109 protein-coding genes, 1 tRNA gene and 3 pseudogenes (2 of these 113 running past the window's edge) are annotated in these 113,886 nt (G+C 60.4%); 66 read left to right on the forward strand and 47 right to left on the reverse strand.

The genetic code is table 11. The features are described 5' to 3' along the window. The 3 genes from GIV26_RS02645 to GIV26_RS02655 all read right to left on the reverse strand — a co-directional run. Positions 1–437, reverse strand: partial view of an ester cyclase gene (locus tag GIV26_RS02645; RefSeq protein WP_236279450.1) — the 5' portion only. Its footprint begins 85 nt before the window's first position; 437 of the gene's 522 nt are visible here — the first part of the coding sequence; the start codon lies at positions 435–437; its stop codon lies off the left edge, out of view. Between the two features lie 121 nt (positions 438–558). Further along, positions 559–1,251, reverse strand: a complete 693-nt coding sequence (locus tag GIV26_RS02650; protein WP_236279451.1) for a cytochrome P460 family protein — start codon at positions 1,249–1,251, stop codon at positions 559–561. A 175-nt stretch (positions 1,252–1,426) separates the two neighbouring features. Continuing rightward, positions 1,427–1,903, reverse strand: a complete 477-nt coding sequence (locus GIV26_RS02655; RefSeq protein ID WP_236279452.1) for a YkgB family protein — start codon at positions 1,901–1,903, stop codon at positions 1,427–1,429. 379 nt (positions 1,904–2,282) lie between these two features. Here GIV26_RS02655 and GIV26_RS02660 point away from each other — a divergent pair, with 379 nt between their 5' ends. Next, a complete protein-coding gene (locus GIV26_RS02660) occupies positions 2,283–2,903 on the forward strand; it encodes a TetR/AcrR family transcriptional regulator (protein WP_236279453.1) in 621 nt (206 codons plus the stop codon). 146 nt (positions 2,904–3,049) lie between these two features. Here the strand turns inward: GIV26_RS02660 and GIV26_RS02665 are convergent. The 3 genes and pseudogenes from GIV26_RS02665 to GIV26_RS02675 all read right to left on the reverse strand — a co-directional run. Next, positions 3,050–3,221: pseudogene (locus GIV26_RS02665) on the reverse strand (peptidase S24); the annotation flags it as partial. A gap of 914 nt (positions 3,222–4,135) precedes the next feature. Then, a pseudogene (locus GIV26_RS02670) lies at positions 4,136–4,671 on the reverse strand (DNA adenine methylase); the annotation flags it as partial. Positions 4,672–5,008: 337 nt separating this feature from the next. Continuing rightward, positions 5,009–5,099, reverse strand: a tRNA-Ser gene (locus tag GIV26_RS02675). Positions 5,100–5,251: 152 nt separating this feature from the next. Between GIV26_RS02675 and GIV26_RS02680 the strand changes: the two genes are divergently transcribed. Then, positions 5,252–5,923 (forward strand): Bax inhibitor-1/YccA family protein, encoded by a 672-nt coding sequence (locus tag GIV26_RS02680; RefSeq protein ID WP_236279454.1) that lies wholly within the window; start codon positions 5,252–5,254, stop codon positions 5,921–5,923. 71 nt (positions 5,924–5,994) lie between these two features. On the opposite strand, the gene murB is transcribed toward GIV26_RS02680, so the two are convergent. From murB to GIV26_RS02720, 8 genes are all read right to left on the reverse strand, one after another. Next, positions 5,995–7,014, reverse strand: coding sequence for a UDP-N-acetylmuramate dehydrogenase (gene murB / locus GIV26_RS02685; protein ID WP_236279455.1), 1,020 nt, complete (start codon positions 7,012–7,014; stop codon positions 5,995–5,997). Next, positions 7,011–7,475: a low molecular weight protein-tyrosine-phosphatase gene (locus GIV26_RS02690; protein WP_236279456.1), complete on the reverse strand. Its 465-nt coding sequence runs from the start codon at positions 7,473–7,475 to the stop codon at positions 7,011–7,013. Before GIV26_RS02690 ends, murB begins: the two co-directional genes overlap by 4 nt. Further along, the gene (gene kdsB, locus GIV26_RS02695) at positions 7,475–8,239 is read right to left on the reverse strand and encodes a 3-deoxy-manno-octulosonate cytidylyltransferase (protein WP_056783729.1); all 765 of its coding nucleotides are present in this window, start codon (positions 8,237–8,239) and stop codon (positions 7,475–7,477) included. The genes GIV26_RS02690 and kdsB overlap by 1 nt, the downstream gene beginning before the upstream one ends. After that, positions 8,236–8,421, reverse strand: a complete 186-nt coding sequence (locus tag GIV26_RS02700) for a Trm112 family protein (protein WP_003174668.1) — start codon at positions 8,419–8,421, stop codon at positions 8,236–8,238. The genes kdsB and GIV26_RS02700 overlap by 4 nt, the downstream gene beginning before the upstream one ends. A gap of 24 nt (positions 8,422–8,445) precedes the next feature. Then, entirely contained in the window at positions 8,446–9,456 is a 1,011-nt protein-coding gene (lpxK, locus tag GIV26_RS02705) for a tetraacyldisaccharide 4'-kinase (protein ID WP_236279457.1), read from the reverse strand. Next, entirely contained in the window at positions 9,456–9,884 is a 429-nt protein-coding gene (locus GIV26_RS02710; RefSeq protein WP_014718877.1) for an ExbD/TolR family protein, read from the reverse strand. Before GIV26_RS02710 ends, lpxK begins: the two co-directional genes overlap by 1 nt. Continuing rightward, a complete protein-coding gene (locus GIV26_RS02715) occupies positions 9,881–10,516 on the reverse strand; it encodes a MotA/TolQ/ExbB proton channel family protein (RefSeq protein WP_003192043.1) in 636 nt (211 codons plus the stop codon). The genes GIV26_RS02710 and GIV26_RS02715 overlap by 4 nt, the downstream gene beginning before the upstream one ends. 108 nt (positions 10,517–10,624) lie before the next feature. Next, positions 10,625–12,844 carry a DNA internalization-related competence protein ComEC/Rec2 gene (locus GIV26_RS02720; protein WP_236279458.1) on the reverse strand — a complete coding sequence of 740 codons (2,220 nt, stop codon included), beginning with the start codon at positions 12,842–12,844 and terminating at the stop codon, positions 10,625–10,627. Between the two features lie 135 nt (positions 12,845–12,979). On the opposite strand from GIV26_RS02720, the gene GIV26_RS02725 reads away from it, so the two are divergent. Next, a complete protein-coding gene (locus tag GIV26_RS02725; RefSeq protein ID WP_003192045.1) occupies positions 12,980–13,495 on the forward strand; it encodes a DUF2062 domain-containing protein in 516 nt (171 codons plus the stop codon). Between the two features lie 3 nt (positions 13,496–13,498). Here GIV26_RS02725 and GIV26_RS02730 read toward each other — a convergent pair whose 3' ends face one another. Together GIV26_RS02730 and GIV26_RS02735 are read right to left on the reverse strand one after the other, a co-directional pair. Next, the gene (locus GIV26_RS02730) at positions 13,499–14,857 is read right to left on the reverse strand and encodes a sensor histidine kinase (protein WP_236279459.1); all 1,359 of its coding nucleotides are present in this window, start codon (positions 14,855–14,857) and stop codon (positions 13,499–13,501) included. Next, complete coding sequence (locus GIV26_RS02735; RefSeq protein WP_236279460.1) at positions 14,844–15,572, reverse strand: response regulator transcription factor; 729 nt, start codon at positions 15,570–15,572, stop codon at positions 14,844–14,846. Before GIV26_RS02735 ends, GIV26_RS02730 begins: the two co-directional genes overlap by 14 nt. A gap of 205 nt (positions 15,573–15,777) precedes the next feature. Here GIV26_RS02735 and GIV26_RS02740 point away from each other — a divergent pair, with 205 nt between their 5' ends. From GIV26_RS02740 to GIV26_RS02755, 4 genes are all read left to right on the forward strand, one after another. Continuing rightward, the gene (locus GIV26_RS02740) at positions 15,778–18,531 is read left to right on the forward strand and encodes a response regulator (protein ID WP_236279461.1); all 2,754 of its coding nucleotides are present in this window, start codon (positions 15,778–15,780) and stop codon (positions 18,529–18,531) included. 55 nt (positions 18,532–18,586) lie between these two features. Then, positions 18,587–19,576 (forward strand): 2-hydroxyacid dehydrogenase, encoded by a 990-nt coding sequence (locus GIV26_RS02745; protein WP_236279462.1) that lies wholly within the window; start codon positions 18,587–18,589, stop codon positions 19,574–19,576. A 71-nt stretch (positions 19,577–19,647) separates the two neighbouring features. After that, complete coding sequence (locus GIV26_RS02750) at positions 19,648–20,088, forward strand: hypothetical protein (protein WP_003192054.1); 441 nt, start codon at positions 19,648–19,650, stop codon at positions 20,086–20,088. Beyond that, entirely contained in the window at positions 20,085–20,489 is a 405-nt protein-coding gene (locus GIV26_RS02755) for an META domain-containing protein (protein WP_072446026.1), read from the forward strand. Before GIV26_RS02750 ends, GIV26_RS02755 begins: the two co-directional genes overlap by 4 nt. Before the next feature lie 692 nt (positions 20,490–21,181). Here the strand turns inward: GIV26_RS02755 and GIV26_RS02760 are convergent. Further along, positions 21,182–21,643, reverse strand: coding sequence for a TlpA disulfide reductase family protein (locus GIV26_RS02760; protein WP_003192057.1), 462 nt, complete (start codon positions 21,641–21,643; stop codon positions 21,182–21,184). Positions 21,644–21,758: 115 nt separating this feature from the next. On the opposite strand from GIV26_RS02760, the gene arsC reads away from it, so the two are divergent. From arsC to GIV26_RS02775, 3 genes are read left to right on the forward strand one after another with little or no spacing between them, the layout of a single operon-like run. Further along, the gene (gene arsC, locus GIV26_RS02765) at positions 21,759–22,112 is read left to right on the forward strand and encodes an arsenate reductase (glutaredoxin) (protein WP_034127864.1); all 354 of its coding nucleotides are present in this window, start codon (positions 21,759–21,761) and stop codon (positions 22,110–22,112) included. Further along, positions 22,109–22,723 (forward strand): NAD(P)H:quinone oxidoreductase, encoded by a 615-nt coding sequence (wrbA, locus tag GIV26_RS02770; RefSeq protein ID WP_236279463.1) that lies wholly within the window; start codon positions 22,109–22,111, stop codon positions 22,721–22,723. Before arsC ends, wrbA begins: the two co-directional genes overlap by 4 nt. Next, complete coding sequence (locus GIV26_RS02775; RefSeq protein ID WP_236279464.1) at positions 22,707–23,126, forward strand: DUF2069 domain-containing protein; 420 nt, start codon at positions 22,707–22,709, stop codon at positions 23,124–23,126. Before wrbA ends, GIV26_RS02775 begins: the two co-directional genes overlap by 17 nt. Before the next feature lie 126 nt (positions 23,127–23,252). Here GIV26_RS02775 and GIV26_RS02780 read toward each other — a convergent pair whose 3' ends face one another. Both GIV26_RS02780 and ttcA read right to left on the reverse strand, forming a co-directional pair. Next, positions 23,253–23,924 (reverse strand): DNA-3-methyladenine glycosylase I, encoded by a 672-nt coding sequence (locus tag GIV26_RS02780; protein ID WP_054898289.1) that lies wholly within the window; start codon positions 23,922–23,924, stop codon positions 23,253–23,255. A gap of 67 nt (positions 23,925–23,991) precedes the next feature. Continuing rightward, positions 23,992–24,816, reverse strand: a complete 825-nt coding sequence (gene ttcA, locus GIV26_RS02785) for a tRNA 2-thiocytidine(32) synthetase TtcA (RefSeq protein ID WP_054917314.1) — start codon at positions 24,814–24,816, stop codon at positions 23,992–23,994. Between the two features lie 362 nt (positions 24,817–25,178). On the opposite strand from ttcA, the gene GIV26_RS02790 reads away from it, so the two are divergent. Further along, entirely contained in the window at positions 25,179–25,781 is a 603-nt protein-coding gene (locus GIV26_RS02790; RefSeq protein ID WP_014718889.1) for a Yip1 family protein, read from the forward strand. A 128-nt stretch (positions 25,782–25,909) separates the two neighbouring features. Then, the gene (locus tag GIV26_RS02795) at positions 25,910–26,404 is read left to right on the forward strand and encodes a SprT family zinc-dependent metalloprotease (RefSeq protein ID WP_003192067.1); all 495 of its coding nucleotides are present in this window, start codon (positions 25,910–25,912) and stop codon (positions 26,402–26,404) included. Positions 26,405–26,498: 94 nt separating this feature from the next. Here the strand turns inward: GIV26_RS02795 and GIV26_RS02800 are convergent, their stop codons facing one another. After that, a complete protein-coding gene (locus GIV26_RS02800) occupies positions 26,499–27,674 on the reverse strand; it encodes a CaiB/BaiF CoA transferase family protein (protein WP_236279465.1) in 1,176 nt (391 codons plus the stop codon). Between the two features lie 157 nt (positions 27,675–27,831). On the opposite strand from GIV26_RS02800, the gene tusD reads away from it, so the two are divergent. The 6 genes from tusD (at position 27,832) to GIV26_RS02830 (ending at position 31,269) form a co-directional block, all read left to right on the forward strand. After that, a complete protein-coding gene (gene tusD, locus GIV26_RS02805; RefSeq protein WP_186527164.1) occupies positions 27,832–28,224 on the forward strand; it encodes a sulfurtransferase complex subunit TusD in 393 nt (130 codons plus the stop codon). Position 28,225: 1 nt separating this feature from the next. Continuing rightward, entirely contained in the window at positions 28,226–28,576 is a 351-nt protein-coding gene (gene tusC / locus GIV26_RS02810) for a sulfurtransferase complex subunit TusC (RefSeq protein WP_034127870.1), read from the forward strand. Next, the gene (tusB, locus tag GIV26_RS02815; RefSeq protein WP_054898293.1) at positions 28,576–28,854 is read left to right on the forward strand and encodes a sulfurtransferase complex subunit TusB; all 279 of its coding nucleotides are present in this window, start codon (positions 28,576–28,578) and stop codon (positions 28,852–28,854) included. The genes tusC and tusB overlap by 1 nt, the downstream gene beginning before the upstream one ends. After that, the gene (locus GIV26_RS02820; protein ID WP_034127872.1) at positions 28,851–29,186 is read left to right on the forward strand and encodes a TusE/DsrC/DsvC family sulfur relay protein; all 336 of its coding nucleotides are present in this window, start codon (positions 28,851–28,853) and stop codon (positions 29,184–29,186) included. The genes tusB and GIV26_RS02820 overlap by 4 nt, the downstream gene beginning before the upstream one ends. Next, the gene (locus GIV26_RS02825) at positions 29,183–30,184 is read left to right on the forward strand and encodes a glycosyl transferase family protein (protein ID WP_236279466.1); all 1,002 of its coding nucleotides are present in this window, start codon (positions 29,183–29,185) and stop codon (positions 30,182–30,184) included. Before GIV26_RS02820 ends, GIV26_RS02825 begins: the two co-directional genes overlap by 4 nt. A gap of 89 nt (positions 30,185–30,273) precedes the next feature. Beyond that, positions 30,274–31,269, forward strand: a complete 996-nt coding sequence (locus GIV26_RS02830; RefSeq protein ID WP_236279467.1) for a glutathione S-transferase family protein — start codon at positions 30,274–30,276, stop codon at positions 31,267–31,269. A gap of 109 nt (positions 31,270–31,378) precedes the next feature. On the opposite strand, the gene cysG is transcribed toward GIV26_RS02830, so the two are convergent. The 6 genes from cysG to ftsK are packed head-to-tail and all read right to left on the reverse strand — an operon-like array spanning position 31,379 to position 38,880. Then, positions 31,379–32,773: a siroheme synthase CysG gene (gene cysG, locus GIV26_RS02835; RefSeq protein ID WP_034127875.1), complete on the reverse strand. Its 1,395-nt coding sequence runs from the start codon at positions 32,771–32,773 to the stop codon at positions 31,379–31,381. Next, on the reverse strand, positions 32,774–34,054 hold the full coding sequence (gene serS / locus GIV26_RS02840; protein ID WP_032896683.1) for a serine--tRNA ligase: 1,281 nt from the start codon (positions 34,052–34,054) through the stop codon (positions 32,774–32,776). Between the two features lie 15 nt (positions 34,055–34,069). Then, on the reverse strand, positions 34,070–34,444 hold the full coding sequence (crcB, locus tag GIV26_RS02845) for a fluoride efflux transporter CrcB (protein ID WP_054898297.1): 375 nt from the start codon (positions 34,442–34,444) through the stop codon (positions 34,070–34,072). Continuing rightward, positions 34,441–35,766, reverse strand: a complete 1,326-nt coding sequence (locus GIV26_RS02850; protein ID WP_034127878.1) for a replication-associated recombination protein A — start codon at positions 35,764–35,766, stop codon at positions 34,441–34,443. The genes crcB and GIV26_RS02850 overlap by 4 nt, the downstream gene beginning before the upstream one ends. 27 nt (positions 35,767–35,793) lie before the next feature. After that, positions 35,794–36,417, reverse strand: coding sequence for an outer membrane lipoprotein chaperone LolA (gene lolA / locus GIV26_RS02855; protein WP_003174700.1), 624 nt, complete (start codon positions 36,415–36,417; stop codon positions 35,794–35,796). A gap of 54 nt (positions 36,418–36,471) precedes the next feature. Further along, a complete protein-coding gene (ftsK, locus tag GIV26_RS02860; RefSeq protein ID WP_032896677.1) occupies positions 36,472–38,880 on the reverse strand; it encodes a DNA translocase FtsK in 2,409 nt (802 codons plus the stop codon). 476 nt (positions 38,881–39,356) lie between these two features. On the opposite strand from ftsK, the gene aat reads away from it, so the two are divergent. The 3 genes from aat to infA all read left to right on the forward strand — a co-directional run bounded on the left by aat (position 39,357) and on the right by infA (position 41,120). Next, entirely contained in the window at positions 39,357–40,037 is a 681-nt protein-coding gene (gene aat / locus GIV26_RS02865; protein WP_236279468.1) for a leucyl/phenylalanyl-tRNA--protein transferase, read from the forward strand. Between the two features lie 56 nt (positions 40,038–40,093). Beyond that, positions 40,094–40,801 carry an arginyltransferase gene (locus GIV26_RS02870; protein WP_003192088.1) on the forward strand — a complete coding sequence of 236 codons (708 nt, stop codon included), beginning with the start codon at positions 40,094–40,096 and terminating at the stop codon, positions 40,799–40,801. 100 nt (positions 40,802–40,901) lie between these two features. Continuing rightward, the gene (gene infA, locus GIV26_RS02875; protein WP_002553999.1) at positions 40,902–41,120 is read left to right on the forward strand and encodes a translation initiation factor IF-1; all 219 of its coding nucleotides are present in this window, start codon (positions 40,902–40,904) and stop codon (positions 41,118–41,120) included. 244 nt (positions 41,121–41,364) lie between these two features. On the opposite strand, the gene clpA is transcribed toward infA, so the two are convergent. Further along, positions 41,365–43,635, reverse strand: a complete 2,271-nt coding sequence (gene clpA / locus GIV26_RS02880) for an ATP-dependent Clp protease ATP-binding subunit ClpA (RefSeq protein ID WP_236279469.1) — start codon at positions 43,633–43,635, stop codon at positions 41,365–41,367. A gap of 29 nt (positions 43,636–43,664) precedes the next feature. After that, positions 43,665–44,033: an ATP-dependent Clp protease adapter ClpS gene (gene clpS / locus GIV26_RS02885; RefSeq protein WP_005789091.1), complete on the reverse strand. Its 369-nt coding sequence runs from the start codon at positions 44,031–44,033 to the stop codon at positions 43,665–43,667. A gap of 225 nt (positions 44,034–44,258) precedes the next feature. Between clpS and cspD the strand changes: the two genes are divergently transcribed. Further along, entirely contained in the window at positions 44,259–44,543 is a 285-nt protein-coding gene (gene cspD / locus GIV26_RS02890) for a cold shock domain-containing protein CspD (protein WP_054899045.1), read from the forward strand. A 63-nt stretch (positions 44,544–44,606) separates the two neighbouring features. On the opposite strand, the gene icd is transcribed toward cspD, so the two are convergent. Next, positions 44,607–45,863 carry an NADP-dependent isocitrate dehydrogenase gene (gene icd / locus GIV26_RS02895; protein ID WP_034128148.1) on the reverse strand — a complete coding sequence of 419 codons (1,257 nt, stop codon included), beginning with the start codon at positions 45,861–45,863 and terminating at the stop codon, positions 44,607–44,609. 483 nt (positions 45,864–46,346) lie between these two features. On the opposite strand from icd, the gene GIV26_RS02900 reads away from it, so the two are divergent. The 24 genes from GIV26_RS02900 (at position 46,347) to GIV26_RS03015 (ending at position 73,468) form a co-directional block, all read left to right on the forward strand. Further along, entirely contained in the window at positions 46,347–48,572 is a 2,226-nt protein-coding gene (locus GIV26_RS02900) for an NADP-dependent isocitrate dehydrogenase (RefSeq protein ID WP_236279470.1), read from the forward strand. A gap of 204 nt (positions 48,573–48,776) precedes the next feature. Next, positions 48,777–49,223, forward strand: a complete 447-nt coding sequence (locus GIV26_RS02905) for an NUDIX hydrolase (RefSeq protein ID WP_236279471.1) — start codon at positions 48,777–48,779, stop codon at positions 49,221–49,223. Between the two features lie 59 nt (positions 49,224–49,282). Then, positions 49,283–50,407 carry a tRNA 2-thiouridine(34) synthase MnmA gene (gene mnmA / locus GIV26_RS02910; protein WP_034127883.1) on the forward strand — a complete coding sequence of 375 codons (1,125 nt, stop codon included), beginning with the start codon at positions 49,283–49,285 and terminating at the stop codon, positions 50,405–50,407. Then, the gene (gene hflD / locus GIV26_RS02915; protein ID WP_003192101.1) at positions 50,404–51,027 is read left to right on the forward strand and encodes a high frequency lysogenization protein HflD; all 624 of its coding nucleotides are present in this window, start codon (positions 50,404–50,406) and stop codon (positions 51,025–51,027) included. Before mnmA ends, hflD begins: the two co-directional genes overlap by 4 nt. 125 nt (positions 51,028–51,152) lie before the next feature. Beyond that, entirely contained in the window at positions 51,153–52,523 is a 1,371-nt protein-coding gene (purB, locus tag GIV26_RS02920; RefSeq protein ID WP_014718906.1) for an adenylosuccinate lyase, read from the forward strand. 84 nt (positions 52,524–52,607) lie between these two features. Then, complete coding sequence (locus GIV26_RS02925; protein WP_014718907.1) at positions 52,608–53,774, forward strand: ribosomal protein uL16 3-hydroxylase; 1,167 nt, start codon at positions 52,608–52,610, stop codon at positions 53,772–53,774. Continuing rightward, positions 53,767–54,189 carry a GNAT family N-acetyltransferase gene (locus tag GIV26_RS02930; protein WP_003192105.1) on the forward strand — a complete coding sequence of 141 codons (423 nt, stop codon included), beginning with the start codon at positions 53,767–53,769 and terminating at the stop codon, positions 54,187–54,189. Before GIV26_RS02925 ends, GIV26_RS02930 begins: the two co-directional genes overlap by 8 nt. Before the next feature lie 227 nt (positions 54,190–54,416). Beyond that, positions 54,417–55,154 carry a secretin N-terminal domain-containing protein gene (locus GIV26_RS02935; protein WP_236279472.1) on the forward strand — a complete coding sequence of 246 codons (738 nt, stop codon included), beginning with the start codon at positions 54,417–54,419 and terminating at the stop codon, positions 55,152–55,154. Positions 55,155–55,647: 493 nt separating this feature from the next. Further along, a complete protein-coding gene (gene aceA, locus GIV26_RS02940; protein WP_003174717.1) occupies positions 55,648–56,973 on the forward strand; it encodes an isocitrate lyase in 1,326 nt (441 codons plus the stop codon). 643 nt (positions 56,974–57,616) lie between these two features. Beyond that, complete coding sequence (locus GIV26_RS02945) at positions 57,617–58,030, forward strand: NADH-quinone oxidoreductase subunit A (protein WP_003192109.1); 414 nt, start codon at positions 57,617–57,619, stop codon at positions 58,028–58,030. A 10-nt stretch (positions 58,031–58,040) separates the two neighbouring features. After that, positions 58,041–58,715: a NuoB/complex I 20 kDa subunit family protein gene (locus GIV26_RS02950; protein WP_003174719.1), complete on the forward strand. Its 675-nt coding sequence runs from the start codon at positions 58,041–58,043 to the stop codon at positions 58,713–58,715. Positions 58,716–58,787: 72 nt separating this feature from the next. Continuing rightward, complete coding sequence (gene nuoC / locus GIV26_RS02955) at positions 58,788–60,572, forward strand: NADH-quinone oxidoreductase subunit C/D (protein WP_003192111.1); 1,785 nt, start codon at positions 58,788–58,790, stop codon at positions 60,570–60,572. A gap of 2 nt (positions 60,573–60,574) precedes the next feature. Further along, positions 60,575–61,072, forward strand: coding sequence for an NADH-quinone oxidoreductase subunit NuoE (nuoE, locus tag GIV26_RS02960; protein ID WP_003174721.1), 498 nt, complete (start codon positions 60,575–60,577; stop codon positions 61,070–61,072). Further along, positions 61,069–62,427, forward strand: a complete 1,359-nt coding sequence (gene nuoF / locus GIV26_RS02965) for an NADH-quinone oxidoreductase subunit NuoF (RefSeq protein ID WP_057974910.1) — start codon at positions 61,069–61,071, stop codon at positions 62,425–62,427. The genes nuoE and nuoF overlap by 4 nt, the downstream gene beginning before the upstream one ends. A gap of 137 nt (positions 62,428–62,564) precedes the next feature. Next, entirely contained in the window at positions 62,565–65,279 is a 2,715-nt protein-coding gene (gene nuoG, locus GIV26_RS02970; RefSeq protein WP_034127886.1) for an NADH-quinone oxidoreductase subunit NuoG, read from the forward strand. Continuing rightward, entirely contained in the window at positions 65,276–66,283 is a 1,008-nt protein-coding gene (nuoH, locus tag GIV26_RS02975; RefSeq protein ID WP_003174724.1) for an NADH-quinone oxidoreductase subunit NuoH, read from the forward strand. Before nuoG ends, nuoH begins: the two co-directional genes overlap by 4 nt. An 11-nt stretch (positions 66,284–66,294) precedes the next feature. After that, a complete protein-coding gene (nuoI, locus tag GIV26_RS02980) occupies positions 66,295–66,843 on the forward strand; it encodes an NADH-quinone oxidoreductase subunit NuoI (RefSeq protein WP_003174725.1) in 549 nt (182 codons plus the stop codon). Positions 66,844–66,852: 9 nt separating this feature from the next. Beyond that, on the forward strand, positions 66,853–67,356 hold the full coding sequence (gene nuoJ, locus GIV26_RS02985; protein ID WP_003174726.1) for an NADH-quinone oxidoreductase subunit J: 504 nt from the start codon (positions 66,853–66,855) through the stop codon (positions 67,354–67,356). Between the two features lie 2 nt (positions 67,357–67,358). Beyond that, entirely contained in the window at positions 67,359–67,667 is a 309-nt protein-coding gene (nuoK, locus tag GIV26_RS02990) for an NADH-quinone oxidoreductase subunit NuoK (RefSeq protein ID WP_003174727.1), read from the forward strand. After that, a complete protein-coding gene (gene nuoL, locus GIV26_RS02995; protein WP_014718912.1) occupies positions 67,664–69,517 on the forward strand; it encodes an NADH-quinone oxidoreductase subunit L in 1,854 nt (617 codons plus the stop codon). Before nuoK ends, nuoL begins: the two co-directional genes overlap by 4 nt. Positions 69,518–69,572: 55 nt before the next feature. Then, on the forward strand, positions 69,573–71,105 hold the full coding sequence (nuoM, locus tag GIV26_RS03000; RefSeq protein WP_014718913.1) for an NADH-quinone oxidoreductase subunit M: 1,533 nt from the start codon (positions 69,573–69,575) through the stop codon (positions 71,103–71,105). A gap of 7 nt (positions 71,106–71,112) precedes the next feature. Further along, positions 71,113–72,576 (forward strand): NADH-quinone oxidoreductase subunit NuoN, encoded by a 1,464-nt coding sequence (gene nuoN, locus GIV26_RS03005; RefSeq protein WP_003174731.1) that lies wholly within the window; start codon positions 71,113–71,115, stop codon positions 72,574–72,576. A gap of 237 nt (positions 72,577–72,813) precedes the next feature. Further along, complete coding sequence (locus tag GIV26_RS03010; protein ID WP_072433924.1) at positions 72,814–73,164, forward strand: toxin; 351 nt, start codon at positions 72,814–72,816, stop codon at positions 73,162–73,164. Next, complete coding sequence (locus GIV26_RS03015) at positions 73,154–73,468, forward strand: helix-turn-helix domain-containing protein (RefSeq protein WP_014718915.1); 315 nt, start codon at positions 73,154–73,156, stop codon at positions 73,466–73,468. Before GIV26_RS03010 ends, GIV26_RS03015 begins: the two co-directional genes overlap by 11 nt. A gap of 58 nt (positions 73,469–73,526) precedes the next feature. Here GIV26_RS03015 and GIV26_RS03020 read toward each other — a convergent pair whose 3' ends face one another. Together GIV26_RS03020 and GIV26_RS03025 are read right to left on the reverse strand one after the other, a co-directional pair. Then, complete coding sequence (locus tag GIV26_RS03020; protein WP_236279473.1) at positions 73,527–74,279, reverse strand: outer membrane beta-barrel protein; 753 nt, start codon at positions 74,277–74,279, stop codon at positions 73,527–73,529. 125 nt (positions 74,280–74,404) lie between these two features. Further along, on the reverse strand, positions 74,405–75,238 hold the full coding sequence (locus tag GIV26_RS03025) for an arylamine N-acetyltransferase family protein (RefSeq protein WP_072446046.1): 834 nt from the start codon (positions 75,236–75,238) through the stop codon (positions 74,405–74,407). A 120-nt stretch (positions 75,239–75,358) separates the two neighbouring features. Between GIV26_RS03025 and GIV26_RS03030 the strand changes: the two genes are divergently transcribed. After that, positions 75,359–75,595, forward strand: coding sequence for a DUF6555 family protein (locus GIV26_RS03030; protein ID WP_003192128.1), 237 nt, complete (start codon positions 75,359–75,361; stop codon positions 75,593–75,595). Positions 75,596–75,625: 30 nt separating this feature from the next. On the opposite strand, the gene GIV26_RS03035 is transcribed toward GIV26_RS03030, so the two are convergent. Next, complete coding sequence (locus GIV26_RS03035; protein ID WP_032902837.1) at positions 75,626–75,826, reverse strand: DUF6021 family protein; 201 nt, start codon at positions 75,824–75,826, stop codon at positions 75,626–75,628. A gap of 12 nt (positions 75,827–75,838) precedes the next feature. Continuing rightward, positions 75,839–76,018, reverse strand: a complete 180-nt coding sequence (locus GIV26_RS03040; protein ID WP_096143821.1) for a hypothetical protein — start codon at positions 76,016–76,018, stop codon at positions 75,839–75,841. Between the two features lie 113 nt (positions 76,019–76,131). Here GIV26_RS03040 and GIV26_RS03045 point away from each other — a divergent pair, with 113 nt between their 5' ends. Continuing rightward, the gene (locus GIV26_RS03045; RefSeq protein WP_236279474.1) at positions 76,132–76,653 is read left to right on the forward strand and encodes a DUF3087 family protein; all 522 of its coding nucleotides are present in this window, start codon (positions 76,132–76,134) and stop codon (positions 76,651–76,653) included. A 20-nt stretch (positions 76,654–76,673) separates the two neighbouring features. On the opposite strand, the gene GIV26_RS03050 is transcribed toward GIV26_RS03045, so the two are convergent. Next, positions 76,674–77,534: a Dyp-type peroxidase gene (locus GIV26_RS03050; RefSeq protein ID WP_236279475.1), complete on the reverse strand. Its 861-nt coding sequence runs from the start codon at positions 77,532–77,534 to the stop codon at positions 76,674–76,676. Positions 77,535–77,671: 137 nt separating this feature from the next. Here GIV26_RS03050 and GIV26_RS03055 point away from each other — a divergent pair, with 137 nt between their 5' ends. Beyond that, on the forward strand, positions 77,672–79,288 hold the full coding sequence (locus tag GIV26_RS03055) for an NADP-dependent glyceraldehyde-3-phosphate dehydrogenase (protein WP_089042242.1): 1,617 nt from the start codon (positions 77,672–77,674) through the stop codon (positions 79,286–79,288). A gap of 163 nt (positions 79,289–79,451) precedes the next feature. Continuing rightward, complete coding sequence (locus GIV26_RS03060; RefSeq protein WP_034127894.1) at positions 79,452–80,513, forward strand: FUSC family protein; 1,062 nt, start codon at positions 79,452–79,454, stop codon at positions 80,511–80,513. A gap of 121 nt (positions 80,514–80,634) precedes the next feature. On the opposite strand, the gene GIV26_RS03065 is transcribed toward GIV26_RS03060, so the two are convergent. After that, complete coding sequence (locus tag GIV26_RS03065; RefSeq protein ID WP_236279507.1) at positions 80,635–80,787, reverse strand: hypothetical protein; 153 nt, start codon at positions 80,785–80,787, stop codon at positions 80,635–80,637. Positions 80,788–80,795: 8 nt separating this feature from the next. Next, positions 80,796–81,527 (reverse strand): TetR/AcrR family transcriptional regulator, encoded by a 732-nt coding sequence (locus GIV26_RS03070; RefSeq protein ID WP_034127895.1) that lies wholly within the window; start codon positions 81,525–81,527, stop codon positions 80,796–80,798. A 355-nt stretch (positions 81,528–81,882) separates the two neighbouring features. Here GIV26_RS03070 and GIV26_RS03075 point away from each other — a divergent pair, with 355 nt between their 5' ends. From GIV26_RS03075 to GIV26_RS03090, 4 genes are read left to right on the forward strand one after another with little or no spacing between them, the layout of a single operon-like run. Beyond that, on the forward strand, positions 81,883–82,590 hold the full coding sequence (locus tag GIV26_RS03075; protein ID WP_236279476.1) for an ABC transporter ATP-binding protein: 708 nt from the start codon (positions 81,883–81,885) through the stop codon (positions 82,588–82,590). Next, a complete protein-coding gene (locus GIV26_RS03080) occupies positions 82,587–83,786 on the forward strand; it encodes an ABC transporter permease (RefSeq protein ID WP_236279477.1) in 1,200 nt (399 codons plus the stop codon). The genes GIV26_RS03075 and GIV26_RS03080 overlap by 4 nt, the downstream gene beginning before the upstream one ends. Beyond that, complete coding sequence (locus tag GIV26_RS03085; protein WP_236279478.1) at positions 83,779–85,257, forward strand: TolC family protein; 1,479 nt, start codon at positions 83,779–83,781, stop codon at positions 85,255–85,257. Before GIV26_RS03080 ends, GIV26_RS03085 begins: the two co-directional genes overlap by 8 nt. After that, positions 85,247–86,509: an efflux RND transporter periplasmic adaptor subunit gene (locus tag GIV26_RS03090; RefSeq protein WP_236279479.1), complete on the forward strand. Its 1,263-nt coding sequence runs from the start codon at positions 85,247–85,249 to the stop codon at positions 86,507–86,509. The genes GIV26_RS03085 and GIV26_RS03090 overlap by 11 nt, the downstream gene beginning before the upstream one ends. Positions 86,510–86,679: 170 nt before the next feature. Here GIV26_RS03090 and GIV26_RS03095 read toward each other — a convergent pair. Both GIV26_RS03095 and GIV26_RS03100 read right to left on the reverse strand, forming a co-directional pair. Then, positions 86,680–88,070, reverse strand: a pseudogene (locus GIV26_RS03095) (FAD/NAD(P)-binding protein). Between the two features lie 22 nt (positions 88,071–88,092). After that, a complete protein-coding gene (locus GIV26_RS03100; protein ID WP_236279480.1) occupies positions 88,093–88,656 on the reverse strand; it encodes a helix-turn-helix domain-containing protein in 564 nt (187 codons plus the stop codon). Between the two features lie 92 nt (positions 88,657–88,748). Between GIV26_RS03100 and GIV26_RS03105 the strand changes: the two genes are divergently transcribed. From GIV26_RS03105 to GIV26_RS03150, 10 genes are all read left to right on the forward strand, one after another. Next, on the forward strand, positions 88,749–89,678 hold the full coding sequence (locus tag GIV26_RS03105) for a DMT family transporter (RefSeq protein WP_236279481.1): 930 nt from the start codon (positions 88,749–88,751) through the stop codon (positions 89,676–89,678). Between the two features lie 735 nt (positions 89,679–90,413). Further along, positions 90,414–93,335, forward strand: a complete 2,922-nt coding sequence (locus tag GIV26_RS03110; RefSeq protein WP_014718932.1) for a monovalent cation/H+ antiporter subunit A — start codon at positions 90,414–90,416, stop codon at positions 93,333–93,335. Beyond that, positions 93,335–93,679, forward strand: a complete 345-nt coding sequence (locus GIV26_RS03115) for a Na+/H+ antiporter subunit C (protein WP_003192163.1) — start codon at positions 93,335–93,337, stop codon at positions 93,677–93,679. Before GIV26_RS03110 ends, GIV26_RS03115 begins: the two co-directional genes overlap by 1 nt. After that, the gene (locus GIV26_RS03120; protein ID WP_003192165.1) at positions 93,676–95,358 is read left to right on the forward strand and encodes a monovalent cation/H+ antiporter subunit D; all 1,683 of its coding nucleotides are present in this window, start codon (positions 93,676–93,678) and stop codon (positions 95,356–95,358) included. Before GIV26_RS03115 ends, GIV26_RS03120 begins: the two co-directional genes overlap by 4 nt. Beyond that, positions 95,355–95,843 (forward strand): Na+/H+ antiporter subunit E, encoded by a 489-nt coding sequence (locus GIV26_RS03125; RefSeq protein ID WP_014718934.1) that lies wholly within the window; start codon positions 95,355–95,357, stop codon positions 95,841–95,843. Before GIV26_RS03120 ends, GIV26_RS03125 begins: the two co-directional genes overlap by 4 nt. Then, positions 95,840–96,118: a K+/H+ antiporter subunit F gene (locus tag GIV26_RS03130; protein WP_003192168.1), complete on the forward strand. Its 279-nt coding sequence runs from the start codon at positions 95,840–95,842 to the stop codon at positions 96,116–96,118. Before GIV26_RS03125 ends, GIV26_RS03130 begins: the two co-directional genes overlap by 4 nt. Continuing rightward, positions 96,115–96,453, forward strand: a complete 339-nt coding sequence (locus GIV26_RS03135; protein WP_034127905.1) for a Na+/H+ antiporter subunit G — start codon at positions 96,115–96,117, stop codon at positions 96,451–96,453. The genes GIV26_RS03130 and GIV26_RS03135 overlap by 4 nt, the downstream gene beginning before the upstream one ends. Before the next feature lie 316 nt (positions 96,454–96,769). Continuing rightward, positions 96,770–97,255 (forward strand): Hcp family type VI secretion system effector, encoded by a 486-nt coding sequence (locus tag GIV26_RS03140; protein ID WP_124412574.1) that lies wholly within the window; start codon positions 96,770–96,772, stop codon positions 97,253–97,255. Beyond that, entirely contained in the window at positions 97,252–97,965 is a 714-nt protein-coding gene (locus GIV26_RS03145) for a DUF4225 domain-containing protein (protein WP_236279482.1), read from the forward strand. Before GIV26_RS03140 ends, GIV26_RS03145 begins: the two co-directional genes overlap by 4 nt. Positions 97,966–97,970: 5 nt before the next feature. After that, entirely contained in the window at positions 97,971–98,264 is a 294-nt protein-coding gene (locus GIV26_RS03150) for a hypothetical protein (protein ID WP_232914648.1), read from the forward strand. Positions 98,265–98,341: 77 nt separating this feature from the next. Here the strand turns inward: GIV26_RS03150 and cysS are convergent, their stop codons facing one another. Next, positions 98,342–99,724, reverse strand: a complete 1,383-nt coding sequence (gene cysS, locus GIV26_RS03155) for a cysteine--tRNA ligase (RefSeq protein WP_034127906.1) — start codon at positions 99,722–99,724, stop codon at positions 98,342–98,344. 15 nt (positions 99,725–99,739) lie between these two features. Next, positions 99,740–101,440, reverse strand: coding sequence for a glutamine--tRNA ligase/YqeY domain fusion protein (locus tag GIV26_RS03160; protein ID WP_003192174.1), 1,701 nt, complete (start codon positions 101,438–101,440; stop codon positions 99,740–99,742). Positions 101,441–101,677: 237 nt separating this feature from the next. Between GIV26_RS03160 and GIV26_RS03165 the strand changes: the two genes are divergently transcribed. Next, entirely contained in the window at positions 101,678–102,181 is a 504-nt protein-coding gene (locus tag GIV26_RS03165) for a peptidylprolyl isomerase (RefSeq protein ID WP_003174772.1), read from the forward strand. After that, positions 102,178–102,927, forward strand: a complete 750-nt coding sequence (gene lpxH, locus GIV26_RS03170) for a UDP-2,3-diacylglucosamine diphosphatase (RefSeq protein WP_236279483.1) — start codon at positions 102,178–102,180, stop codon at positions 102,925–102,927. The genes GIV26_RS03165 and lpxH overlap by 4 nt, the downstream gene beginning before the upstream one ends. Positions 102,928–103,076: 149 nt before the next feature. Here lpxH and GIV26_RS03175 read toward each other — a convergent pair whose 3' ends face one another. The 7 genes from GIV26_RS03175 to GIV26_RS03205 form a co-directional block, all read right to left on the reverse strand. Continuing rightward, positions 103,077–104,606, reverse strand: coding sequence for a DHA2 family efflux MFS transporter permease subunit (locus GIV26_RS03175; RefSeq protein ID WP_020302329.1), 1,530 nt, complete (start codon positions 104,604–104,606; stop codon positions 103,077–103,079). Next, positions 104,606–105,805: an HlyD family secretion protein gene (locus GIV26_RS03180; protein WP_034127907.1), complete on the reverse strand. Its 1,200-nt coding sequence runs from the start codon at positions 105,803–105,805 to the stop codon at positions 104,606–104,608. The genes GIV26_RS03175 and GIV26_RS03180 overlap by 1 nt, the downstream gene beginning before the upstream one ends. 15 nt (positions 105,806–105,820) lie before the next feature. Beyond that, positions 105,821–107,272 (reverse strand): efflux transporter outer membrane subunit, encoded by a 1,452-nt coding sequence (locus tag GIV26_RS03185; RefSeq protein WP_236279484.1) that lies wholly within the window; start codon positions 107,270–107,272, stop codon positions 105,821–105,823. After that, positions 107,269–107,742, reverse strand: a complete 474-nt coding sequence (locus GIV26_RS03190; protein WP_014718945.1) for a MarR family winged helix-turn-helix transcriptional regulator — start codon at positions 107,740–107,742, stop codon at positions 107,269–107,271. The genes GIV26_RS03185 and GIV26_RS03190 overlap by 4 nt, the downstream gene beginning before the upstream one ends. Before the next feature lie 276 nt (positions 107,743–108,018). Further along, positions 108,019–111,705, reverse strand: a complete 3,687-nt coding sequence (locus GIV26_RS03195) for a translocation/assembly module TamB domain-containing protein (RefSeq protein WP_236279485.1) — start codon at positions 111,703–111,705, stop codon at positions 108,019–108,021. Further along, positions 111,705–113,432 (reverse strand): autotransporter assembly complex protein TamA, encoded by a 1,728-nt coding sequence (locus GIV26_RS03200; RefSeq protein WP_186527180.1) that lies wholly within the window; start codon positions 113,430–113,432, stop codon positions 111,705–111,707. The genes GIV26_RS03195 and GIV26_RS03200 overlap by 1 nt, the downstream gene beginning before the upstream one ends. Before the next feature lie 64 nt (positions 113,433–113,496). Next, positions 113,497–113,886, reverse strand: the 3' portion of a protein-coding gene (locus tag GIV26_RS03205; protein WP_034127911.1) for a GNAT family N-acetyltransferase. The gene runs 261 nt beyond the window's last position; only the last 390 of its 651 coding nucleotides appear in the window; its start codon lies off the right edge, out of view; the stop codon is at positions 113,497–113,499.

Here is a 113,886-nt window from a genome sequence, read left to right on the forward strand (position 1 = left end):
AAAAATTCGGTGGCTTGGATAACCACTTTGCGCCCGGTAGCAGGCAAGTCACCATCTGCAGTAGGCAGCGGGCCAAGATGCGTGCCCTTTTGGGTAAAACGTATCGCAGCTTTATTACCCGATACGATTACCTCATGATCGGTGATCACACTATCGGGGAAGATTACTTTGTCCTGCTTAAGCCAGTTAACAAACTCTTTGCGCCCCTTAAAAGTCGCACCGTTAGGCCCACTGGAGGCGCCACCATTGAGTTCAACAACGATGTCGTCCGCGACTAAAGCACCGTTTTTTTCGACTTGGTTATTTGAATAGTTAATATGAAACTGGCGCACGATGCTATCTATATCAGGCCCGGAACCCGCTAATGCGGTACCAGCCGATGAGATGAGAAGGCCAGCAAAAACACTAATAATCATCGAGCGGTTAAGCTTGTTCATAACGAACTCCTAAGTTACAGGGCACTGAATGTTCCCTGGTCAAATTTTGCGCAGACTTAGCTCCAGATTCATTTGCATTGCAAAAGTTGCTAATTTGTTGGACAACCAATATTCACAGTTACTATTCGGCGAAAGCAGCTTCTAGATTAAGTTTTGCGGCGCCGCCGTCCCTCTGAAAACCAGGCTGGTTCAGCTTTGCGGACCATACATAGTCGTACTTGGGCCCTACATGATCGATGTGGCATTGGGCGCACTGAGCTCGCGCTCGCGCTGGGGAGAACTGTTCATAGGGCGGTGCCTGATGTCCAAAACTAAAGTACGACCAACCACCCGGCTCATTGGGATAGCGCTTGGTGTCCTTGAGCATTAGGCTAAGGCCTGTTTGTCCGTGAGAAAAAATAACCTTGCTACCACCCAAATTGCAAACATACGCTGGCGGTCCATCACAGTTCTTCGAATCAATACTAGTAATACTGAACTCTTTGACCATCAGAGAGCCTTCCGGCCATCTCCCTGTCTTCATGAAGGTCCGATAAGTGTTTGGCTCAACATAGACGCTATGGAATTCGGGCGTCTTCGTTACGGTGCTGTCTAGGGGGGTTACAGTGATGGATTCCCACGCCGCATAGGCATGTACCCACGAGCGGTAGCCTTTAGGAAGGGCTGCCTCACCGTTTTCGTTGAAAACGAGCTTCACTGCCGGGAGAGGCGGCTCGACATCATCGGTTGGCTTCTCAATGGCCCAAGCAAGGGCACAGGTGCCAGCCAAAACCACGGCTGCCATCATCCGCCCATAGGGCATTACTCTAGCCATTCATCCTCCTAGGAACTTTGCTGGTGAGAAGATTCTCACTGCATTGCTCGTTTTCGTTCAAGGTAGAAAAAATCGAAGTGCTTGATCGTGCGCTTCGCTCCTATCATCGGTCTACTTGCTGTTGTAGTGGACTACCAACCGGTTCAGGCTGGACCGCTACACGCCCCGCATCACACTAACTAGAGTGGATCGTCAGTTGCTGCGCCGCGTTCTTGAACAACACCAACGAACCAGCCATCAACACCAGATCCTTAATCAAGAAAGAGGTGGCGCCGCCCATGGCCGGAAAACCACCTGCCGAGGCCTCCCAGCCACCGGGAGTGGTGAGAAGCAGGCTGGCGGTTGTCAGGTAGGTCAGAAAGGAGCCTGCGGCGGCAATCAGTCCAATCCTCGGCGACCATGCACCGATGGCCAGACCCAGACCGATAGCCCATTCAGCTGCTCCCAGAGCATAACTTGCGCCCTGAGTACCAAACACACCGTACATCCACGAAAGAAGAGGACTATTACTAATCAGCGGGATCAATGCTTGGGCTTCGTAGTCGAACCATTTAGTGTAGCCAAACATAAGGAATATAAAAACTAGAGCCCAGCGCATGAACTCGACTTCAAACGGCTGGCGAAGAAAACGAGAACTTAAAGATGAAGGCATAAGGTTTCCTTAAAAACAAAGAGAGTTACAGGCTTAGAGTTCGCTCAAAGCGATGCGTTACATTTCATTTATGCTTTCCACCTATGCGGTTTTCTCGATAAAGCGCTCGACAAAACAACCGATATCTAGCAAGCAGGTCTTACCCTACAGTTTCCCCGCTCCAAACCAAGGCAATCGGCTGAAACCAAGGCTCAACCCGTCGCATACGGTGCCGGCTTAGCTTGAGCGCACACCTTGACCACCTGCGTCCTCCCGCACAAAACCAGCTAGATTCACGGTATAGTCTAAGGAGTAATTTCACCCTTTCGAGCAATGTTACTTACCGGTAAGTAACACGTCAAGCGCAAAGGGAGTCAATATCAAAAAAAGGCGTTATGTGATGGCTAAAACTTCAACGGACCAGGTATCGCCAGCAGAAAAATTGGCGAGGTCAATTCCGCCACGAGAGAGAATTTTGCGTGCAGCAGGAGAGATGTTTCACAAATACGGAGTCCACGCTGTCGGCGTTGATGCGATTGCAGCAGCAGCGCATAGCAACAAAATGACCTTGTATCGACACTTTTCCTCTAAGGAGATGTTGATCGCAGCCACCATTCGAGAGCAACACAAAGCAAGTGAGGCTGCATGGCTAACATTACAGAAAGCGCATCCGAATGATCCGCGGGCGGAACTCAACGGCTGGGTGGAAATGATGTATTCCTATGTGCAGTCGCCAGGAGATCTGAGCTGCAAATTTATAGACAGGGCAATAGATGCAAGGGATGCCCAACACCCCGCAAGGCTAGCGATTGAGGAAGTCAATCAGGCGCACGTTAATCATCTGATCGAAATGTGCCGTGCCGCAGGGTTCAAGAACTATGAGACGCTGGCTATCCAATTGTTCATTGTATTCAAGGGTGCAGACGAAAGCCGCCATATTGGTGCTCATCACCTGGCAACATCGCTTCCTCAAATGGTACAAACACTGATCGCCTCCCACGAGTCGTCTTCAGGACTTTAGTGGACTGCCCTCGGGACTGTAGACATCTCCATCGTACGCGTTGTACCAGCCAAACCTTGCGCGACAAAGGCGCGATCTGTGCTGATATCTGGAGCAGCATTCGCCAGGCGCTTGCCAGTCTTTCGGTGCGCTGGTGTGAAAACCCTGACTGCCACCAGGTACACGTGGGACGCTAGGATATTTAGGACCTTATCCAATGATGATGTGCTGCTCAATATGATCCGCTGCCGGCGAAGGAGAGCCGGCCGGAACCTGGAACGAATACATAGGCAGCTTAGCGCCTGCCTCTGCGATAGGGCCTAAAATGGTGAAGCTCATGATGCGGCCTTTTACATATACTGTACGAATGCACAGTTAACTTTGTAGGGCGCTTGCGGTCAATTTCTGTAGGGGATTTCGATAGGCGGAGAGGTTCGTATGTGCGGACGATTCGTTCAGCACGGAAGGATGGCTAACGATTTTGAGTGATACACCGTGGACAAAGCAATCGGTAGCGTTCGGAACCATGGGAACCTTTTTGATTCTACAGCCAGATGAAAAATAGGTTGTCTCAACGGCAGCATTAGTCGAGGAAAATTTTAGCCGCTAAAATCAGTTGGCTCTTACTCAAAAATGAGCAAACACCAAGATCCCCTTATTTAACTTTCCGAAGGCTATTTCGTTATTTCGTTAATTCTTCACTCTGTACCTCTGCACATCTGTTCCTTTCTACCTTCTGCCTTAGCTACGCAGTTACGTCTTTACGTGTTTGCATTGCTGCGGTCTTGCGTTATTGTGCGAATACGGATGAAACTCGAGCGAGCCGTCCTCAAAGCAGCAACTAACCGACCCAACCGCTACAACCCAAAGAAACCTGCCCCCCTACGCAGCCCTAAGCTTAAGCATGTTACGTAAGCCGCATAACTTACGCAACTTGCTAACACAAAAAAACCCACCCTTCGGTATAGACTCAAAAGCCATCCGCACAATAGCTTAAAAGAACTTAACAATACCCAACAATCTTTCGCCACACCAACCCCATTGCATAGCTCGCAAGTAGTCTCATTGAGTTTCGCAAACGACATATCGGACCCAGAAGGGTCCATTTTCATAACAGGGACAACATCATGAACTGGATCGCTTTAATAATTGCGCTTACCAACGCTCTTGAAGCTCTACGCAAGGTCTGGGAGTTTTTTAAGTTCTAGAATTTGAGATTGCTTGAGGTTATGGATGCCCCTGCGGCGCAAAACTCAAAACAGTGATCCCAAAGGGTCAGGTTGCCAATTCATGATGATTAACTCTCCGCTAACACTCGACATGCCCTGCCGCTGGTTGGCCGCACTGTACCGAATGTCCACGGTCTCAAAATGAAAGCCCTCAAACACGCGACGAATATCCGGATGATCGTTGAGGCTAACCATGACCTTCCCTTTGCAACGCCGCATAAAATCAGCCATGCGCTCGTAATTTTCAAAGGAAAATCCACGCCATAGCCGGCCGTCTGCCAGTAAGGCGGGTCCATGTAGTGGAAGGTATGGGCACGGTCGTAGCGTTCGGCACACTCAAGCCAGCCCAGGTTCTCCACATAGGTGCCTGACAGACGCTGCCACGCTGCAGATAGGTTTTCCTCAATCCGCAGCAGGTTAATCGCAGGGCCAGTTGTCGCAGTGCCAAACGTCGGCCCCGTCACCTTGCCAGCAAAGGCATGGTGCTGCAGGTAGAAGAACCGAGCGGCGCGCTGGATGTCGGTGAGGGTTTCAGGGCGGGTCATCGTTGCCCAGCTCCAGTGTTACCAGTTCGCCGTCGATGGGACAAGGCAAGGAAACAGGCACAGCAGAACGCACTGCCTCAGGGGGACTCAATGCGCGCAACAAAAATAGGAGGGTTTCAGTTTCGTGGCATTCGGCCCAAGGCCGCATCGAAAATCGTCGATATCGGCGACGCAAGTCTACTGTTGGGCCGTAGTAAACAGGAGATCACCAAGCGGGTTTACAGGCGGATTGGCGCCACCGCTAAACCCTTCAAATAGGCAAAGTTTCGGACACCCTCTCAGAAGCCGCCTCTGCCTATCCAAACCCCAGAAACGCAAAAGCCCCGCTTTCGCGAGGCTTTCGTGTAAATCTTGGCGGGAAACCAGGGATTCGAACCCTGGAGACGCTATTAACGTCCGCCGGTTTTCAAGACCGGTGCATTCAACCACTCTGCCAATTTCCCTTGTGCATCACGGGATTATAGTAGCCCATCCCGTGTCAGCGGGCGCCATAATACCCGAATGAAACACACTGTCAAACTCTCTGCATCGCTTGTTACAAGGCGTCTGTTATGATCTTTGCGACTGAACGTTTCAAAACTGAAGGAGTGTCGCCATGCGCGAACAGAATTACGCAGTGAATGGCAACGCGCAGGCTGAGCAGCTTGAAGTCAGCCGCGTGTTGCGCAACACCTACGGCTTGCTCGCCCTTACCCTCGCATTCAGCGGCGTGATGGCTTACGTGGCCCAACAGATGCGCGTCGGTTACCCGAATATCTTTGTCGTGTTGATCGGCTTCTATGGTCTGTTCTTCCTGACCAACAAGCTGCGTGACTCGGCCTGGGGCCTGGTGTCAGCGTTTGCCTTGACCGGTTTCATGGGCTTTATCCTCGGCCCAATCCTCAACCGCTACCTGGGCATGGCCGGCGGTGCGGAAGTGGTCAGTTCGGCATTTGCCATGACGGCCCTGGTGTTTGGTGGTCTGTCGGCCTACGTGCTGATCAGCCGTAAAGACATGAGCTTCCTGGGTGGCTTCATCACCACAGGTTTCTTCGTGCTGCTGGCGGCCGTGGTGGCCAGCATGTTCTTCCAGATCAGCGGCCTGCAACTGGCGATCAGCGCGGGTTTTGTGCTGTTTTCCTCGGTGTGCATCCTGTTCCAGACCAGCGCCATCATCCACGGCGGTGAGCGTAACTACATCATGGCGACCATTAGCCTGTATGTGTCGATCTACAACCTGTTCATCAGCCTGTTGCAGATCTTCGGCATCATGAGCCGCGATGACTGATCAGCCAGCGCAATAAAAAATGCCCCGTATCGCGAGATACGGGGCATTTTCATTTTCAGGCCCGATAAAACTCAGTACTGATTGGGTTCCATCTCCAGCTCGACCTTGAAGCGCTTGAAGATATCTTGCTGGATGCGTAGCGCCAGCTGGGCAATCTCCTGCCCGGTGGCAGTGCCGTAATTGACCAGCACCAGCGCTTGCAGCTTGTGCACGCCCGCATCGCCCTCCCGGAAGCCCTTCCAACCGGCCTTGTCGATCAGCCAGCCGGCGGCGAGTTTCATTTGGCCGTCGGCCTGAGGGTAGGCCACCAGGTCCGGATACTGGCTTTGCAGCTCCACAGCCAGGGCTTGGGGTACCAGCGGATTCTTGAAGAAGCTGCCCGCATTGCCCAGCTCCGCCGGGTCTGGCAGTTTCTCGCGGCGAATGCTGCAGATCGCGCGGCTCACATCGCTTGGCGTGGCGTGGGTGATGCCCTGCGCGGTCAGGCGCTGTTGCACCGGGCCGTAGTCGAGTTTCAGGTGAGTGGCGCGGCTGAGGGCAAAGCGTACCCGCAAGATCAGCCAACGCCCGACTTCGTGCTTGAACAGGCTGTCACGGTAGGCAAAGTTGCATTCGTCGAGGCTGAAGTCCCGCAGTTCGCCCGTCTGGCGGTCCAACGCGGTGAGGCCGGCGAAGACATCCTTGATCTCTACGCCATAGGCACCGATGTTCTGCATCGGCGCGGCACCGACAGTGCCTGGGATCAAACTGAGGTTTTCCAGGCCGCAGAAGCCGTGTTCGAGGGTCCACAGCACAAACGGATGCCAGGCTTCGCCCGCTTCGGCTTCGACCACCACGTGCGTGCCATCGTCGCTCACCACGCGAATGCCTTGGGTCGCCATGCGCAACACCAGCGCCGGAATATCCTGGGTCAACAGTAAATTGCTGCCGCCACCGATCACCAGCAACGGCACCGCGTGCGCGGCGGCATAGGCGATGGCCTCGCGCACGTCAGCATCACTGTGGGCCTCGGCGAACAATTGCGCGTTCACATCGATGCCAAAGCTGTTGAATGGCTTGAGCGATACCTGCGCAAGCACTTGCAAGGTCATAGCCGCCCCTTCAATTCGATCACCAATAAATCACAGGCGCGTTCAATCAGGTCCAGGACCCGTTCGAAACCTTGCTCACCTTCATAGTAAGGGTCTGGCACTTCGTCCACTTCGCCAGCAAAGCGACGCAGGAACAAATCCAGCTCTGCCTTGCCCTGCCCCGGCTGCATGGCCTTGAGATTGCGCAGGTTGCTGTTGTCCATGGCCAGGATCAGGTCATAGCGGGCAAAGTCCGCGCGGGAAACCTGCTGGGCACGCTGGCCCGACAAGTCATAGCCGCACGCCAGCGCCGCACGCTGGCTGCGCTGGTCCGGTGGGTTGCCGACATGCCATTCGCCGGTACCAGCAGACGCCACCTCAACCCGGCCCGCCAAGCCGGCTTCGCGCAATTTATGGCGCAAGATGCCTTCAGCGGTTGGCGAGCGGCAGATATTGCCCAGGCATACAAACAGAACTTCCATCAGGCGCCCAGCAGGCGACGGACGCGTTCGAGGTCTTCCTGGGTGTCGACACCGGCTGGCGGTGCTTCCAACGCATCGCCCACGTGGATACGCACGCCGTGCCAGAGCGCACGCAGTTGCTCCAGGGACTCGGTGTTCTCCAGCCAGCACGGGCCCCAGCTGACGAAGTCGTGCAGGAAACCGGCGCGGTAAGCGTAAATGCCGATGTGGCGGCGATACGGCACACCTTCCGGCAACACGTCAGGGTGCTTGGCGAAGGCATCCCGTGCCCAAGGCAGCACTGAGCGACTGAACGTCAAGGCCAGGCCGTTGATATCGCTGACCACCTTCACCACGCTCGGGTTGAACAGCGTCTCAAGGTCTTCGATCGGCTCGGCCAGGGTCGCCATGCGCGCTTCGGCGTCGGCAGCCAGGTTGGCCGCGACCTGGTCAATGATGCTCGGCGGGATCAACGGCTCGTCACCCTGCACGTTCACCACAATGGCGTCGGGCGCCAGGCCAAGCTTGGTCGCCACTTCGGCCAAGCGGTCAGTGCCGGAATTATGGTCTTCGCGGGTCAGTACCGCTTCGGCGCCAAAACCTTTGCACGCCTCGATAATACGCGGGTCATCGGTGGCTACCACCACGCGCTCGGCGCTGCTTTTGCACGCCTGCTCCCACACCAGCTGGACCATCGGCTTATCGCCGATCATTTGCAACGGCTTGCCCGGCAGGCGCGTCGAGGCATAGCGCGAGGGAATGACAACGGTAAAGGCGGTGGTCATTTATCCAGGCGCTCATCGGTGGTCAGGGTACGGGCTTCGCTTTCGAGCATGACCGGGATGCCATCACGGATGGGGTAAGCCAGGCCGGCACCTTTGCTGATCAGCTCGGTTTTGTCGGCGCTGAGCTTGAGCGGGCCTTTACAGATCGGGCAAGCGAGGATATCGAGCAGTTTGGTGTCCATGAATGTTTCCTGGAAAGAAGCGTTTTAAGGCAAGAGACGGTTGGGCAGCAGACGCATCAGCTGCGTGTCGAACCAGGCGACGAACGCCGGCGACGGTACCGCATCCACCGCAAGGTACCACCAGTCGGGCTGGGCAAAGGCGCGGCACTTCACCGCGTCCTTTTCGGTCATGACCAGCGGCAATGGCGGGGTAAAACTCAAGACCTCGGCGCTGTAGGGCGCGTGGTCGGCAAAAGCATGGGGTAGCGGTTGCCAGTGTAGCGTTTCAAGGGTATTGAAGAAACGTTGCGGGTTACCGATACCAGCCACCGCATGCACCTGCTGGCCCTGCGGAAAATAGGTGACCGGCTGGCGCTCGCCGCTGTGCAGGTTGACCAGCGCTGTGGGCTGCAGGCGGAAGGCAAAACCCTCTTCACGGTCCGAAACGGCACCGTTATAGAGCACCGCATCCACACTGTGCAGGCGCTCCACCGGTTCGCGCAACGGCCCGGCAGGCAGACAGCGGCGGTTGCCGAGGCCGCGGGCGGCATCGATCAGCACCAGTTCAAGATCGCGGGCCAGGCGGTAATGCTGCAGGCCGTCATCGGAGAGGATCAGGTCCAGGGGCTCACTGGCCAGCAGGGCCTTTACCGCGCGACTGCGATCGGGGTCGATCATCAAAGGGACGCCACTGCGCTGCACGATCAGCAAGGGTTCATCACCGGTCACCTCGGCACTGTGGCCGGCCTCCACACGCCACGGCAGCTGCGGCGGCTTGGCACCGTAGCCCCGACTGACCACGCCCACGCGCAAACCGCTGCGACGGCAGTGCTCGATCAACCACAGGATCAACGGCGTCTTGCCGGTGCCTCCTACCGTGATATTGCCCACCACGACCACCGGCACCGGCGCTTGATAAATCTCGCCCTCGCCCGCCACGAAGCGCGCACGTTTGCGTTGCACCACGCGGCGATACAGCGATTCCAGCGGCCGCAACAATGCCAGTGCCGGGTGGCCCTCGTACCAGGCCTTGAGTAAACGATCGGACATGGCCATCAGGGCGGGCTCGCCGCCTCGACGGTGGTCATGCGCAAATGGCTGAAACCGAGCTTGCCGGCAGCGTCCATGGCGGTGATCACGGCTTGATGCGGGGTCTTGCCGTCGGCGCTGATGGATAGCGGCAACTGGGTGTCGCCACCAGACTCCTTCTGCAAGGCCTCCATCAGGCTGGCAAGGTCGTTTTTCTCCAGCAACTGGTTATTCACCGAAAACACCCCTTCGGCGCTGATGGCGATGTCCAGTTGCTTGACCTGCTGGTCTTCGGCAGGCGAACCGCTTACCGCTTCTGGCAGGTCGACACGCAGCTGGGTTTCGCGGGTGAAGGTGGTGGTCACGACAAAGAACAGCAGCAGGATAAACACCACGTCGATCAACGACGCGAGATTGATATCGACATTTTCCCGTTGCTTGCGGCGAAATTTCACGCTTTGCCCTCGACCAGGTCTACATCACGGTCGCCCTGCACCACTTCTACCAGCTTGATGGCTTCCTGTTCCATACCGACCACCAGCTCATCAATGCGCCGCTGCAGGAAACGGTGGAAAAACACCGAAGGGATACCCACCATCAAGCCTGCTGCGGTGGTGATCAGGGCCTTGGAAATGCCCCCGGCCAATACCGACGCGTTGGTGGTCATGCCCGAGCCGGTGAACGCACTGAAGATATCGATCATGCCCAATACCGTGCCGAGCAAACCCAGCAACGGCGCCATGGCGGCGATAGTGCCGAGGGCGTTGATGTAGCGCTCCAGTTCATGAATAACCCGGGCGGCCGCCTCTTCGATGCACTCCTTCATGATCTCGCGACCATGCTTGGAATTGGCCAGGCCGGCGGCGAGGATTTCACCCAGTGGCGAATTGGCACGCAGCTCCTTGAGCTTCTGCTTGTCGAGCTGCTTGTTCTTGATCCAGCCCCAGACCTGCCCCAGCAAGTGCTCGGGGGTGACGCGACTGGCGCGCAGGGTCCACAGGCGTTCGGCGACGATGCCGAGTGCGACGATGGAGCTCAGAATGATCGGCAACATCATCCAGCCGCCGGATTTGACCAATTCCCACACAGTGAATGCCCCCTCGAAAAAGTGCGCCACTTTATCATATAGGTGCGACAGCGGGGTTCGTCGGCTACACACCCGCCTGTTGCGGCTCGGGTCTTTGGTAACACGCGATTACGGTAACGGTTCGCGCCAGAAACGGCGTTGACTGCGCGCAACCATCGGTGGCAGAAACGCCCCCAGGCGCAGGCGTACGGCACCCTGCTCGGCACTGTCGTACACCCGGCTGCCCAGCACGTGGTAGCGTTCCAGAACCTGCGGATGAGGATGACCGAACGTATTGCTGCGCCCGCGGGAAATCAATACCGATGTGGGCGCCAGCCGCTGCAGGAACGGCCAGGATGACGAACTGCGGCTGCCATGGTGCGGGGCTTGCAGCCAGTCGGTCTGGACCGCCAGCGAAGAGGCCAGAAAAGCCTGTTCGGCGGCGCGATCAATGTCACCGGTGAGCAGCAGGCGTTCTCCATTGGCCTCAACCTGCAACACACAAGACCTCGGATTGCCATCAAGCCCATCAGCCCACTGCCACAATTGAAATGACACACCCTCCCATTCCCATCGTTCGCCGCTGGTACAGGGTTGGGTGGCAAGAAAGTCTGGCAAACCTTCAGTTTCACCGCCTACTACACGCTTGACGGGCAACCCCCGAGCAACCGCCGCCGCCCCCCCCGCGTGATCGGCATCGGCATGGCTGAGCAGCATCATGTCCAACTGGCCTATCCCGAGCTTTTTCAACGACGGCAACACGACGCGTGCGCCCAGGTCGACAGGCCCCGAGCGCGGCCCGGCATCGTAGAGCAACGTATGATGACGGGTGCGCAGGATCAGTGCCTGCCCCTGGCCGACGTCCAGTTGCACCACATCTACCTGCCCGTGGGGCACCCACTCCCTGGGCGCAAATACAGCCATCAACAGCATGGGCCAGCCCAGCACCCGGAACGGCAACCCCTTGGGCAGCAACAAAATCACCGCGCCAGCCAGGCTAACCAACCAATACCCCAAAGGTACCTCGGCGGGTACCCAGGCCGGCAATTGCGCGGCCAGCAACCCCAGGCCTTTAAACAATCCGTCCAGCGCACCGCCGGCCAGCCACAGCAACCCCTCCCCAGCCAGCGGCACCCACAGCAACGCCGTGCCCAGCAGCGCCAAAGGCAGCACTACCAGGCTGATCCAAGGCACGGCAAGGAGATTGGCCACAGGTGCGCTGAGGCTGATGGGCAAACCCAGCACCAACAACACTGGAAACAAACCAATGGCAATCAGCCACTGGGGTCGGGTCCACACCTGCCAGGCGCTCCAGGGCCCCAGGCGCCCGCCGAACGCCAACAGCAACACCGCGACCGCCGCAAACGACAACCAGAACCCTACCTGCAGGCTGGCCAAGGGCTCCAGTACCAGCACGCCGTTCAGTGCCAGCAGCAACGGCCACCACACGCCCAAATGGCGGAAACGCAGACGCCACAGCAGCACCAGGCCAACCATCATGCAGGCCCGTTGCACCGGCACGCCGAACCCGGCCAGCAGCCCATAACCCAACGCCGCGCCAAATGCCAGACCGCACGCCCACGGCAGCCACGGCCAGGTTCGGGGCCAGCAACCATAACGCGCCAGCATCGCGACCAAGCCGTAGATCAACCCCGCCAGCAAGCCGATGTGCTGCCCGGAAATCACCAGCAGATGCACCGTGCCCGTGTCCTGCAACACCTGCCAATCCTCAGGCGCCAGGCCGGAACCGTCGCCCAATACCAGCGCCGCCAAGCCCGCCTCGCGGCCTTGGGCATCCACCGCCATCAGGCGCTGGCGCACAGCATCGCGCCAGGCATTGCGGGCCGGTGCGAGACGCTCACCGTCTTTTACCGTTGCAGTAGCACCGATACGCTGGGCCAGCAGCCAGGCTTCATGGTCGACCCCATGGAAATTGAGCAGGCCCGCAGGCCGCTTGAGTGTCAACGCCAGACGCCAGCGTTCACCACTGTTCACCACTGGCCCGCCGTGCCAGGACACGCGGATACGTTTGGGCAGCCGAACCTTGCGCGACCGGCCGTCGGCCAGTTCAAAGCGCACGCCCGTACCCGTCTGCTGAGGCAAGCCCACCACACGCCCCTCCACCCAGCGAGTCTGCCCGTCCAGGGCCGGCTGCAGCCGATCATCCAGCGCCCGCTGCGCGCTGAGACAGGCCCAACTCAAGCCCACCAGAAAGAACGCCACGGGATAGGACCGAAAAGGCAACAGCATCAAGGCCAGCACCAGCATTGCCAACAACCCGGCGCCAGGCGGCAACACCGGTAACCACCGCAACGCCAGCAACCCCAGCGCCAACATCCCTGTCTTCATGGATCATCCTTTTCCAGTGATCCACTCAGTCTTAGCCGGCTGAACGACAGCGCCTATGATGTTTTGTCACAAAGTCTGAATTTTCTGTTTATAGAATCCGGGCATACTTGCCCCTCGAATTGACCTGGACCCCTTATGCCCCGGCGCTTATTCAAACGGTACATGCCCGATCCCAGCAGTATCAGGGAACACAAGTCATTACAGTTTCTTGGCACGCTGCTGCATGACCCCAACCTCTGGCACCTGAACCGGCACTCCGTGGCGCGCGCCATGGCGGTGGGTTTATTTGCGGCGTTTATCCCGATTCCGTTGCAGATGTTGCTCGCCGCAGTGCTCGCGATATCGGTGCGCGGCAATATGCCTATCGCCATCAGCCTGGTGTGGTTGACCAACCCCATCACCATGCCGGTGGTGTTCATCTGTACCTATATGACCGGCGCCTGGCTGATGAATGTGCCGCCACGCAGCTTGCCCGATAACCTTACGTGGGAATGGATCAGCGGCCAGTTGAGCACTCTTTGGCAGCCATTCCTGCTGGGTTCGGTGGTATTGGGGGTGGTATTGGGCGCCTTGGCTTATTGCCTGACCATGGCGTACTGGCGCTGGTGGGTGGCGCACCAGTGGAAAAAACGCAAACTGCGCCGGCGCTGAGCGCTAACGGGCCAGCAAACGCAAATGCACCCGCAGACCCCGCCCGGTATTTTCCGCCCATAAGCGGCCGCCCTGGCGCTGCACGGCGTTGCGGGCAATGCTCAGGCCCAAGCCGAAACCGCCATCGCCGGGCCGCGAGCCGTCCAGGCGGGTAAAGGGCGCGAAGATGCGCTCCAGATCATCCTCAGCAATCCCGGCCCCCTGATCCTGCAGCCAGATATGCCAATAGCCCCCCTCCCGACATCCGTCGAGTTGCACGCAGCCGTCGTGGGGCGAGTGGCGTATGGCGTTGCGCAGGATATTTTCCAAGGCCTGGGCCAGTGCATTGAGGTTGCCACGCACCCAACTGTCCGCGGGTAACAGGCACGGCAAGCGCGATGCGGACCAACCGCTTTCAAAACAAGCATTCTCGCGCAATATGTCCCACAAGGCCTGGAGCTGAATATCTTCCTGGGGCAACGGTGTAGTTTCGCTGTCGAGCCAGGCCAGTTGCAGGCTGTCTTCCACCAGGCGCTGCATGGCGTCGATTTCCCGACCCAGGCGCTTGCGCAGCTTGGCCAGGTCTTGCTCGCTGTCGCAGGCTACCCGCAGGCGGCTCAAGGGTGTGCGCAGTTCATGGGACATATCGCGCAGCAGCTGCTGCTGCAAACGCACCGTGCCCTGCAAGCGTTCGGACATATGGTCAAAGGCGCGGCCCAGCTCGCCCAGTTCATCCTGGCGGCTGGTTGCATCAAGGGACATCCGCGTATTGAGTTGGTCCGCACGCCAGGCATTGGCCTGCTCGCGCAATTGATTGAGGGGCATGATCAACAGCCGATAAAGGCCGATGCATAGCAAGAGGGTAAACAGACCTGGAATTACACCATTGGTGACCACCCGCCAGAACAGTTGATAGCGCCCAGGCATAAAGCGCTGCGGCAGCTCGATCACCAGCGACCCCGCGCCAGGATCGACCGGAAACGGTACTTTCATCCAGGGCAAACCAATGACATGCCGGCTGACCGGCCAATCCAATCCACGCAAAAACGTCAGGCGCTGGCTTTCCTTGTCACTCAAGGGCGTGCTGCCCAGGGACTGCAGGTCGTTACCGATCACCCCTACCCAAGTGCTTTCGCGCTCGGCCATCCGCTGCAGCCAGGCATCTACGCCCGCGCTGCCTTGCGTGCTCCACGCCAGTTCGGCACCCGCGGCATAGCCATCGAGAATCTCCCGCGACTTGTCGGACAGGTAAGCGCTCTGCTGTTCCATGTAACGGCCCCACGACCAACTGAGCCAAATCATCAGCAAACAGAAGGCGATCAACAGGCAGGCCAGCTTCCAGAACAACGAGTGCTTGCCGGGCAGTCGCTCAAAGCCCTTCATCGTGACCGCTCAGCACGTAGCCCTTGCCCCATACGGTGCGTACTTCACGCTCGATGTAACCGATGGCCTTGAGCTTGCGGCGGATCTGGCTGACATGCATGTCGAGGCTGCGGTCATGGGGCGCATAACCGCGCTGCAACACCTGTTGATACAGGAAGGCTTTGCTGAGGACTTCTTCGGCGTTGCGGTGCAGGGTTTCCAGCAGGCGGTATTCGCTGCGCGTGAGCGCGGCCCACTGATCCTGGCAGGACACATCGCAGCGTTCATCATCAAAGTGCAGCACCCGGGCATCTTCAAGTGCCGGGGCGCGCGTCGGCTCGGGCCGGCGATCCAGGGCAACGCGGCGCAGGATCGCTTCAATTCGCACGCACAGTTCAACCATGCTGAACGGCTTGGGCAAATAGTCGTCCGCGCCCAGGCGAAAACCGCTGATACGGTCGGCTTCAGCGCCCAGGGCCGACATCAGGATCACAGGCATGGCGTGGCTCTGGCGCAAATGAGTGAGGATCGACAAACCGTCCAGCCCCGGCAGCAGAATATCCATCAGCACCAGGTCGAAGGCCTGGGCGCGGGCCAGTTGCAGGCCCTGCTGGCCGTTCTGGCACCACGTCACATGGAAACCACTGCGGCCCAGTTGCTCGTGCACGTAGGCGCCCAACACAGGGTCATCTTCGATGGTCAGGATACTGGGTAGGCCAACTGCTGCGGGAGTCATTAGCGTCTGCAAGTCATTCTCAATCACTGATTATTCAAGATTAAACGTTCACAGGCAATCGCCACCCGGCGCCGAATGGCCCGAAGATTGCCGCATGTCATTAATTTGCAAGATTCCAGGCCGCGCAAATGGCTACACTGCGCAGGTGGCGCTGGCCGGATGCCGGCGTGGATGATTGATAACAACGTGGTAGCAGGAGAGTGGCGTGCTTAGAAGAATGGGGATAAAAGGCCGCGTACTGTTGCTGACCTTATTACCGACCAGCCTGATGGCGCTGTTGTTGGGCGGCTATTTCACCTGGATGCAGCTGTCGGAGTTGCAGACCCAGCTACTGCAAGGCGGCGAAATGATCGCCGAGCAATTGGCACCGCTGGTGGCCCCAGCCATGGGCCACAAGGACACCGACCTGCTGGAGCGTATCGCCACCCAGTCCCTGGAACAGCCGGATGTGCGCGCCGTGTCGTTCCTGGCGCCAGACCGCTCGTCCCTGGCCCACGCCGGCCCGACCATGCTCAACCAGCCACCCACCGGCAACAGCTCGCAACTGTTACAGCGTTCCGGCAACGACGCCACCCGCTATCTACTGCCGGTGTTTGGCCGCCATCGCAACCTGGCGGGCGAGTTGATTCCCGATGAGGCCGACCGCTTGCTGGGTTGGGTGGAAGTCGAGCTGTCCCACAATGGCATGCTGTTGCGCGGCTATCGTAGCCTGTTCGCCAGCCTGCTGCTGATCGCCATCGGCCTGATGTGCACCGCCGCCCTCGCCCTGCGTATCAGCCGCACCATCAATTCGCCGATTGGCCAGATCAAGCAAGCCGTGGCCCAGCTCAAGGACGGCAACCTGGAGACACGCCTGCCACCCTTGGGCAGCCAGGAATTGGACCAACTCGCGTCTGGCATCAACCGCATGGCCGAAACCCTGCAAAATGCCCAGGAAGAGCTGCAACACAGCATCGACCAGGCCACCGAAGACGTGCGCCAGAACCTGGAAACCATTGAGATCCAGAACATCGAGCTGGACCTGGCACGCAAGGAAGCCCTGGAAGCCAGCCGTATCAAGTCAGAGTTCCTGGCCAACATGAGCCATGAGATCCGCACACCGCTCAACGGCATCCTCGGTTTTACTCACTTGCTGCAAAAAAGCGAATTGTCGCCGCGCCAGCTGGATTACCTGGGCACTATCGAAAAATCTGCGGATAACCTGCTGGGCATCATCAACGAAATCCTCGATTTCTCGAAGATTGAAGCCGGCAAACTGGTGCTCGACAGCGTGCCTTTCAACCTGCGCGACTTGCTGCAAGACACCTTGACCATCCTCGCCCCCGCCGCGCATGCCAAGCAGCTCGAACTGGTAAGCCTGGTGTACCGCGACACGCCCCTGGCGTTGGTGGGCGACCCGCTGCGGCTCAAGCAGATCCTGACCAACCTGATCAGCAATGCGATCAAGTTCACCCGCGAAGGCACCATTGTGGCCCGGGCAATGATCGAGGACGAGCAGGAAGACAGCGTGCAATTGCGCATCAGCGTGCAAGACACCGGCATTGGCCTGTCCAACCAGGATGTGCGCGCCCTGTTCCAGGCATTCAGCCAGGCCGACAACTCGCTGTCGCGCCAGCCCGGCGGTACCGGTTTGGGCCTGGTGATTTCCAAGCGGTTGATCGAGCAGATGGGCGGCGAAATCGGCGTCGACAGCACGCCGGGTGAAGGTTCGGAATTCTGGATCAGCCTGAACCTGCCCAAAACCCGTGACGACGTCGAAGACCTGCCCGCCGCGCCGCTATTGGGGCGTCGTGTGGCCGTGCTGGAAAACCACGAACTGGCGCGCCAGGCCCTGCAACATCAATTGGAAGACTGCGGCCTGGAAGTCACGCCGTTCAACACCCTGGAAAGCCTGACCAACGGCATCACCAGTGCCCACCAGACCGAACAGGCCATCAGCCTGGCGGTGCTCGGCGTCACCGCCAACGACATTCCGCCCGAACGCCTCAATCAACACCTGTGGGACCTGGAACACCTGGGCTGCAAAGTGCTGGTGCTGTGCCCGACCACCGAACAGATGCTGTTCAACCAATCGGTGCCCAACCCCAACAGCCAATTGCAGGCCAAGCCTGCCTGTACCCGCAAGCTGCGCCGCTCCCTGGCCGACCTGATCAGCCCGCGCCCTTCACGCAGCGAACCCGGTGAGCCGTTGTCCAGCCGTGCGCCTCGAGTACTGTGCGTTGACGACAACCCGGCCAACCTGTTGCTGGTGCAAACCCTGTTGGAAGACATGGGCGCCAAGGTGCAGGCGGTGGAGAGCGGTTACGCGGCCGTCGACGCCGTGAAGCAGGAAACTTTCGATTTGGTGTTGATGGACGTGCAAATGCCCGGCATGGATGGCCGCCAGAGCACCGAGGCGATCCGCCAGTGGGAAAGCGAGCGCCACGGCACGCCGCTGCCGGTGGTGGCCCTCACGGCCCACGCCATGGCCAACGAAAAACGCGCTCTGCTGCAAAGCGGCATGGACGACTACTTGACCAAACCCATCAGCGAACGGCAGTTGGCCCAGGTGGTATTGAAATGGACCGGCCTGGCGCTGCGTAACCAAGGCCCGGAGCGTACCCACGAAGGCGCGGCCCAGGGCGTGCAACTCTTGGTACTCGATCACGAAGAAGGCCTGCGCCTGGCCGCCAACAAGGCCGACCTGGCCGCTGATATGCTCGCCATGCTACTGGCCTCCCTGGAGGCTGATCGCCTGGCAATTACCCACGCCCGCGAAGCCAATGACAACCACGCCTTGATCGAGCGCGTGCACCGTTTGCACGGCGCCACCCGCTACTGTGGTGTTCCGCAATTACGAGCAGCCTGCCAACGCGCCGAAACCCTGCTCAAGCAGGATGACGCCAAGGCCACGGCCGCGCTGGACGAACTGGACATGGCGATTGCACGGCTGGCCAGTGAAGCCAGAGTGAGTGCCTGACCCTGTTTTCATGGGCAACGAATCAACAATGTGTAAATTGCAGGGAGCCCTCTCAATGCGCGTCATTCTCTTCAGCAGCCAAACCTACGACCGCGAGAGTTTCCTCGGCGAACCGCTGCCGGCTGGCCTGGAATTGCAATTCCAACCCGCCCGCCTCAACCTCGAGACCGTGGCCCTGGCCGAACACCACGAGGTGGTCTGCGCCTTTATCAACGACGACCTCAGCGCCCCCGTGCTGGAGCAACTGGCCAAGGGCGGCACACGCCTGATTGCCCTGCGCTCGGCGGGCTACAACCATGTCGACTTACCCGCCGCCCAGCGCCTGGGCCTGACCATCGTGCGCGTACCCGCCTATTCGCCCCACGCGGTGGCCGAGCACGCCGTCGCCCTGATCCTGGCCCTCAACCGTCGCCTGCACCGGGCCTACAATCGTACCCGCGACGGTGATTTCAGCCTGCACGGGCTGACCGGTTTTGATCTGGTCGGCAAAACGGTCGGCGTGGTCGGCACCGGTCAGATCGGCGCGACCTTCGCCAAGATCATGGCCGGCTTCGGCTGCCAGTTGCTGGCCTACGATCCCTTCCCCAACCCACAGGTGCAGGACCTCGGGGCCCGCTACGTGAGCCTGCCTGAACTGTTGGCCGAGGCGCAAATCATCAGCCTGCACTGCCCGCTGACCGCCGACAGCAAACACCTGATCAATGCCCGCTCGCTCGCGCAGATGCAAACCGGTGCGATGCTGATCAACACCGGGCGTGGTGGCCTGGTCGATACGCCGGCACTGATCGAAGCGCTCAAGCTGGGCCAGTTGGGCTATCTGGGGTTGGACGTCTACGAAGAAGAAGCCCAATTGTTTTTCGAGGACCGCTCGGACCTGCCCCTGCAGGATGACGTGCTCGCCCGCCTGCTGACCTTCCCCAACGTGATCATCACCGCGCACCAGGCCTTCCTCACCCGTGAGGCCCTGGCGGCGATTGCCGGCACCACGCTGGCCAACATTGCCGCGTGGGCCGATGGCCGCGCCCAGAACCTGGTCGAGGGATGATCAGCGGTCACATACCAGGCTCATGATAGGCCGGCACCCGTGATAGGATGCCGCGCCTATTTGGAGGATCCATGGCCGAACACGATTTCCGCTTCAGCTTGCTGAGCCCGCAACACACCCTGATCGAATGCCGTGCCCTGGTGCCGGGCCGTTACCAGGTCACCGGCAACGGTGGTTCGATCAAACATGGCGACGTCCTGATCGTCAGCCTGCGCGGCAGTAAAACCCTGTCGATGCGACTCACCGTCGAAGGTGACGCACGCTACTCCATCCGCCCGGCGGGCCAGTGGGTCGCCATGGCCCAAGGGCCGAAGTTCGGCGAACTCGAGATCCACACCTGGAAGGTCAATTGCGACAGCTGCGACGCCGTGCTGGAGTTTGAATTCGCGGTAGAAACCAAGCTGACCAAAGCGCCGCTGCAACCGGCCGCCAACGCGCGTATCAAAGAACTGGGCTGGGCCAGCGAAGGCGATAAGCACCGTTGCCCGAAATGCCAGCAGGCCGCGCAATGAAAGGCCGGCTGCTGCTCGCCGCAATCGGCCTGGGCCTGGCAGGCTGCGCCGCCGATGGCGCCAAGCTGGAGCGCGACCACAGCTACGTCGTGGAATGGATCGGTGAGCGGCCGTTGATGGACTACGCGCACCTTACCGTCACCCTGGGCGCCGATGGTCGCGCCTATGGCAATGGCGGCTGTAACCACTGGTTTGCGCCGTACACGGTCGAAGGCGACAAGCTCAGCTTCGGCCCGGTCGGCAGCACCCGGAAAATGTGCGCCGAGGCCCTGATGGAGCAAGAGCATCGCTTCTTCCAGGCCCTGCAAGGCGTGCAGCGCTGGGACATCTCGCCGATCGAACAGACGCGGTTCTGGCCGGCCGAAGGCAAGCCGATCCGCCTGTGGCTCGAAGAAGGCTGACCTAGGCGCACTCTCCTGTATTAACGCGGTGTCCTCTGGTTCTGTGGGAGCTGGCTTGCCTGCGATGCGGACGACGCGGCGTATCAGGTACACCGCAGCGATGCCATCGCAGCATAGGTATCTACACAACTTTGTGGGTTGTAACAGCAGACGGTAACCACGATGCGAAGCGAGTCGCTCTTGATCTTGATCTGCTTTTGATCTTGATCTCAGGCGCCCCGTCAAACCACGCTGGCCGGAATTCGACAGGGATTTGGGGGGTAAACCGGCAGGGATGCCGGTTTAGCCGCCCCGCGCCATGGGTGGCGCGTGGCGGCGGCCCCCCAAATCACTGGCGGATTACGGGCACACCGAGCCTAAGCGAGGTGCCGAGTGGTGGGGCAAGAGCGTTTTGCTTACTTTTGTCTGGGCCGGCATTCCGGCTTTTCAAAAGTGAGCCGCTGTCAGAGCGGAACCATCGGTGGCCGTTACCTAAATAATGGATATGTACTCGGTCAAATCCAATATCCCGGTCGGCTGGCAGGCCGCCTTCGCAGGCAAGCCAGCTCCCATATTTGGATCACCGTGCCTCAGTTAGATCAGCGTCGGCTGTCAAGCCGTCACGGGAGCAAGCTCCCTCGCCACAGGTCCAGCGTCACTCCAAAATTGTGTAGATACCCATGGCCATCGCAGACAAGCCAGCTCCCATAGTTCTAGCCTTTCAGGGCCTTGAGCTTGGCCAACACCCCTTCCGCTGTCTGCTCACCCATCAACTGCTCACGCACCTTGCCCTTGTCGTCGATGATGTAGGTCACCGGCAAGGCCTCGCTGCGCGGAATCTCGAAGATCCCGTCCGGGTTCTGGGCCAGTACCGTGAACTTGATCCCCAGCTTGTCGCTGGCGGCCTTCAGTTCCTCACCCTGCACATTGTCGAAGTTGACGCCGAACACCCCGACATTCTGGCCTTTCAACTGTTCTGCCAGGGCATTGAGCTCGGGGATTTCCGTGCGGCACGGGCCACACCATTCGGCCCAGTAGTTGACCACCAGCCACTGTTTGTCCAGGCGTTCGGCCGCCACTTTCTGGCCGTATTGGTCAACGCCGTAATCGTTACCGCAGCCGCTGAGCAGCAGGGTTGTGATGATCGCCAATGCACCGATCAGTCGCCTTGTCATGGGGTATTCCTTCGCAAAAATGAACGTTGGCTGCGGCCTATCGCCTCTTACGGTTTAAGGACAGGCGCCAGCGCAGGTAGAATACCCGCCACCTTACGCAAGATGCGACCCGCACATGACCGATCTGACGCTTTATCACAACCCGCGCTGCTCGAAATCCCGCGGTGCGCTGGAACTGCTGGAAGCCCGCGGCCTCACCCCGACCGTCGTGCGCTACCTGGAAACCCCGCTGGATGCCGCGCAAATCGAGGCCCTGCTGAAAAAACTGGGGATCAGCGCACGCCAACTGCTGCGCACCGGCGAAGACGAATACAAAACCCTGAACCTGGCCGACGCCAGCCTCAGCGACACCCAACTGATCGCCGCCATCGCAGCCCATCCCAAGCTGATGGAACGCCCGATCCTGGAAACCGCCGACAAAGCCATCATTGGCCGCCCGCCCGAGAACGTGCTGGAGATCCTGCCGTGACTACGCCCTATGTGCTGGTGTTGTATTACAGCCGCAACGGCTCGGTGAGCGAGATGGCCCGACAGATTGCCCGCGGTATCGAGCAAGGCGGCATGGAAGCGCGGTTGCGCACCGTGCCAGCGATTTCCACCGAGTGCGAAGCGGTGGCGCCGAGCATTCCCGACGAAGGCGCGCTGTATGCCAGCCTGGACGACCTGAAGCACTGCTCGGGCCTGGCCCTGGGCAGCCCGACCCGGTTCGGCAACATGGCCGCGCCGCTCAAGTACTTCCTCGATGGCACCAGCAACCTGTGGCTCACCGGCGCTCTGGTCGGCAAGCCGGCCGGCGTGTTCACCTCCACCGCCAGCCTGCATGGCGGCCAGGAAACCACGCTGATGTCGATGCTGCTGCCGCTGCTGCACCACGGCATGCTGATCACCGGCCTGCCCTACAGCGAGCAGGCACTGCTCGACACCCAGGGCGGCGGCACGCCGTATGGCGCCAGCCACCATTCCGGGCCAGACGGCAAGCGTATGCTCGATCAACATGAAATCTCCCTGTGCCGGGCCTTGGGCCTGCGCCTGGCCAAGACCGCCACGCTGTTGGAGAACGGCCGTGGCCAGGAAGCCTAAAGTCCTGCCGCCACGGGAGTGGCTGGAGCCACGGGTCAAGGTGGCACGCGCGCTGAGCCTGCTGGCGTTTTTGGGCCTGGTGGGCTTGTTGTGCGTGTACTACCTGTTTGTCGCCGACCTGCATGGGGCGCGCCCGTGGGTCATCCTGCTGATCGAGCTGGTGCCGCTGCTGATACTTGCGCCAGGCATGCTGATGGGCAGCGCACGCGGGCATTCGTGGATGTGCTTTGTGGTGAACCTGTATTTCATCAAGGGCGCGCTGGCGGCGTATGACCCGAACCGCCAGTGGTTTGGTGTGCTGGAGATGCTGACGAGCCTGGCGGTGTTTTGCACGGCGTTGCTGTACGTGCGTTGGCGGCATCAATTTAACCGGCGCCTGGCTGCTGATTTAAACCAGACCTGAAGACTGATCGTTCCCACGCTCCGCGTGGGAATGCATCCTGTGACGCTCCGCGTCACCCTTGCACTAGGCCCGGGACGCAGAGCGTCCTGGGCAGCATTCCCACGCGGAGCGTGGGAACGATCAGTATCAATGGTTGACGGTATAGGCCAACATCATCGACAGCTGACACATCGGCCGCCCACTCTCGGCATGCCACTGGTTGAAGGCACCCTGTACTGTCGCCAAATCGCGCAGGCTGGTCGGCGCCTTGTCGACGATCTTCTGCGCATTCAACGCTGCCACCACGTCATCGCTCGGTACAAAGGTGTCCTTGCCGACCATGCGCAGGAAGCGAGGCGCCGAGAGGCCGCCCAACTGGTGGCCGTGCTTGCTCAGGTACTTCCAGAGCCCGACGATATCGGTCACCGGCCAATCAGCGATAAACGCGCCGAAGCTGCCTTTCTCCTGCTCGATATCCAGGATCATCTGCGCGTTGCGCGGCACACTCTTGAGCTTGCCCAGGTGGCGGATGATGCGGGTGTCCTGCATCAGCCGTTCCAGGTGTTCGGCACCCATCAGCACGACTTTTTCCGGGTCGAAGCCAAAGAACACCTGCTCGAACGCCGGCCATTTGGCATCGACCACGCTGTGCTTCAAACCGGCGCGGAACACTCGCAGCGCCAAGGTCGACAGGTAACGGTCATCCGCTATCTTGCGCAATTGCGCCGGGGTCTTGGGCACCGGCAGATGGGCTTCCAGCTTGGCCGCCGAACCGAAGCGGTTCAGACAATATTCGTGCAGCCACTTGTAATCGCGCATGCCCTCTCCTGTCAGTCGAATTGAAAACGGCGCCCGCAAGCGCCGTGTACTAGAGCCTCGGGAAGACTCAGAGGTTCACTACATTGACGAAACGCGATGCGGCGGTCTCATCGATTTTCAAGCTGGTGAAGTCGAACAGGTTGCGGTCGGCCAATTGCGACGGGATCACGTTTTGCAGGCTGCGGAAGATACTTTCGGTACGCCCAGGGGTCTTGCGCTCCCAGTCCACCAGCATCTCCTTGACCACCTGGCGCTGCAGGTTTTCCTGGGAGCCGCACAGGTTGCACGGGATGATCGGGAATTGCTTGAAATCGGAGTAAGCCTGGATGTCCTTCTCGTTGCAATACGCCAGCGGGCGGATCACTACGTTGCGCCCATCATCGGCGCGCAGCTTGGGCGGCATGGCCTTGAGCGAGCCGTTGAAGAACATATTGAGGAAGAAGGTTTCGACAATGTCATCGCGGTGATGACCCAGGGCCATCTTGGTCGCGCCGATCTCATCGGCAAAGGTATAGAGCGTGCCACGGCGCAGGCGCGAGCACAGCGAGCAGGTGGTCTTGCCTTCCGGGATCAATTCCTTGACCACCGAGTAGGTGTCTTTCTCGACGATGTGATACTCGACGCCCAGTTCTTTCAGATAGGCCGGCAGCACATGCTCAGGGAAACCGGGTTGCTTCTGGTCCATGTTGACCGCCACGATCTCGAACTTGATTGGCGCGACCTTCTGCAGGTGCAGCAACACGTCGAGCATGGTGTAGCTGTCTTTGCCGCCGGAGAGGCAGACCATGACCTTGTCGCCTTCCTCGATCATGTTGAAATCGGCGACCGCTTCACCGGCCAGGCGACGCAGGCGTTTTTGCAGTTTGTTCTGGTTGACTGTAAGAGTGCCCATGGCGCTTGGATCCGCAAAGGTGTGTGACGAAAAGCGCAGCATTTTACCGGTAAGACTGGCGCAGATCCAATGTGGAAGCTGGCTTGCCTGCGATAGCGGTGTGCCAGTCAACATCTCTGTTCCTGACAGGCCGCCATCGCAGGCAAGCCAGCTCCCACACTGGATCCCATGACCTCAGACAGACCACACCGCGATTAGCCCCCCTGTTTACAGCGCAATTTGCTCTAAAGGCCCTACGGTTATTCCGGTCATCCCTTTCTATACTGCGACTTGAGGTCGCACATCTATCCAGACCTTTCAGGCCATATGGCCCGTGGGCGCTCCGATGGGGGGCGATGGTAATAACGACAGGAGTGACTGGCATGATCCATCACGTCGTGGGGCTGTTTACCCATCCCGACCAGGAATGGCGGGAAATCCGTGGCGATAAAGAAGAAAGCATCAGCCACATGTACCTCACTCATACCCTGATTCTCGCGGCGATCCCCGCCATTTCCGCCTTTATTGGCACCACTCAAGTCGGCTGGGTCATCGGCAACCGTGCCCCGGTGATGCTGACCCAGGAAAGCGCGCTGTGGATGACTCTCATGTCCTACGCGGCCATGCTGTGCGGCGTGGCGGTGATGGGCGCGTTCATTCACTGGATGGCCCGCACCTACGACGCCAGCCCAAGCATGGCCCGCTGCGTGGCATTTGCCACTTACACCGCCACACCCTTGTTTATCGGCGGGCTGGCGGCGCTCTACCCGCATATGTGGTTGGGCATGGTCGTGGGCACGGCGGCGATCTGCTACACGGTGTACCTGCTGTATGTGGGGCTGCCAACCTTCATGAGTATCGACCCGGATGAAGGCTTCCTGTTTTCCAGCTCGGTATTGGCTGTCGGCCTGGTGGTGCTGGTAGCGATCATGGCCTTTACCGTGATCGTCTGGGGCCTGGGCGTCGGGCCGATCTACACCAGTTGAACGAAAAACCCCGCAGGCAAGGCCACCGCAAGGTGGCTTTGTGCGTTATGCATGACCATTCGGCGCCTGACAGATTCGGAAACACCCAGCTTTGCGGCATACTGGGCGTCTCTGGAGATATGTACAGCATGCCCGAGCAACTCAATACCCGCGTCGAAGATTGTTTCCTGCAAGCCGAATCCTTTTTCAAACGAAGCTTCAAACGCCCCCAGGTCAGCCTCAAGCTGCGGGGCCAGAAAGCCGGTGTCGCGCATTTGCACGAGAACCTGCTGCGCTTCAACCCTCAGTTGTACCGTGAAAACAGCCAACACTTTCTCAAGCAAACCGTGGCCCACGAAGTGGCGCACCTGATTGCCCACCAATTGTTTGGCGAGCGTATCCAGCCCCATGGCGAGGAATGGCAGTTGATCATGCGCGGGGTTTACGAGCTGCCGCCCGACCGTTGCCATACCTACGAGGTCAAGCGCCGGCAAGTGACTCGCTATATTTACCGCTGCCCGTGTGCGGACAGTGATTTTCCGTTTTCACCGCAGCGCCATGGGCTGGTGAACCAGGGGCGGCGGTATTTGTGTCGGCGGTGTCGGCAGACGCTGGTGTTCACCGGGGAAACTCGGGTGGAATGAGGGCCTCTTCGCAGGCAAGCCAGCTCCCACATTTGGATCTGTGAACACAATCCCAAATGTGGGAGCTGGCTTGCCTGCGAAAGCGTCGGCTCAGTCAACCTACAACCTTGGCCTGCCGCAATTGCTCTATCCGCTCAATACCGAACCCCAACTCCGCCAGCACCTCATCACTGTGCGCCCCCACCGCCACTCCAATATGCCTGGGCGCCGGCAACCCCCCGGAGAATTTCAGCGGGCAGGCCAATTGCGCTTGTGTCGAGCCATCACCCCGGGGCACCTGGCTGACCAGCTCCCGCGCCTTCAACTGGGGATGCTCCACCGCTTCGCTCAAACTCAACACCGGCTCAACACAGGCATCCACTCCGGCAAACAACTCACACAACTGGTCAAAACTGCGCTTCTCGAACTCCACCTGCAACGCCTGCTTGAGCACGCCCTGCCGTTCGGGCGTCACACTGTATGCCGCCAGCTCCGGGCGTCCCAAGGCCGCGCACAGCTGCTGCATAAACCCCGGTTCCAAACTGCCCACCGACATCCAGCGCCCATCGCGCGTGCGGTAATAGTCATAGAAACTCCCGCCATTGAGCACATGGTTCTCCCACCCAGGCTCGACCCCACAAGCCAGGTAACCGGCCCCAGCCATGGCGTTCAGGCTGAACGAGCAATCGGTCATGCTCACATCCAGGTATTGCCCCACCCCGCTTTGCTGCCTGGCAATTACCGCCGCCAGCAAGCCCACCACGGCATGCAGCGAACCGCCTGCCACATCAGCCAGTTGTACGCCCAGGGGCAACGGGCCGGTGTCCTGGCGCCCGGTATGGCTGGCGACGCCGGCCAGCGCCAGGTAGTTGATATCGTGCCCGGCGCGGTCCTTATAGGGGCCGGTCTGGCCGTAGCCGGTGATCGACACATAGATCAGCCGCGGGTTGATCGCCTTCAGCGCCTCATAGCCCAGGCCCAGGCGCGCCATGACACCGGGGCGGAACTGCTCGAGCAGGATGTCATGGCCCTTGACCAACTCACGCACAATCTCCAGCGCCTCGGCCTGCTTGAGGTCCAGGGCCAGGCTGCGCTTGTTGCGATTGAGGTAGGCGTGGCTGGCCGAGGTGCCACGATCATGGGGCGGCAACACACGCAACAGGTCCATCCGCGTGGGCGATTCGATACGCAGCACCTCGGCGCCCATGTCCGCCAGCATCAGGGAGGCAAACGGGCCGGGCAGCAAGGTGGAAAAATCCAGCACTTTAAGGGACGCCAAGGGACCTGACATGGGGACTCCAGTTGGGTTGCGAATACCCACAGACTAGGCAGCCTGGCGCCTGCCGGCAATCGTCAGAACGATCAACCACAGTGACCGTTTTGATCACGGCGGGCTTTTTCGCGGCGGCGGCTTTATCATTGGCCGACGTTTGTTGGCAGAGTCTTCCATGAAGTTCGCGATTGCACTGTATAGCGCCGCCCACGCGCCCTCCTCGCGCCGCGCCCTGTTGTTCGCCCAGGCGGCGCTGGCCGGCGGGCATGAGATCGTGCGGCTGTTTTTCTACCAGGACGGCGTGTACAGCGCGTCCAATAACATCGTCGCGCCCCAGGATGAGCAAGACATTGCGCGCCAATGGCGCGAGTTTGTCAGCCAGCACCAGCTCGACGGCGTGGTGTGCATCGCCGCCGCGCTGCGCCGGGGTGTGCTTAATGCCGAGGAAGCTGCGCGTTACCAACGCAGCGCGATCAACCTGGAAGCACCCTGGGCGTTGTCGGGCCTGGGCCAATTGCATGACGCGATCCAGGACGCCGACCGCCTGATCTGTTTTGGAGGGCCGTGACATGTCCAGATCCTTGTTGGTGATCAGCCGCCAGGCCCCGTGGTCCGGGCCGAGTGCGCGGGAAGCACTGGATATCGTGCTGGCCGGTGGCGCGTTCGATCTGCCCATTGGCCTGTTGTTCCTGGATGACGGTGTGTTCCAACTGGCGCCGAACCAAGCGGCCAAGGCCGTGCAACAGAAAGACCTGAGTGCCAACCTGCAGGCCCTGGGCCTGTTCGGCATTGATGACGTGTTCGCGTGCAGCCATAGTCTTTCCGCACGCGGGTTGCCGCCACCCGCCAACGCACAGGTGCTCGACAGCCAAGCCATTTCCCAACTGATTGACCGTTACGACCAGGTGATTACCCTCTGATGTCGACTCTACATGTGGTGTCTCATTCCCCGTTTACCGACAGCCGCCTCGATAGCTGCCTGCGCATCTGTGGCGCCGAGGACGCAATCCTGCTGTGCGGCGACGGAGCCTACGGCCTGCACACGCCCGCCCTGCAAACCAAAGGCGTAAAGGTGTTTGTGCTGGCCGAAGACATGCAGGCGCGCAACCTGCCGCTGCCCGACTGGGCTGACAGCGTCGATTACCCAGGCTTCGTGCAACTGTCGATCGACTACGACAAGGTCAACACCTGGCTATGAACACCTTGACCGTCGGCGCACACACCCTGGAACTGGATAAGGACGGCTATCTCGTCGACCTCAACGACTGGTCCGATGAAGTGGCGAATGCCCTGGCCGCTGCCGAAGCCTTGGAACTGACCCCGGCACACTGGGAAATCCTCACCCTGCTGCGCCAGTTCTACACCGAGTTCCAGCTGTCCCCCGCCACGCGCCCGCTGATCAAGTACACCGCCTTGAAGCTGGGCCCGGAAAAGGGCAACAGCCTGCACCTCAACAAACTGTTCAACGGCACTCCCGCCAAACTCGCCGCCAAGCTGGCGGGCCTGCCCAGGCCGACGAATTGCTTATGACCGACTTTGCCCCCCTGACTCTCGTAACACCCCAAGAGCACCCCTTTGCGCAGTTCGTGCGCATCCTCGGCAAAGGCAAGCGTGGCGCGCGCAACCTCACCCGCGAGGAAGCGCGGGAAGCCATGGGCATGCTGCTTGAGGAAAAGGTCGAGGACACCCAGCTCGGCGCCTTCCTTATGCTGCTGCGCCACAAGGAAGAAAGCCCGGAAGAACTCGCCGGTTTCACCGAAGCCGTACGTGAGCGCCTGCACGCGCCAGCGCTGAACGTCGATATCGACTGGCCGACCTACGCCGGTAAAAAGCGCCACCTGCCGTGGTTCCTGCTGGCAGCCAAATGCCTGGCACAGAATGGCGTGCGCATCCTGATGCACGGCGGCGGCGCCCACACTGCGGGGCGTTTGTACACCGAGCAATTGCTGGACAGCTTGCAGATCCCGCTGTGCCGCGATTGGCAACAGGTCGAAAGCGCCTTTGCCCACGGCGACCTGGCATTTATCCCGTTGGGTGATTGGGCGCCACAGCTGCAACGCATGATTGACCTGCGCAACACTCTGGGCCTGCGTTCGCCTATCCACTCTCTGGCGCGCCTGCTCAACCCGCTGAATGCGCGCTGTGGCCTGCAAAGCATTTTCCACCCCGGTTACCAGGGCGTGCATCGCGATGCCAGTGGCTTGCTGGGTGACAACGTGATTGTGGTCAAGGGCGACGGCGGCGAGATCGAAATCAACCCCGACACCCTCAGTCATCTTTATGGCACCACTGGCGGCCAGAGCTGGGACGAAGAGTGGCCCGCCCTTTCCGTCCAGCGCCACGTCAAGCCGGCAACGCTTGAGCCCGAGCACCTAAAAGCACTGTGGCGCGGCGACGTTGAGGACAGCTACCCGCAACTGGCGTTGATCGCCACCATGGCGTTAGCCCTGCGCGGCCTTGATCACCCGCGGCAGCAGGCGTTCGAGTTGGCCCAGGAGTACTGGGACGCACGGGATAAATCGATTTAATCGATCATTCACGCCGGTTCTTTGCGCTTTTAGTTCGAACTCATCCCTTTAGACTGGGCTCCAACGCTTATCAGCCAAGGGAGCCAGTCATGGGTTTATTGATCGAAGGACAGTGGAAAGACCAGTGGTACGAAAGTAGCGCCGATGGCGCTTTCCAACGGGAACAGGCACAACGCCGCAACTGGGTGACCGCCGATGGCGCGCCAGGCCCGAGTGGTGAAGGCGGCTTCAAGGCCGAGGCCGGTCGCTATCACCTCTATGTATCCCTCGCCTGCCCGTGGGCGCACCGCACCTTGATCCTGCGCAAGCTCAAGGGCCTGGAAAGCCTGATCGACGTCTCGGTGGTCAGTTGGCTGATGCTGGAAAACGGCTGGACCTTCGACAAGGCCCACGGCTCCAGCGGCGACAAACTGGACGGTTTCAACTTCATGCACCAACGCTACACCGCCGATACCGCCGACTATACCGGGCGCGTAACCGTGCCGGTGCTGTGGGACAAAAAGCTCAAGCGCATCGTCAGCAATGAATCGGCGGAGATCATCCGCATGTTCAACAGTGCGTTCAATGCGCTGACCGGCAATATCCTGGATTTCTACCCCCAAGCCCTGCATTCGACCATCGACAGCCTCAACGAACGCATCTACCCCGCCGTGAACAACGGCGTGTACCGCGCAGGTTTCGCCACCTCACAACAGGCGTATGAAAGTGCGTTTGATGATGTGTTTGCCGAGCTGGATCACTTGGAACAGCACCTGGGCAGCCATCGCTATCTGGCCGGCGAGTACCTGACCGAAGCCGATGTGCGGCTGTTCACTACGCTGATTCGTTTTGATGCGGTGTACTACAGCCACTTCAAATGCAACCTGCGGCGAATTGCCGATTATGCGAACTTGTCAAACTGGCTGCGAGAGATGTATCAGTGGCCAGGCGTGGCCGAGACGGTGGATTTCGAGCATATCAAGGGGCATTACTATGCCAGCCAGCGCACGATAACCCCGGCGGGGATTGTGCCGAAGGGGCCGTTGAGGGGGTTTGATCGGGGGCATGATGGGGTGCGGCTGCCGGGTAAAGGTGTCTTTGGCTGATAACTTCTGTGGCGGGGGAGCTTGCTCCGGCTGGGCGGCGTAGCGGCCCCAAAATCTGGGGAGCGCTTCGCTTTCCAACGGGAGCAAGCTCCTCGCCACAGGAGCCGGTTCAGACTTGGGCCTGAGCGCCCTCGAACCACTTGAGCTTCTCACGCAACACCACCACCTCACCGACGATCACCAATGTCGGCGCATGCACTTCATGCTCCGCCACCATGCGCGGCAGGTCGGCCAGGGTGCCGGTGAACACGCGCTGGTTGGACGTGGTGCCCTGCTGGATCAGCGCCGCTGGGGTGTCCGACGCGCGCCCGTGCTTGATCAACTGCTCGCAAATGATCGGCAAGCCAATCAAGCCCATGTAGAACACCAGGGTCTGTGAGGGGCCGACCAGGTCTTGCCAAGGCAAGTCCGAGGTACCGTTCTTCAAGTGCCCGGTAATAAAACGTACAGATTGGGCATAGTCGCGGTGAGTCAGCGGAATCCCGGCATAGGCCGCGCAACCACTGGCTGCCGTAATACCCGGCACCACCTGGAACGGGATGCCGTGGGCCGCCAACTCTTCGATCTCTTCGCCACCACGACCAAAGATGAACGGGTCCCCCCCCTTGAGGCGCAGCACGCGCTTGCCTTGCTTGGCCAGGTCTACCAGTTGCTGGTTGATCTGGTCCTGGGGCACCGCGTGATCGGCGCGACGCTTGCCGACGTACACGCGCTCGGCATCACGACGGCACAGTTCCAAAATCGCCGGCGCAACCAAACGGTCGTACAGCACCACGTCGGCTTGCTGCATCAGGCGCAATGCGCGGAAGGTCAGCAAATCCGGGTCGCCTGGGCCTGCACCCACCAGGTACACCTCACCGGGCGCATAAGGCGGGGCGCCATTGACCTTTTCGATCAACAGGCGCTCGGCCTCCTCGCCCTGCCCGGCCAACTGGCGGTCGGCAATCGGGCCCTGGAACACTTCTTCCCAGAACGCCCGGCGCTGCTGCACATCCGGGTACAAACCTTTGACCTGAGCCCGAAAACGCGCGGCCAGCCCAGCCAATTGACCGTAGGTCGAGGGAATCCAGGTTTCCAGCTTGGCGCGGATCAGCCGTGCCAGTACCGGCGCGTCACCGCCGCTGGAGACGGCAATCACCAAGGGTGACCGGTCGACAATCGCCGGGAAGATCACGCTGCACAACGCTGGCGCGTCCACCACATTGACCGGCACGCAGCGACGCTTGGCATCACTGGATACTTGCGCATTCAGTGGCTCATCGTCGGTGGCCGCGATAATCAGGGTGCAACCGTCCAGGTCGGCCTCCTGATAACCGCGCAACATCAGTTCCCCGCCACTGCCCAGCACCAGCTCACGCAGCTGGCTTTCGATCTGGGGAGCAACCACCCGCAACACCGCGCCGGCGTCGGCCAGCAGCCGGGATTTGCGCAAGGCAATCTCCCCACCACCGACGACCAACACACGACTGCCGCGCAGGTTATGAAACAGCGGCAGAAATTCCATTTAGCGGATGACCTCAACGCCCGCCATGTACGGCTTGAGCACCTCAGGTACACGGATCGAACCGTCCGCCTGCTGGTAGTTTTCCAGCACGGCCACCAGGGTACGGCCTACGGCCAGGCCCGAACCGTTGAGGGTGTGCACCAGCTCCGGCTTGCCGGTTTCCGGGTTGCGGAAACGCGCCTGCATGCGACGGGCCTGGAAGTCACCGCAGTTGGAGCACGACGAAATCTCGCGGTATTTGTCCTGGCTCGGCACCCACACTTCCAGGTCGTAGGTTTTCACGGCGCTGAAGCCCATGTCGCCCGTGCACAGGGCCAGTACGCGGTAAGGCAGCTCCAGCAACTGCAGCACGCGCTCGGCGTTGGCAGTCAGGCCTTCCAGGGCCTCCATGGAGGTCGACGGCTCTACTACCTGGACCATTTCAACCTTGTCGAACTGATGCTGGCGGATCATGCCACGGGTGTCGCGACCCGACGCGCCGGCTTCGCTACGGAAGCACGGGCTGTGAGCAACCAGCTTCAACGGCAGTTGCTTGGCGTCGAGGATTTCGCCGGCGACGATATTGGTCAGCGACACTTCGGCGGTCGGGATCAGGTACAGGTCGGCTTCGCCGTCGCGGCTGATCTTGAACAGGTCTTCTTCGAATTTCGGCAGTTGGCTGGTGCCCATCAACGCCGGCGCCTGAACCAGGTACGGGGTGTAGGCTTCTTCGTAACCGTGTTCGCCGGTGTGCAGGTTGATCATGAACTGCGCCAGTGCACGGTGCATGCGCGCAATCGGGCCGCGCAGCAAGGCAAAGCGTGCGCCGGACATTTTTGCCGCGGTTTCAAAATCCAGGCCACCGGTCAATTCGCCCAGGGCGACGTGGTCCTTGATCTCGAAATCGAAGGCTTTCGGCGTGCCCCAGCGGCGCACTTCGACGTTGCCGTCTTCATCTTCGCCGACCGGCACAGATTCGTGGGGCAGGTTCGGAATGCCCAGCAGGATCGAATCCAATTGGGTCTGAATGCCTTCCAGCTCGATTTTGCCGTCGGACAGCTCAGTGCCCATGCGCTCGACATCCGCCATCAACGGCGCGATGTCTTCACCGCGCTGCTTGGCCTGGCCGATGGACTTGGAGCGCGCATTACGTTCAGCCTGCAGTGCTTCGGTGCGGGTCTGGACGGTCTTGCGCTGTTCTTCCAGCGCTTCGATGCGCGCAACATCCAAGGCAAAGCCACGGGATGCCAGGCGGTCCGCTACGTCCTGAAGGTTGCTACGTAACAGTTTGGAATCGAGCATGTCGGTCTCTCGTTATCAAAGTTTGGTCAAGGACAGGCCAGCCCAGGTGGCGAGCAGCCCGCCGAATACGCTGATGGCCGCATAGCCAATCGCCAGCGGCACTTGCCCGCTTTCCAGCAGGCGCACGGTATCCAGTGAAAAGGATGAAAAAGTCGTCAGGCCGCCAAGAAAGCCAACCATCAGGCCGGCACGTACCTCGACAGGCACTTCCGGGCGTAACAAAAACAGGCCGTATAACACGCCGATCAACAGGCAGCCCACGATATTAACGGCGAGCGTCGCCGTATAGAAGTGTTTCGGCCAATTGGCGTTGATCCAATTGCCGGTGGCGAAGCGCAGCAGTGTACCGGCGATACCTCCCGCCGAGACGGCGATCACCAAAGGAATCATGTTTTTCTCCGCTGTCTGGGGCTCAGACGGTCGAGGGTGGCCAGGTGGTTGAGCTTCTCACCGATCTTCAGCTCCAGGCCACGGGGCACTGGCTGGTAGAACGGCTGCGGCTCCAGCTCATCGGGGAAGTAGTCTTCGCCGGCCGCGTAGGCGTCCGGCTCATCGTGGGCATAACGGTATTCGTCGCCATACCCCAGCTGCTTCATCAGCTTGGTCGGCGCGTTGCGCAGGTGCAGCGGCACTTCGAGGGAACCATGCTCGGCGGCCGCACGCAGGGCCGACTTGAAGCCCATGTACACTGCGTTGCTTTTGGGCGCGCAGGCCAGGTAAGTGATGGCCTGGGCGACCGCCAACTCGCCTTCCGGACTGCCGAGGCGCTCCTGCACCTCCCAGGCGGCCAGGCACAGGCTCAGGGCCCGCGGGTCGGCATTGCCGATGTCTTCGCTGGCCATGCGCACCACACGACGCGCCAGGTACAGCGGGTCGCAACCGCCATCGATCATGCGCGCAAACCAATACAGCGCGCCATCAGGGTTGGAACCGCGTACGGATTTGTGCAGCGCGGAAATCTGGTCGTAGAAGGCTTCGCCGCCCTTGTCGAAACGCCGGCGTGTGTCACCGAGCAAGCTTTGCAACAGGTCGACGCCAATCTCGCCGCCGTCTTCGGCCAAGTCGGAAGCATTCTCCAGCAAGTTGAGAAAGCGGCGCCCGTCGCCATCGGCGGCGGTCAGCAAAATCTTGAAACCTTCATCGCTGAGGCTCAGCTGGCGCTTGCCCAGCCCCTTGTCTTCGCTCAAGGCTCGGTGCAGCAGCTTTCGCATCGCCGCTTCATCCAGGCTCTTGAGCACATAGACCCGCGCCCGTGACAACAAGGCGTTGTTCAATTCAAAGGAAGGGTTTTCGGTGGTGGCGCCGATAAAGATCAGCGTACCGTCCTCGACATAAGGCAGGAACGCATCCTGCTGCGACTTGTTGAAGCGATGCACTTCGTCGACGAACAGGATAGTGCGTTTACCGTATTGCCCGGCCTGCTGCTTGGCGACTTCCACCGCCTGGCGGATCTCCTTGACCCCGGCGAGCACCGCCGAGACCGTTTCAAAGTGCGCATCCGAGACCTTCGCCAGCAACCGCGCCAGGGTGGTCTTGCCCACGCCCGGCGGCCCCCAGAAAATCATCGAATGCAGCGCACCCTGCTCCAGGGCTTCGCGCAAGGGCTTGCCCCGAGCGAGCAGGTGTTCCTGACCGACGTACTCATCCAGGTTGGTCGAACGCAAGCGCGCGGCCAACGGCTGGGCAATCGGGTCACTTCGAAACAGATCCATGGGCAGCGTTTGAAACCTCTGGGCAGTTTATTCCTGGATCACGTCGGCACCCTTGGGGATGTCGAACTTGAACTTGGACGCGGGCACCGGCTGGTTGGCCTTGACCCCGGAGAACAGGATATCGGTGCGCTGGCCGACGCTGTCGACCAGGCGCATGTTGTTGATCACGCCGTTGCCGAACGACAGGGACAGCGTGTCAAACAACGTGTCCTTGGATTTTGGCTTGAGGGTGAACTCGATGACGTTGCTGGTCTGCTTGGAGGTGATGTCGAAGCTGTCGTTGATTTTCGACACATCACCCGACAGCAGCAGTGCCGGGGTCTGGTTCAGGCGTGGATCGAGCTTCTTGATGGTCGCCTGTTCCAGGTCCGGGTCCCACAGCGTGACTTTCTGGCCGTCGGAAACGATGGTCTGCTCCGCCTTGCCTTCGGTATGCCAGTAGAACAGCCCTGGGCGCTGCACGGCCATTTCACCGGCGGTTTCCTGCAACTGGGTGCCGCCGGCATCCAGGGTCAGCTGGGAGAAGCGCGCGGTGAGGGTCTGGGATTTGTCCAACAGGTTCTTCAGGCTGGCGACGGAAGCCGGGTCAGCGTGAGCCGAAACAGCGGTCAGGGCCAAGGCTGGCAACAACAGCATGCGGATAAAGCGCATGGGAGTCCTCATTGAGTAGTCAGGGCACGCCGCGTGTTGCCACGCGGCGCGGAATCAGTCGCGCATCTGCCCGGGGGCGATGACTTCACGCGAGCCATTGGTGTTCATTGCGGTCACGACGCCGGCCATTTCCATGGCTTCGATCATGCGGGCGGCGCGGTTGTAGCCGATTTTAAGCTTGCGCTGCACCGCCGAAATCGAGGCACGGCGGCTTTCCAGTACGAAGGCCACGGCTTCGTCATACAAAGCGTCGGTCTCGGCATCGTCATCACCGCCACCGCCGCCATTTTCAAAGCCGCTGCCGGCTTCTTCGACGCCGTTGAGGATGTCGTCGTTGTACTCGGGCGCGCCGCGCAGTTTCCAGGCTTCGACCACACGGTGGACTTCGTCATCGGAAACAAAGGCGCCGTGAACGCGAATCGGCAGGCTGGTGCCCGGCGGCATGTAGAGCATGTCACCGTGGCCCAGCAGTTGCTCGGCGCCACCCTGGTCAATGATGGTGCGCGAGTCGATCTTGCTGGAGACCTGGAACGCCATGCGCGTCGGAATGTTGGCCTTGATCAGGCCGGTGATCACGTCCACCGACGGCCGCTGTGTCGCGAGGATCAAGTGGATACCCGCCGCCCGTGCCTTCTGGGCGATACGGGCGATCAGCTCTTCAACCTTCTTGCCGACGATCATCATCATGTCGGCAAATTCATCGACCACCACCACGATGGTCGGCAGCTTGGTCAGCAGTGGTGCTTCATCGTGAATACTTTCGCGCTTGTACAGCGGGTCGGTCAGCGGTGTGCCGGCGTCCTGGGCTTCCTTGACCTTGGCATTGAAGCCCGACAGGTTACGCACGCCCATCTTCGCCATGAGCTTGTAGCGGCGCTCCATCTCGGCAACGCTCCAGCGCAGGGCGTTGGCGGCGTCCTTCATGTCGGTGACCACCGGGCACAGCAGGTGCGGGATGCCTTCGTAGATCGACAGTTCCAGCATCTTCGGGTCGATCATGATCAGCTTGGCGTCATCCGGCCCGGACTTGAACAGGATCGACAGGATCATGGCGTTCACACCCACCGACTTACCGGAACCAGTGGTACCGGCTACCAGCAAGTGCGGCATTTTCGCCAGGTCGGTAATCACCGGCTTGCCGCCGATGTCATGGCCGAGCGCCAGGGTGACCGGCGATTTGAAGTTGTCGTATTCCGGCGTCGACAGCACTTCGGAGAAGCGCACGATCTGGCGGTCTTCGTTGGGAATCTCGATACCCACGGTGGTCTTGCCCGGGATCACTTCCACCACGCGCACGCTGGTCACGGCCAGGGAACGTGCCAAGTCTTTGGCCAGGTTGGAAATGCGGCTGACTTTTACCCCGGCGGCCGGTTGGATTTCGTAACGGGTGATCACCGGGCCCGGATGGATCGAGTCCACCGACACTTCGACGCCGAATTCCTTGAGCTTGATTTCCAGCAGGTGGCCGACGGCCGCCAGGGATTCGGGGGAATAGTTGAGTTGTTTCTTTTCGGCCGGGTCCAGAATCGAGATCGGCGGCAAGGTGCCTTCGACGGCGCTGTCGATGAACAGCGGTGCCTGCTTCTCTTTTTGCACGCGATGGCTGGGCTCCGGCGCCTTGGGCGGTGCCGGGGCGATCACGGGCGGCACCTGCTTTTCACGGTCCGACATGTGCTTGCTCAGGGCCTGCTCGCGCTCGATCAAGCGCTCCTTGACCTTGGCTTGCTCGCGCCGATCCGGCGTGCTTGGGGCCACCACCTCGTTGACACGGGTGTCGACCTCACGCAGCTGCGCCACCATTTGCTTGCGCTCGACACGGGCGGCCCACCAGCGGTTGGCGGCGCCCTGGAACAATTCGAACAGGTCGAGGGTGATCTTGCCGGTCACGTCCATCACCTTGAACCATGACAGGTCGGTGAATACCGTGAGGCCGAACAGGAACAGCGCGATGAACATCAGGGTGCTGCCCTGGATATTCAGGGTCCTGCGCGCCAGGTCGCCAAGGCTTTCACCCAGGGCCCCGCCCGCGCCCGCCGGCAGACCGGTCGGGGCATGGAAGTGGATATGCGCCAGCGCAGCGCCCGACAGCACCAGGAACACCAGGCCGATCAGGCGCCAGGAGAACAGCCAGCCGCTCCACTGCCACGGCTCGTGACGCTGGCGGAAGATCTGCCAGGTCTTGATCGCCAGCAACAGCGGGAAAATGTAGGCAAAGTAACCCAGGATCATGAAGAGGATATCGGCGCTGTAGGAACCTACAGGGCCGCCGAAATTCTGCACGTCATCGATCTTGCTGTTATGGCTCCAGCCCGGATCGTCCTTGCCATAGGTCAGCAAGGCCATCATCAGGAACAGGCACAGCGCACCGATGGCAATCAGTGCGCCTTCCTTGAGTCGGTAATGCAGGTGCTGGCGCCAGGCCGGTACGACTGCTGCTTTAGGTGCTGCGGCGGATTTCTTCAAAACGGGTCTATTCCTGCGCCTTTAGCGCGTCCATCTGTTGAATGACTACACACGACTGCTCTATCCGGAGCAGTTGAAAAATGAACGAATGTTGCTGAATCTACTTTTAACACCCGGTGACGGATAGGTGAAATGGCGATAACGCCACAATGGCCGCATTGTACGGGTTTGCGTGCGCGATGCCACACACTTGCCCTTCACCTGACTGCACGGACAATTTGAGCATGCATTGCCTTTGCTGACAAAGGCTTATGAGCTGTATTTAGCAATCCAGGCAAGCTTGGCAAATGGCCGGCATGCGCCAGACCCGATTACGACCACACCCTGTGTACAGAGTTGCAGAAACACCCGTTCATGCTAATCCTCGTCAATCGCCTATTCGGGCTGGCCCCATGGCGCAGGGTCGTCAATAATCAACGCTTGCGGTGCAGGTGCATGACCTGCCACTCCCCTCCCCTTCCCTAAGCCTGGATGCCATGCTGACCTGGTTACAACGCGACACCCTGACGTTCCCTCCCTTGGCCAAGGCCATGCGCGAACCCAACGGCCTGCTCGCCGCCGGTGGCGACCTGTCGGCCGAACGACTGATCCAGGCCTACCGCCATGGCTGCTTCCCCTGGTTCTCCGAAGGCCAGCCTATCCTCTGGTGGTCGCCAGACCCGCGCACGGTGATTTTCCCCGACGAGCTGCATGTTTCCCGTAGCCTGGGCAAATTATTGCGCCAGCAGCGCTATACCGTGACCTTCGACCAGGATTTCGCCGCCGTCATCCAAGCCTGCGCCGCGCCCCGTGCCTACGCCGATGGCACCTGGATCACCGAAGGTATCCAGAAGGCTTATCTGGAGCTGCACCAACGCAGCTATGCGCATTCCGTCGAGGTCTGGGACCAGGGCGAACTGGTAGGTGGCCTGTATGGCCTGGCGATGGGCCAGTTGTTTTTTGGCGAGTCCATGTTCAGCCGCGCCGACAACGCCTCCAAATTCGGCTTCGCCACGTTGACCCGGCAACTGCAAGCCTGGGGATTTGTGCTGATCGATTGCCAGATGCCCAACGAACACCTGCACAGCCTGGGTGCTCGCGGCATACCCCGCAGCGTCTTCGCTGACTTCCTGCATAAACATCTGGACCAACCCAACGCTGGGCCGTGGGTTTCCTAGGCGACTTTCGCACACGTGGCTTACACTTATTTCAAAGCTTATCCCGAGGGTTGATCATGACCGAGCTGGCGCGCTTGAAGTTCTATGCCACTCAAGCCCACTCATGCAGCTATCTGCCCGACGAGCAGGCCACCACGCTGTTCCTCGATCCCAGCCAGCCCATGGACGTGCATGTGTATGCCGACCTGTCCGAGATGGGCTTCCGGCGCAGCGGCGATCACCTGTATCGCCCCCATTGCCAGAACTGCAACGCGTGCGTGCCTGCGCGTATCCCGGTTGCGCAGTTTTCGCCCGACCGTAATCAGAAACGCATTCTCAAGCGCAACGCTGACCTGACAGTACACGCCACCAAACCCCAATACAGCGAAGAATATTTCGATCTCTACCAACGCTATATCGAGCAGCGTCATGCCGACGGCGATATGTATCCGCCCAGCCGCGACCAGTTTTCCACATTCCTGGTGCGTGACTTGCCTTTTTCGCGTTTCTACGAGTTCCGCCTCGACGGCCGCCTGCTGGCCGTAGCGGTGACCGACCTACTGCCCAACGGCCTCTCGGCGGTGTACACCTTCTATGAACCGACCGAAGAACGCCGCAGCCTCGGGCGCTTCGCCATCCTCTGGCAAATAGGCGAAGCGCTGCGCCTGGAGCTGGAAGCGGTGTACCTCGGATACTGGATCAAGAACTGCAAAAAGATGAACTACAAGACCCAATATCGACCCATTGAGCTGCTGATTAATCAAAGATGGGTCACGCTTAACTAGAACCCCTTGGCTTGAACACCCTTTTTCGGGCACAATGCACGCCGCTTTTGCCTGGCGCAGTTGCACCGGGCCATTCACTGGATACCGAGGGCTTTACTGCATGTCGAAAGAAGACAGCTTCGAAATGGAAGGCACTGTCGTCGACACCCTGCCCAACACCATGTTTCGTGTGGAGTTGGAAAATGGGCACGTCGTAACCGCGCATATCTCCGGCAAGATGCGCAAGAACTACATTCGTATTCTTACCGGTGACAAAGTGCGCGTCGAGCTGACGCCCTATGACTTGAGCAAAGGGCGCATCACTTACCGCGCTCGCTAAGCAAGTCAATACAAAACGCCCGGTTATGCCGGGCGTTTTTGTGTGCGCAGGATTTAACAGTCGCCACTTGACCCTGTGGGAGCTGGCTTGCCTGCGATAGCGGTGGGCCAGTTAACGATGTGCGACTGAAGGACCGTCATCGCAGGCAAGCCAGCTCCCACAGTTGACCGTCATTGTCTCGTAATCGTATTTCAGGCAGCAAAAAGGCGCCTTTCGGCGCCTTTTGCAATGTTGCAGCTAACGATCAGGCCATTTCAGCCGTGGTCTCGAACTCGAAGGTCAGCTCGCCGTCCTTCAGGTCGATATGTACCACCCCACCATGGTCGGAGAGTTCGCCGAACAGGATCTCTTCGGCCAGTGGCCGCTTGATCTTGTCCTGGATCAGACGCGCCATTGGGCGTGCGCCCATTGCCGCATCGTAGCCGCCCTCTGCGATCCAACTGCGGGCCGCTTCCGTCACATCCAGCTGCACGCGCTTGTCTTCCAACTGCGCTTGAAGCTCGGTGAGGAACTTGTCCACCACGCTTTTGATGACCTCATGGCTGAGGCGACCAAACTGAATAATGGTGTCCAGGCGGTTGCGGAACTCCGGCGTGAAGCTCTTCTTGATGACTTCCATGGCATCGGAGGAGTGATCCTGATGCGTAAAGCCGATCGAAGCCCGCGCCGCGGTTTCGGCACCGGCGTTGGTGGTCATGATCACGATCACGTTGCGGAAGTCTGCCTTGCGCCCGTTGTTATCGGTCAGGGTCCCGTGGTCCATGACCTGCAATAGCAGGTTGAAGACTTCCGGGTGAGCCTTTTCGATTTCATCGAGCAGCAATACGCAATGTGGCTGCTTGGTGATCGCCTCGGTCAACAGGCCGCCCTGGTCGAAGCCGACATAGCCCGGAGGCGCACCGATCAAGCGCGACACAGTGTGGCGCTCCATGTACTCGGACATGTCGAAACGGACCAGTTCGATGCCCATGGCCTTGGCCAGCTGGCGAGCCGCCTCGGTCTTGCCGACGCCGGTCGGACCTGCGAACAGGAACGAACCGACTGGCTTGTCCGGCGACTTGAGGCCAGCACGCGACAACTTGATCGCCGTGGACAGCGAGTCGATGGCCGCATCCTGGCCAAACACGGTGAGCTTGAGGTCGCGCTCCAGGTTACGCAGCAACTCCTTGTCGGAGCTGGTGACGTGTTTTGGCGGAATCCGCGCGATCTTGGCCACGATGTCCTCGACTTGAGGCACGTCGATGCGTTTCACGCGCTTCTCGACCGGCTGCAGGCGCTGATAGGCACCCGCTTCGTCGATCACATCGATGGCCTTGTCAGGCATATGCCGGTCATTGATGTAGCGCGACGCCAGCTCAGCCGCCGCACGCAAGGCCTCATCGCTGTATTCGATGCCATGGTGCGCTTCAAAACGCCCCTTGAGCCCGCGCAGGATACCGATGGTGTCTTCAACCGACGGCTCGGACACGTCGACTTTCTGGAAGCGACGCGCCAGGGCACGGTCTTTTTCGAAGATGCCGCGGAATTCCTGGAACGTGGTCGAACCAATACAACGGATATCACCCGAGGACAGCAGCGGCTTGAGCAGGTTGGAAGCGTCCATCACCCCACCGGAAGCTGCACCGGCGCCAATGATGGTATGGATCTCGTCGATGAACAGGATGGCCTGTGGACGCTTTTTCAACTCACCGAGCAACGCCTTGAAGCGTTTCTCGAAATCGCCACGGTACTTGGTCCCGGCGAGCAACGCGCCCAGGTCAAGGGAATAGACGACACTGCTGGCCAGCAGGTCTGGCACCTGGTTGTCGACAATGCGTTTGGCCAGGCCTTCGGCAATCGCGGTCTTACCCACGCCCGCCTCGCCCACCAGCAACGGGTTGTTCTTGCGACGACGCGCAAGGATCTGCGCTACACGCTCAACCTCATGCTCACGCCCCACCAGCGGATCGATCCGCCCCTGGCGCGCCATTTCATTGAGGTTGCTGGCATAGGCATCCAGCGGATTGCTCGAAGAAGAAGACTCACCGCCCTCCTCGTCCTGCATATCCTGCTCACCCTCGGAATGATCGCCGTGCCCAGGCACTTTAGAGATACCGTGGGCGATGTAATTGACTACATCAATACGGGCAACGCTCTGCTGCTTGAGCAGGAACACGGCCTGGCTTTCCTGTTCGCTGAAAATTGCCACAAGCACGTTCGCGCCCGTGACTTCACGCTTACCGGAGCTCTGTACGTGGAACACAGCACGCTGCAATACCCGCTGGAACCCCAGGGTTGGCTGGGTTTCGCGGTCCTCGTCATGCACGGGGATCAGTGGCGTGGTGGAGTCGATAAACTCCTGCAGGTCATGCTTGAGCTTGTCGAGGTTGGCGCCGCACGCACGTAGAACGGTGGCGGCAGCTTCGTTATCCAAAAGTGCCAACAGCAGGTGTTCGACGGTCATGAATTCATGACGCTTCGAACGAGCCTCCTTGAAGGCAAGATTGAGGGTGACTTCGAGCTCGCGGTTTAACATAGCTTCACCTCATACCCAAGTGGTCGGCGTTAACCGTCCTTCTCGATTTCACAGAGTAGCGGATGCTGGCTTTCCCTGGCGTACTGGTTGACCTGCATGGCCTTTGTCTCGGCGATGTCGCGGGTAAACACTCCACATACTGCCCGTCCTTCTGTGTGAACGGCCAGCATTACCTTGGTCGCCAACTCGCGGTTCAGGTTAAAAAACACCTCGAGCACTTCGACGACGAAATCCATCGGTGTGTAGTCATCATTGAACAAAACCACCTTGTACATCGGCGGCGCCTGTAAAGCAGGCTTGGCCTCCTGGACAGCAATGCCTGCAGAACCGTCGTCGTCATGTTCCTGATCCGGGCGATCCTGATTGAATGTTAGTCGAATCTGGCTGTTTGCATGCATGGGAAAGAAAGGTTCGTCAGTGGTTCAATTACAGTGGTGGGGGCGACCTGTCAGAATTTCAACTCTGACTCTTGGGTCACCTTGACTATCGGCGAAACGGTGTTACAACAAATAGAGCCCACAGTGGGTAAAAAAGGTCCGCGCAGTCAACCTTATTTATTCGGGTTAGGACGGATAGACAGGATGATACTCCAGTGATGGAGTCTGGTGCAGAGGGATAAGGGAATGGCTAGTGGTAAGGTCAAGTGGTTCAACAATGCCAAGGGTTACGGCTTCATTAATGAAGACGGCAAGCAAGAAGACCTTTTTGCGCATTTCTCAGCGATCCAGGCGGATGGGTACAAAACGCTGAAGGCGGGTCAACCGGTATCCTTTGACATTACCCAGGGCCCAAAGGGCTTGCATGCGGTGAATATCAAAGGCATCACCACCACGCCTGCTGTAGAAAACGGCGCGGCGCACGGTCACAAATCAAGACAAGAAAAGCAAGCAGGCCTGACCAGCTTCTGAACAAAGCACTGAAAGCAAACCGGCCGCCCCGAATCATCAGGGCGGCCGGTTTTATCTACCTGTTTACATATGCTTGATCAACGCGTCACCAAAGCCCGACGACGACACCAACGTAGCGCCATCCATCAGACGCTCGAAGTCATAGGTCACGGTCTTGGCCGAAATCGCGCCATTGGTGCCCTTGATGATCAGATCCGCCGCCTCGACCCAACCCATATGCCGCAGCATCATTTCTGCCGACAGGATCAATGAACCAGGGTTGACCTGATCCTTGCCCGCATATTTAGGCGCAGTGCCGTGGGTGGCTTCAAACATTGCCACGGTGTCCGACAGGTTGGCCCCCGGCGCAATACCAATACCGCCCACTTCCGCCGCCAGGGCGTCGGACAGGTAATCACCATTGAGGTTGAGCGTGGCGATCACGTCATATTCGGCCGGGCGCAGCAGGATCTGCTGGAGCATGGCGTCGGCAATAGCATCTTTAACCACCACATTCTTGCCGGTCTTGGGGTTCTTGAACTGCATCCACGGCCCGCCATCGAGCAAGGTCGCACCGAACTCTTCAGCCGCCACCTCATAGGCCCACTCCTTGAAGGCACCCTCGGTGAACTTCATGATGTTGCCTTTGTGCACGATGGTCAGCGAGTCGCGGTCGTTATCCACCACATATTGCAGGGCCTTGCGCGCCAGGCGCCTGGTACCCTCTTTGGAGACCGGCTTGACGCCAATCCCGCAATCCTGGTCGAAACGGATCTTGGTAACGCCCATTTCTTCCTTGAGGAACTTGATCACCTTGATCGCTTCCGGCGAACCGGCCTTCCATTCGATGCCCGCGTAAATATCCTCGGAGTTCTCACGGAAGATGGTCATGTCCACGTCGCCTGGTTTTTTCACCGGGCTGGGCACGCCTTCGAACCAGCGCACCGGGCGCAGGCACACATACAGGTCGAGCTGCTGGCGCAGGGCCACGTTCAGCGAACGGATACCGCCACCGACTGGCGTTGTCAGCGGGCCCTTGATGGACACCACGTAATCCTTGACCGCATCCAGGGTTTCCTGGGGCAGCCAGGTGTCCTGGTCGTAGACTTGAGTGGCCTTTTCACCAGCGTACACCTCCATCCAGGAGATTTTGCGCTTGCCGCCGTAAGCCTTTTCAACAGCGGCATCGACCACCTTGATCATCACCGGGCTGATGTCGACGCCAATACCGTCTCCTTCGATGTAGGGGATGATCGGTTGGTCAGGAACATTGAGAGAATGGTCTGCATTGACGGTGATTTTGTCGCCGACTGCCGGAACCTGAATCTTCTTGTATCCCATGCTGAACTCCATCTATGGATTGAACATCTGGCTGCGTTCGAGCCTACTCCAGATAAATGGCGACTGAAACCTCACGCCATGCTCATTTGCATCGAAAACAGCACATTTGGTGGCCTACAAGCCTGAAAGCAAAGGGAAAAGCGCCAATCTTGAGCACATCTCACCACCCCACGCACCTGCGACCTTTAGACCAATGGACGAGCCCCCTTTTGTATGAAGGCTCAGCGTAAGCATAGCGACCTATGTATAATGCCGCCGCTGACCAAAGAGTCACGACGGCGGACCGCTCTAGAACGTAGCCTTTCGCCAGAAAGCCGGACTATTACCATAGCCCACCCGCTTGACGCTCGACTGATGCAAACCAACATCACCGCGAAGAAACTTCGACATTTCGCTCATGGATGACTTTGAACGAACGCGCTCTACCCGGCGCATCTCGAGTTTCTGCGCACGCTTTCAGCAAAGAAGAGAGTTAATCCGAATATGCCCACCCGCTCGAAGATCATCTACACCTTCACCGACGAAGCCCCAGCCCTCGCCACCTATTCACTGCTGCCTATCGTAGAGGCCTTCACCGCTTCCGCTGATATTGCCGTGGAAACCCGCGACATTTCCCTCGCCGGGCGCATCCTCGCAAGCTTTCCCGAGCAACTGGGCACCAAGGCCATCCCGGACCACCTCGCCGAACTGGGCAACCTGGCCGTTACGCCTGAAGCCAACATCATCAAGCTTCCCAACATCAGCGCCTCGACCCCGCAGCTGCAAGCCGCGATCAAGGAACTGCAGGCCCAGGGCTACGCCATGCCGGACTACCCTGAAACCGTAACCACCGACGCGGAAAAAGAAACCCGTGCACGTTACGACAAGGTCAAGGGCAGCGCCGTGAACCCGGTACTGCGCGAAGGCAACTCCGACCGTCGCGCACCGCTGTCGGTCAAGAACTATGCACGCAAGCACCCGCACAAGATGGGCGCCTGGGCTGCCGACTCCAAGTCGCACATTGCCCACATGAACAACGGCGACTTCTACGGCAGCGAAAAAGCCGTGCAGATCGAAACCGCTGACGCGGTCAAAATTGCGCTGGTCGCAAAGGACGGCACCACCACCGTCCTGAAGGAAAAGACCAGCGTTCAGGCCGGCGAAATCATCGACACCGCCGTGCTGAGCAAGAAAGCCCTGCGCAGCTTCATCGCCGCTGAAATCGAAGACGCCAAGAAGCAAGGCGTGCTGTTGTCGGTTCACTTGAAAGCCACCATGATGAAGGTCTCCGACCCGATCATGTTCGGCCAGATCGTTGCCGAGTTCTATAAAGACGCCCTGGCCAAGCACGCGACCGTGCTGGAACAGATCGGCTTCAACCTGAACAACGGCATCGGCGACTTGTACGCTCGCATCAAGGCCCTGCCGGCCGACCAGCAAGCGCAGATCGAAGCCGACATCCAGGCGGTCTACGCCGTTCGCCCTGCCCTGGCGATGGTCAACTCCGACAAAGGCATCACCAACCTGCACGTGCCAAGCGACGTCATCGTCGACGCCTCGATGCCAGCGATGATCCGTGACTCCGGCAAGATGTGGGGCACCGACGGCCAGTTGCACGACACCAAGGCTGTGATCCCGGATCGCTGCTACGCCACCATCTACCAGGCGGTCATCGAAGACTGCAAGGCCAATGGCGCCTTCGACCCAACCACCATGGGCAGCGTGCCAAACGTTGGCCTGATGGCTAAGAAAGCCGAAGAGTACGGCTCCCACGACAAGACCTTCCAGATCAAGGCTGACGGCGTTGTCCGCGTCACCGACAGCCAGGGCAACCTGCTGATGGAACAGAACGTCGAAGCTGGCGACATCTTCCGCATGTGCCAGACCAAAGACGCTCCGATCCAGGACTGGGTCAAGCTCGCCGTCAACCGTGCCCGCGCCAGCAACACCCCGGCCATCTTCTGGCTGGACCCCCAGCGCGCCCACGATGGCGTAGTCGTCGAGAAAGTTCAGGCTTACCTGAAAGACCACAACACCGAAGGCCTGGACATCCGCATCATGGCCCCGGTCGATGCGATGAAGTTCACCCTGGAGCGCACCCGCAAGGGCCTGGACACCATCTCGGTGACCGGCAACGTACTGCGCGACTACCTGACCGACCTGTTCCCGATCATGGAACTGGGCACCAGCGCCAAGATGCTGTCGATCGTGCCGCTGATGAATGGCGGTGGCCTGTTCGAAACCGGCGCTGGCGGTTCGGCTCCAAAGCACGTGCAGCAACTGCTGGAAGAAAACTTCCTGCGCTGGGATTCCCTGGGCGAGTTCCTGGCCCTGGCCGCGTCCCTTGAGCATTTGGGTGTGACATACAACAACCCGAAAGCCCTGGTACTGTCCAAGACCCTGGACCAGGCCACCGGCCAGTTCCTGGACAACAACAAGTCGCCATCGCGCAAAGTCGGCAACATCGACAACCGCGGCAGCCACTTCTACCTGGCGCTGTACTGGGCACAAGCCCTGGCCGCCCAGACAGAAGACACTGCACTGCAAGCGCAGTTTGGCGAACTGGCCAAAACCCTGGCCGAGAACGAAGCAACCATCGTTGCCGAACTCAACGCCGTACAGGGCAAGCCAGTGGACATCGGCGGCTACTACGCGCCGAACCCTGAGCTGACCAGCAAAGCCATGCGCCCGAGCAGCACGCTCAATGCGGCGATTGCCAAGTTGAAGTAAGGTTGTAAGGATGCAAAGAAGCCCCGGCCAAGTGCCGGGGTTTCTGCTTGTAGGGACTTCATTGAAGAAACCCAATCCAATGTGGGAGCTGGCTTGCCTGCGATTGCAGTCTGTCAGTTCATACAGGCGTAGCTGACCCACCGCCATCGCAGGCAAGCCAGCTCCCACATTGAGCATGCCACCTTCCAGATACCGAGGTTTGCAATGACCTGGCTCCCCCACATCACCGTCGCCACCATCGTCGAAGACAACGGCAAGTTCCTGATGGTCGAAGAACTCAAGGGTGGCCGCGCCGTGCTCAACCAGCCGGCAGGCCACCTCGACCCGGATGAAACCCTTACCGAAGCCGCCGTGCGTGAAACCCTGGAAGAAACCGGCTGGGACGTGGAAGCCACCGGCATCGTCGGCATCTACCTGTATACCGCCCCGAGCAATGGCGTGACCTACCAACGGGTCTGTTTTATCGCCAAGGCACTGAAACACCACCCGGAATATCAACTCGACGAAGGCATCCTGCGCGCCCGCTGGCTGACCCGTGACGAGCTGATGGCCGTGCGCGACGACTGGCGCAGCGAGCTGATCATCCGCTGCATCGATGATTATCTGGCCGGCCAGCGCCATAGCCTCGAATTGATCCGCCCTTCTCTTTAGCCTTGCGGGCGTGAGCCTGTTAGAATCGCGTCCTTTTTCAAGACACCCGTTGAAACCCTATGCGTGATCCAGCCCCTTCTGACACACAAAAGAAGCGCGTCATCGTCGGTATGTCCGGCGGCGTGGATTCTTCCGTTTCCGCCGTTCTGCTCATGGAGCAGGGTTATGAGGTGGAAGGCCTGTTCATGAAGAACTGGGAAGAAGACGATGGAACGGAATATTGCACCGCCATGGACGACCTGGCCGACGCCCAGGCCGTGTGCGACAAGATCGGCATCAAGCTGCACACCGCCAACTTCGCCGCCGAGTACTGGGACAACGTGTTCGAGCACTTCCTGGCCGAATACAAGGCCGGCCGCACGCCGAACCCGGACATCCTGTGTAACCGCGAAATCAAGTTCAAGGCCTTCCTCGACTACGCCATGATGCTCGGCGCCGACCTGATAGCTACCGGCCACTACGTGCGCCGTCGCGATATCGATGGCCGCACCGAATTGCTCAAGGGCCTGGACCCGAACAAGGACCAGAGCTACTTCCTGCACGCCGTGGGCGGTGAACAGATCGCCAAGACTCTGTTCCCGGTCGGCGAGCTGGAAAAACCCGAAGTGCGCAAGATTGCCGAGAAGCACGGCCTGGCCACCGCCAAGAAGAAAGACTCCACCGGTATCTGCTTTATCGGCGAGCGACGCTTCAGCGATTTCCTCAAGCAATACCTGCCGGCGCAACCGGGCGAGATCAAGACCACCGAGGGTGAAGTGATCGGCCGCCACCACGGCCTGATGTACCACACCATCGGCCAGCGCCAGGGCCTGGGCATCGGCGGCTTGAAAGACGCAGGTGAAGAGCCGTGGTACGTGCTGGTCAAAGACCTGGAAAACAACGTGCTGGTGGTCGGCCAGGGCAACGAGCACCCGCTGCTGTTCTCCGGCGCCCTGCTCGCTTCCGAGATTTATTGGGTCAACCCTATCGACCTGAGCACCCCGCGCCGCCTGACCGCCAAAGTGCGTTATCGCCAGAGCGACCAGCCCTGCACCCTGGAAAAGACCGCCACCGGCTACCGTGCCACCTTCGATGACCCGCAACGCGCGGTCACCCCTGGCCAGTCCGTGGTGTTCTATGACGGCGAGATCTGCCTGGGCGGCGGCGTGATTGAAGTCGCGCAAGCCTGGAGCAACCCGGCATGAGCCCGACCCAGGAGCAGTTGACAGCCCTTGGCGGTGTCTTTCTCGCTGCGGTACTGGTGGACAAGATCGCCAAGACCGGCCAGGTCACTGAAGCCGGCCTGACCTGCATGCTCGGCAGCCTGCTGATCCGCGACCCCAAGGACACCCTTGAGGTTTACGGCGGCGACGACCTGGCCCTGCGTGAAGGCTATCGCGCCCTGATCGGCGCCCTGGAGCGCGACCCCAGTACTTTGCAGCGCGAGCCGCTACGTTATGCCCTGTCGATGCTCGGCCTTGAGCGCCAGTTGGCCAAGCGCGACGACCTGCTGGACACCATCGGCAAGCGCCTGCCGCAGATCCAGTCCCAGGTAGAACACTTCGGCCCGGCCCACGAAAACGTGATCGCCGCCTGTGGTGCGCTGTACCAGGACACCTTGAGCACCCTGCGCCAGCGCATCCAGGTGCATGGCGACATGCGCAACCTGCAGCAACCCAACAACGCGTCGAAAATCCGCGCCCTGCTCCTGGCCGGTATTCGTTCAGCACGCTTGTGGCGCCAACTGGGCGGTCATCGCTGGCAGTTGGTGATCAGCCGACGCAAATTGCTCAAAGAGCTTTACCCGTTGATGCGCAACGAATAAGTCGCACCAGCAGGCTGTTTTCAAGCCATTACGCGTAATACGCCGGTCAGTTGGCGACGGACCGGCGGATTTTTTCATGTATGATACGCGCCCCATTTCGTTGCCCGACTGTCCGAGAACACCCCATGCAGCTCTCTTCGCTCACTGCGGTTTCCCCTGTTGACGGCCGCTACGCCGGCAAAACCCAGGCCCTGCGCCCTATTTTCAGCGAGTACGGCCTGATCCGTGCCCGTGTCCTGGTTGAAGTGCGCTGGCTCCAGCGCCTGGCCGCTCACCCCGCCATCAGCGAAGTGCCGGCGTTTTCCGCCGAGGCCAACGCTGTATTGAACACCCTGGCGGAAAACTTCTCCCTGGAGCACGCCGAGCGTGTGAAAGAGATCGAGCGCACCACCAACCACGACGTCAAAGCCATCGAATACCTGCTCAAAGAGCAAGCGGCCCAACTGCCGGAACTGGCCCAGGTCAGCGAGTTCATCCACTTTGCCTGCACCAGCGAGGACATCAACAACCTGTCCCACGCCCTGATGCTGCGCGAAGGCCGTGATGACGTGATGCTGCCGCTGATGCGCCAGACCGCCGAAGCCATCCGCGAGCTGGCGATCCGTTTCGCCGCCGTGCCGATGCTGTCGCGCACCCACGGCCAGCCGGCCTCGCCGACCACCCTGGGCAAAGAACTGGCCAACGTGGTGTACCGCCTGGAGCGTCAGATCGCCCAAGTCGCCGCCGTGCCATTGCTGGGCAAGATCAACGGCGCCGTAGGCAACTACAACGCCCACCTCTCGGCCTACCCTGAGATCGACTGGGAAGCCAACGCCCGCGCCTTCATCGAAGACGAATTGGGCCTGGGCTTCAACCCCTACACCACGCAGATCGAACCCCACGACTACATCGCCGAGCTGTTCGACGCGATTGCACGCTTCAACACCATCCTGATCGATTTCGATCGCGATATCTGGGGCTACATCTCCCTGGGCTACTTCAAGCAGCGCACCATTGCAGGCGAAATCGGTTCGTCGACCATGCCGCACAAGGTCAACCCGATCGACTTCGAAAACTCCGAAGGCAACCTGGGTATCGCCAACGCCCTGTTCCAGCACCTGGCCAGCAAGTTGCCGATCTCCCGCTGGCAGCGCGACCTGACCGACTCCACCGTACTGCGCAACCTCGGTGTCGGCTTTGCCCACAGCGTGATCGCGTACGAAGCCAGCCTCAAAGGCATCAGCAAGCTGGAGCTCAACGAGCAGAAAATTGCCGCTGACCTGGACGCGTGCTGGGAAGTATTGGCCGAGCCGATCCAGACCGTGATGCGCCGCTACAACATCGAAAACCCCTACGAGAAGCTGAAAGAATTGACGCGCGGCAAGGGCATCAGCCCCGAAGCGCTGCAAACTTTCATCGACGGCCTGGACATGCCAGCCGCAGCCAAGGCCGAGCTGAAACTGCTCACCCCGGCCAACTACATCGGCAACGCTGTAGAACAAGCCAAGCGCATCTGATCCAAGCAAGCTCCTTTGAGACGCCCGGCCGCGCCGGGCGTTTTTATTCCCGTCTTAAAAGTGCTTTTTTTCAATAGGTTACACATGAATCCTGATATCCCTCTTCAACTTCTGGGCGGCATCACGGCACGGGAATTCCTGCGCGACTACTGGCAGAAAAAACCGCTGCTGATCCGCCAGGCCATCCCTGACTTCGAAAGCCCGATCGACGCCGACGAACTGGCAGGCCTGGCCCTGGAAGAAGAAGTCGAGTCGCGCCTGGTGATCGAACACGGCGAGCGCCCGTGGGAACTGCGTCGCGGCCCGTTCGCCGAAGACGCTTTCAGCACCCTGCCCGAGCGCGAGTGGACCCTGCTGGTGCAGGCAGTCGACCAGTTCGTGCCGGAGGTGGCTGAGCTGCTGGAGCACTTCCGCTTCCTGCCGAGCTGGCGTATCGATGATGTGATGATCAGCTTCGCTGCGCCGGGTGGCAGCGTCGGTCCGCATTTCGATAACTACGATGTGTTCCTGCTGCAAGCCCAGGGTAAGCGCAACTGGAAGATCGGCCAGATGTGCAATTCCGAAAGCCCGTTGCTGCAACACGCCGACCTGCGCATCCTCGCCGAATTCGAAGAAAGCGCCGAATGGGTGCTCGAACCGGGCGACATGCTCTACCTGCCCCCGCGCCTGGCCCATTTCGGTATTGCCGAAGACGACTGCATGACCTATTCCGTAGGTTTCCGTGCACCGAGCGCCGCTGAAGTGCTGACCCACTTCACCGACTTCCTCAGCCAGTACCTGACCGACGAAGAGCGCTACACCGACGCCGACGCCCAGCCGGTCAGCGACCCGCACCAGATCCAGGGCGACGCACTGGACCGCCTCAAGGGCCTGCTCGCCGAGCACATGAGCGATGAACGCATGCTGCTGACCTGGTTCGGCCAGTTCATGACCGAGCCACGCTACCCGGAACTGGTGGCCGGCGAAGAGTTGGGCGAAGAAGACTTCATCAACAGCCTGCAAGACGGCGCGATCCTGGTGCGCAACCCGAGCGCACGCCTGGCCTGGTCCGAAGTGGATGACGACGTACTGCTGTTCGCCAGCGGCCAGAGCCGTTACCTGCCGGGCAAACTGCGTGAACTGTTGAAGCTGGTGTGCTCGGCCGATGCACTGCACAGCGAAAACCTGGGCGAGTGGCTGGCCGACGAAGACGGTCGCGACCTACTGTGCGAACTGGTCAAGCAAGGCAGCCTGGGGTTCGCGGATGAATAAAATTCACGTAAGTGTCGCGGACTGGCGAAAGGATATCGACGAGATTCGGCGCATTCGTGAAGCGGTATTCATCGCTGAACAATCGGTCCCGCCTGAATTGGAGTGGGACGCGGACGATGCCGGCGCCATGCATTTTCTTGCATACGAAGGCGACTTCCCGATTGGCACCGCTCGATTGCTGCCCAGCGGCGAGATCGGTCGGGTATCGGTGCTCAAGGACTGGCGCGGACTGAAAGTCGGCGACAAGCTGATGGAAGCAGTAATTGGCGAGGCCGTGAAACGCGGCCAGACCAGGCAATTCCTGAGTGCGCAGGTGTATGCGGCACCGTTCTATGAGCGACTGGGTTTCAAGATCGTCAGCGATGAGTTTCTTGAGGTCGGGATTCCGCATGTGGATATGGTGCGCGAGGGCTGATTCAAGCCCGCATCGCCTTTATCGCAGGCAAGCCAGCTCCCACAGCTGACCGAGCACATCCCTGGAATACGCTCAAGTGTGGGAGCTGGCTTGCCTGCGATAGCTATTTCAGCAACACCACAAAATGCCCTGCCTGCCAGGGCATTTTGCCGTCTACGATTCAACTGGCGACCCACCAGGCCGACAAACTGGCACTATCAAGCAAATGACTCGCAGAGATAACGGACATGTCCCTACGCACCCTGCTCACCGCCCTCGTGATGACCGTCAGCGCTTGCGCCATGGCCGCCACTGAAGTCGTCAACCTGAACAACCGCACCAGCGCCGACCTGCTGCCCGTGGCGCAGAACTTCATTGGCAAGGACGGCACCGTCAGCGCCTACGGCAACCAGCTTATCGTTAACGCTGAGCCCGCCAGGATCGAGGGCTTGCGCGCACTGCTCGGCCAATTGGATACACCGGCCAAACGCCTGCTGATCACCGTCGATACCAACGAGAACAACCAACAGAACAGCGGTGACAGCCAGACCCGCATCATCAGCTACGGCACTGCCAGCCGCGACGGTGGCGTGCAGCAGATCCAGGCCAGCGAAGGCGTGCCCGCGCTGATCCAGGTCGGCCAGAGTGTACCGCTGACCACCACGCAACAGGATAGCTATGGCCGCCTGCAAAACCAGACCCAGTATCGCAACGTCACCCAGGGTTTTTACGTGACCGCCAGCGTCACCGGCGAGACCGTCCACTTGACCATCAGTACCAACCGTGACCGCATGAGCCAGGAACGTCCCGATGTAGTGAACGTGCAAAGCACCGACACAACCGTCAGCGGCCGCCTGGGCGAATGGATCCCCCTGGCCGGCATCAATCGTGAAACCCAGGCGGACAAATCCTCTACAACCCGCAGCTACTCTACTCAGGGCCGCGATGACCTGACTTTGCGGGTCAAGGTCGACACCCTGAACTGAGGCACCAAAAACTGACTGGCAAGTCGCATTAGACTAAAGATGTAGTGCCTTAAAAAAAGCACTACAAAGCATTTGACGAGCCAAAAAAGCATGGGCATGATGGCCTCGCTCCCGCTAATCAGGGGCCCTGGCAAGGGCCTTCGGATCGCCGCTCTAAGCTACCCACCTGAGCCGATTCGTGTCTGTACCGCCCACAAGGTGTGTTTGACGTTGGTTGCGACTGGAACGAAGTTGTCCCGAGGGACGGAAGCCAACCAGGTAACCCGGCTACACACTGATGGATCGTACAAAGGCCCACGACGCCCGAAGACCGTTCGCAGTTTGCCCTTACCTGCTCAACTCCCCCTTGAGCCCCATCGTTCATACCGTCGCCTACCTCCGTCAGATTTGACTTGAACACCAAAGCTTCTGGTCAGCGAGCAACCCTACCCAGGCAACGAATGCCGGGCTGGCAAACGGATACTTCAAACAAGACGCGACGAGGTTTTTCCCCATGGCACTGACACGCGAACAGCAAATTGCAGCCCTTGAAAAAGACTGGGCTGAAAACCCACGCTGGAAAGGCGTGACCCGCGCTTATTCCGCTGCTGACGTCGTCCGCCTGCGTGGCTCGGTCCAACCTGAGCACACCTTTGCAAAACTCGGCGCCGAGAAGCTGTGGAACCTGGTCACCCAAGGTGCCAAGCCTTCTTTCCGTCCCGACAAAGATTTCGTCAACTGCATGGGCGCCCTCACTGGCGGTCAGGCAGTCCAGCAGGTAAAAGCCGGTATCCAGGCGATCTACCTGTCCGGCTGGCAAGTGGCAGCGGACAACAACTCCGCTGAATCCATGTACCCCGACCAATCGCTGTACCCGGTGGACTCGGTGCCAACCGTGGTCAAGCGCATCAACAACTCGTTCCGTCGTGCCGACCAGATCCAGTGGAAAGCCGGCAAGAACCCAGGCGATGAAGGCTACATCGACTACTTCGCGCCAATCGTGGCTGATGCCGAGGCCGGTTTCGGCGGCGTACTCAACGCCTACGAGCTGATGAAGAGCATGATCGAAGCAGGCGCTGCCGGCGTGCACTTCGAAGACCAGCTGGCTTCGGTGAAAAAATGCGGCCACATGGGCGGCAAGGTACTGGTACCGACCCAGGAAGCCGTGCAGAAGCTGACCGCTGCCCGCCTGGCCGCTGACGTTGCCGGCACACCGACCATCATCCTGGCCCGTACCGACGCCAACGCGGCAGACTTGCTGACCTCGGACTGCGACCCGTACGACCAACCATTCGTTACCGGCGAGCGTACCCAGGAAGGCTTCTATAAAGTGCGCGCCGGCCTCGACCAGGCAATCGCCCGCGGCCTGGCCTACGCGCCGTACGCCGACCTGATCTGGTGCGAAACCGCCAAGCCGGACCTGGACGAAGCCCGTCGCTTCGCCGAAGCGATCAAGAAGGAATACCCGGACCAACTGCTGTCCTACAACTGCTCGCCTTCCTTCAACTGGAAGAAGAACCTGGACGACGCGACCATCGCCAAGTTCCAGCGCGAACTGTCGGCAATGGGCTACAAGCACCAGTTCATCACCCTGGCCGGCATTCACAACATGTGGCACAGCATGTTCAACCTGGCGCACGACTACGCCCGCAACGACATGACAGCCTACGTGAAGCTGCAGGAGCAGGAATTCGCTGACGCCGCCAAAGGCTACACCTTCGTGGCGCACCAGCAGGAAGTGGGCACCGGTTACTTCGACGACATGACCACCGTGATCCAGGGCGGCACCTCGTCCGTGACCGCGCTGACCGGTTCGACCGAAGAAGAGCAGTTCCACTAAGTACCGCGTACACGGCCACTGCGGCCCCACGGAAGACCTAACCGCAGTGCCGCGCAACAATCACGCCCCGACTGGTTCGGGGCGTTTTTTTTGCCTAGGAATCACCGAAAATCAATGGTGGGAGCTGGCTTGCCTGCGATGGCGGTGGGTCAGAGGCAGGTGTTTCAGCTGATCCGCCGCCATCGCAGGCAAGCCAGCTCCCACATTGACCGCGCCCTATCCATAGTTTTTTGCTAAAAACATTGATCCAGAGCGGTATCCGCGCACATCTGATCGGTTAAAAGAACCGTTGCGACAACTAAGCGACACTCAAGCAAGTAACGGTAACTTCCCGCGCCACATGAGAAACACTCGCTTACACCCCTCGCAAACAATATTCATTATCATTTGGCACCCGAAAACTTCGTTACAGCTTAAACAAAACATAATTGATGAAAAGCCCGCTAATGCCCACACCACAAGGGCTACAGCCCCAAGAAGGTGCACTATGTGCTTATTCCACCGAATAATTTCGCCCTGGGAATTTTACTTGCCCGGTGTTTAGCCATAAAATCACCGCGATTGATTGCAGTGCGACATATCGTCACTGCATCGTTACTTTTTCGAGCTCAGAGACCTTTGCTCTCTGTTAAGGATTTCCAGCATGACCGACGCGACAGGACTCATGGCCCACAACTGGGGCTTTGCCATTTTCCTTCTCGGTGTTGTAGGCCTCTGCGCCTTCATGCTCGGCGTGTCCAGCCTCCTCGGGTCAAAAGCCTGGGGCCGCAGCAAAAACGAACCGTTCGAATCCGGCATGCTGCCTACAGGTGGCGCCCGCTTGCGGCTCTCAGCCAAATTCTATCTGGTCGCGATGTTGTTCGTGATCTTCGATATCGAAGCCCTCTTTCTCTTTGCATGGTCTGTGTCCGTCCGCGAAAGCGGCTGGACCGGATTCGTCGAAGCTCTCGTTTTCATAGCAATTCTGTTGGCAGGTCTTGTCTACCTGTTCCGAGTGGGCGCCCTTGACTGGGCTCCGGAAGCTCGTCGCAAGCGGCAAGCGAAGCTGAAACAATGAGGCTTTGGCAATGCAATACAATCTCACCAGGATCGACCCGGATGCTCCTAACGAGCAGTACCCCATCGGCGAACGAGAAACCGTTTCCGACCCGTTAGAAGACCAAGTCCACAAAAACATCTACATGGGCAAGCTGGAAGACGTGCTGAGTGGCGCGGTCAACTGGGGGCGTAAAAACTCCCTGTGGCCGTACAACTTCGGCCTTTCGTGCTGCTACGTGGAAATGACCACCGCCTTCACGGCGCCCCACGACATCGCACGCTTCGGCGCCGAAGTTATCCGGGCCTCGCCGCGCCAGGCGGATTTCATGGTTATCGCCGGGACCTGCTTTATCAAGATGGCGCCGATCATCCAGCGTCTCTATGAGCAAATGCTCGAGCCGAAATGGGTTATCTCCATGGGTTCGTGCGCCAACTCCGGTGGCATGTACGACATCTACTCGGTCGTTCAAGGGGTGGACAAGTTCCTGCCCGTGGACGTCTACGTGCCTGGCTGCCCGCCCCGTCCCGAAGCGTTCCTGCAAGGCTTGATGCTGTTGCAGGAATCGATTGGCAAGGAGCGTCGCCCACTGTCCTGGGTGGTCGGTGATCAAGGCGTTTATCGCGCCGAGATGCCGTCTCAAAAGGAACAGCGCCGCGAACAGCGAATCGCAGTCACCAACCTGCGCAGCCCCGACGAAGTCTGATCCAGCACCGCTTCTTTTATAGAACGAAAACCTGGCTTCATTCTTTACGTTGACCGAAAGCGATAAAAAACCATGACTACAGGCAGTGCTCTGTACATCCCGCCTTACAAGGCAGACGACCAGGATGTGGTTGTCGAACTCAATAACCGTTTTGGCCCTGACGCCTTCACCGCCCAGGCCACACGCACCGGTATGCCGGTGCTGTGGGTGGCGCGTGCCAGGCTCGTCGAAGTCCTGACCTTCCTGCGCAACCTGCCCAAGCCGTACGTCATGCTCTATGACCTGCATGGCGTGGACGAGCGTCTGCGCACCAAGCGCCAGGGCCTGCCGAGCGGCGCCGATTTCACCGTGTTCTACCACCTGATGTCGCTGGAACGTAACAGCGACGTGATGATCAAGGTCGCGCTGAGCGAGAGCGACCTGAGCATCCCGACCGTCACCGGTATCTGGCCGAACGCCAGCTGGTACGAGCGTGAAGTCTGGGACATGTTCGGTATCGACTTCCCGGGCCACCCGCACCTGACGCGCATCATGATGCCGCCGACCTGGGAAGGTCACCCGCTGCGCAAGGACTTCCCTGCCCGCGCCACCGAATTCGACCCGTTCAGCCTCAACCTGGCCAAGCAGCAGCTAGAAGAAGAGGCGGCGCGCTTCCGCCCCGAAGACTGGGGCATGAAGCGTTCCGGCACCAACGAGGACTACATGTTCCTCAACCTGGGCCCGAACCACCCTTCGGCTCACGGTGCCTTCCGTATCATCCTGCAACTGGACGGCGAAGAGATCGTCGACTGCGTCCCGGACATCGGCTACCACCACCGTGGCGCCGAGAAGATGGCCGAGCGCCAGTCCTGGCACAGCTTCATCCCGTACACCGACCGTATCGACTACCTCGGCGGCGTGATGAACAACCTGCCGTACGTGCTCTCGGTCGAGAAGCTGGCCGGCATCAAGGTACCGGACCGCGTCGACACCATCCGCATCATGATGGCCGAGTTCTTCCGCATCACCAGCCACCTGCTGTTCCTGGGTACCTATATCCAGGACGTCGGCGCCATGACCCCGGTGTTCTTCACCTTCACCGACCGTCAGCGCGCCTACAAGGTCATCGAAGCCATCACCGGTTTCCGCCTGCACCCGGCCTGGTACCGCATCGGCGGCGTGGCCCACGACCTGCCGAACGGCTGGGAACGCCTGGTCAAGGAATTCATCGACTGGATGCCCAAGCGCCTGGACGAGTACCAGAAAGCCGCCCTCGACAACAGCATCCTCAAAGGCCGCACCATCGGCGTCGCGCAGTACAACACCAAAGAGGCCCTGGAATGGGGCGTCACCGGTGCTGGCCTGCGTTCCACCGGTTGCGACTTCGACCTGCGTAAAGCGCGCCCGTACTCCGGCTACGAGAACTTCGAGTTCGAAGTACCGCTGGCGGCCAATGGCGATGCCTACGACCGTTGCATCGTGCGCGTCGAAGAAATGCGCCAGAGCCTGAAGATCATCGAGCAGTGCATGCGCAACATGCCGGCCGGCCCGTACAAGGCGGATCACCCGCTGACCACGCCGCCGCCCAAAGAGCGCACGCTGCAGCACATCGAAACCCTGATCACGCACTTCCTGCAGGTTTCGTGGGGTCCGGTCATGCCGGCCAACGAATCCTTCCAGATGATCGAAGCGACCAAGGGTATCAACAGTTATTACCTGACGAGCGATGGCGGCACCATGAGCTACCGCACCCGGATTCGTACCCCAAGTTTTGCCCACTTGCAGCAGATCCCTTCGGTGATCAAAGGCGAGATGGTCGCGGACTTGATTGCGTACCTGGGTAGTATCGATTTCGTTATGGCCGACGTGGACCGCTAAGCATGAACAGCACGCTTATCCAGACAGACCGTTTCACCTTGAGTGAAACCGAGCGCTCGGCCATCGAGCACGAGCTGCATCACTACGAAGACCCGCGCGCGGCGTCGATCGAAGCCCTGAAGATCGTCCAGAAGGAACGTGGCTGGGTGCCAGACGGCGCCCTCTACGCCATCGGCGAGATCCTCGGCATCCCCGCCAGTGACGTTGAAGGCGTGGCGACGTTCTACAGCCAGATCTTCCGCCAGCCGGTTGGCCGCCACATCATTCGCGTGTGCGACAGCATGGTCTGCTACATCGGCGGCCACGAATCGGTGGTCAGCGAGATCCAGAACAAGCTGGGCATCGGCCTCGGCCAGACCACCCCGGACGGCCGCTTCACGCTGCTGCCGGTGTGCTGCCTGGGCAACTGCGACAAGGCGCCGGCGTTGATGATCGACGACGACACATTCGGTGACGTGCAGCCTGCTGGCGTGACCCAATTGCTCGAGGGCTACCCATGACCCTGACTTCCTTCGGCCCGGCCAACCTGATCAAGCGTTCGGCCGAGACTCACCCGCTGACTTGGCGCCTGCGTGACGACGGCGAGCCGGTATGGCTTGACGAATACCAGGCCAAGAACGGTTACGCCGCAGCGCGCAAAGCCTTCGCCGACATGGCCCAGGACGATATCGTCCAGACCGTGAAGGACGCCGGCCTCAAAGGTCGCGGCGGTGCGGGTTTCCCCACCGGCGTGAAATGGGGCCTGATGCCCAAAGACGAATCCATCAACATCCGCTACCTGCTGTGCAACGCGGATGAGATGGAGCCCAACACCTGGAAAGACCGCATGTTGATGGAGCAACTGCCCCATCTGCTGATCGAAGGCATGTTGATCAGCGCCCGTGCGCTCAAGACCTACCGTGGCTATATCTTCCTGCGTGGCGAGTACACCACCGCCGCCAAGCACCTCAACCGTGCCGTGGAAGAAGCCAAGGCAGCCGGCCTGCTGGGCAAGAACATCCTCGGCTCCGGTTTCGACTTCGAACTGTTCGTGCACACCGGCGCCGGGCGTTATATCTGCGGTGAAGAAACCGCACTGATCAACTCCCTCGAAGGCCGCCGCGCCAACCCGCGTTCCAAGCCGCCCTTCCCTGCCGCCGTGGGCGTGTGGGGCAAGCCGACTTGCGTGAACAACGTCGAGACCCTGTGCAACGTGCCGGCGATCATCGCCGACGGCGTGGACTGGTACAAATCCCTGGCCCGCGAGGGCAGCGAAGACATGGGCACCAAGCTCATGGGTTTCTCCGGCAAGGTCAAGAACCCTGGCCTGTGGGAGCTGCCCTTCGGCGTGACTGCACGGGAGCTGTTCGAGGACTACGCCGGCGGTATGCGCGACGGTTACACCTTGAAAGCCTGGCAGCCAGGCGGCGCCGGCACCGGTTTCCTGCTGCCCGAGCACCTCGACGCACAGATGTATGCCGGCGGCATCGGCAAGGTGGGCACCCGGATGGGTACTGGCCTGGCGATGGCGGTGGACAATACGGTGAACATGGTCTCGTTGCTGCGCAACATGGAGCAGTTCTTTGCCCGCGAGTCCTGCGGTTTCTGCACCCCATGCCGCGACGGTTTGCCGTGGAGCGTCAAGCTGCTGATGGCCCTGGAAAATGGCGAAGGCCGCGAGGGTGACATCGAAACCCTGCTCGGCCTGGTCGGTTTCCTCGGCCCAGGCAAGACTTTCTGTGCTCACGCACCGGGCGCCGTGGAGCCATTGGGCAGCGCAATCAAATACTTCCGCCCTGAATTCGAAGCCGGCATCGCGCCAACACGCGCGGGCGAACTCACTCAGGTGGTATCACCGACCATGGTCGGTGCGTAGAGCTTTAAAGAAGCGAAGGGTCCGTGCCCTTCGCTTTTCTCATGTGCTGACGCCGCAAAGGCTGTGTAGATGCACATGAATAACAAGATTCCATTAGCCACGCCCGCTGACAACGGGCCAACGAAGAACTTTGAACCATGGCCACTATCCACGTAGACGGCAAAGCGCTCGAAGTCGATGGGGCGGACAACCTGTTACAGGCATGTCTGTCACTCGGCCTCGACATCCCGTATTTCTGCTGGCACCCCGCTCTCGGTAGCGTCGGTGCCTGTCGCCAGTGTGCGGTAAAGCAATACACCGACGAAAACGACACCCGTGGTCGTATCGTCATGTCCTGCATGACCCCAGCCACCGACAACACCTGGATCTCCATCGACGATGAAGAGTCCAAGGCGTTCCGCGCCAGCGTTGTCGAATGGCTGATGACTAACCACCCCCACGACTGCCCGGTCTGTGAGGAAGGCGGTCACTGCCACCTGCAAGACATGACGGTGATGACCGGCCACAACGAGCGCCGCTATCGCTTCACCAAGCGTACCCACCAGAACCAGGACCTCGGCCCGTTCATTTCCCACGAAATGAACCGCTGCATCGCCTGCTACCGCTGCGTGCGCTTCTACAAGGACTACGCCGGCGGCACCGACCTCGGCGTATTCGGCGCCCACGACAACGTGTACTTCGGTCGCGTTGAAGACGGCGTGCTCGAAAGCGAATTCTCCGGCAACCTCACCGAGGTCTGCCCCACCGGTGTGTTCACCGACAAGACCCACTCCGAGCGCTACAACCGCAAGTGGGACATGCAGTTCGCACCTAGCATCTGCCATGGCTGCTCCAGCGGTTGCAACATCTCGCCGGGCGAGCGCTACGGTGAATTGCGCCGTATCGAAAACCGCTTCAACGGTTCGGTCAACCAGTACTTCCTGTGCGACCGTGGCCGCTTCGGCTATGGCTACGTAAACCGCGAAGACCGTCCGCGCCAGCCGCTGCTGGCCGATGGCGCCAAGCTGAGCCTGGACGCCGCGCTGGATAAAGCCGCCGACCTGTTGCGCGGGCGCACTATCGTCGGTATCGGTTCGCCACGCGCCAGCCTCGAAAGCAACTTCGCCTTGCGTGAACTGGTGGGTGCAGAGCATTTCTACAGCGGCATCGAAGCCGGTGAACTGGAGCGCATCCGCCTGGTCCTGCAAGTGCTGAACGACAGCCCGCTGCCAGTGCCGAACATGCGCGACATCGAAGACCACGATGCGATCTTCGTACTTGGTGAAGACCTGACCCAGACCGCTGCACGCATCGCGCTGTCGCTGCGTCAGTCGGTCAAAGGCAAGGCCGAAGAAATGGCCGACGCCATGCGCGTACAGCCTTGGCTTGACGCCGCCGTGAAGAACATCGGCCAGCACGCGCTGAACCCTCTGTTTATCGCTTCCCTGGCTGAAACCAAGCTCGACGACATCGCTGAAGAATGCGTACACGCCGCGCCGGACGACCTGGCGCGCCTCGGTTTCGCCGTGGCCCACGCCCTCGACGCCAGCGCACCCGCCGTTGAAGGCCTGGACGCTGAAGCTGTCGAGTTGGCTCAGCGCATTGCCGACGCCCTGCTGGCGGCCAAGCGCCCGCTGATCATTGCCGGTACCTCGTTGGGTTCCAAGGCGCTGATCGAAGCCGCCGCCAACATCGCCAAGGCCCTTAAGCTGCGCGACAAAAATGGCTCCATCAGCCTGGTGGTGCCGGAAGCCAACAGCCTGGGCTTGGCAATGCTCGGTGGCGAGTCCGTGGACGCGGCGCTGCAAGCGGTGATCGACGGCAACGCCGACGCCATCGTGGTGCTGGAAAACGACCTGTACACCCGCACCGCTGCCGCCAAGGTTGACGCTGCACTGGATGCTGCCAAGGTGCTGATCGTCGCCGACCACCAGAAGACCGCCACCAGCGACCGCGCCGACCTGGTACTGCCAGCCGCCACCTTCGCCGAAGGCGACGGCACCCTGGTCAGCCAGGAAGGCCGCGCCCAGCGCTTCTTCCAGGTGTTCGATCCGAAGTACATGGACGCCAGCATCCTGGTGCACGAAGGCTGGCGCTGGCTGCATGCCCTGCGCGCCACCCTGCTGAACCAGCCGATCGACTGGACCCAACTCGACCACGTGACCGCTGCCACCGCCGCCAGCGCGCCGCAGCTTGCTCGTATCGTCGATGCCGCGCCGTCTGCCGCGTTCCGCATCAAGGGCCTGAAACTGGCACGTGAGCCGCTGCGTTACTCCGGTCGTACCGCCATGCGTGCTGACATCAGCGTGCACGAGCCACGTACCCCGCAAGACAACGACACCGCGTTTGCCTTCTCCATGGAAGGTTATTCGGGTTCGGCCGAACCCCGTCAGCAGGTGCCGTTTGCCTGGTCGCCGGGCTGGAACTCGCCGCAAGCCTGGAACAAGTTCCAGGACGAAGTCGGTGGTCACATCCGCGCTGGCGACCCGGGCACTCGCCTGATCGAAACCAGCGGTGACTCGCTGAACTGGTTCGCTGCGGTACCGCGTCCGTTCAACCCGGCGCCGGGCACCTGGCAAGTCGTGCCGTTCTTCCACCTGTTCGGCAGCGAAGAAACTTCTTCCAAGGCCGCGCCGGTTCAAGAGCGCATTCCCGCCGCCTATGTGTCCGTGGCCAAGTCCGAAGCCGACCGCCTGGGCGTCAACGACGGTGCCTTGCTCAGCCTCAACGTGGCCGGCCAGACCTTGCGTCTGCCGCTGCGTATCAACGATGAGTTGGGTGCCGGCCTGGTTGCACTGCCTAAAGGCATCGCCGGTATTCCGCCAGCCATTTTCGGCAAAACCGTTGACGGTCTGCAGGAGGCAGCGCAATGACTTGGTTCACGCCGGAAGTAATTGACGTGATCATCTCGGTGGTCAAGGCCATCGTGATCCTGTTGGCCGTGGTCGTCGCGGGCGCCCTGCTCAGCTTCGTCGAACGTCGCCTGCTGGGCTGGTGGCAGGACCGTTACGGTCCGAACCGCGTTGGCCCGTTCGGCATGTTCCAGATCGCTGCCGACATGCTGAAAATGTTCTTCAAGGAAGACTGGACCCCGCCGTTTGCCGACAAGGTGATCTTCACCCTGGCACCGGTGGTAGCCATGAGCGCCTTGCTGATTGCGTTTGCGATCATCCCGATCACCCCGACCTGGGGCGTGGCGGACCTGAACATCGGTTTGCTGTTCTTCTTCGCCATGGCCGGTTTGTCGGTATACGCGGTGCTGTTCGCCGGTTGGTCGAGCAACAACAAGTTCGCCCTGCTGGGCAGCTTGCGTGCCTCGGCCCAAACCGTATCCTATGAAGTGTTCATGGGGTTGGCACTGATGGGCATCGTGGTGCAGGTTGGCTCGTTCAACATGCGCGACATCGTCGAGTACCAGGCGCAGAACCTGTGGTTCATCATTCCGCAGTTCTTCGGCTTCTGCACCTTCTTCATCGCTGGCGTGGCCGTGACTCACCGTCACCCCTTCGACCAGCCGGAAGCGGAACAGGAACTGGCCGACGGTTACCACATTGAATATGCCGGCATGAAGTGGGGCATGTTCTTCGTCGGTGAGTACATCGGCATCATCTTGATCTCGGCCCTGCTGGTCACGCTGTTCTTCGGCGGCTGGCACGGTCCGTTCGGCATCCTGCCGCAGTTGGCCTTCTTCTGGTTCTTCCTGAAGACCGCGTTCTTCATCATGCTGTTCATCCTGCTGCGCGCCTCGATTCCGCGCCCGCGCTATGACCAGGTGATGGATTTCAGCTGGAGATTCTGCCTGCCGCTGACCCTGATCAATTTGCTGGTGACGGCTGCCGTCGTGTTGTTGAACACGCCCGCTGCCGCGGTTCAGTGAGGATTTGACCCATGTTCAAATATATTGGCGACATCGTTAAGGGTACCGGTACCCAGTTGCGAAGCCTGGTGATGGTGTTCGGTCACGGCTTTCGCAAACGCGACACCCTGCAATACCCCGAAGAAGCGGTGTACCTGCCGCCGCGCTATCGCGGCCGCATCGTACTGACCCGCGACCCCGACGGCGAAGAGCGTTGCGTAGCCTGCAACCTGTGCGCCGTGGCGTGCCCGGTGGGTTGCATTTCCCTGCAGAAAGCTGAAACCGAAGATGGTCGCTGGTACCCGGACTTCTTCCGCATCAACTTCTCGCGCTGCATTTTCTGCGGCCTCTGCGAGGAAGCTTGCCCGACCACCGCGATCCAGCTGACGCCGGATTTCGAGATGGCCGAGTTCAAACGTCAGGACCTGGTGTACGAGAAAGAAGATCTTTTGATCTCTGGTCCCGGTAAAAACCCTGATTACAACTTCTATCGTGTTGCAGGTATGGCCGTTGCCGGTAAGCCAAAAGGCGCCGCACAAAACGAAGCCGAGCCGATCAACGTGAAGAGCTTGCTGCCTTAAGGAAGAAAGATGGAATTCGCTTTCTATTTCGCATCGGGTATTGCAGTGGTGTCCACGCTTCGCGTGATCACCAACACTAACCCCGTGCACGCCCTGCTCTACCTGATCATTTCGCTGATCGCCGTGGCCATGACCTTTTTCAGCCTCGGCGCACCGTTCGCCGGTGTGCTGGAAGTGATCGCCTACGCCGGCGCCATCATGGTGCTGTTCGTGTTTGTGGTGATGATGCTCAACCTGGGGCCGGCTTCGGTCGCCCAGGAGCGCGTCTGGCTCAAGCCCGGCATCTGGCTCGGCCCGGTTGTCCTCGCAGCCCTGCTGCTGGGTGAACTGCTGTATGTGCTGTTCGCTCACCAGAGCGGCCAGGCCATCGGCCACACCACCGTAGACGCGAAAGCCGTGGGCATCAGCCTGTTCGGCCCGTACCTGCTGGTGGTCGAACTGGCTTCGATGCTGCTGCTCGCCGCAGCCATCACTGCCTTCCACTTGGGCCGCAACGAAGCCAAGGAGCAATGACGATGCCTGCTATCCCTTTGGAGCATGGTCTGGCGGTCGCCGGCATCCTGTTCTGCCTTGGCCTGGTCGGCCTGATGGTTCGCCGTAACATTCTGTTCGTGTTGATGAGCCTGGAAATCATGATGAACGCTGCGGCACTGGCGTTCATCGTGGCAGGCGCACGTTGGGGCCAGCCGGATGGGCAAGTGATGTTCATCCTGGTGATCAGCCTGGCAGCCGCCGAAGCCAGTATTGGCCTGGCGATCCTGCTGCAGCTGTATCGTCGCTTCCACACGCTTGATATCGACGCTGCCAGTGAGATGCGCGGATGAACATGATCTTTCTGACTTTCGTATTCCCCCTGATCGGTTTCCTGCTGCTGTCGTTCTCTCGCGGGCGCTGGTCGGAGAACCTCTCGGCCCTGATCGGCGTGGGCTCCATCGGCCTGTCGGCCATCGTGGCCGCCTACGTCATCTGGCAATTCAACGTGGCGCCGCCCGAAGGTGGTCACTACACCCTGGTGCTGTGGCAGTGGATGGCGGTCGAGGGCTTCAAGCCCAACTTCGCCCTCTACATCGACGGCCTGTCGATCACCATGCTCGGCGTGGTGGTGGGTGTGGGCTTCCTGATCCACCTGTTCGCGTCCTGGTACATGCGCGGTGAAGCGGGCTACTCGCGCTTCTTCTCGTACACCAACCTGTTTATCGCCAGCATGCTGTTCCTGGTGCTGGGCGATAACCTGTTGTTCCTGTACTTCGGCTGGGAAGGCGTGGGCCTGTGCTCGTACCTGTTGATCGGTTTCTACTACAGCAATCGCAACAACGGTAACGCAGCACTCAAGGCGTTTATCGTCACCCGCATCGGCGACGTGTTCATGGCCATCGGCCTGTTCATCCTGTTCCAACAGGTGGGCACGCTGAACATCCAGGAACTGCTGGTGCTGGCACCGCAGAAATTCCAGGTCGGCGACTTCTGGATCACCCTGGCTACCCTGATGCTGCTGGGTGGCGCCGTGGGTAAATCTGCGCAACTGCCGCTGCAAACCTGGCTGGCGGATGCAATGGCCGGTCCTACCCCGGTATCGGCACTGATCCACGCCGCCACCATGGTAACCGCCGGTGTCTACCTGATCGCCCGTACCCACGGCCTGTTCACCCTGGCGCCGGACATCCTGCACCTGGTGGGTATCGTCGGCGGCGTGACCCTGGTACTGGCCGGCTTCGCCGCGCTGGTGCAGACCGACATCAAGCGTATCCTCGCCTACTCGACCATGAGCCAGATCGGCTACATGTTCCTGGCCCTGGGCGTCGGCGCCTGGGACGCGGCGATCTTCCACCTGATGACCCACGCGTTCTTCAAGGCCCTGCTGTTCCTCGCCTCCGGCGCCGTGATCGTGGCCTGCCACCACGAGCAGAACATCTTCAAGATGGGCGGCCTGTGGAAGAAATTGCCACTGGCGTACGCCAGCTTCATCGTCGGTGGTGCCGCCCTGGCGGCCCTGCCGCTGGTAACCGCAGGCTTCTACTCCAAGGACGAAATCCTCTGGGAAGCTTTCGCCAGCGGTAACCAGAACCTGCTGTACGCAGGCCTGGTAGGTGCGTTCATGACCTCGCTGTACACCTTCCGCCTGATCTTCATCACCTTCCACGGTGAAGCCAAGACCGAAGCGCACGCAGGCCACGGCATCTCCCATTGGTTGCCACTGTCGGTGCTGATCATCCTGTCGACCTTCGTCGGTGCGATGATCACCCCGCCACTGCACGGTGTATTGCCACAAAGCGTCGGCCATGCCGGCGGCGAAGCCCAGCACAGCCTGGAAATCGCCTCGGGCGCCATCGCCATCGCCGGTATCCTGCTGGCGGCTCTGCTGTTCCTCGGCAAGCGTCGCTTCGTGACTGCCGTGGCCAACAGTGGCATTGGTCGCTTCCTGTCGGCCTGGTGGTTCGCTGCCTGGGGCTTCGATTGGATCTACGACAAACTGTTCGTCAAACCTTACCTTGCGATCAGCCACGTGCTGCGCAAAGACCCGCTCGACCAGACCATCGGTTTGATCCCGCGTGCCGCCAAGGCCGGTCACACCGCCCTGAGCCGCAGCGAGACCGGCCAATTGCGTTGGTATGCAGCGTCCATGGCGGCGGGTGCCGTTCTGGTGATCGGCGCCATCGTCGTGGTAGCGGTCTGACTATGTTTAAGTGCACTGCGTACTTTGCGAACTTGCGAAAGGAAACGAGCCCGTCATGATTCTGCCCTGGCTAATCCTGATCCCCTTTATCGGCGGCCTGCTCTGCTGGATGGGTGAACGCTTCGGCGCCACCCTCCCCCGCTGGATTGCGTTGCTGACCATGTCCCTGGAACTCGCGCTCGGCCTCTGGCTGTGGGCCCATGGTGACTATTCATTCGCTCCGGCACCGGGCGTCGATCCCACCTTCGCGCTTGAATTCAAGCACGTGTGGATCCAGCGCTTCGGCATCAACGTGCACCTGGCCCTCGACGGCCTGTCGCTGTTGATGATCCTGCTGACCGGCCTGCTGGGTATCCTCTCGGTACTCTGCTCCTGGAAAGAGATCCAGCGTCACGTGGGCTTCTTCCACCTGAACCTGATGTGGATCCTGGGCGGCGTTGTCGGCGTGTTCCTGGCGCTGGACCTGTTCATGTTCTTCTTCTTCTGGGAAATGATGCTGGTGCCGATGTACTTCCTCATCGCGCTCTGGGGTCACAGTTCTTCGGACGGCAAGAAAACCCGGATCTACGCGGCGACCAAGTTCTTCATCTTCACTCAGGCTTCCGGCCTGATCATGTTGGTGGCGATCCTGGGCTTGGTACTGGTGAACTTCAACAACACCGGCGTGATTACCTTCAACTACGCCGATCTGTTGAAGACCAAGATGTCGTTGACCACCGAGTACGTGCTGATGCTGGGCTTCTTCATCGCCTTCGCGGTGAAGCTGCCGGTGGTGCCGTTCCACTCCTGGTTGCCTGACGCTCACGCCCAGGCGCCGACTGCCGGTTCCGTGGACCTGGCCGGTATCCTGTTGAAGACCGCTGCCTACGGCCTGCTGCGTTTCGCCCTGCCGCTGTTCCCGAATGCTTCGGCCGAATTCGCGCCGATTGCCATGACCCTGGGTCTGATCGGGATTTTCTACGGTGCGTTCCTGGCCTTCGCCCAAACCGACATCAAGCGCCTGATTGCCTTCTCGTCCGTTTCCCACATGGGTTTCGTACTGATCGGCATCTACTCCGGCAGCCAGCTGGCGTTGCAAGGCGCAGTGATCCAGATGTTGGCCCACGGTGTTTCTGCCGCTGCGCTGTTTATCCTGAGTGGCCAGCTGTACGAGCGCCTGCACACCCGTGACATGCGTGAAATGGGTGGCGTGTGGTCGCGCATCGCTTACCTGCCGGCGATCAGCCTGTTCTTTGCCGCCGCCTCGCTGGGCTTGCCGGGTACCGGTAACTTCATCGGCGAGTTCCTGATCCTGATGGGTGCCTTTGTGCAGACGCCGTGGATCAGCGCCATCGCCACCTCCGGCCTGGTGTTCGGTTCGGTCTACTCGCTGATCATGATCCACCGCGCCTATTTCGGCCCGGCCAAGTCCGACACCGTCCTGCAAGGGATGGATGCGCGCGAACTGATCATGGTGCTCGGCCTTGCGGTGTTGCTGATCTTCATCGGCGTGTACCCGCAACCGTTCCTGGACACTTCTGCCGCAACGATGCATGGCGTGCAGCAGTGGTTCGGCACCGCCTTCTCTCAACTCGCTTCGGCCCGGTAAGAGCGCTATGGAATTCACGATCCAACACTTTATCGCGCTTGCGCCGCTGCTGATTACCAGCCTCACCATCGTAGTGGTGATGCTGGCAATCGCCTGGCGCCGCAATCACTCGCAAACGTTCCTGCTGTCCTGCGCCGGGTTGAACCTGGCCCTGCTGTCGATCATCCCGGCCCTCAAGGTCGCGCCACTGGCAGTCACGCCATTGATGATGGTCGATGACTTCGCGCTGCTGTACATCGCTCTGATCCTGGTGGCGACCCTGGCCTGCGTCACCCTCGCCCACGCCTACCTCGGCGAAGGCGGCACCGGCTACCCGGGCAACCGCGAAGAGCTGTACCTGCTGATCCTGCTGGCTGCGGCCGGCGGTATCGTGCTGGTCAGCGCGCAGCACCTGGCGGGCCTGTTCATCGGCCTGGAACTGCTGTCGATCCCGACCTACGGCCTGGTGGCCTACGCCTTCTTCAACAAGCGCTCCCTGGAAGCCGGCATCAAGTACATGGTGCTGTCGGCCGCCGGTTCCGCGTTCCTGTTGTTCGGTATGGCCCTGCTCTACGCCGAAGCCGGCAGCCTGAGCTTCACCGGTATCGGCCACGCGCTGGCCGCCACCAACAGCCCGGCGCCGATTGCCCAACTGGGCCTGGCGATGATGCTGATCGGCCTGGCGTTCAAGCTGTCGCTGGTGCCGTTCCACCTGTGGACCCCGGACGTGTACGAAGGCGCCCCGGCGCCGGTGGCCGCGTTCCTGGCGACTGCGTCGAAAGTGGCCGTGTTTGCAGTGATGGTGCGTCTGTTCCAGATCTCCCCTGCCGCCAACACCGGCGTGCTGAGCAACGTGCTGACGGTGATCGCCATTGCGTCGATCCTGTTCGGTAACCTGCTGGCCCTGACCCAGAACAACCTCAAGCGCCTGCTGGGTTATTCGTCCATCGCCCACTTCGGCTACCTGCTGATCGCCCTGGTGGCGAGCAAAGGCCTGGCTGTAGAAGCCATCGGCGTGTACTTGGTCACCTACGTGATCACCAGCCTGGGTGCGTTCGGCGTCATCACCTTGATGTCGTCGCCGTACAAAGGCCGTGACGCCGACGCCCTGTACGAATACCGCGGCCTGTTCTGGCGCCGTCCGTACCTGACCGCCGTGCTCACCGTGATGATGCTGTCGTTGGCCGGTATTCCGCTGACAGCGGGCTTTATCGGCAAGTTCTACATCGTCGCGACCGGTGTCGAAGCCCACGAATGGTGGCTGGTTGCCTCGCTGGTACTGGGCAGCGCCATCGGCGTGTTCTACTACCTGCGCGTGATGGTCACCCTGTACCTGATCGAGCCAAACCTGCGCCGTGTGGATGCCGAGCTGCATTGGGAACAGAAGGCAGGCGGCGTCATGCTGCTGGCTATCGCCCTGCTCGCGTTCTTCCTGGGCGTGTACCCACAACCGTTGCTCACCCTGGTGCAGCACGCGGTGCTGGGCGTTTGATCGTTTAGGTTGATGCAGTAAACAGAACGGCGCCTTTGGGCGCCGTTTTGCATTTCCCAGAAACTTGCTTTTCCCTCCTCGACTCGCTGAATTTTCCTCCTCGATCTACCTCTTCATCTGGCATCTACCCGCTGAAGCCGGCCGTATGGTGTCTGCGTTTTAAGAAAGTTCCCACAGCAAGGTCACTTGACCCAACGCGGGTGGGCCACCAAACTCTACGCAGGCAACGTACAGAACATGGATGCTCTATTTATCGAACTGCCGGCATTCGAGCGGTATCGCAAAGACTATCTGAGTGACGAGCTTTTCCAGGGTTTTCAACAGGAGTTAATGAAAAACCCCGAAGCAGGAGACGTGATCGAAGGGACGGGCGGGTTGAGGAAGGTTCGCTTCATCGATGAACGACGAAACAAAGGCAAGCGCGGTGGCCTGCGGGTCATTTATTACTGGTGGTCAGGCGGTACGCAATTCTGGTTATTCACCTTGTACGGCAAACACGAACAAAACGACCTGGCACCGCAACACAAGAAAGCCCTTAAACACATGCTGGACAGGGAAATCAAAGCGAGAATGCACGATGAAACGTGACATCTTTTCCGAACTGGTCGAAGGCTTCGACGCCTTGGCCGATGAACGCCAGGGTAAAATCACCCTGCGCAACCACAAAGTGCACCTCAACAAGCTGGCGCCGCTTACCGCAGACGAGGTGATCGCTGTGCGCCAGCAACTCAACCTCTCCCGGTCGGTATTCGCCATGTATCTGCGTACCAACACCCGCACCCTGGAGAACTGGGAACAAGGCCGGGCCAAACCCAACGCCCAGGCCGTCACCCTGATCCGCCTGGTGGCGCGCTTTCCGGAAACCGTGGCGCAACTGGCCGCACTGGGCTGACCTGCAAACCGAAAAAAAACGCCCCGGCAGTTCGGGGCGTTTTTTCAGTGCAACAGCGTCAGAACGCGATACCCACCTTGAAACCATACTCATCACGCTTGAGCTTGGTGTTATCGGCCACATAGGAGTCGTCGTCGAGCTTGTACTCGGTACGCGTGTAGTACAAGCCCGCCATCACTGGCAGGTCGCCCTTCTGGTTCATCAGCAGGCTGACTTCGGCGTAAGGGTTGGTGCGGTCCTTGAGGTCCACGCTGTCGCTGCCAACACCGTCAACCTTGAGTTTGGCGCGGCCGTCGATGGTGTGACGGGCGCCGGCTTCAACGCGCAGGGTCATGTCATCGAACTGGTGGTTGTAGCCCAGGGCTGCCTTGGCAAACGGCGACTTGTTGGTGAGCTTCATGTCGTAGCCATTGGTGTCCGGCTCGTAGCGGGTCCAGGTGTAGCCACCGCCCACGATCACATCGACGAAGTTGCGCGCATCCAGCGCGGCACGCCAGCCGAGGTCGAGGTCGGCCTGGCCTTCCTTGAGCTTGTTATCGCTCTTCTCGCCGTACTTGGCTTCGATACCGGCCTGGTAAATGAAGCCGGATTCGGCGGTGAGCTTGTTGCCGAAGTTATAGAACAGGCCGGCTTCGGGCATGTGGTCCTTGTCGCTTTCACTACCGCCTTCAAGTTTGAAGTCGTTGTAGCTGCCCATGATCCCGAACGTGGAAATCGGGTCGGTGGAAGGTGCTGCGAACACCACGCCAGGCGCGGCCACCAGGGCCAGCAACGAGGTGTTCTTGAGGAATTTTCCGAATAGTTTGGACATCGTTTTACATCTCCATTTTAAGGTGGGCAAAGTATTCAGGAATCGGTTCGAACCTTGGCGTTTGCAAAAAGTTCGAACTGATTTGCACCAAAATGGAGAAAAAACGGTTCAGCGAAGGCTCTATCTCAATACTCTTCGAGATCGGCCCTGATTAGGTGCTCAACCGCTTCGCGAAGTTGCGGCTGAGCCGGCAAACAAATGCCGAAGGTGTCGCGCAATAACGTCAGCAACTCATCAGCACTCTCCAGCTTGCGCTTCTCGCTGGGCCGGTCCAGGTAATGAACCGCATAGCGGGCGTTGGCCAACGTATGGCGCCTGCCAGGCGCAAGCAACGCGGCTTTCAACTGCCCTACAAACGGGGAGCCTGGGTGCGTGGAGACGTACCAGTTGCCGATTTCATAGTCGATGTCGGCCTGGGTTTGCAGATCGAACACGTACAGGCCACGCCACTCCTCGCCCACCTGCGCCCACAGCGTGTAGCTGCCGTGTTTGAGCGTCAGGCGATAAGGCTCATGAGCGGTGGCCTGGGGTGCGTCGTTGTCCAGTTGCAACGGGCTGCTGGGCACCATGCCGCCAAAACCGACATCGGTGATATAGCGCACGCCGTCGAGGGTCACCAGGCTCAAGCGATGGGTTCGCCCAGTGTGGGCGTCTGGTGGGCCGCCGATCACCACACGCCCGGTGATGCCACGGGCCTCGAAGCCCAGTTCCTGCAAGAGTGCCAGGAACAGCTGGTTCAACTCGTAGCAATAGCCGCCGCGCCCCTCGTGCAGCACCTTGCGCTCAACGCTGGGCAGGTCGATGGGTACCGGTGCATGCATCAAGGTCGACAGGCTTTCAAAGGCAAAGCTGCACACATGGCGCAGTTGCAAGTCTCGCAGGGTTTGCAGGGTGGGCGGCGGTGGCGATGCATAGCCCAGGCGTTGCAGGTACAGGCGGCTATCGGTGAGTGTGTGCATGGCGCGATCCTTGGGCGCAGGGCAAGAGCGTCACTATGCCGCGCCTCTGCCTGCGTTGTCATTTTGAATGAACCTTTTGGAGCGCCGGCCTATCCATCTATAACAAGATTGGGAGGCAGCATGAGTACCGCAAAAATCTACACCGTCCACTATCAGCTACACGGTAAACCCAAGTCTTTCGTGGTGCGCGCCGAAGTGATGAACAACGCCGAGGCCTGGCATTGGGCGGCCGTCGATGCCGACATTGCCCATGTCAGCCGCATCGGCCGCGTAGGTCACGAACAGGTGAAAAAGACCACCCGGCCCTGGGCGGAAAAATACGGTATCAGCGACGTCAGCTGGTCGCCGCCCAGGTAAACAAAGCCCCGCACAACGGCGGGGCTCGGTTCATTGCTTCAAGTCGCCCAACGGATCGTAGGGCGGCTTTTTTTTCGCTGTCTCGTCGTCCTTTTTGTCCAACGGCGCAATAGCCGGGCCGATGGGATCGACCTGTGGGTCGGCTACATCCGGCGAGTCCGGGTCGAAGCCCAGTTCATCCTTGCCACTGGCGTGTTCGTTGGAAGAGGGACCATCGGTAGGTTTGTTCATCATATTCTCCTGCTAAAGCGGGCGGGCTCTGTCGTGGAGGTTTTCCAGGTCTTCTTCGACGCGCTCGACATCGTTGTCCGGACCACGCTCTTTGGGATCGTTGGGGCGCAACGCATCGTTATCACGCTCCTCCTCACCCGGCGTACGGTTCGGATCCGATGTACCTGGGGGTGGCTGCTTGTGTTCAGACATGATGACTGACCTCATGAGGGGTTCACCATTTTAGAGAAACCGCCCCGCGCCATCGTTCAACTTCATTACGCCAGGCGTGAGAAGATGACCGCCCTTTTTGGAGACCTGCCCGGATGTTCGAACTCAAACCCTGCGACCCCACTGCCTATCGCCAACAGACCCGCCGTAGCACGTTGATCGTAGCGGCGCTGTTCCTGGCCTTGGCCATGCTGCTGTCGAGCCTGGCGGTGATGCTGTTCGGTGAGCCTGGCGGTGACAATTTTCGCTTCAACGTCGGCGGCGTCTTCGCCGGCGTGTTGATCACGGTCGCGCTGGTGCGTGGCCCGTTCTGGAGCCAGGCCTGGTTGGCGCCAGCGGTGTATGGCTGGCAACTCAAGCGCAGCCTGATGAGCGTGACCAATGTCATGCACAAGGTCACCGAGCGGGTGCAGGCCAACGACCCGGCAGCCATCAAGCTGTTGCGCTTCTATCACTTGGGGCTGACGCAGATGCACGAGCTGGACGCCAACTCCAGCGCCCAGGCGCAACTGGTCGGCGAAATCGAAGCACACGAGGCGAAGATGCACGCACTGGGGATCGACACCGAACAAACCCGGCTCGATCCCGCGTGGCTGGAAGCGCTCAAAAGCGCTTGAGGGAGCAGGCAAAAAGGCGGTTAAAAAACCAGACTCAGGTCCAGGCGCCCTTCCCTGACAGGCGGACACCAGTAATAGCCACCGGTCAACGGCTTACTGATGCGATACAGGCCATCGACGATCCCATCCTCCAACCCGCTCATACGCCGAAGCTGGGCCTCAAACGCCTCGAAGGAATGCCCGAAGGCGAGAAACATCAACCCAGCCTGGCCATTCTCGGCCCAGGGCATCGAGCGGCGCACCACGAAGGCTTCCGGGGTAAAGCTTTCCTGGGCGGTGCGCTTGGTGTGAGCTGACTCGGGGGCATCGTCGAGCTCTTCATTATCGCTATGGCGGCGGCCAATGATGTGGTCACGCTCCTGGGCAGGCAGCGCGGCGAAACCGTCAAGGTCGTGCTGCCATTGCTGGATCGCGGCGAAGCTGGCGCCGGTGTCGGTCAGCGCGGCTTGCACGGCGGCATCGTCGTGGGGGTTTTCGGTGCCGTCTTCGTAGTCGGTCAGGTCAAAGCCGGTCTTGTAGCGGAAACCTTCAGTCGATTGCACCGGGCGAAACGCCGGAGCCAGCGCTTTTTCCACGGCACGGCTGCGCAGCAACAACTCACCGCGATCCACCCCATGCAACCACACCCACAGCGCCTGCTGAGTCGACGGGTTGTGCGCGCCAGGGCCGCTAACGGCCGGGAATGAGCGCAGCCCTGGGATCTGGGCGCCCAGCGCTTTCACCAGCGGCTCACCGAACCCCACCACGGCCGCCGCATCCGTCAACTGCACCAGCGCGTCCAGCGCAGCGGGCACGGCTTGCAACGAATCCAGGGCAAAAAACAGATGGCGGGCCTGCAAAGGCACCGGTGCGGCAAGAATGCCCGGCTGGTACTGACTCATGTGAACTCCTTCTGAAAAGCCGCGCAGTTTACCCGGCGTACACGACCCTGCGAACAAGAATGCGCGCAAGCCTTGCGTTAGAGCCGCTTGTTGGGTGACTCTCTAGTCATGTTTTGCAACTATTCCAGGGTAGCGACATGACCACCAGCAACCTGCTCGCCCAGCTGTTTCCCACCTCCACCGCGCAGATTCCCGAGCAATTTCGCCTGGCGGCGCCCATTGAACAACGTGAATACCTGGTCGATGGCCAGTTGCAGGTGTGGAACGGCCCGCTCGCCCGCGTGCAAAGCCCCGTGCAACTGAGTGATGAGCGTGTACACATCGGCAGCACGCCGTTGCTGGATGCCGACACCGCCCTCACCGCCCTGGATGCTGCCGTGCGCGCCTACGACCGTGGCCAGGGTGCATGGCCGACGATGCGCGTGGTCGAGCGTATCCAGCACGTCGAAGCGTTTTTGCGGCGCATGCGCGAACAGCGCGATGCGGTAGTCAAGCTGCTGATGTGGGAGATCGGCAAGAACCTCAAGGACTCGCAGAAAGAATTCGACCGTACCTGCGACTACATCACCGACACCATCAATGCCCTCAAGGAACTCGACCGCCGTAGCAGTCGTTTTGAACTGGAGCAGGACACCCTCGGCCAGATCCGCCGCGTCCCCCTAGGCGTGGCGTTGTGCATGGGGCCTTACAACTACCCGTTGAACGAGACCTTCACCACGCTGATCCCGGCCTTGATCATGGGCAATACCGTGGTGTTCAAGCCGGCCAAGCTGGGTGTGCTGTTGATCCGCCCTTTGCTGGAAGCCTTCCGCGACAGCTTCCCGGCCGGGGTGATCAACGTGATCTACGGCAGCGGCCGCGAGACCGTGAGCGCGCTGATGGCCAGCGGCAAGATCGATATCTTTGCATTTATCGGCACCAACAAGGCCGCCAGTGATTTGAAAAAACTGCACCCCAAGCCACACCGTTTGCGTGCTGCGCTGGGCCTGGACGCCAAAAACCCGGGGATCGTGCTGCCCGAAGTGGACCTGGACAATGCGGTGAACGAAGCGGTCACCGGCTCGCTGTCGTTCAACGGCCAGCGTTGCACCGCGTTGAAGATCCTGTTCGTGCATGAAGACGTGGTCGAGCGCTTTATAGAGAAATTCAACGCCAAGCTGGCGACGCTCAAGCCCGGCATGCCGTGGGAGGATGGCGTGGCGCTGACGCCACTGCCGGAAGTGGGCAAGGTCGATTACCTCAGCGAACTGGTGGCCGATGCGGCGCGCCATGGCGCCAAGGTCATGAACCCCGAGGGCGGCAGCAGCCGTGGTTCGTTCTTCTACCCGGCAGTGCTGTACCCGGTGAACCCGCAGATGCGCGTCTACCACGAAGAGCAATTCGGCCCCGTGGTGCCGATCGTGCCCTATCGCGACCTGGAGACCGTGATCGACTACGTGCTGGACTCGGACTTCGGCCAGCAGTTGAGCCTCTTCGGCACCGACCCCGTGGCAGTGGGACGCCTGGTGGACACCTTCGCCAACCAGGTGGGCCGTATCAATATCAACGCCCAATGCCAGCGCGGGCCGGACACCTTCCCCTTCAACGGGCGCAAGAACTCGGCCGAGGGCACGTTGTCGGTGCATGACGCCTTGCGCGTGTTCTCGATCCGCACCTTGGTGGCGACCAAGTTCCAGGAGAGTAACAAGGCGTTGGTCAGCGATATTTTGCGCAACCGCGATTCGAGCTTCCTGACCACCGACTACATCTTCTGAAGCCAACCCCGTTCCAATGTGCAGACAGGTCAGTGTGGGAGCTGGCTTGCCTGCGATGCCAGCACCTCGGTCTTTCAGTCAGGTCGCGGTGATGCTATCGCAGGCAAGCCAGCTCCCACATTTAATCGAGCACATTCATACATTTGAGGCCATTTTAAGACTGATGAACCTGCCCTTCTTTGCCCGGCGCCTGCTGCGCCCCTTGCTCGACCCCTACCGCCGCTTTCGCCATGCCAAGCTGATCCACGCCGCGCGCGTATCGGTGGGTTTGCTGGCAACCATCCTACTGACCACCGGCCTCAACCTGCCCCACGGTGAATGGGCGTCGGTGACCATGCTGATCGTCATCGGCGGGTTGCAGCACCACGGCAATATCGGCAAAAAAGCCGTCGAGCGCGCCTACGGCACCTTGATCGGCGCCAGCGTCGGCTTGCTGCTGGTGGTACAACAGGCTTACTTCGGCCTGCCGTTGCTCACCTATCTGTTGATGTCCGTGGTGTGCGGGTTCTTTTCCTATCACGCCATCGGCAAGGGCGGTTATATCGCGCTGCTGTCGGCGATCACGGTGTTTATCGTCGCCGGCCATGGCGACAACCCGATCTCCGATGGCCTGTGGCGCACCGTCGATATCCTCATCGGCATTGTGCTGGCCCTGGCGTTTTCCTTTGCCTTGCCGTTGTACGCCGTGTATTCGTGGCGCTACAACCTGGCCAGCGCCCTGCGTGACTGCGCGCAGATTTATAGCCGGATCATCAATGGCCAGTCCGTGACTGACGATGAACACCTCAAGCTGCTCAACCGTTTGAATGGGGCGATGGTGCAACTGCGTTCGTTGATGCCGTCGGTGTCCAAGGAAGTGCGGATTTCCATGACTGAACTGGACGCGATCCAGCGGCACCTGCGCCTGTGCATCAGCACCCTGGAGATTCTGGGCAATACCCGGCCGGACCCGCGCGACGAGCAGGCCACGGCGCGGATGCAAGTCATGTTGAAAGCCGAGCATCGGCAAATTCGGGTGCAGTTGGTGGGGATGGCGCGCGCGTTGAAATCGGGGGTGACGGAGCGGTTGGAGCGTACCGGTCACGCCCATGCCAGTGAGCCTGCGCTGGATGCACCGGTGTACAGTGCGCTGGATGGGTATCGCCTGTTGACCCTGCAACTGGCGGCGAACGTCGATCAGATGCGTCAACGGCTTGGCAAAAGTGCCGCACGCTGGAAGATTTAGCGACAGCTGGAGAGCAGCTTTACGTACATCGACACATTCGCACTTTCTCTTACATATTTTTCACGTTTTATTCACAAGCCGAGACGTAGTGTGAAGCCTCATCCGTTACAAACGTTGCATATCAAGCCCGCCGCCCCAGCGGGCTTTTTTTTACCTGTTTTTTGGCTCCGAAAAAAGGGCCAACCTCTGTAGCAGCGAGCTTGCTCGCGAAGAACGCAATGACGCCGCGGTTAGCCAGAATGCTCGCGTTATCGTTGACGTTTTTCGCGAGCAAGCTCGCTCCTACAGGGCGTGGTGTTCGCGTAGGGCGCGCTGGGTTTCCAGCACCTTGGCCAGTGCCGTTTCGGCTTCCTGGCTTTGCTGCGGCACCCGAATCGCCGCCGACACCAGCGTGATCAGCTTGGCCATCACCTCGGCATCCGTGGCCGGGCGGCCCAGGCTCATGGAGTTCATCAGCAGGCGCAGTTCGGTGCCGGCCATGACCCCGGAAATGGCCTTGAGGGCAAATTGCAGGCGCACCCCCAGTTCATTACGTGGCAAATCCGGCAGGGCCAGGGCGAAGGCTTCGAAGAAACGCTGGAACACCGGCTGGTAATGGACCTTGAGGTATTCCTGGATAAACGGCGAGGTGTCGCTGTAGACCCGGCCCAGGAAGCGAATGAACGAACGCCCTTCCCCGCTGGCCGGGTCGCTGCGCTCCAGGCCCATGGCCGGGGCAAACAGCACGCCCAGGAGTGTGTCGCAATCGAGCGGGCCATCGGATTCGGCTTCACAGCGCGCCAGGAGTTCCAGGCGTTGCTCGTTGAGGGGCTCCAGGCGCTGCATCAGCAAGGTTTTCATCAGGGAGTCCTTGTCCCCGAAGTGGTAGTTCACCGCCGCCAGGTTGACCTGGGCACGCTCGGTTATCTGCCGTAGCAACACGGCGTCATAGCCGTACTTGATGAAAAGAGCCTCTGTCGCATCCAGCAGTCGAGTCTTGGTAACGTTTGGAGCGCTGAGTTTCTTCGCGACCATATGGGTTCCACGGCGGAAATATTGTTTTAAAAAATAATTTGATTTTTTATACCGGGGCGGCCCGTCGAAATCAAGTAGTGACACTCCGCCATATCGTGCAAAGCCCTTATATCCGGGCTTTTGAGGCAAATCGTAGAGTTTTTACCCACCTCTTACACCCGCTGAGAAAATCGTTTCAACCGGTAAAACCGCTCTACCTCGACGGCTGGCGAAGCGTCAGGAAGGCAGTTACTATTCAAACAATATTTTAAAAACAAGAAATAAAACCAGTCCGTGACGGCTACAGGCAGCTTCTGAACTTGTTACAAGGAGTTTCGGGGAGCAAGGCGGTACCGTCGAGACTGCAGGCGTAGTCATGATGACACAGACCCCCGCGCAACCCGGCTTGATTTCCCTGCAAGGCATCGGTAAGCGCTATCAGCTCGCCGGGCAAGAATTGAGCATTCTCAATGACGTGTGCCTGTCCATCGCCAGCGGTGACAGCTGCGGCATTCTCGGTGCCTCTGGCTCCGGCAAAAGCACCCTGCTCAATATCCTCGGCCTGCTGGACCTGCCCAACTGCGGCCAGTACCACTTTGCCGGCCACGATATTTTCAACGCCACCCCCGATGAGCTGGCGGCGATCCGCAACCAGCAGATCGGTTTCGTGTTCCAGAGCTTCAACCTGCTGCCACGCCTCAGTGCCCTGGACAACGTCGCGCTGCCCTTGAGTTATCGAGGCGTGTCGCGGCATGAATCGGTGGAACACGCCCAGCGCATGCTCGCACAAGTCGGCCTCGCCGAACGCGCCCAACATCGCCCCGCCGACCTCTCCGGTGGGCAGCGCCAACGTGTGGCCATTGCCCGCGCCTTGGTCGGCAAGCCCTCGGTGATCCTGGCCGACGAACCCACCGGCAACCTCGACAGCACTACCGCCCAAGAGATCATGGACCTGCTGTTGAACCTCAACCGCGAGCAACAGGTGACGCTGATCATCGTCACCCACGACCCCCACATTGCCGAGCGCCTGGAGCGCAAGATCCTGGTGCGCAACGGCGTGGTGCATGAGGCTGGGCGCCCATGAGCCTGCGGGTCGAGCAGAGCCTCAGCCAACTGCTGCATGAAGCCTTTATCAGCCTGCGTACCCTGGGCAAGCGTTCGATCCTGGCGCTCTTGGGGATCGTCATCGGCAGTTCCTCGGTGGTGGCGCTGATCAATATCGGCCACAACGCGGCGGTGGATGCGGCGATGATTTTCAAGGACATGGGTACCGATACCCTCATCGCCCAGTTCCCGCCCAAGGGCAGCAGCAATGTGCCGATGCGCACCCAGCTCGATCTGGATGCGGTACGGCGGGCAGTGCCGGGCATTGCCCATATCGGCGCGCTCAGCCTGTTCAGCGGGCCCATTGTGTTTCATGGGCGGACCGCCAATGCCAACTTTGTCGGCAGTACTGCGGATATCCAGGACGCCATGCGCCTGGCGCTGCGTGAGGGGCGCTTCTTGTCACCCTTCGACGCCAACGAAACCTACGGAGTGATCGGCGACCAACTCGCCCAGGCCCTTGGCGCGCCAGGTGACCCGCTGCAACTGGGCGACCGTGTGCGTATCAACGATTACCTGTTTCTGGTGGTGGGTATCCTGCACAACCAGCCCAGGGCCATGCTGATGCCGGTGCAAGCCAACGAATCGTTGTTTATTCCCGCCGAGGGCATGCGCCGCATCTACGCCAACCCGCAGATCAACAACCTGATCATTCGCGCAGCGCCGGGACAGGACATGGAACGTATCGCCAGGGACGCCGCCACCGCGCTGCAACCCCAGCTCAGCGACCATAGCGTCGACATCACGGTGCCCCAGCAAATGATCGATGGCATGACCCGCCAAAGCCGCACCTTTGCCTATCTACTCCTGGCCCTCGGCGCGATCTCCCTGGTGGGCGGCGGTGTCGGGGTGATGAACGTGATGCTGATGAACGTCTCGGAACGTCGCCGTGAGATCGGCATCCGCATGGCCCTGGGCGCGCGCCAGCGGGATATCCGCAACCTGTTTTTGCTCGAAGCGGTCACTCTCACCGCCGTGGGTGCGCTGTGCGGCGCAGTCCTGGGCATGACCGCTGCCTGGCTGTATGCGTGGCTGTCGGGCTGGGCCTTTGCGTTGGCAGTGGCTGCCCTGCCCCTGGGCGTGGGCAGCACGTTGCTGGTGGGTTTGTTCTTTGGCATTTACCCGGCGGTGTCGGCCTCACGCTTGCAGCCGGTCGAGGCCCTGCGCGATGAATAAGTACATGGCACTGCTCATGCTGACCAGCCTGCCGGGCATGGCCGCCGACGTAGTGATCAACCCTCAGGCACCCAGCACTACCCGCAGCGGCTACGAGCGTAGCGTCTCGCTGAATGCCCAGGCCACCACCATGACCCTGGGGGACGCGGTGTACCTGGGCCTGCGTAATAACCCGGCGATCCGCAGCGCCTACCTGCAACGGGTGGCGCAGAAATTCGACCTGCGCGTGGCCGAAGACGTGTTCAACCCCAAACTCACCCTCAACAGCTATTACCGCAGCACCCGTGGCTCCCAAGACAATGCGCGCAACGCCAACGTCGCGCCCACCAGCAGCCTGCTCGGCGAATACGGCACGCGCTTGAGCATGGCCTGGACCCAGCAGTTGAACAACGCCAACCGCGCCGGCCGCTACCGCAGCGACGGCCTGGACCTTGCGATCATCCAACCGCTGATGCGCGGGGCCGGCTGGGATGCCACCACCGCACCGCTGCGCCTGTCGCGCCTGGCCGAGCAGGCCAACCGCCTGAACCTCAAGGCCACCGTGGCGCAGACCATCAGCCAGATCATCGCCACCTACCGCGAATTGTTGCGCGCCCAGGAACAGTTGGTGATCGTCCAGGAAGCGCTCAAACGCTCCAATACTTTACTGGAGGTGAACAAAGCGCTGATCAGCGCCGGGCGCATGGCCGAATTCGAGATCGTGCAGACCGAAGCCGATATCGCCACCCAGCAATTAGGCGTGGAAGAAGCGCGCAACCAACTCGACACCAGCCGCCTGGCGTTGCTGCGCCTGCTGGCCCTGGACTTGTCGACACCGGTGCGCGCCACCGAGGCACTGGAAGCCACCCCCATGGAGATCGATAAGCGGCAGGCCTTCAACCTCGCGCAAAACCAGCAACCGGAATACCTCGCTGCCCTGCTCGGTAGCCAACAGGCCGACCTCGACCTGGTGATCGCCAAGGATTCCGGGCGCTGGCAGGTGGACCTGGTCGCCGGCGCCAACCAGATACGCGCCGCCACCGATAACGACAACGGCCATAACAATAACCGCACCTGGGACAGTTACGCCGGGGTGCAAGTGCAAATCCCTATTGGCGATATCAGCACGCGCCAGGCCGAAGTGCGTGCACGGGTAAATGTAGAAGACCAGGAAATCCGCATTACCGACGCCCGCCAGGAGCTGGAGCGCAACGTCAACAATGTGGTGCGCGACCTTGGCACCCGCTGGCGCCAATATGAAATATCCAAGCGCGCCGTGGAGTTGTCGCGGCGCAAGATCGAGATCGAGCGGGAAAAGCTCAGCGCCGGGCGCTCCACCAACTTTCAGGTGCTGAGCTTCGAGACCGACCTGCGCAACACCGAAAACGCCCAGCTCAATGCGCTGATCGCTTATTTGAACGCCCAGACTCAGCTTGACCTGACCCTGGGCATGACGCTGGAAAGTTGGGAAATTGCCCTTAATGACTACTAATAAAAAATCCCTGCTGGCCGTTGCCTTGTTCCTGCTGTTGGCCGGCGCGGCCGGCGCCCTGCTCAGTCAACGCAGCGGGGCTGAGCAGGCGGGTACAGGCGAACAGTGGCTGGCCGTAAAGCCCGACCCGTTGGTGCACCAGATCGGGCTGGTGGGCAAGATCGAGCCTGACACCACCGTCGTCCTGACGGCGCCATTCGACGGCAATGTGCTGGCCAACCTGGTCGAACAAGGCCAGCGCGTTGAGGCCGGCCAAGTCCTGTTGCGCATGGACCCGGCGACGCTTGAAGTACAGCTGCGCGACGCCCTCTCCGCGCAACTCAAGGCCCGACGCACCGTGCAGGAAATGCAGGACTGGGGCAGCAGCCCCACCGTCAGCCGCGCCCGTCGCAGTTTACGCACCGCTGAAATGACCGCGGGCAACACCCAACGCAAACTTACCGAGAGCGAAAACCTGTTCAAACGCGGCATCATCCCTCGTAACGAACTTGACGACCTCAAGCAGCAAACCCAGCAACAGCAATTGGACTTGGCGGCGGCGCGCAGTGAGCTGCAACAAGCCCTGGACCAAGGCCAGGGCGAATATCGGCAGATCGCCGAAATGGAGCTGACCAATGCCACGGTGAAGTACGAAGCCTTGCAAACACTGCTCGAAGGCAAGGAGGTCAAGGCGCCCTTCTCCGGCATTGTGGTACCGGCGCCCGGTGGCACCAGTACCGCTCAAGGTGGCGGCAATAACAACGCGCCGGTGCAGGCCGGCAGCAAGGTCAGCCAGGGCCAGGTGCTGTTCGGGCTGGCCAATATCGAACGCTTGAAAATCGTGGCCAAGGTCTCAGAGCTGGATATCAACCAGCTGCGTCAGGGCCAGACCGTTGAAGTCATGGGCGATGGCTTTGATGGCGAGCGGCTGACAGGTTCAGTCAGCGTGGTCAGCGGCCTGGCCATCGCCAGCGACAGCCAGGGCAGTGCGCAGTTTCCGGTGACCTTGTCGATCCCCACCCTGACGCCCCAGCAGTTACAACGGGTGCGCCTGGGCATGAGTGCGAGGTTGACGATTGTCACTTATAACAATGACCAGGCGATCGTGATTCCCAGCCAGGCGATCCACGCGGACATGACGGTGGAGTATCGGGCGGCGATGGATAAACCGGTAGAGCGAGTGAAGGTCACCACCGGGCAATCGACGCCGCAGGGGGTTGAGGTGTTTGGGCTTGAAGCGGGGTTGGTGAGGATCGGGGGAATCAATCACTGACCCTCGATCCAGATGTGGGAGCGCTACACTGTGGCGAGGGAGCTTGCTCCCGCTGGGCTGCGCAGTGGCCCCAAGATCCTGGGAGCGCTTCGCACTCCAGCGGGAGCAAGCTCCCTCGCCACAAGATTACCGGTTACTTGCATTGGGGCAATCAATACCAACTCCAACATTCAGCGCTGTGTCAGCCTGGCGGCCAGTGCCTTGGCCTGCAGCGCCACATCGGTCACCGCCGTACTCTCCCACCACATGCCCCGCAACGGCGGCCCCATGGCGAACAGTCGCTGGCTGACCTCGCCGCGAGCATCCAGCACCGCCCCCGTTGAATCCGCCGCAATCCCCAGCGCCAGCGGCCCAGGTTGGATCAACCCGCGCTTGAGCAGTTGCTGCGGTAAAGGACGGGCCACGCGGCGCCAGTCGTATTCGATGCCGCTGGAATTGATCAGCGCAGCGCCCAACATCTTGGTGATCACATCCTCGCCACGGTAGCGCACCGCAATGGCAACCCCCTTCTGCGAAGGCACCAAGCCCTTGAACGACGCCGCCTGAATCCGCAACCGCCCTTGCCCCTGCAACCGCGCTACCAACTGCGCACTCAAGGGCGGCGAACGGTGGTGATGGCTTTCCCACCAAGGCCGTACATGCCGCACGAACTGGCGCTTCTGGGCCTCACTGGCCTGGCTCCACAGCCGCGCGATATGCCCGCGCACCGTGTCCAGCGGCGCCTGCCAGTCTGTGCCTTGCCCCAACGCGAGCTGGCATTGGCGTCGCACCTCACGCAGCAATTGTCGGGGGCTGCTCAGGCTGTGGTCAGCGGCGAGGAAGTCGTCCCAGCTCGGCGGTTGCCGGCGTACATGGGGCAACAAGCCGTGGCGCGAAAAAACCTCGATAGGCCCGCGATGGCCGGCCTGCTCCAGGGAGACCACGGCATCGACCATGGTCAGGCCCGAGCCGATGATCAGTACGGTCGATTGTGGGTCGAGACGAGTCATCGCGGGGACATCCCAGGGGTCCAGCGCGGCGGCATTCAATCCTGTGGACTCGGTCTGCGGAGTGCGCGCCGCCGGGAACATGCCGGTGGCCAATACCGCACAGACGCCGCGCAGTTGCTCGCCAGTATCGAGAGTCAACAACGCCGAGGTGGGACTTGCAGGTCTACCCCTTCGGCGCGGATGTGCTCGACGCTCGATGTAGAAAGCGCCTTGGCTTGCGCCAGACGCTGCTGCGCGTACAGGCCGAAAAGCCCCCGTGGCGGGAACAGTTCGCTGATAGGCACATGCTGTTGGTTCGACTCGGGCCATCCGCCGGCGCTGATGTAGTCGGTGAGCCATTGGGTCAGGTCGTCGGCGTTGTCCGGGTCAACGCTCATACGCGCCGCATTGCCGTTCAGCGTATGGCCCAATTCGACCGCGCTGTAGGCTTCGCCGCGCCCCAACTCAGCACGGGGTTCGACTATCAGGATACGCCGCGTGCCCGGCAGGCGAAGCAGTTGCACGGCCAGCATCGTGCCGCTCAGGCCACCACCGATGATCAGTACATCTGCAACGCGGGTGGATTCACTCATGCCAGTTCGCCCTTATTGTTGCTCAAATCACCACATTTCGAACAAACCGTACCGCCGCATTTCCATCATTGCGATAAGCATGGGGCTGGTGGCTGGCGAACATAAAGAACTCTCCAGCCTCGATGAGATTTTCCTGATCACCTATCACCAGCGTCAGGCTGCCCTCGAACACAAACAGTTGTTCGCTCCACCCTTCCAAGTCAGGGTCCGGGCAATAACGGTCACCGGGCTCCAGCCGCCACTCCCATAATTCGACCTCACGCCGTGCCGTAGCCTTGGCCAGCAACACCGCCTTACTGCCGACAATCTCGCCCGCCCAGGCCAGCTCATTGATACGGCTGTGGTCGCGCACATCCGGCGCCTGAATCAGATCACTGAACGCCACGTCCAACGCTTCGGCGACACGGTCCAGGGTCGACAGGCTGACGTTCTTCTCTCCCGCTTCTATCGCCACCAGCATGCGCCGGCTGACACCGGATTTTTCCGAGAGCGCGCTCTGGCTCAAGTCGGCGGCATGGCGCAGGCGACGAACGTTCTGGCTGACGTGCTGCAGGACCGAAGCCCGTTGCGGATTTTCTTTGTGCACTATATTGCTCAATAGGTGGGTGTGCGCAGTATACTGCCCAGCGTGCGGCGCATTGTGCGGTCCGTGCTTTCCCCTTGCAAGACCGAGCCGCCATGACCGCCCCGAACTCCCCTTCGCGTTTCAACCGTTTCAGTAAAGCCGAATGCATCCTGGTGGTGATCACCATGATCTGGGGCGGCACCTTTTTGCTGGTGCAGCACGCCATGGCGGTCAGCGGGCCGATGTTTTTTGTGGGGCTGCGCTTCGCGGCAGCGACGATTGTGGTGGGGTTCTTTTCCTTGCGCACCCTGCGCGACCTGACCCTTTTCGAATTGAAGGCCGGGGTGTTTATCGGGGTGGCGATCATGTTCGGCTACGGTTTGCAGACCATTGGCCTGCAAACCATCTTGAGCAGCCAATCGGCGTTTATCACCGCCTTGTATGTGCCGTTCGTGCCGCTGTTGCAGTGGCTGGTGCTTGGCCGTCGCCCCGGCTTGATGCCCAGCATCGGCATCATGTTGGCGTTTGCGGGGTTGATGCTGTTGACCGGCCCGGCGGGGGCCTCGCTGAATTTCAGCGCGGGTGAAATCGCCACCTTGATCGGTGCAGTGGCCATAGCGGCCGAGATCATCTTGATCAGCGCATTTGCCGGCCAGGTGGATATTCGTCGGGTGACCGTGGTGCAACTGGCCACCGCTTCGGTGCTGTCCTTCATGATGGTGGTGCCCATGGGCGAGGCGTTGCCGGGCTTTTCCTGGCTGCTGCTGTTCAGTGCCGTGGGCCTGGGCTTGACCAGTGCGGTGATCCAGGTGGCGATGAACTGGGCACAGCAGAGTGTCTCGCCAACGCGGGCGACGTTGATTTATGCCGGTGAGCCGGTGTGGGCAGGCGTTGTGGGGCGAATCGCCGGCGAACGGTTCCCGCCGATTGCGATGTTGGGGGCCGTGTTGATTGTGCTGGCGGTGATTGTGAGTGAGTTGAAGACCAAGGGGCAGAAGGCCGTTGAGTTGGCAGAGGCGTTGGAGGAGGAGCGGCAGGGGTAGTTTGCGATCAACGGTAACCACGATGCGAAGCGAGCCGCTCTTGATCTTGCTCTTGATCTGCTTGTGATCTTGATCTCAGGCGCCCCGTTAAACCACGCTGGCCGAACGCAGGCTTGAATTCGTGGGTAACCCGGCAAGACGCCGGGTTAGCCGCCCCGCGCCATGGATGGCGCGTGGCGGCGGCCCAAGGATTCAAGACTGTGTTCGGGCACACCGAGCCTAGGCGAGGTGCCGAGTGGTGGGGCAAGAGCCCTTTGGTTACTTTGGGCTGGGCCGGCATTCCGGCTCTTTTCCAAAGTGACCCGCCGTCAGGCGGAACCCTAAGTAGCCGTTACCGCAGCAATGGATATGTACACAATCCAACCGTCTAGACTGCCAGACCGCCTTCACGAGCAAGCCCTCTCCCACAGTTTGATCGCGGGGTGTCAGGGAGATAGGTGTCGGCTGTCAGGCCGTCTTCGCAGGCAAGCCAGCTCCCACAATTGGATCGTGGGGTGTCAGGGAGATAAGCGTCGACTGTCAGCCCGTCACGGGAGCAAGCTCCCTCGCCACAGGTACGGCGTCGCTGCAGATAACGGCTCCCACAGAGGTCTGCATTTTAATTCAAGGGCAGGTTGAAACAGTGCCAAAAGGGAGGTTTCAGCCTACCTTGTAGGATCCTGCCACATCTTGCCGTTTGGTGATCGTGAAAGCGGCACGTATGATGCATCCCAAACTCCCGCAGATTAGAAGCCTATGTCCCTGATAGTTCTACTGCTTCTGCCTTTTATCGGCAGCTGTCTGGCGGCCTTGCTGCCGCATAACGCACGTAACACCGAATCGCTGTTGGCCGGCCTTGTGGCGCTGGTCGGTACTATTCAAGTCGCCCTGCTCTACCCTCAGATCGCCCACGGTGGCGTGATCCGCGAAGAATTCATGTGGTTGCCCAGCCTGGGGCTCAACTTCGTGTTGCGCATGGATGGGTTTGCCTGGCTGTTCTCGATGCTGGTGCTGGGCATCGGCACGCTGGTGTCGCTGTATGCGCGCTACTACATGTCGCCGGACGACCCGGTGCCGCGTTTCTTTGCATTTTTCCTGGCGTTCATGGGCGCCATGCTGGGTTTGGTGATCTCCGGCAACCTGATCCAGATCGTATTCTTCTGGGAACTGACCAGCCTGTTCTCGTTCCTGTTGATCGGCTATTGGCACCACCGTGCAGATGCGCGACGTGGTGCGTATATGGCGCTGATGGTCACTGGCGCAGGTGGGCTGTGCCTGTTGGCGGGAGTGATGCTGCTGGGGCATATCGTCGGCAGCTATGACTTGGACCAGGTGCTGGCGGCGGGCGATCAGATTCGCGCGCATTCGCTGTACCCGGTCATGCTCGCCCTGGTGCTGATCGGCGCCTTGAGCAAAAGCGCGCAGTTCCCCTTCCATTTCTGGCTGCCCCATGCCATGGCGGCGCCCACCCCGGTTTCGGCTTACCTGCACTCGGCGACGATGGTGAAGGCCGGCGTGTTCCTGCTGGCCCGCCTGTGGCCGTCGCTGTCCGGCAGCGAAGAATGGTTCTGGATCGTCGGCGGTGCCGGCGCCCTCACTCTCCTCCTCGGCGCTTACTGCGCCATGTTTCAAAACGATCTCAAGGGCCTGCTGGCCTATTCCACCATCAGCCACCTCGGGCTGATCACCCTGCTGCTGGGCCTCAACAGCCCACTGGCCGCAGTTGCCGCAGTATTCCACATTCTCAACCACGCCACCTTCAAGGCTTCGCTGTTCATGGCGGCGGGCATCATCGACCACGAAAGCGGTACGCGGGATATCCGCAAGCTCAGTGGGCTGGTGCGCCTGATCCCGTTTACCGCGACCCTGGCGATGGTCGCCAGCGCGTCCATGGCCGGGGTGCCGTTGCTCAATGGCTTCCTGTCCAAAGAGATGTTCTTTGCCGAAACCGTGTTTATCTCGTCGACCCAATGGGTGGAAATCGCCCTGCCGGTGATCGCGACCATTGCCGGTACATTCAGCGTGGCCTATGCCCTGCGTTTTACCGTGGACGTGTTCTTCGGCCCGCCCGCCACCGACTTGCCGCATACGCCCCACGAGCCGCCGCGCTGGATGCGCGCACCCGTCGAGCTGTTGGTGTTCACCTGTCTGCTGGTGGGGATTTTCCCGGCCCAGGTGGTCGGCTCGATCCTCGCCGCTGCCGCCCTGCCGGTGGTGGGCGGTACGCTACCGGAATATAGCCTGGCGATCTGGCACGGCTGGAACGCGCCGATGATCATGAGCCTGGTGGCGATGACCGGCGGCGTGGTGCTGTACCTGATGCTGCGCAAGCAACTCAAGCGTGGCCGCTTCGAATACCCACCGCTGATCGGCTACTTCAACGGCAAGCGCGGTTTCGAGCGCTGCCTGGTGGTGATGATGCGCGGCGTGCGCCGCATCGAGAAACGCATCAGCACCAAGCGCCTGCAAACCCAGTTGTTCCTGTTGGTGCTGCTGGCAGTGATCGGCGCGATGATCCCGATGATCAACAGTGGCCTCAGCTGGGGCGACCGCCCGAAAATCCCGGGTTCCATCGTCTTCGTCACCCTGTGGTTGCTGGCGATTGCCTGCGCCCTCGGCGCCGCCTGGCAAGCCAAGTACCACCGGCTGGCGGCCCTGACCATGGTCAGCGTGTGCGGCCTGATGACCTGCGTCACCTTCGTGTGGTTCTCGGCGCCGGACCTGGCCCTCACCCAATTGGTGGTGGAAGTGGTCACCACCGTGCTGATCCTGCTCGGCCTGCGCTGGCTGCCAAGGCGGATCGAAGAGGTCTCACCCCTGCCCAGCTCACTACGCAAGGCGCGTATCCGCCGCCTGCGTGACTTGCTGCTCTCCACTGTGGTGGGCGGCGGCATGGCGCTGTTGTCCTACGCGATGCTGACCCGCCAGACGCCCAACGATATCTCCTCGTTCTACTTAAGCCGTGCCTTGCCCGAAGGCGGTGGCAGCAATGTGGTGAACGTGATGCTGGTGGACTTCCGTGGTTTCGACACCCTGGGCGAAATCACCGTACTGGGCGCTGTGGCCTTGACCGTGTACGCCTTGCTCCGTCGCTTCCGCCCGTCCAAGGAAAGCATGGAGTTGCCACCCCAACAGCGCCAACTGGCGCCGGACGTGGCCACCGACCTGGTCAACCCGCGCCAGGCCAGCGACACCGCCCTGGGCTTTATGATGGTGCCGGCGGTGCTGGTGCGCCTGCTGCTGCCGATTGCGCTGGTGGTGTCGTTTTATCTGTTCATGCGTGGCCACAACCAACCTGGGGGTGGTTTCGTCGCCGGGCTGGTGATGTCGGTGGCGTTTATCCTGCAATACATGGTCGCCGGCACCCAGTGGGTCGAGGCGCAGATGAGCCTGCGGCCTATGCGCTGGATGGGCTTCGGCCTGCTGTCAGCCACCTTGACCGGGCTGGGTGCGCTGTTCGCCGGGTACCCGTTCCTCACTACGCATACCTGGCATTTCAGCCTGCCGTTACTGGGCGATATTCATATCGCCAGTGCGCTGTTCTTTGACGTCGGCGTGTACGCCATGGTCGTGGGCTCGACCCTGTTGATGCTCACCGCCCTCGGCCACCAGTCGGTGCGCGCGCATAAACCGAGCAACCAGCCCAAAGTGGTTGCTGCAACCGAAGGAGCCGCCTGATGGAAGAAGTCATCGCAATAGCCATTGGGGTCCTGGCGGCCTCCGGCGTCTGGTTGATCCTGCGGCCACGAACGTTCCAGGTGGTCATGGGTTTGTGCCTGCTGTCCTACGGCGTCAACCTGTTCATCTTCAGCATGGGCAGCCTGTTTATCGGCAAGGAGCCGATCATCAAGGACGGCGTGCCCCAAGACCTGCTCAACTACACCGACCCACTGCCCCAGGCCCTGGTGCTCACAGCCATTGTGATCAGCTTCGCCATGACCGCGCTGTTCCTGGTGGTGCTGCTGGCATCCCGGGGCCTCACCGGCACTGACCATGTAGACGGCCGGGAGCCCAAGGAATGACGTGGATGAATCAACTGATCGTCGCGCCGATCCTGCTGCCGCTGCTCACCGCCGGGCTGATGCTGATGCTGGGCGAGAAACGCCGCCCGCTCAAAGCCCAGATCAATCTGTGCTCCAGCATCGTCGGACTGGGCGTTGCTATCCTGCTGTTGTACTGGACGCAACAAGGCGGCCCCGGCTCCATTGGCGTGTACCTGCCGGGCAACTGGCAGGTGCCGTTCGGCATCGTCCTGGTGGTGGACCAACTGTCGGCGATGATGCTGGTGCTGACCGGGGTTATCGGCGTCAGTGCGCTGCTGTTCGCCATGGCCCGCTGGGACCGTGCGGGCACCAGCTTCCATGCCCTGTTCCAGATCCAACTGATGGGGCTGTATGGCGCCTTCCTCACCGCCGACCTGTTCAACCTGTTCGTGTTCTTCGAGGTGCTGCTGGCCGCCTCCTACGGCCTGATGCTGCACGGTTCCGGCCGTGCGCGGGTGTCGTCGGGGCTGCATTACATTGCGATCAACCTGCTGGCGTCGTCGCTGTTCCTGATTGGCGCGGCGATGATCTACGGCGTCACCGGCACGCTGAACTTCGCCGACCTGGCGCTGAAGATCCCGCTGGTACCGGAGGCCGATCGAGGCCTGCTGCATGCTGGTGCAGCGATCCTGGCTACGGCGTTCCTGGCCAAGGCCGGCATGTGGCCGCTGAACTTCTGGCTGGCGCCCGCCTACTCCTCGGCCAGCGCGCCGGTGGCGGCAATGTTCGCGATCATGACCAAGGTCGGCGTGTACACCGTGCTGCGCCTGTGGACCCTGCTGTTCTCCGGCCAGGCCGGGGCTTCGGCACTGTTTGGCGGCGATTGGCTGGTGTATGGCGGCATGGCGACCATCATTTGCGCGGCACTGGCGATGGTGGCGGCGCAGCGCCTGGAGCGCATGGCCAGCCTGAGTATCCTGGTGTCGGCGGGTATCCTGCTGTCAGCGGTAGGGTTTGCCCAGCCGAGCCTGACCGCGGGGGCGCTGTTCTATCTCGTCAGTTCTACCCTGGCACTGAGTGCGCTGTTTTTGCTGGCGGAGTTGATCGAGCGTTCGCGTTCGGCCAACGACCTGCCGCTGGATGAGGAGATTGATGCGCTGCCCAAAGCCATGGAATCGCTGCATCCGCGCCCGGGCGTGAACCTGGACGATGAGCAAAAAGCAGTGATCGGCCAGGTCATCCCTTGGACCATGGCCTTCCTGGGCCTGAGCTTTATCGCCTGCGCGCTGCTGATTATCGGCATGCCGCCGCTGTCCGGGTTTATCGGCAAGCTCAGCCTGTTGAGCGCGCTGATCAACCCACTGGGCTTGGGCAACGCCGTGGACGAGTCCATCCGCCCGGCGGCCTGGGGCCTGGTGGCGCTGCTGATTCTCTCTGGCCTGGCCTCGCTCATCGCTTTCGCCCGCCTCGGCATCCAGCGCTTCTGGACCCCGGAAGAACGCCCATCACCGCTGCTGCGCCGCTACGAGTGTGTGCCGATCTTCCTGCTGCTGGGGTTGAGCATCGCGCTGACCTTCAAGGCCGAGGCGCTGATGCGCTACACCCAGGCCACTGCCGAAAGCCTGAACAACCCGGAACACTACGTGATGGCAGTGCTCGCGACCCGGCCAGTGCCGAGCCCTGAAGCCAAGGCCGCCGCCCTGGAGGTGCAGCCATGAAGCGTCTGTTCCCGGCTCCCTGGCTGTCGTTGGCGTTGTGGGTATTGTGGCTGGTGCTGAACTTGTCGATCAGCCCCGGCAACCTGCTGCTGGGCGCACTGTTGGGCTTTCTTGCGCCGCTGATGATGGCGCCGCTGCGCCCGCTGCCGATCCGCATCCGCCGCCCTGGGGTGATCATCCGCCTGTTTTTCCGGGTCGGCCTCGATGTGATCATCTCCAACCTGCACGTGGCATGGGGCGTACTCACCTGCGGCTCCCGCCCACCGCGCTCGCGCTTTATCAAGATCCCCCTGGACCTGCGCGACGCCAACGGCCTGGCTGTGCTGGCGATGATCACCAGCGTGACCCCCGGCACCGTCTGGTCGGAGCTGGCCCTGGACCGCAGCATCCTGCTGCTGCACGTTTTCGACCTGGATGACGAAGCCTCGTTTATCCAGCAATTCAAGCACGCCTACGAACGGCCCCTGATGGAGATCTTCGAATGAGCGCCCTGCTCGCCAATGCGATCCTGTTCAGCCTGTTCCTGTTCTCCCTGGCCATGGTGCTGACCCTGGTGCGCCTGTTCAAAGGCCCCTCGGCCCAGGACCGGGTACTGGCGCTGGACTACCTGTACATCCTGGCGATGCTGATGATGCTGACCCTGGGTATTCGCTATGCCAGCGACACTTACTTTGAAGCGGCGCTATTGATCGCGCTGTTCGGCTTCGTCGGCTCGTTCGCCCTGGCCAAATTCCTGCTGCGTGGCGAGGTGATTGAATGATGCCGTTATGGGTTGAAATTATCGTGGCGGCGTTGCTGTTGCTCAGCGGCCTGTTTGCCTTGATTGGCGCGATTGGCTTGCTGCGAATGAAAGAATTTTTCCAACGCATGCACCCGCCAGCACTAGCCTCGACGTTGGGGGCGTGGAGCGTGGCGCTGGCGTCGATCATCTACTTTTCGGTGCTCAAGTCCGGGCCGGTATTGCATGGCTGGTTGATTCCGATTTTGCTCGCGATCACCGTGCCGGTCACCACACTGCTGCTGGCGCGAACCGCGCTGTTCCGCAAACGCATGGCCGGTGATGACGTGCCCGCCGAAGTCAGCAGCCGCCGCTGACTCTTCAGGCGAATTCAGTAAAAATGTGGGAGCTGGCTTGCCTGCGATAGCGGTTTATCAGTTACAGCATCATTGACTGAAACTGCGCTATCGCAGGCAAGCCAGCTCCCACCATTTGGTTTGGCGCCAGGCAAAAGAGCGGATACGCGCCGCCAATTGCGCCAGCTCAGCATCATCGGCCCGCACCAAGTCGAAATCCCAGACAAAAATCGAATAATCCTACATCCTACTCGCACGATAAAAGGCGAAACATCCGATATTTCCTATTTACATTCTTTTGTATGTTTATGGCGAATAAATCAGGATGCCAACGTCCATGGCTAACCACGGCTACATGTCCATTAACGGAAAATCTCAAGGCCTGATCTCGGCTGGTTGCTCAACCCAAGACTCCATCGGCAACAAGTGCCAGGAGGGGCACCGAGACGAAATCATGGTGATGTCCTTCAATCACAATATGCTCAACACCGGCAATGTCAGAGCTTCCACTCACGGCCCGGTGGTCATCACAAAAAACATTGATAAATCCTCGCCCTTGTTGGCCGTGGCGTTATCCAACAGAGAAGAACTGAACTGCGTCATCAACTTCTATCGAATTTCACAGTTTGGTCGGCACGAAAAATACTACACCGTCGATATAAGGGGCTGCATCATTGCCAGCCTGACCGTGGACGTTCCCCATTCCGTACTCCTGAATGATGTAGACGCACAAGAACATCTGTCGATTCGTTATCGGGAAATTATCTGGACACATCACATCGCGGGGACCAGCGGCTATGGCTCATGGGAAACCGGGCGATGAAATCAAAGAACAAAAATCAAACACCGAGCTTTTATGACTTATGGGTCGTCAGCCAAGCCGCAGGCAACCTGACCAGCCAGGCTTGCACAATCAGCGCTCGTCATCTGCAGGACGGTGTGACTCGCTCGATATTCAATCGGGAAGTGGCCTATTACGCTCGCAGTATTGTTAACGATGTGGAGCAGGGAAAAAAGACCGTCGCAGAGGGGCTGATCGAGATAAAAAAAGAGCAGCGTAGTTTGCTGGATCAGTCAATAGCAATTGGGAGAAATGGAATTGGAGCCGTTGCAGGCGAGCTTCAAATAGCTACTGGTGCCGGAATTTGCTACGCATCGGTGGGTACCCTGTGCCTCGTCGCAGGAGTGCCATTAATGGCACATGGCGCTAATAATTTATATGAAGGTGGACACAACCTAGTAACAGGTAGATCCGATACCGTCGGTCCGGTTCGTACAGCATATCAATCAGTTGCATCCGCCGTCGGTCACGGAGAGCGGGAAGCAAACATGGCCTACGGCGCCGTTGATATTAGCCTATCTATCTACAGCACTGTAAGACATATATACAAACCAGATGCTTGGCGTTTATTTAGGTATTTGGATTCAGACCGGATACGAGCCTATAAAACCATGACACCAACTTCGCTGACAGCGGAGGCCGCAACAGATGCAATCACATTAAAGCAACTACATGAAGAGTCTAAAAAGTGATTATTATGGCTTTTCTGATACTCTCGCCACTGGGGCTGTTATTCGCTTACTGGCTTAGAGTTATCTTCTCCGGCAAAGGACTTGGATATACAAAAATCTATATCAGCTTAGCAGTCAATATTTTCTTTATGATGACACATATGGAAATCGCTCAATTTGACAAATACTTATACTTCGGTACTCATCCAGAAGTCATCGAAAACTATCCAATCATTGGCTGGATCGCACTAGCGTTCTTCATACTGCATGCACTCGCACTCCCAGTTAAACGCGACTTGAACTGGTGGTGGAAACGCTAAGTGACATCGCTATTTTTTGTAAAAAAACGCCCCGAACCAGTCAGGGCGTTTTTCATTCAGCGTGCAGCTATCAACGGTCAGTCAGCCAACCGCCACGTCGTCCCACCCTTGCCGTCTTCCAACACCACACCCATCGCGGTCAGTTGGTCGCGGATACGGTCGGATTCCGCCCAGTCTTTATTGGTGCGAGCCGCCAGACGCGCCTGGATCAGTGCATCTACCTCAGCGGCATCCACACGCCCTTCAGCGCCGGCTTGGAGGAAGTCATCGGCCTCCATCTGCAACACGCCCAGCACGCTGGCCAGTTCTTTCAGACGCGCCGCCAGGCCCGCCGCTGCGTCGATATCGGTCTCGCGCAAGCGGTTGATCTCGCGCACCATCTCGAACAGCACGGCGCAGGCTTCCGGGGTACCGAAGTCGTCGTTCATCACTTCGGTGAAGCGTGCCACGAAGGCTTCGCCGCCTGCCGGCGCCACCGCAGGCAAACCTTTCAACGCGTGGTAGAAACGCTCCAGGGCGCCCTTGGCGTCCTTGAGGTTGTCTTCCGAGTAGTTGATGGCGCTGCGGTAGTGGCTGGACACCAGCAGGTAACGCACCACTTCCGGGTGGTACTTTTCCAGCACGTCGCGGATGGTGAAGAAGTTGTTCAAGGACTTGGACATCTTCTCGCCATTGATGCGGATCATGCCGCAGTGCATCCAGGCGTTGGCGTAGGTCTTGCCTGTGGCGGCTTCGCTCTGGGCGATTTCGTTTTCGTGGTGCGGGAACTCAAGGTCGCTGCCGCCGCCATGAATGTCGAAGGTCTCGCCCAGGCAGCAGGTGGACATCACCGAGCATTCGATGTGCCAGCCCGGACGCCCGGCGCCCCAGGGCGACTCCCAGCTCGGTTCGCCCGGCTTGGTGGCTTTCCACAGTACGAAGTCGAGCGGGTCCTGCTTGGCTTCGTCGACTTCGATACGCGCGCCGATGCGCAGGTCTTCGATCTTTTTACGCGACAGCTTGCCGTAGCCCATGAACTTGGCGACGCGGTAGTACACGTCGCCGTTGCCTGGGGCGTAGGCGTAGCCCTTGTCGATCAAGGTCTGGATCATCGCGTGCATGCCCGGGATGTGGTCCGTGGCACGCGGTTCCATGTCCGGCTTGAGGATGTTGAGGCGCGCCTCGTCCTCGTGCATGGCGGCGATCATGCGCTCGGTCAGCGCGTCGAACGACTCGCCGTTTTCGTTGGCACGGTTGATGATCTTGTCGTCGATGTCGGTGATGTTGCGCACGTACGTCAAGTCATAGCCGCTGAAACGCAACCAGCGGGTCACCAGGTCGAAGGCAACCATGCTGCGGCCGTGGCCGATGTGGCAGTAGTCGTACACGGTCATGCCGCACACGTACATGCGCACCTTGTTGCCGTCCAGCGGCTTGAAGACTTCTTTGGTCTTGCTGAGCGTGTTGTAGATCGTTAGCACGATGTTTCCCTTAAATCACTGGCCCCACGAATCTCGCAAGGTCACGGTACGGTTGAATACCGGAGCGCCTGGTTTCGAGTCCTTGATATCCGCGCAGAAGTAGCCTTCGCGCTCGAACTGGAAACGGTCTTCCGGCTGTGCGTCGCCAAGCGATGGCTCGGCACGACAACCAGTGAGTACTTGCAGGGAATCAGGGTTGATGTTGTCGAGGAAACTCGCGCTGTCTTCAGCCTTCTCAGGGTTTGGCGAGCGGAACAGACGATCGTACAGGCGCACTTCGCATTCGATGCTGGCAGCGGCCGGCACCCAGTGGACCACACCCTTGACCTTGCGGCCTTCAGGGTTCTTGCCCAGGGTGTCCGGATCGTACGAGCAGCGCAGCTCGACGATGTTGCCGTCGGCGTCCTTGATCGCTTCGTCCGCACGGATCACGTAACTGCCGCGCAGGCGCACCTCGCCGTTCGGCTCCAGGCGCTTGTAGCCTTTTGGCGGCTCTTCCATGAAGTCGTCACGGTCGATGTAGATCTCGCGGGCGAATGGCAACTTGCGCACGCCCAGCTCTTCTTTCTGCGGATGACGCGGCAGTTCGAGGTTCTCGACCTGGCCTTCCGGGTAGTTGGTAATCACGACTTTCAACGGGCGCAGCACGCACATGGCGCGCGGGGCGTTGGCGTCGAGGTCCTGACGGATGCTGAATTCCAGCATGCCGAAATCGACCACGCCGTCGGAGCGGTTGGTGCCGACCATATCGCAGAAGTTGCGGATCGACGCCGGGGTGTAGCCGCGACGGCGGAAGCCCGACAGAGTCGACATGCGCGGGTCATCCCAGCCATGCACGTGCTTTTCATCGACCAGTTGCTTGAGCTTGCGCTTGCTGGTGATGGTGTAGTTCAGGTTCAGGCGGCTGAACTCGTACTGACGTGGGTGCGCCGGGACCGGCAGGCTGTCCAGGAACCATTCATACAGTGGGCGATGGCTTTCGAACTCCAGGGTGCAGATGGAGTGGGTGATGCCTTCGATGGCGTCCGACTGACCGTGGGTGAAGTCGTAGTTGGGGTAGATGCACCACTTGTCACCGGTCTGGTGGTGATGGGCATGGCGGATGCGGTACATGATCGGGTCGCGCAGGTTCATGTTCGGCGAGGCCATGTCGATCTTGGCGCGCAGCACGCGGGCGCCGTCCGGGAACTCGCCGGCGCGCATACGGTTGAACCAGTCCAGGTTCTCTTCCACCGAACGGTCGCGGAACGGGCTGTTCTTGCCCGGCTCGGTCAGCGTGCCACGGTACTCCTTGGCCTGCTCGGGGGTCAGGTCGTCCACATAGGCCTTGCCGGCCTTGATCAGCTCGACAGCCCAGTCGAACAACTGGTCGAAATACTTGGAGGCATAGCGCACTTCACCGGACCATTCGAAGCCCAGCCACTTGATGTCGCTTTCGATGGCGTCGATGTATTCCTGGTCTTCCTTGGCCGGGTTGGTGTCGTCGAAACGCAGGTGCGTGACGCCACCGAACTCCTGGGCCAGGCCGAAGTTCACACAGATCGACTTGGCGTGGCCGATGTGCAGGTAGCCGTTGGGCTCAGGTGGGAAACGGGTGACGATCTGCGTGTGCTTGCCCGAATCCAGGTCCGCCTGGATGATCGGGCGCAGGAAATTGACCGGGACGGCAGGTCCGGCCTTGGTATTCGAGGTAGGGTCGACAGTGGGCTTGCTCATAGGATCCTTGAACAGACAGGTGCGTGGCCAGGTGGGGCCAGATAAAACAAAGGGCTCATAATAGCCGAAGCAGTCAAGACACATACAGAGCGCGGCCAATTAATTGCCCGGGCGGTAAAAAACCACCTCGAAATTCCCGCAGGGCACGCTAAACTGCGCGCCTTGGCCGTCGTTTAGCCAGACAGGTAAGGTGCCCAGGCGCCCACACCCACGAATTCCCTGAAAAGAGTAGCGAACATGACTCAAGTCAAACTGACCACCAACCACGGTGACATCGTTATCGAGCTGAACGCCGAGAAAGCGCCGATCACCGTCGCCAACTTCATCGAATACGTCAAAGCCGGCCACTACGAAAACACTGTTTTCCACCGTGTCATCGGTAACTTCATGATCCAGGGCGGCGGTTTCGAGCCGGGCATGAAAGAGAAGAAAGACAAGCGTCCAAGCATCCAGAACGAAGCGGACAACGGCCTTTCCAACGACAAGTACACCGTCGCCATGGCCCGTACCATGGAGCCGCATTCGGCCTCCGCGCAGTTCTTCATCAACGTCGCCGACAACGCCTTCCTGAACCACAGCGGCAAGAACGTGCAGGGTTGGGGCTACGCGGTGTTCGGTAAAGTCACCGAAGGCACCGACGTTGTCGACAAGATCAAAGGCGTCTCGACCACCTCCAAGGCCGGTCACCAGGACGTTCCAGCCGAAGACGTGATCGTCGAGAAAGCCGAGATCGTTGGGTGATATTGCTGATTTCAGATTTGCATCTGGAAGAGGAGCGCCCGGACATCACCCGGGCGTTTCTGGATCTGCTCCACGGCCGCGCCCGTGGCGCCCAGGCGTTGTACATTCTGGGGGACTTCTTCGAAGCCTGGATTGGCGACGATGGCATGACCCCCTTCCAGCGTTCCATCTGCGCGGCTCTGCGTGAGCTGAGCGACAGCGGCACCCCGATTTTCATCATGCACGGCAACCGTGATTTCCTGATCGGCAAGGCGTTCTGCAAAGCGGCAGGCGCTACCTTGCTCAAGGACCCGACGGTCGTGCAGTTGTATGGCGAGCCAGTGCTGTTGATGCACGGCGACAGCCTCTGCACCCGCGACCTCGGCTATATGAAGCTGCGGCGCATCCTGCGTAACCCGGTTGTACTGTTTATCCTGAGCCACCTGCCCTTGGGCACGCGTCACAAACTGGCGCGCAAGTTGCGCAGTGAGAGCAGCGCTCAAGTGCGCATGAAGGCCAACGACATTGTCGATGTCACCCCTGAAGAAGTGCCACGGGTGATGCAGCAGTTCGGCGTGCGCACCCTGGTCCACGGCCATACCCACCGCCCCGCCATCCATAAGTTGCAGATCGGCGACCAGGCGGCCAAGCGCATTGTGCTGGGGGACTGGGACAAGCAAGGGTGGGCGCTGCAGGTGGATGAGCAAGGGTTTCAGCTGGCGGCGTTTGACTTCGTCAACCCGCAGTTGGCGTTGCCTGGCGCCTGAACCTCTGACACAACACCGTTCAACCTGTGGGAGCTGGCTTGCCTGCGATGCAGACACCTCGGTGTATCAGATGCACCGAGGTGATGCTATCGCAGGCAAGCCAGCTCCCACACAAGCCAGCTCCCACAGGGACCGCGCTGACCTTACAATCAGTGCCCCGAAGCCGCAGGCCCGGCCTTCGCCGTGAACGGTGGTTTGGCCAGCCACACCAGCAACATCAAGCCCATGAACATCCACCCCAGCAACGTGAAGTAGTCCACGGTGGACATCATGTACGCCTGGCTGGTGAGAATCTGGTCCAGTTGGGTATAGGCCTTCTGCCCCGCCCCACCCAGCGCCTGCAACGCATCGCGGGTGGTCGAGTCGTAGACGGTCATGTTCTCGCTCATGTAGGCATGGTGCTGGTCGGCCCGGCGAATCCAGATCCAGGTTGTCAGCGAGGCCGCGAAGCTGCCGCCCAAGGTGCGCAGGAAGGTCGCAAGCCCCGCGCCGTCGGCAATCTGGTGCGGCGGCAGGTCGGACATCAGGATGCTCAAGGTCGGCATGAAGAACAGCGCCACGCCGATGCCCATGAACAGCTGCACCATGGCGATGTGGGTGAAGTCCACTTCGTTGGTGAAGCCGGCGCGCATGAAGCAGCTCAAGCCAATCGCCAGGAACGCCAGGCCCGCCAGCAGGCGCAGGTCGAACTTGTGCGCGTACTTGCCCACGAACGGCGACATCAGCACCGGCAAAATGCCGATGGGCGCCACCGCCAGCCCGGCCCAGGTGGCGGTGTAGCCCATCTGGGTTTGCAGCCACTGCGGCAGGATCAGGTTGATGCCGAAAAAGCCCGCATAACCCAGGATCAACACGATGGTGCCGATCCGGAAGTTACGGTGCGCGAACAGCCGCAGGTTGACCACCGGGTGCTTGTCGGTCATCTCCCAGATCACGAACACCGCCAGGGCAATCACCGAAATGGCCGCACCAATGATGATGAAGTTGGACTCGAACCAGTCCAGGTCATTGCCCTTGTCGAGGATGATCTGCAAGGCGCCCACGCCGACGATCAGGCTCAGCAGCCCAACGTAATCCATCGGCTGATAACTGGTGACCACCGGACGCTTCTTCAACTGCGAACGCACCACCATCACCGCAAAGATACCGATGGGCACGTTGATGAAAAAGATCCACGGCCAACTGTAGCTGTCGGTGATCCAGCCGCCGAGGATGGGCCCGGCAATCGGCGCGACCACCGTGACCATCGCCAATAACGCCAGGGCCATGCCGCGCTTGGCCGGTGGGTAGACCGCAATCAGCAAGGTCTGGGTCATCGGGTACAGCGGCCCTGCCACCAAACCTTGCAGAACCCGAAAGCCGATCAACTCAGGCATCGAGGTGGAAATACCGCACAGGAACGACGCCAGCACAAACAGCAGGGTCGCCCACAAAAACAGCTTCACCTCGCCAAAGCGCCGGCTCAACCAACCGGTGAGCGGCAAGGCGATGGCGTTGCTCACCGCAAACGAGGTGATCACCCAGGTGCCCTGCTCCGAACTCACCCCCAGGTTGCCGGAGATAGTCGGCAACGCCACGTTGGCGATGGTGGTGTCGAGCACCTGCATGAAGGTCGCCAGCGACAGGCCAATAGTGGCCATCAACAGGCTGGGTGGCGTGAACGAGGCGTTATTGCTCATCAGCGTTGCGCAGCCTTGGGAGCGGCGACGCTGTTGTCATGGATCAACTGGTTGATCATGGCATCGGCCTCGGCCAATTGGCGGTCATACACGTTGGTGGTGAACGAGGCTTTTTGCGGCGCCTGTTGCGCCAGCACCGGGCCGCTCTGGTCGTGCAGGTCTACGTTGACCACGGTGCTCAAGCCCACTCGCAGCGGGTGTTTGGCCAGCTCTTCGGCGTTGATATGGATGCGCACCGGTACCCGCTGCACGATCTTGATCCAGTTGCCGGTGGCGTTCTGCGCGGGCAGCAAGGCGAACGCGCTGCCCGTGCCGGCGCCAAGGCTGTCGACGGTGCCGCTGTACTTGACGTCGCTGCCGTAGATGTCCGACTCGATATCCACCGGCTGGCCGATGCGCATATCTCGCAGTTGGGTTTCCTTGAAGTTGGCGTCGATCCACAGCTGGTCCAGCGGGATCACCGCCATCAGCGCGGTGCCCGGTTGGACGCGCTGGCCCAGTTGCACGGTGCGCTTGGCCACATAGCCGGTGACCGGCGCGATCAAGGTGCTGCGCGCATTGGTCAGGTACGCCTGGCGCAGTTGCGCGGCGGCCGCTTGCACATCGGGGTGGGACGAAATCACGGTGTCATCCACCAGGGCATTGGTGGTTTTCAGTTGTTGCTCAAGGTTGGTCAAGGCGTTCTTGGCGGCGGTCAGGCTGTCGCGAGCGTGAGACAGTTCTTCCTGGGAAATCGCGCCGCCCTGGGCCAGGGTCTTGCGGCGGTTGTAGTTGTCCTGGGCGGTTTGCACATCGGCTTTCTGCGCATTGACCTGGGCTTTCATGCCATCGACGTTGCTGTACAGGCCGCGTACTTGGCGCACGGTGCGGGCCAGGTTGGCCTGGGCACTCTGCAGGCCGACGGCGGCGTCGTTGGGGTCGAAGTTGATCAGCACCTGGCCTTCATGGACCAGGTCGCCATCGTCGGCGCCAATGCTGACCACGGTGCCGGTGACCAGCGGGGTGATTTCCACCACGTTGCCGTTCACATAGGCGTCGTCGGTGCTTTCATTGAAGCGCCCGTAGAACTCATACCAGGCCCACACGCCCACCACACTCAGGATGACGATCAGCGCCAGGCCGATCAGCATCACTTTGCGTTTGCGGGGGTTGGTGTCTTTGGGTTGTTCGGTTGCGTTGTTGCTGTCGGCAGTGGCCATGACAAATACCTCAAATTATTCCGTGCGTGTAGCTGGGGTGGTCGCGGCCACGCTGTTGACGTGGTACCCGCCACCCAGGGCCTGCATCAATTGAATCGACAGGTCGATCTGCGCCGCATTCAGGGTGGCCAGCTGACGCTGGGCCTGCAGCAATTGCTGCTCGATGCTGAGCACATCCAGGTAGTTACCGATGCCTGAGCTGTAGCGTTGCACCCCGGTGTCGTAGGACTGCTGCGCGATGTCGGCGGCATGTTGCTGGGCCTGGATCTGCCGCCCGGTGTCGCGCAGTTGGGACAGGCTGTTGCCGATATCGCCCAAGGCTTGCACCAGGGTTTTGTTGTACTGGGCCACGGCCAGGTCGTAGTCGGCGTCGCGGGCATCGAGATCAGCACGCAGACGGCCGCCGTCAAAGATCGGCAGCGAAATCGTCGGCGCAATGTTGAAGAAGCGGCTGGCCGAACCGAACATCGCATCGCCCAGCAACGACTCGGCACCTGCGCTCGCGCTCAGGTTGAGGTTGGGGTAGAAGCGGGTCTTGCTGGCATCGATGTTCTTGCTCGCGGCCTCTACGCGCCAACGTGCGGCGACCAGGTCCGGGCGACGGCCAAGCAACTCGGCAGGCAACACCGCCGGCACGGCCACGGCGCTGGGTTTGAGCACCGCTGGGCGCGCCAACTCGTCACCGCGGTCCGGGCCTTTGCCGAGCAACACAGCCAACGCGATCTTGGCGCTTTGCAGTTGTTTTTCCGCGTCAATCAGTTGCGACTGAGAACTGGCTTCCAGGCTCTCGGTCTGCTGGAACTGGTACTCGCTGTCGATACCGGAACTCAGGCGGCGCTTGCTCAGGTCGAGCATCTGGCGGGTACGCTTGAGGTCATCGACGGCCAGGTCACGCACGATATGGGCCTGGCCCAGGTCGCTGTAGGCCTTGGCCACGTTGGCGGCCAGGGTCAGGCGCGCGGCCTGCTGGTCGACTTCGGCAGCACGGGCCTCGCCCAACGCCGCTTCCCAGGCGGCGCGCTGGCCGCCCCACAGGTCGAAGTTGTAGTTGAAACTGGCGCCGATGTTGCGCACCGTCGAATAGGCATCGCCCTGCCCGCGTGGATCCTGGTCCTTGGCCAGGCGCGAACGGCTCACGCCGGCGCTGGCATCCACGGTCGGCATACGCGCGGCGTTGGCGGCATAGGCGGCGGCTTCGGCCTGATGCGCACGAGCGTCGGCCACTTGCATGTCGGGGCTGTTTTGCAGGGCTTCCTGGATCAGGCCGTCAAGCTGTGGGTCGCCCAGGCTTTTCCACCAGTCGGCGGCCGGCCAGGCGGCGCTCGACAGCGTCACGCCGCTGAGGGATTTACCGGTGTGCAAGGTATTGGCGTCGAGGCGCTGGCCCTGGGTGTCGAGGCCGCTGTAATTGGCGCAACCGGCCAACGTCATCGCCGCCAGCACCAGGCTGAGTGCGCGAGTGTTCATGATCTACCTACCCGCTGGATCGTAATGGGGTCACCCGCAGCGATCAGCATTTTCTTCAGGATCCGCTCCAGGGTTTCCAGCTCGCCCGGCTCAAGCACACCGGCCAACTGGTTGAGAGCCTTGGCGCCGATGTGCGGCAGCATGTCCGCCAGGCGCTGGCCCTCGGCGGTCAGCACCAACTGCACCTGGCGCCGGTCCAGCTCGGAACGCTTGCGGCTGAGCAGGTCTTTTTGCTCCAGTCGGTCGAGCATGCGCGTCATCGAACCGCTGTCCAGGGACAGGTTGCGGCACAACTCCGCCGGGGTATCGACGCCGAACTGGGCCATGATGATCAACACCTTGAACTGCGCGGCGGTGATGCCGTGGGGTTCCATATGGGTGTCGATGATGCGGTCCTTGAGGATCGCGGCGCGGCCCAGCAACAGCCCGAGGTGGCAGTTGTGAAAGTTGTCAGGGGTGAAGTGAGGCATTGAAAGTCACCTTATTACTGCCTAGGCAGTGAATGTGTGACGAGATGTTACTGCTTAGGCAGCGAATGTCAAATGGAATAATTAGGTTGCTTGGTAGTTGAGTAACTTAGAGCCTTGGACAGCAATCAAATCAGCGAGAGTCCAGTTAAGGCTTTTTGTAGGAGCGAGCTTGCTCGCGAAAAAACTCACGGGCACCGCGTGCATTCAGGATGCACGCGTTATCGTTGACGTTTTTCGCGAGCAAGCTCGCTCCTACATTTTTTGATCGGGCAAGGTTTAGAAATCGCGCTTGTAGAAGATATCCAGGGAACTCGCTACGCCCGTGGCCACTTCCAAGTACACCTTCTTGCTCAGCAGGTAGCGCAAGGCAATGGTGTTAGCCGGCTCGAACACCCCTACCCCATAACGCAAGCTGAGCTTCTCGTTGATCTTGCCGCTGGCCACCACGGCGGTGCTGTTACCCGTACCCTGGGTGTCCAGATCAAAATCCTGAATCCCCAGCTTATTGGCAATATCCGAAGTCACGCCAGCGCTGCCCATCAAGCCCAGGCCCAGGGCGGCTTCGGCGAGCATGTTGTTGTCTTCGCCAGTGTTGGTGCGCGAACGGCCCAGCACCAGGTATGACAACGCATCTTCCTGGGCCATGGCCGGCTCGGAGAAAATTTGCGTGGTCGGTTGTTCAGCGCTGCCGCTCAGGCGAATACCGGCGGTCACGGTGCGGGACGATTCGACCACCACGCGCACCGCCTCGATATCCAGGAACGGTTGATCCAGCGGCCCGGCGAACAACAGGCGTGCGCGACGTACGTTGAGGCGCTGGCCGTAGGCGCGGTAGCGGCCGTCGTTGAGCCACAGCTCGCCACGGGTGTCCATGTTGTCGCCGATGTGCACGTGGCCCTGGACCTTGGCGGTGAGGCCGAAGCCGGCGAAGTTGAGCTGGTCCTCGCCCACCTCCACGTCGATATCCATGGCCATGGCCATCGGCGGTTTGCCCTCTTCGGTCTGGCTGCCAATGATCACGGTGTCGTCGGACACCTTGACCGTCGAAGGCGGCAGCTCGCGCACGGTGATATCGCCACGGGGGATGTGGACTTTGCCGGCAATCGCCAGTTTGTCGTCCTTGAGGCTGATCTTCAGGTCGGGCGCCACTTCCAGCTTGGCGTAGGGCTCCACGGTGACCGGAAGTTGCGAGCCTTTGAGGCTGAGGTCGACCACCAGGGCGCGGCCCCAGTCGATCTGGCCCGTAAGGCTACCCTGGCCGGCCTTGCCGCTGCGCCAGCCGCCGTTGAGCTGCACGCTTTCGCCGGCGATTTGCGCCTGCAAGTTCAGGCCTTCGAGGCTGATGGGCAGTTCCGGCCCGGAGACTTCGCCGTCCACCAGGTTCAGGTTGCCGTTGACCAAAGGCGCAAGCAAGCCGCCAGAGATGCGGCCGCTGCCGTTGAGCTTGCCGCTGAGTTTTTCCACCATGGGCACAAACGGCCGCGCTACGGAGAGGTCCAGGCCGGCGAGGCTGAAGGTGCCAGTGATCGGCTTGTTGTTCGGCAGCGGGTTGATCTGCGCCTGCAGCAACAACTCGCCGAGCTTGCCGCCACGGAAATTCAGTTGAGTGTCGATGCGCTTGGGGTTAAGGGTGGTTTCCAGTTTCAGGGTGTCGTAGGGGAAATCCAGCCACTGGCCCTTGTCGCGCACGCGCAGGGTGCCGCCACTGGCGTCCACCGCGACCACGCCTTTGGGGCCGCTCTGGGGCAGATCCAGTTGCACATCGGCGTTGAGCCTGCCCTGCCAGGCGAAGTCTTTGGGCAAGAAGGCCGCGAGGCTGTCGAGGGGAAATTGCTTGAGGTGGTAGCGCAGCTTCGGCTCGGGCATCAGGCGCTGGTCTTCGCCACACAGGCTGGCGCCGCCGGAGACCCAACAATGCGCGCCAAAGGTCAGCTTGCCATCGGCCAGGCGTTCGATCTTCGCCGGGGCTTGCAGCCGCCAGTCCTGGCCACCGGCTTGCACGTCGCCACTGGCCAGGCGCCCGCGCCAGTTGTCTTTGTCGAGGTTGCCGTCCAGGGCCAGGGCCAGTTTGACCAGCGGGCCAGTCAGAGCCAGCTGGACTTTCTGGCTTTTGATATCGCCCTGGGCGCTGGCAGTAAGATTGCCGACTTGCGTCTCGCCGCTTTGAATGCCGTTGGCCTTGAGGTCGAGCTTGGCGCGCTGGACGCTATCGAGGTTGGCGTCCAGGTTGAGGGTTTGCAGACGGTTGTCGGCAAAGGCCAGTTGCTGACCCTTGAGGTCGAGCTTGCCTTGAGGGGCTTTCAAGGTGCCAGCCACTTCGACACGCCCGTTGACTTGCCCACGCAGTTGCGGCCAGAGCTGGGCCAGGCGCGCCAGCTTGATGTCGATCTGCCCGGCCAGACGCTGTTGCAGGCTGCCGCTGCCGTTGATGCGGTTGTCGCCCAGGCGGATGTCCAGGTTGGCGAGGGTCCATTGTTCGCCGGCGCCTTCGGCCTTGGCCGCGAGCACGGCGGTTTGGCCGCGCAGGCGGCCCTTGAGGTCGAGGTCGGCGTTGAGCTTGAGCTGTTCATTTTTGAACTCGCCTTTGCTGCGCAGCGGTCCGGCCAGGGTGCCGGGCAACTCGGCGACCCAGTAGGCCGGGTTCAGCGCCGACAGCTCCAGCGCGGTGTCCCAGGCAATGCTGTCGGCAAATTGCAGGTTCAGGTGGCCTTCGGCCTTGCCTTGGCCGGCACTCAGTTTCAGCTCAGGTAGGAAGACCTGCTTGAGGTCGCCACTGAAGGGGGTGACCACATTGAACTTGCCCGCCGGGCCGTCGAGGTCAGCCTTGAGATTGCCCAGGTAGTTGCCGTCTTTATAGGAGATTTCACCGTTGAAGGTGCGCAAGGCCACTTGCGGTTCGTCGATGACCGGATAGAGGCGATGCCAGGGGAAGTCCAGCCAGTCGATCTTGGCGTCCGCGCTGAAGCCTTGTTGCCAGTCCAGGTTGGCACTGAGCTTGAGGCTTTGCTTGTCGCCGGCCGTAAGGTCCAGGCCGGCAATGTGTGCCCCCTTGGCGTCAACCTTGCCCTTGAGCAGTAAATCCACCGGGCCGTTTTCGGCCGGTAGCACAGCCTTGCCCAGCAACTGGTAGCCATTGCTCAGGTCGCCTTTAGCGTTCAAGTCCAGTTGGTTGAGTTGCAGGGTATCGGGCAGGTCTGCGCTGGGTTTGAACGACCCGGAGGTGATGTGCACCTGCGCCGGCAGGTTTTCCACCAGGGGTTGCAGCTCGCCAGTGAGCTTGGCCGGCAGATAGCCGCTGCTGTCGGCGTCGAGCTTGAGGGTCTTGAGCAAGTCGCCGTCGAGCTTGAGAGCAACGCTCCAGGGCGCGCCGCCCGGCGCATAGGGCAAGCTCAGGTTACCGGTGGCATTCAACGGCCAATCGCCGCTGGGTTGCAGCAGACCGGCGAGGTCCAGTACCAGATCGTCGCGCTGCAGATGCACCGAGTCGATCTGCAGGCCGGCGGTAGTCCAGTGCGCCACCAGTTGCAGGCCCTTGAGTTCTTCATTGCCGTTGAACAGCAGGCTGCCAATGCGAACATCGCCCAACTGGAGCGAAACCGGCAGCTTCAGGTCGGGCAGTTGAATCGGCCCGCTGTCGCTCTCTTCGGCACTGGGGGCGAATTCCAGGCTGACCTGTTCCACATCCAGTCGGTTGATGCACAGGGTCATGCGCAGCAGGCAGCCGGGTGACCAGTCAAACGTCGGTGCATTCAGCTCGACGCGGCTGCCATCCTGCTGCCACAGCAAATGATCGGCACTCCACTGCCCGCCCAGGCGCCCCTGGAAATTTTCCACGCTCAAACCTGGCACCTGGCCCAAGGCCCAGCGACTGCCCGCCTGGGTGCCAAGCACTGACCACAGCGCCAACAACAGCAAGACGAGGATGGCAACCAACGCCAGCCCCGCTATTTTCAAACCACGCATCACAGCTCAGGCCCCATGGAAAAGTGCAAGCGAACGCCGCCCGGATCTTCGAGGGCATGGGCCAGGTCGAGGCGAATCGGCCCCACCGGCGACACCCAGCGCACGCCGACACCCACGCCGGTTTTCAGGCTGGGCAAGTCCAGGTTGTTGAAGGAGTTGCCCTGGTCGACAAAGGTCGCGATACGCCATTTATCGGTGATGGAATATTGATACTCAGCGCTCAGGGCCACCATGTAGCGACCACCGATGCGATCGCCGCGATCGTTCTCTGGCGACAGGGTCTGGTACTCGTAACCGCGCACGCTCTGGTCACCACCGGCAAAGAAGCGCAACGACGGCGGCACGGATTTGTAGCCGTTGGTGGCACTACCGCCAAATTGTGCACGCCCCAGAAAGCGGTGGTTGTCCCACAAGGTGGTCAGGCCTTTGACGGTGGCCGTGCCGTAAAGCAGGTTGGTGTCAGACCCCAGCCCCTCTTTGGCGACCTTGGTGTCGAACATCAGGCGGTAGCCATGATGCGGGTCGATGCGGTTGTCACTGCGCAGGTAGGAATAGCTCACGCCAGGCATCAGCAGGTTACTCAGGCCCGAGTCATTGCCCAGGCGGTATTCCTCGCGTTGGTACTTGAGTGAGATCACCCGCGTCCAGCCACTGGGCAACTTGCTGTGCCATTCGGGGCCGATGGTGAGCAGCTTGCTCAGGGTATCAGTGTTGGCGATCTCTTCATTCTGGTAGCCGCCGGCAAAGCGCAGTTTGTCGGTGAGCGGCGGGTCGAGCGGGATGTCGTACCACAGCCCGACGTTCTGCCGTGGCGCCGACAGTTCAGCTTCCCAGCCATAACTGTGGCCCTGTGGGTTGACCCAATGGCGCGTCCAGTTGGCTTTGCCCCGTGGGCCGACGTCAGTGGAATAACCCAGGCCCAGGCCCATGGTGCGCGGCTTGCGGGTGTCCAGTTGCACCGCCACCGGGATCACGTCATCGGTGGCGGCGGTGGGGCTGGCGTCGACGCGCACGCCTTCGAAGAAGCCACTGGCTTGCAGGTTCTGGTTGAGTTCGGCGACCAGTTCGGAGTCATAGGGTGTGCCGGGCTTGAACGGCACCATGCGCTGCAACAGCTCTTCATCAAAGGGCGTGTCGCCGGTGAAGCTGACCTTGCCCATGCTGTAGCGTGGGCCGCTGTCGTAAATGAGTTCGATGTCGGCCACGCCCGCTTGAGGGTCTACGGCAAGTTTCTGGCTGGTGAAACGCCCGCTGAAAAACCCGTAGCGCGAGGCCTGGTTCTGGATCAGGCGCTTGGCGTCTTCGTAATAGCCGTGATTGAGCACGGCGCCGGGCTTGAGGTCGTCGCTGGCGGGCACGCGAAAGGTCTTGAGACTCGCGGCCTGGCCGTCGACCCTTATGGTGACGTCGCGCAAGTGCACCGGTTCGCCGGGGTCGATGGTGAGCGTCAGGCGCGGGTTCTTGCCGCCCTTCACATCGCTGTTGATCTGTGGCTGATAGTAGCCCAGGGCCTGCGCGGCTTTGCGCGCCTGCTCCTCGGCGCCACGGCTGAACCGCAGCAAGGCTTCTTCATCACGATCGCCCACACCGCCGATATAGCCTTCGATGTTGGCTTTCAGCGCGTCGTTCGAGGGTTTGATCCGCACGTCCAGCTCGCTTTGCGCCAATGCGCCGCAGCTCGTGAACAGCAGAATCAAGCCGCTGGTAAATCTTCCTGGAAACTTCATAGGCGCGGATGCTACACGAGCGAGAGAGGAACTATGAACCCGGATTCTTCTGAATAATTCTGTCTCAAGCCGTTGCAGGATGTAACGCCTGGGGATTGGGATGGAAAAACACATGCTCGCGCACCGGCCCTACGGCGACTTCGCCGATTTCCTCATAGCCCTGTCGCTTGTAGAAATCCAAATAACGGGAGTTACCGGTGTCGAGCACCACGCCGGATGAATGCGGGTCGTCGGCACACCAATTGTGTACCGCTTCCAGCAACTGCTCACCATGGTGCTTGCCCTGGAACTGCGGGTGAATGCCCAGCAGCGGCAGCACATGCACAGACGTGTTGGGCAGGCACGCCATGACGGCATGATGGTATTCCAGATAGCGCCGCGTACCGCGCACGCCGGTGCTCAGCCACATGCGGATTTGCCAGGCCCAGCTTTCGGTGATGCCCAGGCGCCGCTG

The organism is Pseudomonas sp. PA-1-3F (assembly GCF_021609665.1).
Classification (GTDB): domain Bacteria; phylum Pseudomonadota; class Gammaproteobacteria; order Pseudomonadales; family Pseudomonadaceae; genus Aquipseudomonas; species Aquipseudomonas paracarnis.

Excerpts from the sequence above, each read along its gene's own strand:
- GIV26_RS02650 (WP_236279451.1), bottom strand. The coding sequence starts at position 1,251 with ATGGCTAGAGTAATGCCCTATGGGCGGATGATGGCAGCCGTGGTTTTG.
- GIV26_RS02655 (WP_236279452.1), bottom strand. The coding sequence starts at position 1,903 with ATGCCTTCATCTTTAAGTTCTCGTTTTCTTCGCCAGCCGTTTGAAGTC.
- GIV26_RS02660 (WP_236279453.1), top strand. The coding sequence starts at position 2,283 with ATGGCTAAAACTTCAACGGACCAGGTATCGCCAGCAGAAAAATTGGCG.
- GIV26_RS02680 (WP_236279454.1), top strand. The coding sequence starts at position 5,252 with ATGCGCGAACAGAATTACGCAGTGAATGGCAACGCGCAGGCTGAGCAG.
- murB (WP_236279455.1), bottom strand. The coding sequence starts at position 7,014 with ATGACCTTGCAAGTGCTTGCGCAGGTATCGCTCAAGCCATTCAACAGC.
- GIV26_RS02690 (WP_236279456.1), bottom strand. The coding sequence starts at position 7,475 with ATGGAAGTTCTGTTTGTATGCCTGGGCAATATCTGCCGCTCGCCAACC.
- kdsB (WP_056783729.1), bottom strand. The coding sequence starts at position 8,239 with ATGACCACCGCCTTTACCGTTGTCATTCCCTCGCGCTATGCCTCGACG.
- GIV26_RS02700 (WP_003174668.1), bottom strand. The coding sequence starts at position 8,421 with ATGGACACCAAACTGCTCGATATCCTCGCTTGCCCGATCTGTAAAGGC.
- lpxK (WP_236279457.1), bottom strand. The coding sequence starts at position 9,456 with ATGGCCATGTCCGATCGTTTACTCAAGGCCTGGTACGAGGGCCACCCG.
- GIV26_RS02720 (WP_236279458.1), bottom strand. The coding sequence starts at position 12,844 with ATGAAGACAGGGATGTTGGCGCTGGGGTTGCTGGCGTTGCGGTGGTTA.
- GIV26_RS02725 (WP_003192045.1), top strand. The coding sequence starts at position 12,980 with ATGCCCCGGCGCTTATTCAAACGGTACATGCCCGATCCCAGCAGTATC.
- GIV26_RS02730 (WP_236279459.1), bottom strand. The coding sequence starts at position 14,857 with ATGAAGGGCTTTGAGCGACTGCCCGGCAAGCACTCGTTGTTCTGGAAG.
- GIV26_RS02735 (WP_236279460.1), bottom strand. The coding sequence starts at position 15,572 with ATGACTCCCGCAGCAGTTGGCCTACCCAGTATCCTGACCATCGAAGAT.
- GIV26_RS02745 (WP_236279462.1), top strand. The coding sequence starts at position 18,587 with ATGCGCGTCATTCTCTTCAGCAGCCAAACCTACGACCGCGAGAGTTTC.
- GIV26_RS02750 (WP_003192054.1), top strand. The coding sequence starts at position 19,648 with ATGGCCGAACACGATTTCCGCTTCAGCTTGCTGAGCCCGCAACACACC.
- GIV26_RS02755 (WP_072446026.1), top strand. The coding sequence starts at position 20,085 with ATGAAAGGCCGGCTGCTGCTCGCCGCAATCGGCCTGGGCCTGGCAGGC.
- GIV26_RS02760 (WP_003192057.1), bottom strand. The coding sequence starts at position 21,643 with ATGACAAGGCGACTGATCGGTGCATTGGCGATCATCACAACCCTGCTG.
- arsC (WP_034127864.1), top strand. The coding sequence starts at position 21,759 with ATGACCGATCTGACGCTTTATCACAACCCGCGCTGCTCGAAATCCCGC.
- GIV26_RS02780 (WP_054898289.1), bottom strand. The coding sequence starts at position 23,924 with ATGCGCGATTACAAGTGGCTGCACGAATATTGTCTGAACCGCTTCGGT.
- ttcA (WP_054917314.1), bottom strand. The coding sequence starts at position 24,816 with ATGGGCACTCTTACAGTCAACCAGAACAAACTGCAAAAACGCCTGCGT.
- GIV26_RS02790 (WP_014718889.1), top strand. The coding sequence starts at position 25,179 with ATGATCCATCACGTCGTGGGGCTGTTTACCCATCCCGACCAGGAATGG.
- GIV26_RS02795 (WP_003192067.1), top strand. The coding sequence starts at position 25,910 with ATGCCCGAGCAACTCAATACCCGCGTCGAAGATTGTTTCCTGCAAGCC.
- GIV26_RS02800 (WP_236279465.1), bottom strand. The coding sequence starts at position 27,674 with ATGTCAGGTCCCTTGGCGTCCCTTAAAGTGCTGGATTTTTCCACCTTG.
- tusD (WP_186527164.1), top strand. The coding sequence starts at position 27,832 with ATGAAGTTCGCGATTGCACTGTATAGCGCCGCCCACGCGCCCTCCTCG.
- tusC (WP_034127870.1), top strand. The coding sequence starts at position 28,226 with ATGTCCAGATCCTTGTTGGTGATCAGCCGCCAGGCCCCGTGGTCCGGG.
- tusB (WP_054898293.1), top strand. The coding sequence starts at position 28,576 with ATGTCGACTCTACATGTGGTGTCTCATTCCCCGTTTACCGACAGCCGC.
- GIV26_RS02820 (WP_034127872.1), top strand. The coding sequence starts at position 28,851 with ATGAACACCTTGACCGTCGGCGCACACACCCTGGAACTGGATAAGGAC.
- GIV26_RS02825 (WP_236279466.1), top strand. The coding sequence starts at position 29,183 with ATGACCGACTTTGCCCCCCTGACTCTCGTAACACCCCAAGAGCACCCC.
- GIV26_RS02830 (WP_236279467.1), top strand. The coding sequence starts at position 30,274 with ATGGGTTTATTGATCGAAGGACAGTGGAAAGACCAGTGGTACGAAAGT.
- cysG (WP_034127875.1), bottom strand. The coding sequence starts at position 32,773 with ATGGAATTTCTGCCGCTGTTTCATAACCTGCGCGGCAGTCGTGTGTTG.
- serS (WP_032896683.1), bottom strand. The coding sequence starts at position 34,054 with ATGCTCGATTCCAAACTGTTACGTAGCAACCTTCAGGACGTAGCGGAC.
- crcB (WP_054898297.1), bottom strand. The coding sequence starts at position 34,444 with ATGATTCCTTTGGTGATCGCCGTCTCGGCGGGAGGTATCGCCGGTACA.
- GIV26_RS02850 (WP_034127878.1), bottom strand. The coding sequence starts at position 35,766 with ATGGATCTGTTTCGAAGTGACCCGATTGCCCAGCCGTTGGCCGCGCGC.
- lolA (WP_003174700.1), bottom strand. The coding sequence starts at position 36,417 with ATGCGCTTTATCCGCATGCTGTTGTTGCCAGCCTTGGCCCTGACCGCT.
- aat (WP_236279468.1), top strand. The coding sequence starts at position 39,357 with ATGCTGACCTGGTTACAACGCGACACCCTGACGTTCCCTCCCTTGGCC.
- GIV26_RS02870 (WP_003192088.1), top strand. The coding sequence starts at position 40,094 with ATGACCGAGCTGGCGCGCTTGAAGTTCTATGCCACTCAAGCCCACTCA.
- infA (WP_002553999.1), top strand. The coding sequence starts at position 40,902 with ATGTCGAAAGAAGACAGCTTCGAAATGGAAGGCACTGTCGTCGACACC.
- clpA (WP_236279469.1), bottom strand. The coding sequence starts at position 43,635 with ATGTTAAACCGCGAGCTCGAAGTCACCCTCAATCTTGCCTTCAAGGAG.
- clpS (WP_005789091.1), bottom strand. The coding sequence starts at position 44,033 with ATGCATGCAAACAGCCAGATTCGACTAACATTCAATCAGGATCGCCCG.
- cspD (WP_054899045.1), top strand. The coding sequence starts at position 44,259 with ATGGCTAGTGGTAAGGTCAAGTGGTTCAACAATGCCAAGGGTTACGGC.
- icd (WP_034128148.1), bottom strand. The coding sequence starts at position 45,863 with ATGGGATACAAGAAGATTCAGGTTCCGGCAGTCGGCGACAAAATCACC.
- GIV26_RS02900 (WP_236279470.1), top strand. The coding sequence starts at position 46,347 with ATGCCCACCCGCTCGAAGATCATCTACACCTTCACCGACGAAGCCCCA.
- GIV26_RS02905 (WP_236279471.1), top strand. The coding sequence starts at position 48,777 with ATGACCTGGCTCCCCCACATCACCGTCGCCACCATCGTCGAAGACAAC.
- mnmA (WP_034127883.1), top strand. The coding sequence starts at position 49,283 with ATGCGTGATCCAGCCCCTTCTGACACACAAAAGAAGCGCGTCATCGTC.
- hflD (WP_003192101.1), top strand. The coding sequence starts at position 50,404 with ATGAGCCCGACCCAGGAGCAGTTGACAGCCCTTGGCGGTGTCTTTCTC.
- purB (WP_014718906.1), top strand. The coding sequence starts at position 51,153 with ATGCAGCTCTCTTCGCTCACTGCGGTTTCCCCTGTTGACGGCCGCTAC.
- GIV26_RS02925 (WP_014718907.1), top strand. The coding sequence starts at position 52,608 with ATGAATCCTGATATCCCTCTTCAACTTCTGGGCGGCATCACGGCACGG.
- GIV26_RS02930 (WP_003192105.1), top strand. The coding sequence starts at position 53,767 with ATGAATAAAATTCACGTAAGTGTCGCGGACTGGCGAAAGGATATCGAC.
- GIV26_RS02935 (WP_236279472.1), top strand. The coding sequence starts at position 54,417 with ATGTCCCTACGCACCCTGCTCACCGCCCTCGTGATGACCGTCAGCGCT.
- aceA (WP_003174717.1), top strand. The coding sequence starts at position 55,648 with ATGGCACTGACACGCGAACAGCAAATTGCAGCCCTTGAAAAAGACTGG.
- GIV26_RS02945 (WP_003192109.1), top strand. The coding sequence starts at position 57,617 with ATGACCGACGCGACAGGACTCATGGCCCACAACTGGGGCTTTGCCATT.
- GIV26_RS02950 (WP_003174719.1), top strand. The coding sequence starts at position 58,041 with ATGCAATACAATCTCACCAGGATCGACCCGGATGCTCCTAACGAGCAG.
- nuoC (WP_003192111.1), top strand. The coding sequence starts at position 58,788 with ATGACTACAGGCAGTGCTCTGTACATCCCGCCTTACAAGGCAGACGAC.
- nuoE (WP_003174721.1), top strand. The coding sequence starts at position 60,575 with ATGAACAGCACGCTTATCCAGACAGACCGTTTCACCTTGAGTGAAACC.
- nuoF (WP_057974910.1), top strand. The coding sequence starts at position 61,069 with ATGACCCTGACTTCCTTCGGCCCGGCCAACCTGATCAAGCGTTCGGCC.
- nuoG (WP_034127886.1), top strand. The coding sequence starts at position 62,565 with ATGGCCACTATCCACGTAGACGGCAAAGCGCTCGAAGTCGATGGGGCG.
- nuoH (WP_003174724.1), top strand. The coding sequence starts at position 65,276 with ATGACTTGGTTCACGCCGGAAGTAATTGACGTGATCATCTCGGTGGTC.
- nuoI (WP_003174725.1), top strand. The coding sequence starts at position 66,295 with ATGTTCAAATATATTGGCGACATCGTTAAGGGTACCGGTACCCAGTTG.
- nuoJ (WP_003174726.1), top strand. The coding sequence starts at position 66,853 with ATGGAATTCGCTTTCTATTTCGCATCGGGTATTGCAGTGGTGTCCACG.
- nuoK (WP_003174727.1), top strand. The coding sequence starts at position 67,359 with ATGCCTGCTATCCCTTTGGAGCATGGTCTGGCGGTCGCCGGCATCCTG.
- nuoL (WP_014718912.1), top strand. The coding sequence starts at position 67,664 with ATGAACATGATCTTTCTGACTTTCGTATTCCCCCTGATCGGTTTCCTG.
- nuoM (WP_014718913.1), top strand. The coding sequence starts at position 69,573 with ATGATTCTGCCCTGGCTAATCCTGATCCCCTTTATCGGCGGCCTGCTC.
- nuoN (WP_003174731.1), top strand. The coding sequence starts at position 71,113 with ATGGAATTCACGATCCAACACTTTATCGCGCTTGCGCCGCTGCTGATT.
- GIV26_RS03010 (WP_072433924.1), top strand. The coding sequence starts at position 72,814 with ATGGATGCTCTATTTATCGAACTGCCGGCATTCGAGCGGTATCGCAAA.
- GIV26_RS03015 (WP_014718915.1), top strand. The coding sequence starts at position 73,154 with ATGAAACGTGACATCTTTTCCGAACTGGTCGAAGGCTTCGACGCCTTG.
- GIV26_RS03020 (WP_236279473.1), bottom strand. The coding sequence starts at position 74,279 with ATGTCCAAACTATTCGGAAAATTCCTCAAGAACACCTCGTTGCTGGCC.
- GIV26_RS03025 (WP_072446046.1), bottom strand. The coding sequence starts at position 75,238 with ATGCACACACTCACCGATAGCCGCCTGTACCTGCAACGCCTGGGCTAT.
- GIV26_RS03030 (WP_003192128.1), top strand. The coding sequence starts at position 75,359 with ATGAGTACCGCAAAAATCTACACCGTCCACTATCAGCTACACGGTAAA.
- GIV26_RS03035 (WP_032902837.1), bottom strand. The coding sequence starts at position 75,826 with ATGAACAAACCTACCGATGGTCCCTCTTCCAACGAACACGCCAGTGGC.
- GIV26_RS03040 (WP_096143821.1), bottom strand. The coding sequence starts at position 76,018 with ATGTCTGAACACAAGCAGCCACCCCCAGGTACATCGGATCCGAACCGT.
- GIV26_RS03045 (WP_236279474.1), top strand. The coding sequence starts at position 76,132 with ATGTTCGAACTCAAACCCTGCGACCCCACTGCCTATCGCCAACAGACC.
- GIV26_RS03050 (WP_236279475.1), bottom strand. The coding sequence starts at position 77,534 with ATGAGTCAGTACCAGCCGGGCATTCTTGCCGCACCGGTGCCTTTGCAG.
- GIV26_RS03055 (WP_089042242.1), top strand. The coding sequence starts at position 77,672 with ATGACCACCAGCAACCTGCTCGCCCAGCTGTTTCCCACCTCCACCGCG.
- GIV26_RS03060 (WP_034127894.1), top strand. The coding sequence starts at position 79,452 with ATGAACCTGCCCTTCTTTGCCCGGCGCCTGCTGCGCCCCTTGCTCGAC.
- GIV26_RS03070 (WP_034127895.1), bottom strand. The coding sequence starts at position 81,527 with ATGGTCGCGAAGAAACTCAGCGCTCCAAACGTTACCAAGACTCGACTG.
- GIV26_RS03075 (WP_236279476.1), top strand. The coding sequence starts at position 81,883 with ATGATGACACAGACCCCCGCGCAACCCGGCTTGATTTCCCTGCAAGGC.
- GIV26_RS03080 (WP_236279477.1), top strand. The coding sequence starts at position 82,587 with ATGAGCCTGCGGGTCGAGCAGAGCCTCAGCCAACTGCTGCATGAAGCC.
- GIV26_RS03085 (WP_236279478.1), top strand. The coding sequence starts at position 83,779 with ATGAATAAGTACATGGCACTGCTCATGCTGACCAGCCTGCCGGGCATG.
- GIV26_RS03090 (WP_236279479.1), top strand. The coding sequence starts at position 85,247 with ATGACTACTAATAAAAAATCCCTGCTGGCCGTTGCCTTGTTCCTGCTG.
- GIV26_RS03105 (WP_236279481.1), top strand. The coding sequence starts at position 88,749 with ATGACCGCCCCGAACTCCCCTTCGCGTTTCAACCGTTTCAGTAAAGCC.
- GIV26_RS03110 (WP_014718932.1), top strand. The coding sequence starts at position 90,414 with ATGTCCCTGATAGTTCTACTGCTTCTGCCTTTTATCGGCAGCTGTCTG.
- GIV26_RS03115 (WP_003192163.1), top strand. The coding sequence starts at position 93,335 with ATGGAAGAAGTCATCGCAATAGCCATTGGGGTCCTGGCGGCCTCCGGC.
- GIV26_RS03120 (WP_003192165.1), top strand. The coding sequence starts at position 93,676 with ATGACGTGGATGAATCAACTGATCGTCGCGCCGATCCTGCTGCCGCTG.
- GIV26_RS03125 (WP_014718934.1), top strand. The coding sequence starts at position 95,355 with ATGAAGCGTCTGTTCCCGGCTCCCTGGCTGTCGTTGGCGTTGTGGGTA.
- GIV26_RS03130 (WP_003192168.1), top strand. The coding sequence starts at position 95,840 with ATGAGCGCCCTGCTCGCCAATGCGATCCTGTTCAGCCTGTTCCTGTTC.
- GIV26_RS03135 (WP_034127905.1), top strand. The coding sequence starts at position 96,115 with ATGATGCCGTTATGGGTTGAAATTATCGTGGCGGCGTTGCTGTTGCTC.
- GIV26_RS03140 (WP_124412574.1), top strand. The coding sequence starts at position 96,770 with ATGGCTAACCACGGCTACATGTCCATTAACGGAAAATCTCAAGGCCTG.
- GIV26_RS03145 (WP_236279482.1), top strand. The coding sequence starts at position 97,252 with ATGAAATCAAAGAACAAAAATCAAACACCGAGCTTTTATGACTTATGG.
- GIV26_RS03150 (WP_232914648.1), top strand. The coding sequence starts at position 97,971 with ATGGCTTTTCTGATACTCTCGCCACTGGGGCTGTTATTCGCTTACTGG.
- GIV26_RS03160 (WP_003192174.1), bottom strand. The coding sequence starts at position 101,440 with ATGAGCAAGCCCACTGTCGACCCTACCTCGAATACCAAGGCCGGACCT.
- GIV26_RS03165 (WP_003174772.1), top strand. The coding sequence starts at position 101,678 with ATGACTCAAGTCAAACTGACCACCAACCACGGTGACATCGTTATCGAG.
- GIV26_RS03175 (WP_020302329.1), bottom strand. The coding sequence starts at position 104,606 with ATGAGCAATAACGCCTCGTTCACGCCACCCAGCCTGTTGATGGCCACT.
- GIV26_RS03180 (WP_034127907.1), bottom strand. The coding sequence starts at position 105,805 with ATGGCCACTGCCGACAGCAACAACGCAACCGAACAACCCAAAGACACC.
- GIV26_RS03185 (WP_236279484.1), bottom strand. The coding sequence starts at position 107,272 with ATGAACACTCGCGCACTCAGCCTGGTGCTGGCGGCGATGACGTTGGCC.
- GIV26_RS03190 (WP_014718945.1), bottom strand. The coding sequence starts at position 107,742 with ATGCCTCACTTCACCCCTGACAACTTTCACAACTGCCACCTCGGGCTG.
- GIV26_RS03195 (WP_236279485.1), bottom strand. The coding sequence starts at position 111,705 with ATGCGTGGTTTGAAAATAGCGGGGCTGGCGTTGGTTGCCATCCTCGTC.
- GIV26_RS03200 (WP_186527180.1), bottom strand. The coding sequence starts at position 113,432 with ATGAAGTTTCCAGGAAGATTTACCAGCGGCTTGATTCTGCTGTTCACG.